The sequence below is a fragment of the Aquamicrobium defluvii genome, from assembly GCF_004363725.1.
GTDB classification, from domain to species: domain Bacteria; phylum Pseudomonadota; class Alphaproteobacteria; order Rhizobiales; family Rhizobiaceae; genus Mesorhizobium; species Mesorhizobium defluvii.
Window position 1 is genome coordinate 1 of the sequence record NZ_SNZF01000011.1, and the last position, 92,395, is coordinate 92,395.

General features: G+C 62.0%; 75 protein-coding genes, 6 tRNA genes and 1 pseudogene. 56 read left to right on the plus strand and 26 right to left on the minus strand.

The window, feature by feature from the left end:
- Positions 1–114: 114 nt before the first annotated feature.
- From DES43_RS09830 to DES43_RS09845, 4 genes are all read left to right on the plus strand, one after another.
- Positions 115–324, plus strand: coding sequence for a DUF2924 domain-containing protein (locus tag DES43_RS09830; protein ID WP_425359065.1), 210 nt, complete (start codon positions 115–117; stop codon positions 322–324).
- On the plus strand, positions 321–1,658 hold the full coding sequence (locus DES43_RS09835) for a recombinase family protein (protein ID WP_133675060.1): 1,338 nt from the start codon (positions 321–323) through the stop codon (positions 1,656–1,658). Before DES43_RS09830 ends, DES43_RS09835 begins: the two co-directional genes overlap by 4 nt.
- Positions 1,655–2,041 (plus strand): hypothetical protein, encoded by a 387-nt coding sequence (locus DES43_RS09840; protein ID WP_133675062.1) that lies wholly within the window; start codon positions 1,655–1,657, stop codon positions 2,039–2,041. Before DES43_RS09835 ends, DES43_RS09840 begins: the two co-directional genes overlap by 4 nt.
- 218 nt (positions 2,042–2,259) lie before the next feature.
- On the plus strand, positions 2,260–4,539 hold the full coding sequence (locus DES43_RS09845; RefSeq protein ID WP_133675064.1) for a hypothetical protein: 2,280 nt from the start codon (positions 2,260–2,262) through the stop codon (positions 4,537–4,539).
- Positions 4,540–4,991: 452 nt separating this feature from the next.
- On the opposite strand, the gene DES43_RS09850 is transcribed toward DES43_RS09845, so the two are convergent.
- The 3 genes from DES43_RS09850 to DES43_RS09860 all read right to left on the minus strand — a co-directional run bounded on the left by DES43_RS09850 (position 4,992) and on the right by DES43_RS09860 (position 7,347).
- Positions 4,992–5,081, minus strand: a tRNA-Ser gene (locus DES43_RS09850).
- Between the two features lie 462 nt (positions 5,082–5,543).
- On the minus strand, positions 5,544–6,953 hold the full coding sequence (glnA, locus tag DES43_RS09855; protein WP_035025842.1) for a type I glutamate--ammonia ligase: 1,410 nt from the start codon (positions 6,951–6,953) through the stop codon (positions 5,544–5,546).
- A gap of 55 nt (positions 6,954–7,008) precedes the next feature.
- Positions 7,009–7,347, minus strand: coding sequence for a P-II family nitrogen regulator (locus DES43_RS09860; RefSeq protein ID WP_035025932.1), 339 nt, complete (start codon positions 7,345–7,347; stop codon positions 7,009–7,011).
- A gap of 309 nt (positions 7,348–7,656) precedes the next feature.
- Here DES43_RS09860 and DES43_RS09865 point away from each other — a divergent pair, with 309 nt between their 5' ends.
- The 4 genes from DES43_RS09865 (at position 7,657) to DES43_RS09880 (ending at position 14,823) form a co-directional block, all read left to right on the plus strand.
- On the plus strand, positions 7,657–9,162 hold the full coding sequence (locus tag DES43_RS09865; protein WP_035025843.1) for a bifunctional ADP-dependent NAD(P)H-hydrate dehydratase/NAD(P)H-hydrate epimerase: 1,506 nt from the start codon (positions 7,657–7,659) through the stop codon (positions 9,160–9,162).
- 61 nt (positions 9,163–9,223) lie between these two features.
- Entirely contained in the window at positions 9,224–12,007 is a 2,784-nt protein-coding gene (locus DES43_RS09870) for a valine--tRNA ligase (protein ID WP_035025845.1), read from the plus strand.
- A gap of 424 nt (positions 12,008–12,431) precedes the next feature.
- On the plus strand, positions 12,432–13,553 hold the full coding sequence (locus DES43_RS09875) for an outer membrane protein transport protein (RefSeq protein WP_035025847.1): 1,122 nt from the start codon (positions 12,432–12,434) through the stop codon (positions 13,551–13,553).
- Between the two features lie 481 nt (positions 13,554–14,034).
- Positions 14,035–14,823 (plus strand): tetratricopeptide repeat protein, encoded by a 789-nt coding sequence (locus DES43_RS09880; protein WP_198027488.1) that lies wholly within the window; start codon positions 14,035–14,037, stop codon positions 14,821–14,823.
- Between the two features lie 114 nt (positions 14,824–14,937).
- On the opposite strand, the gene xth is transcribed toward DES43_RS09880, so the two are convergent.
- Entirely contained in the window at positions 14,938–15,732 is a 795-nt protein-coding gene (gene xth / locus DES43_RS09885) for an exodeoxyribonuclease III (RefSeq protein WP_035025849.1), read from the minus strand.
- A 121-nt stretch (positions 15,733–15,853) separates the two neighbouring features.
- Here xth and DES43_RS09890 point away from each other — a divergent pair, with 121 nt between their 5' ends.
- Positions 15,854–17,341: a nucleobase:cation symporter-2 family protein gene (locus DES43_RS09890; protein ID WP_035025851.1), complete on the plus strand. Its 1,488-nt coding sequence runs from the start codon at positions 15,854–15,856 to the stop codon at positions 17,339–17,341.
- A 67-nt stretch (positions 17,342–17,408) separates the two neighbouring features.
- Here the strand turns inward: DES43_RS09890 and erpA are convergent, their stop codons facing one another.
- Positions 17,409–17,756 carry an iron-sulfur cluster insertion protein ErpA gene (gene erpA, locus DES43_RS09895; protein WP_035025852.1) on the minus strand — a complete coding sequence of 116 codons (348 nt, stop codon included), beginning with the start codon at positions 17,754–17,756 and terminating at the stop codon, positions 17,409–17,411.
- Positions 17,757–17,858: 102 nt separating this feature from the next.
- On the opposite strand from erpA, the gene DES43_RS09900 reads away from it, so the two are divergent.
- From DES43_RS09900 to DES43_RS09945, 10 genes are all read left to right on the plus strand, one after another.
- Entirely contained in the window at positions 17,859–19,103 is a 1,245-nt protein-coding gene (locus tag DES43_RS09900) for a deoxyguanosinetriphosphate triphosphohydrolase (protein WP_051520509.1), read from the plus strand.
- An 81-nt stretch (positions 19,104–19,184) separates the two neighbouring features.
- Positions 19,185–20,942: an arginine--tRNA ligase gene (gene argS, locus DES43_RS09905; RefSeq protein ID WP_035025854.1), complete on the plus strand. Its 1,758-nt coding sequence runs from the start codon at positions 19,185–19,187 to the stop codon at positions 20,940–20,942.
- Between the two features lie 101 nt (positions 20,943–21,043).
- Positions 21,044–23,758, plus strand: a complete 2,715-nt coding sequence (locus DES43_RS09910) for an SPOR domain-containing protein (RefSeq protein ID WP_035025855.1) — start codon at positions 21,044–21,046, stop codon at positions 23,756–23,758.
- 106 nt (positions 23,759–23,864) lie between these two features.
- Positions 23,865–24,884 carry a beta-N-acetylhexosaminidase gene (nagZ, locus tag DES43_RS09915; RefSeq protein ID WP_133675066.1) on the plus strand — a complete coding sequence of 340 codons (1,020 nt, stop codon included), beginning with the start codon at positions 23,865–23,867 and terminating at the stop codon, positions 24,882–24,884.
- A gap of 104 nt (positions 24,885–24,988) precedes the next feature.
- Positions 24,989–25,780, plus strand: a complete 792-nt coding sequence (locus tag DES43_RS09920) for a segregation and condensation protein A (RefSeq protein WP_035025938.1) — start codon at positions 24,989–24,991, stop codon at positions 25,778–25,780.
- Positions 25,777–26,508, plus strand: a complete 732-nt coding sequence (scpB, locus tag DES43_RS09925) for an SMC-Scp complex subunit ScpB (RefSeq protein WP_035025859.1) — start codon at positions 25,777–25,779, stop codon at positions 26,506–26,508. The genes DES43_RS09920 and scpB overlap by 4 nt, the downstream gene beginning before the upstream one ends.
- Positions 26,509–26,664: 156 nt before the next feature.
- Entirely contained in the window at positions 26,665–26,880 is a 216-nt protein-coding gene (locus tag DES43_RS09930) for a twin-arginine translocase TatA/TatE family subunit (RefSeq protein WP_035025860.1), read from the plus strand.
- Between the two features lie 24 nt (positions 26,881–26,904).
- Complete coding sequence (gene tatB / locus DES43_RS09935) at positions 26,905–27,531, plus strand: Sec-independent protein translocase protein TatB (protein ID WP_035025862.1); 627 nt, start codon at positions 26,905–26,907, stop codon at positions 27,529–27,531.
- A 56-nt stretch (positions 27,532–27,587) separates the two neighbouring features.
- Positions 27,588–28,388, plus strand: a complete 801-nt coding sequence (gene tatC, locus DES43_RS09940; RefSeq protein WP_084496466.1) for a twin-arginine translocase subunit TatC — start codon at positions 27,588–27,590, stop codon at positions 28,386–28,388.
- A 197-nt stretch (positions 28,389–28,585) separates the two neighbouring features.
- Positions 28,586–29,059: a YciE/YciF ferroxidase family protein gene (locus DES43_RS09945; protein ID WP_035025865.1), complete on the plus strand. Its 474-nt coding sequence runs from the start codon at positions 28,586–28,588 to the stop codon at positions 29,057–29,059.
- Between the two features lie 47 nt (positions 29,060–29,106).
- Here the strand turns inward: DES43_RS09945 and DES43_RS09950 are convergent, their stop codons facing one another.
- The 5 genes from DES43_RS09950 to DES43_RS09970 all read right to left on the minus strand — a co-directional run bounded on the left by DES43_RS09950 (position 29,107) and on the right by DES43_RS09970 (position 31,912).
- Complete coding sequence (locus DES43_RS09950) at positions 29,107–29,349, minus strand: hypothetical protein (RefSeq protein WP_035025866.1); 243 nt, start codon at positions 29,347–29,349, stop codon at positions 29,107–29,109.
- 175 nt (positions 29,350–29,524) lie between these two features.
- Positions 29,525–30,412 carry a YghX family hydrolase gene (yghX, locus tag DES43_RS09955; protein ID WP_035025868.1) on the minus strand — a complete coding sequence of 296 codons (888 nt, stop codon included), beginning with the start codon at positions 30,410–30,412 and terminating at the stop codon, positions 29,525–29,527.
- A gap of 119 nt (positions 30,413–30,531) precedes the next feature.
- Entirely contained in the window at positions 30,532–30,813 is a 282-nt protein-coding gene (locus DES43_RS09960; protein WP_051611349.1) for a hypothetical protein, read from the minus strand.
- A 221-nt stretch (positions 30,814–31,034) separates the two neighbouring features.
- Positions 31,035–31,109, minus strand: a tRNA-Val gene (locus DES43_RS09965).
- Positions 31,110–31,231: 122 nt separating this feature from the next.
- On the minus strand, positions 31,232–31,912 hold the full coding sequence (locus tag DES43_RS09970; RefSeq protein WP_035025872.1) for a phosphoglycolate phosphatase: 681 nt from the start codon (positions 31,910–31,912) through the stop codon (positions 31,232–31,234).
- A gap of 147 nt (positions 31,913–32,059) precedes the next feature.
- Here DES43_RS09970 and rpiA point away from each other — a divergent pair, with 147 nt between their 5' ends.
- From rpiA to gor, 3 genes are all read left to right on the plus strand, one after another.
- Entirely contained in the window at positions 32,060–32,758 is a 699-nt protein-coding gene (gene rpiA, locus DES43_RS09975) for a ribose-5-phosphate isomerase RpiA (protein ID WP_035025874.1), read from the plus strand.
- 19 nt (positions 32,759–32,777) lie between these two features.
- Complete coding sequence (locus DES43_RS09980; protein WP_035025876.1) at positions 32,778–33,347, plus strand: DUF2059 domain-containing protein; 570 nt, start codon at positions 32,778–32,780, stop codon at positions 33,345–33,347.
- 109 nt (positions 33,348–33,456) lie between these two features.
- Positions 33,457–34,848 (plus strand): glutathione-disulfide reductase, encoded by a 1,392-nt coding sequence (gene gor / locus DES43_RS09985; protein WP_035025877.1) that lies wholly within the window; start codon positions 33,457–33,459, stop codon positions 34,846–34,848.
- Positions 34,849–34,870: 22 nt separating this feature from the next.
- On the opposite strand, the gene mgtE is transcribed toward gor, so the two are convergent.
- Positions 34,871–36,235, minus strand: coding sequence for a magnesium transporter (mgtE, locus tag DES43_RS09990; RefSeq protein WP_035025878.1), 1,365 nt, complete (start codon positions 36,233–36,235; stop codon positions 34,871–34,873).
- 206 nt (positions 36,236–36,441) lie between these two features.
- Positions 36,442–38,337 carry an ABC transporter ATP-binding protein/permease gene (locus DES43_RS09995; RefSeq protein ID WP_035025940.1) on the minus strand — a complete coding sequence of 632 codons (1,896 nt, stop codon included), beginning with the start codon at positions 38,335–38,337 and terminating at the stop codon, positions 36,442–36,444.
- 572 nt (positions 38,338–38,909) lie between these two features.
- On the opposite strand from DES43_RS09995, the gene DES43_RS10000 reads away from it, so the two are divergent.
- Complete coding sequence (locus tag DES43_RS10000) at positions 38,910–40,283, plus strand: class II 3-deoxy-7-phosphoheptulonate synthase (RefSeq protein WP_035025879.1); 1,374 nt, start codon at positions 38,910–38,912, stop codon at positions 40,281–40,283.
- Between the two features lie 94 nt (positions 40,284–40,377).
- Here the strand turns inward: DES43_RS10000 and DES43_RS10005 are convergent, their stop codons facing one another.
- Positions 40,378–41,424: a GGDEF domain-containing protein gene (locus DES43_RS10005; protein ID WP_245264682.1), complete on the minus strand. Its 1,047-nt coding sequence runs from the start codon at positions 41,422–41,424 to the stop codon at positions 40,378–40,380.
- A gap of 226 nt (positions 41,425–41,650) precedes the next feature.
- On the opposite strand from DES43_RS10005, the gene DES43_RS10010 reads away from it, so the two are divergent.
- The 4 genes from DES43_RS10010 to gltX all read left to right on the plus strand — a co-directional run bounded on the left by DES43_RS10010 (position 41,651) and on the right by gltX (position 45,728).
- A complete protein-coding gene (locus tag DES43_RS10010; protein ID WP_035025881.1) occupies positions 41,651–42,052 on the plus strand; it encodes a GFA family protein in 402 nt (133 codons plus the stop codon).
- 99 nt (positions 42,053–42,151) lie between these two features.
- Positions 42,152–42,511, plus strand: a complete 360-nt coding sequence (locus tag DES43_RS10015) for a diacylglycerol kinase (RefSeq protein ID WP_035025882.1) — start codon at positions 42,152–42,154, stop codon at positions 42,509–42,511.
- Positions 42,512–42,580: 69 nt separating this feature from the next.
- Positions 42,581–44,263, plus strand: a complete 1,683-nt coding sequence (locus DES43_RS10020) for an NAD+ synthase (protein WP_035025883.1) — start codon at positions 42,581–42,583, stop codon at positions 44,261–44,263.
- 91 nt (positions 44,264–44,354) lie between these two features.
- A complete protein-coding gene (gene gltX / locus DES43_RS10025) occupies positions 44,355–45,728 on the plus strand; it encodes a glutamate--tRNA ligase (protein ID WP_035025884.1) in 1,374 nt (457 codons plus the stop codon).
- Here the strand turns inward: gltX and DES43_RS10030 are convergent.
- From DES43_RS10030 to dgcA, 3 genes are all read right to left on the minus strand, one after another.
- Positions 45,691–46,710: a DUF2865 domain-containing protein gene (locus DES43_RS10030; protein ID WP_156953477.1), complete on the minus strand. Its 1,020-nt coding sequence runs from the start codon at positions 46,708–46,710 to the stop codon at positions 45,691–45,693. The two genes, gltX and DES43_RS10030, sit on opposite strands and share 38 nt — an antisense overlap.
- Positions 46,711–46,775: 65 nt before the next feature.
- The gene (locus DES43_RS10035) at positions 46,776–49,124 is read right to left on the minus strand and encodes an NADP-dependent malic enzyme (protein ID WP_035025885.1); all 2,349 of its coding nucleotides are present in this window, start codon (positions 49,122–49,124) and stop codon (positions 46,776–46,778) included.
- A gap of 103 nt (positions 49,125–49,227) precedes the next feature.
- A complete protein-coding gene (gene dgcA, locus DES43_RS10040; protein WP_035025887.1) occupies positions 49,228–50,211 on the minus strand; it encodes an N-acetyl-D-Glu racemase DgcA in 984 nt (327 codons plus the stop codon).
- Positions 50,212–50,289: 78 nt separating this feature from the next.
- Between dgcA and DES43_RS10045 the strand changes: the two genes are divergently transcribed.
- The 4 genes from DES43_RS10045 (at position 50,290) to DES43_RS10060 (ending at position 54,367) form a co-directional block, all read left to right on the plus strand.
- Complete coding sequence (locus tag DES43_RS10045) at positions 50,290–51,477, plus strand: ABC transporter permease (RefSeq protein ID WP_035025944.1); 1,188 nt, start codon at positions 50,290–50,292, stop codon at positions 51,475–51,477.
- Between the two features lies 1 nt (position 51,478).
- Positions 51,479–52,297, plus strand: a complete 819-nt coding sequence (locus DES43_RS10050; RefSeq protein WP_035025888.1) for an ABC transporter ATP-binding protein — start codon at positions 51,479–51,481, stop codon at positions 52,295–52,297.
- A gap of 14 nt (positions 52,298–52,311) precedes the next feature.
- A complete protein-coding gene (locus tag DES43_RS10055; protein ID WP_035025890.1) occupies positions 52,312–53,685 on the plus strand; it encodes an MlaD family protein in 1,374 nt (457 codons plus the stop codon).
- Positions 53,686–53,779: 94 nt separating this feature from the next.
- Positions 53,780–54,367 carry an ABC-type transport auxiliary lipoprotein family protein gene (locus DES43_RS10060; protein WP_035025946.1) on the plus strand — a complete coding sequence of 196 codons (588 nt, stop codon included), beginning with the start codon at positions 53,780–53,782 and terminating at the stop codon, positions 54,365–54,367.
- 182 nt (positions 54,368–54,549) lie between these two features.
- Here the strand turns inward: DES43_RS10060 and DES43_RS10065 are convergent, their stop codons facing one another.
- Positions 54,550–56,049 carry a DEAD/DEAH box helicase gene (locus DES43_RS10065; RefSeq protein WP_035025892.1) on the minus strand — a complete coding sequence of 500 codons (1,500 nt, stop codon included), beginning with the start codon at positions 56,047–56,049 and terminating at the stop codon, positions 54,550–54,552.
- Positions 56,050–56,236: 187 nt separating this feature from the next.
- Entirely contained in the window at positions 56,237–57,016 is a 780-nt protein-coding gene (locus tag DES43_RS10070; RefSeq protein WP_035025948.1) for an NAD kinase, read from the minus strand.
- Between the two features lie 495 nt (positions 57,017–57,511).
- Here DES43_RS10070 and DES43_RS10075 point away from each other — a divergent pair, with 495 nt between their 5' ends.
- A complete protein-coding gene (locus DES43_RS10075) occupies positions 57,512–57,940 on the plus strand; it encodes a hypothetical protein (protein ID WP_035025893.1) in 429 nt (142 codons plus the stop codon).
- Positions 57,941–57,967: 27 nt separating this feature from the next.
- Here DES43_RS10075 and DES43_RS10080 read toward each other — a convergent pair whose 3' ends face one another.
- Positions 57,968–59,167 (minus strand): GGDEF domain-containing protein, encoded by a 1,200-nt coding sequence (locus DES43_RS10080; protein ID WP_051520511.1) that lies wholly within the window; start codon positions 59,165–59,167, stop codon positions 57,968–57,970.
- 201 nt (positions 59,168–59,368) lie between these two features.
- Between DES43_RS10080 and DES43_RS10085 the strand changes: the two genes are divergently transcribed.
- The 4 genes and pseudogenes from DES43_RS10085 to DES43_RS10100 form a co-directional block, all read left to right on the plus strand.
- A complete protein-coding gene (locus DES43_RS10085; protein ID WP_051520512.1) occupies positions 59,369–59,755 on the plus strand; it encodes a YkvA family protein in 387 nt (128 codons plus the stop codon).
- A gap of 14 nt (positions 59,756–59,769) precedes the next feature.
- Positions 59,770–61,413, plus strand: a complete 1,644-nt coding sequence (locus tag DES43_RS10090) for an ABC1 kinase family protein (RefSeq protein WP_245264684.1) — start codon at positions 59,770–59,772, stop codon at positions 61,411–61,413.
- 97 nt (positions 61,414–61,510) lie between these two features.
- Positions 61,511–62,740, plus strand: a complete 1,230-nt coding sequence (locus tag DES43_RS10095) for a putative DNA modification/repair radical SAM protein (RefSeq protein ID WP_035025895.1) — start codon at positions 61,511–61,513, stop codon at positions 62,738–62,740.
- A gap of 77 nt (positions 62,741–62,817) precedes the next feature.
- Positions 62,818–64,113, plus strand: a pseudogene (locus DES43_RS10100) (UdgX family uracil-DNA binding protein); the annotation flags it as partial.
- 91 nt (positions 64,114–64,204) lie between these two features.
- Here the strand turns inward: DES43_RS10100 and DES43_RS10105 are convergent.
- A tRNA-Thr gene (locus DES43_RS10105) sits at positions 64,205–64,280 on the minus strand.
- A 127-nt stretch (positions 64,281–64,407) separates the two neighbouring features.
- Between DES43_RS10105 and DES43_RS22365 the strand changes: the two genes are divergently transcribed.
- Positions 64,408–64,578, plus strand: a complete 171-nt coding sequence (locus DES43_RS22365) for a hypothetical protein (RefSeq protein WP_166647726.1) — start codon at positions 64,408–64,410, stop codon at positions 64,576–64,578.
- A 27-nt stretch (positions 64,579–64,605) separates the two neighbouring features.
- On the opposite strand, the gene bhcR is transcribed toward DES43_RS22365, so the two are convergent.
- A complete protein-coding gene (gene bhcR, locus DES43_RS10110) occupies positions 64,606–65,418 on the minus strand; it encodes an HTH-type transcriptional regulator BhcR (protein ID WP_035025899.1) in 813 nt (270 codons plus the stop codon).
- 202 nt (positions 65,419–65,620) lie between these two features.
- On the opposite strand from bhcR, the gene gcl reads away from it, so the two are divergent.
- The 3 genes from gcl to DES43_RS10125 are packed head-to-tail and all read left to right on the plus strand — an operon-like array spanning position 65,621 to position 69,129.
- Positions 65,621–67,402 carry a glyoxylate carboligase gene (gene gcl, locus DES43_RS10115; RefSeq protein WP_133675070.1) on the plus strand — a complete coding sequence of 594 codons (1,782 nt, stop codon included), beginning with the start codon at positions 65,621–65,623 and terminating at the stop codon, positions 67,400–67,402.
- 24 nt (positions 67,403–67,426) lie between these two features.
- Positions 67,427–68,224, plus strand: coding sequence for a hydroxypyruvate isomerase (hyi, locus tag DES43_RS10120; protein ID WP_035025900.1), 798 nt, complete (start codon positions 67,427–67,429; stop codon positions 68,222–68,224).
- Positions 68,225–68,244: 20 nt separating this feature from the next.
- Entirely contained in the window at positions 68,245–69,129 is an 885-nt protein-coding gene (locus tag DES43_RS10125; RefSeq protein WP_035025902.1) for a 2-hydroxy-3-oxopropionate reductase, read from the plus strand.
- Between the two features lie 199 nt (positions 69,130–69,328).
- Here the strand turns inward: DES43_RS10125 and DES43_RS10130 are convergent, their stop codons facing one another.
- Positions 69,329–70,216 (minus strand): TrmH family RNA methyltransferase, encoded by an 888-nt coding sequence (locus tag DES43_RS10130; protein WP_035025903.1) that lies wholly within the window; start codon positions 70,214–70,216, stop codon positions 69,329–69,331.
- Between the two features lie 192 nt (positions 70,217–70,408).
- On the opposite strand from DES43_RS10130, the gene DES43_RS10135 reads away from it, so the two are divergent.
- From DES43_RS10135 to rpoC, 12 genes are all read left to right on the plus strand, one after another.
- Positions 70,409–70,493, plus strand: a tRNA-Tyr gene (locus DES43_RS10135).
- Positions 70,494–70,516: 23 nt separating this feature from the next.
- Positions 70,517–70,590: transfer RNA gene (locus tag DES43_RS10140), tRNA-Gly, on the plus strand.
- Positions 70,591–70,804: 214 nt separating this feature from the next.
- On the plus strand, positions 70,805–71,980 hold the full coding sequence (tuf, locus tag DES43_RS10145; RefSeq protein ID WP_036992748.1) for an elongation factor Tu: 1,176 nt from the start codon (positions 70,805–70,807) through the stop codon (positions 71,978–71,980).
- Between the two features lie 419 nt (positions 71,981–72,399).
- Positions 72,400–72,475: transfer RNA gene (locus tag DES43_RS10150), tRNA-Trp, on the plus strand.
- 336 nt (positions 72,476–72,811) lie between these two features.
- Positions 72,812–73,015, plus strand: coding sequence for a preprotein translocase subunit SecE (gene secE, locus DES43_RS10155; protein WP_035033379.1), 204 nt, complete (start codon positions 72,812–72,814; stop codon positions 73,013–73,015).
- A gap of 27 nt (positions 73,016–73,042) precedes the next feature.
- A complete protein-coding gene (gene nusG, locus DES43_RS10160; protein WP_035033381.1) occupies positions 73,043–73,582 on the plus strand; it encodes a transcription termination/antitermination protein NusG in 540 nt (179 codons plus the stop codon).
- A 166-nt stretch (positions 73,583–73,748) separates the two neighbouring features.
- Positions 73,749–74,177, plus strand: coding sequence for a 50S ribosomal protein L11 (gene rplK, locus DES43_RS10165; RefSeq protein WP_035033383.1), 429 nt, complete (start codon positions 73,749–73,751; stop codon positions 74,175–74,177).
- A gap of 4 nt (positions 74,178–74,181) precedes the next feature.
- Positions 74,182–74,880 (plus strand): 50S ribosomal protein L1, encoded by a 699-nt coding sequence (rplA, locus tag DES43_RS10170; RefSeq protein WP_035033385.1) that lies wholly within the window; start codon positions 74,182–74,184, stop codon positions 74,878–74,880.
- 367 nt (positions 74,881–75,247) lie between these two features.
- Entirely contained in the window at positions 75,248–75,766 is a 519-nt protein-coding gene (rplJ, locus tag DES43_RS10175; RefSeq protein WP_035033387.1) for a 50S ribosomal protein L10, read from the plus strand.
- A 54-nt stretch (positions 75,767–75,820) separates the two neighbouring features.
- Positions 75,821–76,195 (plus strand): 50S ribosomal protein L7/L12, encoded by a 375-nt coding sequence (gene rplL, locus DES43_RS10180; protein ID WP_035033389.1) that lies wholly within the window; start codon positions 75,821–75,823, stop codon positions 76,193–76,195.
- A 215-nt stretch (positions 76,196–76,410) separates the two neighbouring features.
- Positions 76,411–80,547 carry a DNA-directed RNA polymerase subunit beta gene (gene rpoB, locus DES43_RS10185; protein WP_035033406.1) on the plus strand — a complete coding sequence of 1,379 codons (4,137 nt, stop codon included), beginning with the start codon at positions 76,411–76,413 and terminating at the stop codon, positions 80,545–80,547.
- Positions 80,548–80,693: 146 nt separating this feature from the next.
- Positions 80,694–84,890 carry a DNA-directed RNA polymerase subunit beta' gene (rpoC, locus tag DES43_RS10190; RefSeq protein ID WP_035033391.1) on the plus strand — a complete coding sequence of 1,399 codons (4,197 nt, stop codon included), beginning with the start codon at positions 80,694–80,696 and terminating at the stop codon, positions 84,888–84,890.
- A gap of 101 nt (positions 84,891–84,991) precedes the next feature.
- Here rpoC and DES43_RS10195 read toward each other — a convergent pair whose 3' ends face one another.
- The 4 genes from DES43_RS10195 to DES43_RS10210 all read right to left on the minus strand — a co-directional run bounded on the left by DES43_RS10195 (position 84,992) and on the right by DES43_RS10210 (position 87,668).
- Positions 84,992–85,279 (minus strand): PTS sugar transporter subunit IIB, encoded by a 288-nt coding sequence (locus tag DES43_RS10195; RefSeq protein WP_035033392.1) that lies wholly within the window; start codon positions 85,277–85,279, stop codon positions 84,992–84,994.
- Positions 85,280–85,281: 2 nt separating this feature from the next.
- Positions 85,282–85,764 (minus strand): PTS sugar transporter subunit IIA, encoded by a 483-nt coding sequence (locus DES43_RS10200; RefSeq protein WP_035033394.1) that lies wholly within the window; start codon positions 85,762–85,764, stop codon positions 85,282–85,284.
- Between the two features lie 4 nt (positions 85,765–85,768).
- Complete coding sequence (locus DES43_RS10205; protein ID WP_133675072.1) at positions 85,769–87,184, minus strand: PTS galactitol transporter subunit IIC; 1,416 nt, start codon at positions 87,182–87,184, stop codon at positions 85,769–85,771.
- A gap of 190 nt (positions 87,185–87,374) precedes the next feature.
- Positions 87,375–87,668 (minus strand): hypothetical protein, encoded by a 294-nt coding sequence (locus tag DES43_RS10210; protein WP_035033397.1) that lies wholly within the window; start codon positions 87,666–87,668, stop codon positions 87,375–87,377.
- A gap of 464 nt (positions 87,669–88,132) precedes the next feature.
- Here DES43_RS10210 and rpsL point away from each other — a divergent pair, with 464 nt between their 5' ends.
- The 4 genes from rpsL to tuf (DES43_RS10230) all read left to right on the plus strand — a co-directional run bounded on the left by rpsL (position 88,133) and on the right by tuf (DES43_RS10230) (position 92,394).
- The gene (rpsL, locus tag DES43_RS10215) at positions 88,133–88,504 is read left to right on the plus strand and encodes a 30S ribosomal protein S12 (protein ID WP_035033399.1); all 372 of its coding nucleotides are present in this window, start codon (positions 88,133–88,135) and stop codon (positions 88,502–88,504) included.
- Between the two features lie 57 nt (positions 88,505–88,561).
- Positions 88,562–89,032, plus strand: a complete 471-nt coding sequence (rpsG, locus tag DES43_RS10220; RefSeq protein ID WP_035033401.1) for a 30S ribosomal protein S7 — start codon at positions 88,562–88,564, stop codon at positions 89,030–89,032.
- Positions 89,033–89,061: 29 nt separating this feature from the next.
- The gene (gene fusA, locus DES43_RS10225) at positions 89,062–91,152 is read left to right on the plus strand and encodes an elongation factor G (protein ID WP_035033404.1); all 2,091 of its coding nucleotides are present in this window, start codon (positions 89,062–89,064) and stop codon (positions 91,150–91,152) included.
- 66 nt (positions 91,153–91,218) lie between these two features.
- Complete coding sequence (tuf, locus tag DES43_RS10230; RefSeq protein ID WP_036992748.1) at positions 91,219–92,394, plus strand: elongation factor Tu; 1,176 nt, start codon at positions 91,219–91,221, stop codon at positions 92,392–92,394.
- Position 92,395 lies beyond the last annotated feature (1 nt).

Below are 92,395 nucleotides of genomic sequence, written 5' to 3' on the forward strand. Positions count from 1 at the left end.
GCCGCCCCTTGACCAAAACCTAAGACCCAAACCATACATGAAGGCGGGTCACTTCTCGGCGAAAATCCCGGGTCAGCTCTCAGCGGAAATCAACAGGTCGGGCGCAAGACGATCATCGCGGATTCCCGCAACCCGGTGGTCGGCACCCGGTTGGTGCGCGAATGGGGCGGGGTGGAGCACACCGTCACGGTGATGAAGGACGGCTTTGACTGGCAGGGGCGCAAGTTCAAGTCGCTGTCGGCGGTGGCGCGGGCGATCACCGGCACGCAGTGGAACGGCTACCGCTTCTTCGGCTTGCGCGAGACCCGGAGAGACGACCGATGAGCCGTCATCAGGAAGCCGTCGCGGTCGTTTCGCGCCGCCAGCGCTGCGCCATCTATACCCGCAAGTCGAGCGAGGAAGGGCTCGAGATGGAGTTCAACAGCCTCGACGCCCAGCGCGAAGCTTGCGAGGCCTTCGTGACGAGCCAGAAGGCGGAAGGCTGGGCCACCATTCGCGAACGCTACGACGATGGCGGCTTCTCCGGTGGCACGCTTGAGCGCCCCGGCCTGAAGCGTCTCATTCAGGACGTCGAAGCCGGTCTGATCGATGTGATCGTGGTCTACAAGATCGACCGGCTGTCGCGCTCGCTGATGGACTTCGCCAAGCTGGTCGAGATCTTCGACCGCAATCAGGTGACCTTCGTTTCGGTCACGCAGTCGTTCAACACCACGACCTCGATGGGCCGCCTGACCCTGAACATCCTCCTCAGCTTCGCACAATTCGAGCGGGAGGTGATCGGCGAGCGCATCCGTGACAAGGTCGCGGCATCCCGCAAGCGCGGCATGTGGATGGGCGGTCACGTCCCGCTGGGCTACGACGTGCGTGACCGAAAGCTGGTGGTCAACGAGGCCGAGGCCGCGACGGTCCGGATGATCTTCGAGCGATTCGTCGCCATCGGCTCCGCCACGACGCTGGCCAAAGCGCTCGCGGCTGAAGGCGTGCTGAACAAGCGCGGCAAGCCGATCGACAAGGGCTTCCTCTACAAGCTGATCAACAACCGGGTCTATCTCGGCGAAGCCGTCCACAAGGGCACGGCCTATCCCGGCGAGCACGAGGCCATCATTGATCAGGTCCTGTGGGACAAGGTGCATAGCATCCTACGCGAGAGCCCGCGCCTGCGGGCGAAGAACACGCGTCGCCAGACTCCGGCTCTGCTGAAGGGGATCATCTTCACCGAGACAGGCACGGCGATGACGCCGACGGCGACGAAGAAGGGCACGCGCCTCTACCGCTACTACGCGTCGATGGACTTGATACGAAACCGCCCGACCGGCGACGCCTCGGGCCCGCTGCGCTTGCCCGCCGGCATGGTCGAGGACGCCGTCGTCGGCGAAATCCGCCGCATGATCCGCGCACCCGAAGTCGCGGCGCGGACCATAAAGGCTCTTCGTGACGAGAACTCGACCGTCGATGAGAAGGCGGTCGTCCAGGCGCTCGGCGAGTTCGACCAGCTCTGGGCGGCGCTCTACCCGGCGGAGCAAACCCGCATCGTCCAGCTTCTGGTCGAGCGGGTGACCATCGGCGAAGACGGCATCGCGGTCGATCTGCGCCACGAGGGGCTGGGCTCGGTCCTGCGGGACATGATGGCGCCCCGCCAAACGGAGGCCTGCGCATGACCGAGTCGATGAACACCATCCGCGTCGTCATCCCCCTGACGATCCGCAAACGGAATGGGCGGCCGAAGATCCTCCCGCCCGACGAGGTGACGGTCCGGGACGGCCGGTCACAAGACGCTCATGTGCTGCGTGCCATCGCCCGCGCTTGGAACTGGCGGCGGCAGCTGGAAACGGGCACCGCTTCCACCATTCAGGATATCGCTGCGGCCGAGAAGGTTTCCGACCGGTTCGTGAGCCGGATGATGCGGCTCGCCTATCTGTCGCCGGAGGTGCTCGAATACCTCGTCATCAGGCGCATGCCACCGGCGCTTTCGCTGAACGACCTCGTTGCGGTTGCCGATCGGCCATGGGCAGAGCAGCTTCAAAGCGCCTTTTCCCCATGACGTCTTCCGCATCCCAGCAAGCACATGCGTAGGAGGTGGAGGTGGGGCAGCGTTCGCATCTGGTCAGTGGCGCGGGGAGGATCGTTTCGCGTGGGGGCATCTAGCGACATTTCAATCCAGCCGGCACCACGCGCGTTGTTCCGTGTTGTACCAGACAGATTGACAGCAGGCGGCAGGCGTGAGAGAAGGGCGGCAATGGAACAACGGAGAACAACGCCATGGCCGAGAAATCCTTTACCGCATCGAAGTCCCGTTCAAACCGCCCGGGGTGGAGCGTCACATTTCGCCATCCCGTAAGGACGGACAGTCGTGGCGAGCGCGGGCTCAAGGTTCGGCGCGGTCTCGGCACGAGTGACGAAGCAGAGGCCGATCGCCTCGTCGCTCAACTGAATGAGCTGCTGAGCGACGAATCCTGGTGGAGTGGTGACCGTCGCGGCGACGCTGAGTCCCGGTACGATCCCATTGTTGTTTCCGCCTTCTTCGACGGAATCGAGGCATCGCGCATCGACCCGGAAACAAGGCGTAGCGAAGTGATCCCGCTTCCAGATGCCGAAGACGGCTACAGCACCGTGATGTTCCTCGGCACAACGGGCGCGGGGAAAACGACGCTGTTAAGGCACGTGATCGGCTCTGACCCCGAAACTGACCGCTTTCCGTCCACATCAACCGCCAAAACGACGACGGCCGACTTCGAGATCGTCACAGCATCCGGTAACTACACAGCCGCCGTCACCTTCATGCCGGAGCATGAGGTACGCGCGCATATCGACGAGTGCCTTGAGGAAGCCTGTCTTGAGGCCGTTCAGAAGAAACCTAGTAGCAAGATCGCAGCCGCTCTCCTGGAGCACCGTGAGCAGCGGTTCCGGCTTTCATACGTTCTCGGCGGCTGGAGCGACGCAGCGGCGGTGGATGACGACGACTTCTCGTTCGATGACGAACAGGACGCGGCGCCAGAAATCGATGAGGCCGAGGCCGTTCCGCCTGAGGAGCGGGAACAGAACCATGCACGAATTAAGGACTTCGTTAACCGGATCAGAACGCTGACGGTGGAGGTCGAGGAAAAGTTCGTTGGAAGCGTCGGCAGACTCGTTGACCAGAAGACTGCAGACGATCGGGCTACGTGGCTTGAGCTGTTTGGGGTCGAAGCCTTCAAGCACCCGCAGTTCTCGAACCTCGCCTTGGATATAATGGAAGAAGTCGCTGATCGCTTCTCCAAGATCGATGATGGTGACCTTCAGAGGTCGTCGACAGACTGGCCAATTCTCTGGACTATGGAGTCTGACGACCGCGATCATTTCCTTTCTGCTGTTCGGTGGTTCTCAAGCAACCATTACAAGCAGTTTGGGCGACTCCTCACGCCGCTTGTAGATGGCATTCGAGTGAAGGGGCCGCTATTTCCTGAGCTGGCCGAGGTCAGCGAGGCCCCGCAACTGGTGCTGCTCGATGGTCAGGGACTCGGGCATACTGCGACGAGCGTTTCGTCAGTTTCAACGCGCATTACGAAGAAGTTTGCAAGCGTCGACATGATCCTCTTGGTCGACAACGCGCAGCAGCCAATGCAGGCAGCTCCGTTGGCTCTACTCCGCTCGGTCGGCAGCTCCGGTTTCGCGCGGAAGCTGGCGATCGCCTTCACTCACTTCGATCAAGTCAAGGGGGCGAACCTGGGGTCCTTCGAGCAGAAGCGGGATCACGTTCTCGGATCGGTTGGCAATGCCATCGCTAGCCTGCGAGACGTCGTCGGCTCCGGCGTCGCAGGTGCAATTGAGCGCCAGGTTGACGGTCACTCCATCTTTCTCGGTGGCTTGGACCGCAAGACCGCGAAATTGCCCGGTGGCTTCAAGCGCGAACTGGCTCGCCTCATCGACATGATGCAGCGCGCGATCGAGCCCATCGAGAGAACGGATTGCAGTCCGATGTATGAGTTCAAGGGTCTCGAGATCGCTATGCACGACGCCATCGATGCGTTCCGGGATCCTTGGGTAGCAAGGCTCGGACTGTCCTATCACGACGGCATCGCCAAGGAGCACTGGACACGCATCAAGGCTCTCAGTCGACGGTTGGCCAATCGCTGGGCGGACGAGTACGACACGCTGACACCTGTCGCGGACCTTCTCGCACGGCTTCAGGAAGAGGCTTCCAAGTGGCTGGACCGCCCGGCCGGCTGGACAAGGCAGCCTGAGAACGATGATGAACGCGAGATTGCATTGGATGCTATCCGGGAAGCCGTGTTCAAGGAGCTGTCTCGACTGACCAAGAGTCGACTTACAGATGAGCAAGTAGCCAACTGGCGCGATGCGTACGATTTCAGTGGTCCCGGATCGGCAGGAAAACGTTCTCGGATGATCGAGGAAATCCATGATCATGCAGCCCCGCGGATCAGCGCCGCGATGAGCCCCGATGCCCGGGCCTTCCTTGATCAACTGCACGACATCCTAAGAGATGCAATACTTGAAGCCGGTGGGCAGGTTCTTCCTGTGGCAGCCAAACAGATCGCGTAGCGCCTGAACTTGTGATGCCTTGGGGGAGGCTACTGCCTCCCCTCAAACCAGTTCGCTACGAAGAGTCCTGTGCCGAGCGCCCGCTCGCGGCCAGCCCCTCCTGATCGCTGACGGCAGCCAAAGCACGATCTAGAATACGGTCCAGTGCGGGCGACTGCTCCCATACTCGCCATGAAACGCCTACCGCGCGTTCTCTGGCTGGCGACGCCAGCCGGGAGAACGGCAGCAGAAGGTGCGCCGATCCGATGGAAGGAACTGGCTGAAAACGTTGGCCTTCGCGAAGCCGAACCGGGCCGGACCAGGTTCGCTCGGTTAGAGACGGAGGGCCGTTCAGAGACGGAAATTGGACCCGGCGTCAGTCTCCGAGGTTCGGGCGCCTCGGCTAAACGCCTTTGAAACAAAAAGAAAAAGGCCCCCAACAGGAGCCTCATCTCTGGTTCGCTACAAGATAATGGCGGAGAGAGAGGGATTCGAACCCTCGATAGAGTTGCCCCTATACACGCGTTCCAGGCGTGCGCCTTCAACCACTCGGCCACCTCTCCGTATCGTGTGCAGGCATCGGCCGGTTACGCCGTGCCGGTCGAGAATGCACATTCCCCACGGATATCGGTTCGAAACCGTTGCGCGACCCTGACCGAAGGGCCGCATATCCGCTACGCCGAAGCAAAGCAATGGGCGCGGGGCTCATCTAGTCGATCCTGCGGTGAATGCCAAGACATAACCGACAAACAATCTGTTTATGCAGCAAGAATTCTCGATCGTCCGGATAGCCCGTGTCCGGAGGTCTGCGTGAAACGGAAAAAAAGTCGCTGGAAGCGCCTGTCCGGGCGTCCTCTTTCGGCGTCGTCGGCTTTGCCGATGCGATGTCATCGCAACTTCATGGCAACGACGAGCATATGCTCCCGTTCCCGGTGCAAGCCGATGGTGAAAGGAAAAAGCCGCCCCTCGGGCGGCTGGTGGAAGGGTGCAGGCCACTGGCGTGACCTGCACCGTACCGATCCTGATCAGACCGAGTAGTACATGTCGAACTCGACGGGATGAGGGGTCATCTCGAAGCGCATCACCTCGGCCATCTTCAGTTCGATGAAGGAATCGATCTGGTCGTCGTCGAACACGCCGCCAGCCTTGAGGAAGGCACGGTCCTTGTCGAGGCTCTGCAGAGCCTCGCGCAGGCTGCCGCTCACGGTCGGGATCTTCTTCAGCTCCTTCGGCGGCAGGTCGTAGAGATCCTTGTCCATCGGCTGGCCGGGGTGGATCTTGTTCTTGATGCCGTCCAGACCGGCCATCAGCAGAGCCGCGAAGGCGAGGTAGGGGTTCGCGCCCGGATCAGGAAAGCGGACCTCGAGGCGCTTCGACTTCGGCGAGGAGCCGAACGGGATGCGGCAGGAAGCCGAGCGGTTGCGGGCCGAATAGGCCAGCAGCACCGGTGCCTCATACCCCGGAACGAGACGCTTGTAGGAGTTGGTCAGCGGGTTGGTGAAGGCGTTGATCGCCTTGGCGTGTTTGATGATGCCGCCGATGAAGTACAGGCAGTTTTCGGACAGGCCCGCATATTCGTTGCCGGCAAAGGTCGGCTTTCCGTCCTTCCAGATCGACATGTGGACATGCATGCCCGAGCCGTTGTCGCCGAAAACCGGCTTCGGCATGAAGGTGGCCGTCTTGCCATAGGCATTGGCGACCTGATGCACGACATACTTGTAGATCAGCATCTTGTCGGCGTTGCGCACCAGCGTGTCGAACTTGATGCCGAGTTCGTGCTGGGCGGCAGCAACCTCATGGTGGTGCTTTTCGACGCGCACGCCCATTTCGGTCAGAACCGTGAGCATCTCCGAACGCATGTCCTGGCAGGAATCGATCGGCGGAACGGGGAAGTAGCCGCCCTTGACGCGCGGACGGTGGCCGAGGTTGCCAGTCTCGTAATCGGTGTCGTCGTTGGAGGGCAGTTCCGTCGAATCGAGCTTGAAGCCCGTGTTGTAGGGATCGGACTTGTACTTCACATCGTCGAAGATGAAGAACTCGGCTTCCGGGCCGACGAAGATCGTGTCGCCGATGCCTTCCGCCTTCATGTAGGCCTCGGCCTTCTTGGCGATGCCGCGCGGATCGCGGTTGTAGGATTCGCCGGAAACCGGGTCGAGGATGTCGCACAGGATAACCATGGTCGACTGCGCGAAGAACGGGTCCATGTGCACTGTCTCGGGATCGGGCATCAGCACCATGTCGGACTCGTTGATTGCCTTCCAGCCGGCGATCGACGAGCCGTCGAACATGACGCCGTCGGCGAACATGTCTTCCTCGACTTCGGCGACGTCCATGGTCACATGCTGCAGCTTGCCTTTCGGATCGGTGAAACGCAGATCGACGAACTTCACGTCGTTGTCCTTGATCTGCCTCATGATGTCGGCGGCTGTGGTCATTTTCAGGCTTTCCTTGGCTTGAGAAAGGGAGGAGCGAAAAGGGTGGAGGGGTGGGTCAGATGGCGTCGGTGCCGGTCTCGCCGGTACGGATGCGGACCACTTCCTCGATATTGGAAACGAAGATCTTGCCATCTCCGATGCGCCCTGTCTGGGCTGCCTTGCGGATTGCTTCCACCGCCGTATCGACGGCGTCGTCGCCCAGAACGAGCTCGATCTTCACCTTCGGCAGGAAGTCCACGACATATTCCGCGCCGCGATAAAGCTCCGTATGGCCTTTCTGGCGGCCGAAGCCCTTGGCCTCGATCACGGTGATGCCTTGCAGGCCCGCTTCCTGCAGGGCCTCCTTCACCTCATCGAGCTTGAACGGCTTTATGATCGCTTCGATCTTCTTCATGAACTGGACCTCCAATGGCAAAGGGGTGCTTAACCCGCTCGCGCAAATCTCAAGCATGAACCGTGCCAGTTTCACCTTGCTCCGGCCGCAGGCGCGATTTTTCGCGGCCGGCTGCGGGTCGGGAGAATTGGCAGACGCCATGGGAAGGCAGAGGCGCGGCAATGTCCAGCGCGCAGCTGCATAAAATTTAGGCGGCATGTGCGTTTTCAGTGCAGCATTTTTCGGCTGCGTACCCATCGTCCAGAAGGATTTGCGCTGCTAGGGTACGGACAAGCCCGTTATCCATGTCCAAACTGCGGGGAAATTGCCATGAGCATCGAACTCCTGTCGCCGGCCGAGATGGCTCAAGCCGATCGCAAGGCCATCGAAGCCGGGCCGTTCGACGGAATGGGCCTGATGCGCAACGCCGGCGCTGCCGTGGCGCGCGAGGTGCTCCGGCGCCATCCCGGCGCGGAGCGGGTGCATGTGCTGTGCGGACCGGGCAACAATGGCGGCGATGGCTATGTCGTGGCGCGGATGCTGGCCGAAAGCGGCGTTCCCGTTTCGCTGTGGGCGTCGGGGGAGCCCCGGCCGGACAGCGATGCGGCCCGCGCCGCCGGGGAGTGTCCGCTGAAGCCGATGCCGCTGGCCGGGTTTTCCGCACAAGCGGGGTCGGTCATCGTCGATGCGCTCTATGGAGCGGGACTTTCCCGGCCGGTCGATGGCGATTGCGCCCGCGCCGTCGAGCTGGTTTCGGCCCTCGGCTTGCCGGTGGTGGCCATCGACCTGCCGTCAGGAATCTCGGGCGAAAGCGGCAAGGCGATGGGCCCAGCCTTCCGGGCAGGGCTTACGGTTACGTTCGCGCGCAAAAAGCCCGGCCATTTGCTGATGCCCGGCAGGGAGTTTTGCGGGGAGGTCGCGCTCGCCGACATCGGCATATCCGATCCGATCATAGAAGGGCTGGGGGTGCAGACCTTCGTGAACTGTCCGGAGCTCTGGCTTGCGGAGTTTCCGGTGCCGGGAGTCGATACGCACAAATACCGGCGCGGTCATGTCTGCGCCTTTTCGGGCGGGCCCGCATCCACCGGCGCGGCGCGTCTGTCGGCGCTTGCGGCCGCGCGCAGCGGGGCCGGGGCGGTGACTGTGCTTTCGCCGGGGAATGCACTGGCGGTGAATGCGATGCATCTTACCTCGATCATGTTGCGCAAGACGGATGACCGGGATGAGCTGGATGCATTTCTTGCAGACCGGCATCCTTCGGCATTCGTGCTCGGCCCCGGTTTCGGGGTGGGAGAAAAGGCGCGTGCATTTGCAATGGCCGTGCTGGCTTCGCAGGCAGGTGTTGGGGGGCTGGTTCTGGATGCCGACGGCATCACTTCTTTCCGTGAAGCGCCGGACGAACTTTTTGCCGCCGCGGCGAATGCCATGCCTGCCTTTGTCCTCACCCCGCACGATGGTGAGTTCGCCCGGCTGTTTCCCGATCTGGCTGCGGATGAGCGTTTGTCGAAACCGGATCGCGCAAGGCAGGCAGCGGCGCGGGCGCATGGCGTTGTGATCGCCAAGGGGCCCGACACCGTGATTGCGGCACCGGATGGCCGCGCTGCCGTCAACCCAAACGGTGCGCCATGGCTGGCGACTGCCGGTTCGGGCGACGTGCTGGCAGGTCTCGTCGCCGGATTGCTGGCACAGGGCATGCCGGCATTCGAAGCGGCGTGCGCAGCAGTGTGGATGCATGCCGAAGCGGGCGTGCGCTTTGGGCCGGGCCTGATTGCAGAAGATCTGCCTCGGGCGCTGGTGCCGGTGCTGGCCGAACTTGTCGCTATGCGCTGCGGTTGACTTGGAGCGGCCCTTCCGATTTACCGTGACGGCAAATCCCGACAGTCCGGATCTCAATTCCATGCTTGAAAAAACCTACGACGCGAAAACCGTCGAGCCTAGAATCGCCAAAACCTGGGACGAGGCGGATGCTTTCCGGGCCGGCGCCGGTGCGGACGATGGCGCCGAAGCCTTTGCCATCGTCATTCCGCCGCCCAACGTTACCGGCTACCTGCACATGGGGCATGCGCTCAACAACACGCTACAGGATATACTGGTGCGCTTCGAGCGCATGCGCGGCAAGAACGTGCTCTGGCAGCCGGGCATGGATCATGCCGGGATCGCCACGCAGATGGTCGTCGAGCGCCGTCTGGCGGAGAAGAACATAAAGCGCCGCGACCTTGCCCGCGAGGAATTCATCGACAAGGTCTGGGAGTGGAAGGCCGAATCCGGCGGCGCCATCTTCAATCAGCTCAAGCGGCTGGGTGCCTCGTGCGACTGGTCGCGCGAGCGCTTCACCATGGACGAGGGGCTGTCGAAGGCTGTGCTCGAAGTCTTCGTCACGCTCTACAAGGAAGGGCTGATCTACAAGGACAAACGCCTTGTGAACTGGGACCCGAAGCTGCTGACGGCCATCTCCGACCTCGAGGTCGAGCAGAAGGAGGTTGATGGTCATCTGTGGCACTTCCGTTATCCGGTCGAGGGCGAAACCTACGATCCGGAGAACCCGGCCACCTATGTCACCGTCGCCACCACCCGGCCGGAAACCATGCTGGGCGACACCGGCGTTGCCGTCCATCCGGAAGACGAGCGCTACAGGAAGCTTGTCGGCCGCAATGTGGTGCTGCCGATTGTCGGCCGGGCCATTCCGGTCGTCGCAGATGAGTATTCGGATCCGGAGAAGGGCACCGGCGCGGTCAAGATCACGCCTGCGCACGACTTCAACGATTTCGAGGTGGGCCGCCGGCACAAGCTGCGTGCCATCAATATCCTCACCACCGAGGCGACCATCGACATCACGGACAATGACGACTTCCTCGAAGGCGTCGAGGTTACGCCGCTGCGCGAGGGCGTGTGGAACCAGCTTCACGGCATGGACCGCTTCGAGGCGCGCAAGCTGATCGTGCAGATCATGGAGGAGGGCGGTTTCCTGGCAAAGATCGAGCCGCACCGCCACATGGTGCCGCATGGCGATCGTGGCGGCGTGCCGATCGAGCCTTTCCTGACCGACCAGTGGTATGTGAATGCCGCGGAACTGGCCAAGCCGGCCATCGCCTCGGTTCGCGAGGGGCGCACAAATTTCGTGCCGAAGAACTGGGAAAAGACCTATTTCGACTGGATGGAGAATATCCAGCCCTGGACGATCTCCCGCCAGCTCTGGTGGGGTCACCAGATTCCGGCGTGGTATGGTCCCGACGGTCATATCTTCGTGGAAAAGAGCGAGGAAGCGGCTCTCGAAGCGGCGATCCAGCACTATCTCGCCCATGAAGGGCCATGGAAGGCGTGGGTCGAGGAGCGGCTGGAGAATTTCGAGCCCGGCGCAATCCTGACGCGCGACGAAGACGTGCTCGACACATGGTTTTCATCGGCGCTGTGGCCGTTCTCCACGCTCGGCTGGCCGGACGAGACGCCTGAACTGAAGACCTACTATCAGACAGACGTGCTGGTGACCGGCTTCGACATCATCTTCTTCTGGGTCGCCCGCATGATGATGATGGGCCTGCACTTCATGGACGAGGAGCCGTTCCACACCGTCTATGTGCATGCTCTGGTGCGCGACAAGCACGGCGCCAAGATGTCGAAGTCCAAGGGCAACGTCATTGACCCGCTGGAACTGATCGACGAGTACGGTGCGGATGCACTGCGCTTCACGCTGGCGATCATGGCCGCGCAGGGGCGCGACGTGAAGCTCGATCCTGCCCGCATCGCCGGCTATCGCAATTTCGGCACCAAGCTGTGGAACGCCACGCGTTTCGCGCAGATGAACGGCGTCGTGCGCAACGACGAGTTCTGGCTGGGCGATGCGAAGCTGGCCGTCAACCGCTGGATTCTCACGGAGCTGACGCGGGCCGCGCGCGCAGTCACCGAGGGCATCACGAGCTATCGCTTCAACGAGGCGGCTGGCGCAGCCTATCGCTTTGTGTGGAATCTCGTCTGCGACTGGTATGTCGAACTGCTGAAGCCCGTCTTCATGGGCGATGACGAGGCTGCCAAGGCCGAAAGCCGCGCCTGCTTCGCCTTCGTGCTCGATGAAATCTACAAGCTGCTGCATCCCATGATGCCGTTCATGACCGAAGAGCTGTGGGCGCAGACAGCGGGCGAGGGACGCCAGCGCTCGACATTGCTGTGCCATGCGAAATGGCCGGCGCCGGGGTTCGAGGACGGGGAAGCTGCCGCAGACATCAACTGGCTGGTCGACCTTGTTTCGGGCACCCGCTCGGTTCGTTCGGAAATGAACGTGCCCCCGGCTGCAATCGCCCCGCTGGTCGTTGTGGACGCCAATGAAATCACGCGCGAGCGACTGGTCCGCCATGAAAAGGCCATTCGCAGGCTGGCGCGCGTCGGCGAGATTTCGCTGGCGGATACGGCGCCGAAGGGCTCGGCGCAGCTTGTGCTGGGCGAGGCGACAATATGCCTGCCGCTCGGCGATCTGGTCGATCTCAAGGCCGAAGAAGCGCGCTTGAAGAAGGAAATCGCCAAGGTTACCGAGGAAATCGCACGCCTTGCCAAAAAGCTTTCAAACGAAAAGTTCGTCGCCAATGCGCCTGAAGAGGTTGTGACGGCCGAACGCGAGAAGCTTGCCGAGTTCGAGGAAACCCAGGCGCGGCTTGCCGTGGCGCTGGAGCGGGTGCGCTCAGCCGGCTGAGGCAAACGCCCCGGACAGAGAAAAGGCCCGATGACCGGTTGCGGTCATCGGGCCTTTTTCCTTGCGGCTGATTCGCAGCCGTTTCCTATCAATATCTTACGTTTCGTCACCTGTGGCGGTGCCGGTTACCGCTGCGTCAGAGTTGACGTAAACGGAAGATTCGAGCCCATTGTTGCCAGAATGTAACAGTTCGGGGCTTAGAGGCCGAAAATTCGGATTTTTGAAAGGTATCTGGCTTCATATGTTTCAGGTTCAAGGGATTCGATGCCCGAAAATGGCAATTTCATCCCTTCTGGAAAGTTGTTGCCAAGACTGTCCGATGCTGCGGAGATTTTTCGTACTTGTACGCCATGAACATCGATCTTGCATCGCCGGGCGGAATTGAGTCTAGCTGACAATTACGAACTTTCGGGGAGAGGAATTCATGAATAAAAAGGGTTTCGCGGCGCTTGCTGGAGCAACGGCGCTTTCTCTTCTTGGCGCTGCTGCGGCCAACGCAGGCGGCTTCTCGCGTGGCACCGCGGATACGGACATTCTGTTCGAGCAGGGCAATTTCAACGTGCGCACCAGCGTCACGGTGGTGAGCCCAGAACGCAAGATCGTCAGCGGTGCATCGAATATCGGCCACGATTATGCTGACAGCTACGTCATGCCTTCGCTGGCCGCCAAGTTCCGTATTTCGGACAATCTGTCATGCGCGGGCACGATTGCGAACTCGTTCGGTGCGGCGTCTTCTTTCGATGCCCCGCGTGCACCGGCTTCGGGCATCCCATTCGGAAAGCTCGAGGAAAAATTCACGGTTATGGAATATGGCGCAACCTGTGCTGTGGGTTTCGATCTAAGCAAAGGAAGGTTGTCCTTCATTGCCGGCGCGTATGTCGATGATTTCGATTATGATCTATCGGTGCGCCATCCAGCATTTGGGACTGGCACAGGTACCGTCGATCTTTCGGGAACCGCTTGGGGATGGCGCGCGGGGCTTGCTTATGAAATCCCCGATATCGCGCTGCGCGGACAGCTTCTCTATCGCTCTGGCACCAAGATTGAAGCGAGTGGTTCAACGGCCGGGGCACTCATGGGGCCTGGCACTGCGGAAGGTCAGGGAAAGCTTCCCCAGAGCATCGAGGCCAAGTTTCAAACCGGCATAGCACCGGGTTGGCTGGCATATGGTTCCGTGAAGTGGACTGATTGGTCGGTCAACAAGACTTTGGATCTCACGACCAATGTTGGCTTCAACAACAATAACGATTATTACTGGCGTGATGGCTGGACCGTCATGGGCGGTATAGGTCATTCGTTTAACGAGAAGATCTCAGGAACCGCATTCCTCATGTGGGATCGTGGCACCTCGACTGGTTGGGATCTGCACGGCGATGTGCTTACGCTTGGCACTGGCCTCATCATGAAGGACGGGTTTGGCGAATTGCGTCTCGGGGGCGGCGTTTCTCGTGTAGGCTCCATAAAGGAAACGAAGACGACAGGGCTCTATGCGGTAGGCCACGGTTGGTCCTTCTCGGGCCTTGCCGGTTACAGCCTGAAGTGGTGAGACAGACATCCGAAGAACTGAAAGCCCGGCTTGTCCGGGCTTTCTTCTTTTGAAATCAAAGCATTGCCAAGTTTTCCGGAAACCTTTTGGCAGCTTGGGTTCACCTTCGGTTAGCGACGTCGCCAGTTTGTTGTGATTCTGCAACAGTCGTTCAACTTCCCTTGTGCTAGTCCTGCCGCAGCGAGAACCGCCCACTTCCCGCCATAAACCCGGAGCACTTCATTAAGGCCCCGGAAAAAAGCGGAAAGAACAACATAAGGGGGCCCGCAGGATATTCGGTTTGCAGGCGCATCGGCTGACAATGAAGCTGCAGGCCGGCGGAGTGGCAGGCGCAAGGAAGAGTATGGAAGTCCCGGTTATTTCCCGCTCAGGCTCGATGATCCTCCCTGTGATGGAACGGGGCACACGTGCACGCCTGTTGCTTCCGGACGCAAGATCCGGAGAGGCGGGCTTTTTCGTGCGCTTGCTTCGCTGCTGTCTCATGGGCGCTGTCGTTGCCTGCGCTTCTGTCTCCGGTGCTTATCCGGCACTGGCTTTTGACGACAAGGTTTTCGACGACAAGACCGGGGTGAAGCCGAAGTCCAATCCCTTCGCGGTATTCCGTTTCGCCTTCTCCGCTTATCACAGCGGGCACAAGGAACAGGCTGTCGAGGCTTACCGCTACGCTGCCGAGAACGGCCAGATCGGCGCCACCTGGAAGCTCGCGCGCATGTATGCCGAGGGCGATGGCGTCGCCCGCAACGATTATGAAGCCTTCAAGTTCTTCAGCGAGATAGCCGATCAGGACGTGGAGCCGGGCTCGCCGGAAGAAAGCTACGTTTCGGATGCGCTGGTGGCGCTCGGCGACTATATGAAGAAGGGCATACCGGGCACCCCTGTGCAGCCGGACCCTGTGGCCGCACAGGAATATTTCATGCGCGCAGCCGCCAGTTATCGCAATCCCAATGCCCAGTACGAGATGGGCAAGATGTTCCTGAATGGTGAGGGCGGCATGAAGGCCAGCACCAGACAGGCCGGCCGCTGGCTTCAGCTCGCAGCAGAGAAAGGCCATGCCGGCGCGCAGGCTACGCTCGGCAATCTGCTCTTCCACAGCGGCAAGGTGGTGCGCGGTCTGGCCATGATGACCGCCGCGCTGGAACGCGCGCAACCGGCCGATCAGAGCTGGATACGCAATATGCAGGAAGAAGCCTTTGCACTGGCCCCGGAGGCGGATCGCCGCACCGCCATCGCCTTGGCCGACGATATGCTGGCCAGAGGCATCAACCAGTAGCGCCCCGCCCGATTGTGTTTCCGGCAGAAACCTTTTTCGCCGGCAGAAACCTTTTTAGATTACGGATCAGGCAGTTAAGCGCTCTGTCTGAATCTCCGTCTCAGCCTGAAATGTTCACGCCGCTTCCAGCTTGAGGTCGATGGCCACCGGCACATGGTCGGAGGGCTTCTCCCATGCCCGCACATGCTTTTCTATCGAAGCTGAACCAAGGATGTCGGCGGCTTCCGGCGACAGAAGCAGGTGGTCTATGCGGATGCCGTTGTTCTTCTGCCATGCGCCGCCCTGATAGTCCCAGAAGGTGTAGATGTCGGGCTTGTCGGTTACTGCGCGAACGGCTTCGGTGAAGCCGAGGTTCTTCAACCGGCGGAATGCCTGACGGCTCTGGGGCTGAAACAGGGCATCGTTTACCCAGGCTTGCGGGTTCTTCGCATCGATCGGTTCCGGAATCACATTGTAATCTCCGGCAAGAACGAGTGCCTCCTCCAGTTCCAGCCGCTGCCGTGCCCAGCGCTCCAGCCGCTCCATCCATGAGAGCTTGTAGGGAAACTTCACCGGATCGTCGATTGGATTGCCGTTGGGCAGATACAGTGAAACGACGCGCAACGCGCCCTTCGGGGTCGAGAATACCCCTTCCATAAAGCGGGCCTGCTCATCTTCGTCGTCGCCCGGAAGACCGCGATTGACCTCGTCGAAAGGCAGTCTGGAGAGCAGTGCCACTCCATTGAAACCCTTCTGGCCGTGAGTCTCGACATTGTAGCCGAGAGCCTCGATTTCGGCTTTGGGAAACTGCTCGTCGACGGTCTTGATTTCCTGGAGGCAGACGATGTCCGGCGCGCTCTCCTGCAACCAGTGTGTGAGGTTACCGATGCGGGCGCGCACGCCGTTGATGTTCCAGGTGGCGATCTTCATGAAATTCTCGCGACTATTTCAAACAGTTCTTGATGGCCTGTTGGCCGGATCGCTGCGATCCTGCACTATCGCGGCAACCGATGGAACCCGTTTCCGGCTGCTGCGCGAAGGGAGGACACATATGTCAACAGCATCGACGCATCCCGTCGACGAGATGCTGCCTGCGCCGCGTCTTTTCACGCTCGGCCTTCAGCATGTCCTTGTCATGTATGCCGGCGCCATCGCGGTGCCGCTGATTGTAGGCAGGGCGCTGCAACTGGAGCCAGCCGACGTCGCGTTCCTGATCTCCGCCGACCTGTTCGTGTGCGGTATCGTTTCAATTCTGCAATCGTTTGGCGCCAGCCGGTGGTTCGGGATCAAGCTTCCGGTCATGATGGGGGTAACCTTCGCGGCTGTCGGCCCGATGGTGTCGATGGCGGTTGCCAATCCGGGGCACGAAGGCGCGCGCATGATCTTCGGCGCGATCATAGGCGCGGGCATCATAACCATCATTATCGCGCCTTTCGTCAGCCGCATGTTGCGCCTGTTTCCGCCTGTGGTGACCGGCACGATCATTCTCGTCATCGGCGTTTCGATCATGAAGATCGGCATCAACTGGATTTTCGGGATGCCGGTCGGGCCGACCGCGCCGAAAATCATCAATCCTGAACACGCCGCATGGCTCAAGGCCATGACCGAAGCCGCCGGCGCCGAAGGTTCGGTCGTCCCGGCTGTTCCCGCCGGGCTGGCGCTTGCGCCGACGGTGCCGAACGCTGCCTACGCGCCTGTTTCCAATATCGTCCTTTCGCTGGTGGTGCTTGCCATCGTCGTCGGCGTCGCCCGCTTCGCGAAAGGGTTCCTGTCGAATGTGGCGGTGCTGATCGGCATCGTCGCAGGCGGCGTGATCGCCGGGGCGCTCGGCATGATGCACTTCGAGAAGGTCGCCAATGCCGCCTGGTTCGCGCCCATCATGCCGTTCCACTTCGGCGCGCCGATCTTCGACCCGGTGCTTATCCTCACCATGGTTCTGGTGATGATCGTCGTGCTGATCGAATCGACCGGCATGTTCCTTGCGCTGGGCGAGATGACCGGCAAGAAGATCACGCCGGAATCGCTGTCGGCGGGCTTGCGCATGGACGGGCTGGGCACGGTGCTCGGCGGGGTGTTCAACACCTTCCCCTACACCAGCTTTTCGCAGAATGTCGGGCTGGTGGGCGTCACCGGCATCCGCAGCCGGTTCGTTTGCGTCGCGGGCGGCGTGATCATGGTGGTGCTGGGGCTGATCCCGAAGATGGGTGCGCTTGTCGAGGCGGTTCCGACCGTGGTGCTGGGCGGTGCCGGCATCGTCATGTTCGGCATGGTGGCGGCAACCGGAATCCGGATCCTGGGCGCGGTGGATTTCAAGGGCAATCGCAACAATCTTTTCGTGGTCGCGATCTCGCTCGGCTTCGGCATGATTCCCGTGGTCGCGCCCGACTTCCACATCTGGCTGCCGAAGGCGGTCGGTCCGCTGGTCGATTCCGGCATCCTGCTGGCATCCATTGCCGCAGTGCTGCTCAACCTGATCTTCAACGGGGCCACGGGCGACGAGCATGGCCTGAAGAAGGCGGCGCTTTCGGCCGAAGCCTGATTGCGGCGGAGCCCAAACGAGAAAAAGGCCGCCATCTGGCGGCCTTTTCCTGTTGTGCCTGGGAAGTTCAGATCGAGAAGCTGGTGCCGCAGCCGCAGGATGCAACCGCATTCGGGTTCCGGATCTGGAACGACTGGCCCATCAGGTCGTCAACGAAATCAATGACCGAACCGCCCATGTAAACCAGCGAGATGTCATCGATGAGAACTCTTGCACCATCCCTTTCGATGGCTATGTCGCCTTCATCGGCGCCCTCGACCAGATCGAACTTGTAGGAAAAGCCGGAACAGCCGCCGCCTTCCACGGAGACGCGAAGGGCGGTCTTGCCGGGCTCGTTGGAAACGATGTGCGCAATGCGCCTTGCGGCTGCTTCGGTTACTTCGACATTTGCAATTTCGGCGGCGTTCGCGCTCATGGCGTCACCTTGCTTTTGATTTCGCTTGATAGGTATGTACGTCGTGCCATCAAGTCAACAATCGGTCGTCGGCACTGCGTGCGCGGCACCGCCGGGGAAAGCATGCACGAACGCAAGCCCGATCATGAGCCCGTCGGCGCCGGGCCTGGCGATATCGGTTTCGGTTATCGGCCGCGCGCGCCCTACGCGACCGATCCGGCCCGCACGAGGGGACGATTGTTCCCGGAGCCGGAAAGCCCAACGCGCACGCCGTTCCAGCGTGACCGCGACCGCATCATCCACTCGACGGCTTTCCGTCGCCTGAAGCACAAGACGCAGGTGTTCATCGCCCATGAGGGCGATCATTATCGCACGCGCCTGACACACTCGATCGAGGTGGCGCAGATCGCCCGCGCGCTGGCCCGCGCGTTGCGCGGCGACGAGGATCTCGCCGAGGCGGTGGCGCTGGTTCACGATTTCGGCCACACGCCCTTCGGCCATACGGGCGAGGATGCGCTGAATGCAAAGATGATGCAGTGGGGTGGATTCGACCACAATGCCCAGTCGCTTCGTATCGTCACAAGGCTCGAACGCCGCTACGCCGAGTTCGACGGTCTCAACCTGAGCTGGGAGACGCTGGAAGGGCTGGTGAAGCACAACGGGCCGCTGGCCGACGCGCGGGGCGAGGGGCTGCACACACCGTTGCCCGCCACCATCCGCAGCTACAACGAATTGCACGACCTCGAACTCGACCGTTTCGCCGGTATCGAGGCGCAATGCGCGGCAATCGCCGATGACATCGCCTACAACACCCATGACATAGACGACGGCCTGCGCTCGGGCCTGCTCGAACTGGATATGCTGGAGGAACTGGCGCTGCCGGGCCGGATTCTGCGCGCGGTGCGAGAGCGCTATCCGGCACTTGACGAGGTGCGCATCGGGCACGAGCTGATGCGCCGCCAGATCACGATGATGGTCGAGGACGTGATCGCAGCCGCCAACGCCAACCTTGCCCGCTTGCGGCCGGACAGCGCCGAGGCGGTGCGGGGGGCCGGCGAGCCCATCGTCACGTTCACCTCCCGGATGGCGGCGGAGGAGAAGGAACTCAAGGCATTCCTCTACAAGCACCTCTACCGGCACCCGGAGGTCATGCGGGTGCGCGCCGATGCCGAAAAAATCGTCTCCGATCTGTTCGACGTTTATTTTGCCGATCCGCGCGCCATGCCCGAAGGCTGGCGCGAAGGGCTCGACCTCGCTGAAGATCGCGTCAAGGCCCGACATGTCGCCGATTTCCTGGCCGGCATGACGGACACCTATGCGCAAAAAGAGCACCGGCGGCTGTTTGACCACACGCCGGATTTGAGCTAGGCGCAGGAAAACTTCAATTTTGTAGTGATTTTCACGTTTAATGACGTGAAACGAGTTTCCGCTGTTATCGAAAGCCCCGTCATGAACATCTTCGCCGACTTCACCGTGCGGATCATCGAAGCCGTAAAGGCACTCGATCTGAAGGACAAGGACGGGGCGCCACTCGATCTTTCGCGCGTCGCCGTCGAGCCGCCGCGAGATGCAAGCCATGGCGATCTGGCAACCAACGCTGCGATGGTGCTGGCGAAGCCGGCAGGGCAGAATCCGCGCGCGCTGGCCGAACGTCTGGTCGCCACCCTGAAGGAAGACGCCGACATCGCCAGCGCAGAGGTGGCCGGGCCGGGTTTCGTCAATCTGCGCCTTACCGATGCTTTCTGGCACCGCCATCTGACCGGCATCATCGGCCAGGGGACCGGCTACGGCCGTTCGAAGGCAGGCGGCGGGCGCAAGGTCAACGTCGAATATGTTTCGGCCAACCCGACCGGCCCCATGCATGTCGGCCACTGCCGCGGCGCGGTCGTCGGCGACGCGCTGGCCAACATCATGGATTTCGCCGGCTATGACGTGACCAAGGAATATGTGATCAACGATGCCGGCGCGCAGATCGATGTGCTCGGCCGCTCGGTTATGATCCGCTACCGCGAGGCGCTTGGCGAGGAGGTGGGCGATATTCCGCCGGGGCTTTATCCGGGCGACTATCTGGTTCCCGTGGGGCAGGCGCTGGCGGCGGAGTTCGGCCGCAAGCTCCTTGAAATGCCCGAAAAGGAAGCGTTGGCGATCGTCAAGGACCGCACAATCGACGCCATGATGGCGATGATCAAGGAAGACCTGGCGCTGCTCAACGTGCATCACGACGTGTTCTTCTCGGAGCGCACGCTGCACGCCGACAATGCCAGCGCGATCCGCTCGGCCATCAACGACCTGACCCTGAAAGGCCACATCTACAAGGGCAAGCTGCCGCCGCCCAAAGGAGAAAAACCCGAGGACTGGGAAGATCGCGAACAGACGCTGTTCCGTTCCACCGCCGTCGGCGACGATCTCGACAGGCCGCTGGTCAAGTCCGACGGTTCCTACACCTATTTCGCGGCCGACGTTGCCTACCTCAAGGACAAGGTGGATCGCGGCTTCGTCGACCTGATCTACGTGCTTGGCGCCGACCATGGCGGCTATGTCAAGCGGCTCGAGGCGCTGGCGCGCGCAGTCGGCGGCGACGCCATCAAGCTGACTGTTCTGCTGTGCAACCTTGTCAAGCTCTTCCGTGACGGGGAGCCGGTGCGCATGTCCAAGCGTTCCGGCGATTTCATTACCCTGCGCGAGGTTGTGGAGGAGGTGGGGCGCGATCCGATCCGCTTCATGATGCTGTACCGCAAGAACAGCGAGCCGCTCGACTTCGACTTCGCCAAGGTGACCGAGCAGTCGAAGGACAACCCCGTGTTTTACGTGCAGTATGCCTCGGCGCGCTGCCATTCCGTGTTCAGGCAGGCGCGCGAGCAGATGGGCATCGACAGGCCGGAGCGGGCGACGCTTGCTGCCGCGGTTGCCGGCCTGCGCGACGAGGGCGAGATCGGGCTGGTGCGCAAGCTTGCGGAATATCCGCGGCTCATCGAGCAGGCGGCGTCCTCGCAGGAGCCGCACAGGCTGGCTTTCTATCTCTACGATCTTGCCAGCACGTTCCATACGCACTGGAATCGCGGCACGGACAATCCGGACTTACGTTTTGTTAAGGTTAACGATCCACAATTGACCCTTGCCAGACTAGGGCTGGTGCAGGCCGTTGCGGATGTACTTCAATCCGGTCTGACGCTTGTCGGTGCCGATGCTCCGAAGGAAATGCGTTAGACTGCTGCGGAATACCTGTCACCATTTGCCCACATTGCGCTGGTAGGGGCCAACCTTACGCGACGTCGATGGCGTCCGATTGTGCGAGTTCGGGAACGACGATGGCAGACAGAACCCAGCTGAGGATAGCAGGCCGCGACGACAACATCGCGGAAGACGATCCGTTCGCGGAACTGACCCGGATCATGGGCTTCGATCCGCGCGTTCCGGTCGCGCCCGAAAGCGAACAGCGCTCCGAAGTCGCCGTCGAGGACGATTTCGCCATCGATCTCGAAAAGGAGTTGATGGGCGAGTTCGGCGACGAGCTTCAGCCTGAAGCTGCGCCGCAAATCGCTTATGCCCCCATTGGGCAGCCATCTTATGCGCCTGCGCACGATGTCGGGTATTCACAAGCCGGTGACGCCCATTTCGACACCGGCAGAGAGTCCGATCAGGCTGCTGCCGAGTCGGTGGCCGCCGACCTGTTCTCCGACGAGAGCGCCTTTGACGAGGTTCCTGCGGAATCTCACGGCGATCCGGTGGATTTCATTGCCGATGGCCAGCCGGATTTCGCCGATTTCGACGACATGCTCGCATCGGAGCTGACCGATACGCGCGTCGAAGCCGAGAGCGGCTTTGCCGTGCGGGACGAAGCGCCGGCTCCGGAATTTTCCCAGCCCTTGTCGGCAGAGGATGAATTTTTCGCTTTCGACGATGCCGATTTTGCCTTCGAGGAGCAGCATCCGGAGGCGGCGTCCGTGCCTCGGTCGTCCGCTGCCGCCGGTTTCGACGACGCGGCATTGGACGACAACGGCGACGAATTCGAGCGTGCACTGGCGGCTGCGGTTTTTGACGATGGTGATGAACGAGCTGGCGCGCAGGTTGCAGACAGCCCGGTTGCAGACACCTATGCGCAGCAATTCGCGGAAAGCGTCGAGCCCGAACCTGTAGCGGAAGCGCCGCAGGTTTCGCTGGAAGACGAACTCAATGCGTTGCTGAACCGGATGTCGGCGCGGCCGGAGCCGGCTTACGAGCCCGAGTTCCAGCTTGAGAGGCCGCTCGACGTCCATGTCGAGCAATCGGCCCATCAGGGTTACGAGCAGCCGCAGGCGCCGGCGCATGAAGATTTCGACCTCGATCTGGATCTCGCAGCTTTTGATGCGCAGCCGCAGAACGCTCCGCAAGCGCCCGTTGATCCGGTCGAGGCCCTGAAACCCTTTGTTCCTGCGGCGGCAGTCGCGGCTGCTTCGGCACAGGCGCATAGCTGGAGCCGCGGCACGCCATTTATTCGCCAGCACCAGACTTCGGGTGAGCAGGCAGCGCCGGTGACCGGTCAGCCGCAGCAGCATGAGCCCGCGTTTGCCGCCGCTGCGCCGGATTATGTGGTTTCCCCGCCGGCTCGCGCCGCAGCGGCCGTCGAGAGCGGGCATGGAGCGTTTGCCGCAAAGTCTGCACCCCTTCGGCCAGCAGCTGAGATGCCGGAGCTGGAAACGGTGGAAATACCGGAGAAGGCTGTCGCTCTGGCAGACGATCTCGATATCCCCGAGGTTCCTTTCGAGGAGGACAAGGCCGAGGCGCCCGCCTATGACGATCTCGACGCCGAGTTCACCAGCCTTCTGAGCGAGATGAACGTCAGCGAGACGGATCCCGCCGCATCGACGGCCGCTTTCGAGGCTCCGGGGCAGCAAGCGGAAGCGCATGCCGCGGCGCCGGTTGCCGGAATGGCGTCGAACCAGCCAACCGGCGACGGCGGTCAGACTTTCGGTGATTTCGATTTCAGTGAATTTGCCCGCCAGCCCTATGCGGCTCAGGATGCGGCCGATGACGGATTCGACTACGATCCGGATGCCGGTGAGGCGATGTCCGAAGCAGACGATGTGGATGAGCAGCGTCCGCGCAGCCGTCTGCTCCTGGTTGCGGCTGTTGTCGGCGCGGTGGCGTTGATCGGAGGTATCGGCGCGTTTGCCCTGTCCTTCGGTGGCGGCGATTCCGGCGATGCGCCGGTTCTGGTGAGGGCCGATGAAAGCCCGATCAAGGTCAAGCCCGAAAATCCCGGCGGCGCCGTGATCCCCAATCAGGACAACAAGGTATACGATATGGTGGCCAAGGGCGGCAAGCCGGCAACTCCCACGCAGGAGAAGCTGGTTTCCGATGCAGAGCAGCCGGTCGACGTTGCGGCCCGCGCTTCGGCTCCGCGTATTGTTGGCGAGGGCGCACCCGCCAAGTCCGAGGATCGTATCCAGCCGGCGCAGGCCGATGACGAAGCGGCCGTGGACGAAGTGCCCGCCGTTGCACCGCGCAAGGTGCGCACGATGGTGGTTCGCCCGGATGGCACGCTGGTGGCGCGCGAAGATCCGCAGCCTGCGCAGCAGATCGCCGCCACCGAGCCGATGGACCCTGCGCCGCAGACGGTGAGCGCGCCCGGTGCCGAGCAGACCGGTGCCGTTGCGCCGGCCGTCAACACCCGGCAGACCGCCAGCACGCCGGCCGCTGCACCCGTCGCGCCGCAGCGCCCGGCTGAACAGCCCGTCGATATCGTCGGCGAGGTGAAGCCGGGTCAGGTCGCCGCGCTCGATCCGAACGCCGCGGCAGCCGGCAGCTGGGCCATGCAGATCGCTTCGCAGCCAAGTGTCGAGGCGGCGCAGTCGACCTATCAGGACCTTGCCCGCCGCTATGCCGGCGTGCTCCAGGGCCGCAGCGTCAACATCGTCAAGGCCGAGGTGGCCGGCAAGGGTACCTTCTACCGGGTTCGGGTTGCCGCGGATTCCCGCGCCGAAGCGATCAGCCTGTGCGAAAAGTACAAGGCAGCGGGCGGCAATTGCTTCGTTTCGAAGTAAGGGAAAAAAACGGTCCACCTCATGAAGGCCGGTGCAAACTGCACCGGCCTTTTCTGGTTGCGAACGGGCGATTCCCTTTCTGGTCCGAACCCACTAGATTCGGAGCATGACCGAATCAAAGACGCTCATCCTCGGCTGTGCCGGCCATTCGCTTACCCGGGAGGAAGTTCGCTTCTATCGGGGGGAATGTCCCTGGGGCTTCATCCTGTTTGCCCGCAACATCAGCGAGCCGGAACAGATCCGCGACCTCGTCGCCTCGATGCGCGATTGTGTCGGGCGTGAAGATGCTCCGGTCTTCATCGATCAGGAGGGCGGCCGCGTGCAGCGCCTGCGCCCGCCGCTGGCGCCAAACTATCCGCCGGCTGCCGTGATCGGCGAAATCTACAGTCGCGATCGCGAAGCCGGTTTGCGCGCCGCGTGGCTGCATGGGCGCATGCATGCCTTCGATCTCGCACGGTATGGCATAAGCGCCGACTGTCTTCCGGTGCTCGACGTGCCGGTGGAAGGCGCCAGCGACGTCATCGGCCAGCGTGCCTATGGAAGCGATCCGGACATGGTCGCCCGGCTTGGCCGCGCCTCGGCCGAGGGTCTTATGGCCGGTGGCCTGTTGCCGGTCATGAAGCATATCCCTGGTCACGGCCGGGCATCGTCCGATACGCATTTCGAGTTGCCGACGGTGCACGAAGCCTTCGATGAGCTGCGCCGACACGATTTTGCCCCCTTCAGGGCGTTGAACGATCTGCCTGCTGCAATGACCGCGCATGTGGTGTTCAGTGCCATCGACCCCAAAGGCCCTGCGACCACTTCGGGCAAGGTGGTCGAGGAGGTGATACGTGGCGAGATCGGCTTCGACGGGCTACTGATCAGCGACGACATCTCCATGAAGGCACTTTCTGGGGATTTCGGCTCCAAGGCCGCTGCAATTCTTGCGGCTGGTGTCGATATCGTTCTTCACTGCAACGGTGTCATAGAGGAAATGACGGCTGCCGCATCGAAGGCGAGGGCGCTGGAGGGCGAAGCGCTCAGGCGGGCCGGGCGTGCGCTGTCCGTGACGGCCCACAGCGGCGAAGGGAGCGAGGAAGAGCTTCGGGCGGAGTTCACGGAGTATTTCGCGGCAGTGGCCTGATGCCGCTGACCGGGGCGGAGAAAACCGCCGGCGGGCAGATCGGAGAGCGGAGAGACGTGGCGCAACCGGCAGCAGGAGAGCAGAAGGCCCCGCGGCCCACGCCGATGGAACGGCTGTGGGCGGATGACGACCGGCGCACCGACGACCCCGCACTGGTTGTCGACGTCGAGGGGTTTGAAGGCCCGCTCGATCTGCTTTTGCACCTTGCCCGCAACCAGAAGGTGGACCTGGCGCGCATTTCGGTTCTGGCCTTGGCCGAACAGTATCTGCTGTTCATCGACAAGGTGCGCGCGCTGCGCCTCGAACTTGCCGCCGACTATCTCGTCATGGCGGCATGGCTCGCTTTCCTCAAATCGAAACTGCTCATTCCGAAGCAGCCCGGCGAGGAGGGGCAGAGCGGCGAGGAACTGGCGGCGGTGCTGCAGTTCCGCCTGCGCCGCCTCGAAGCCATGCGCGATGCGGCCGTGCGGCTGGTCAATCGCAACCGCCTGGGACGGGACGTCTTTGCGCGCGGTATGCCCGAACTCGTCATCGTCGAAAAGCGCAACCAGTATTCTGCAACCCTGTACGACCTGTTGAGCGCCTATGCGTCGCAGCGCCAGCGGCAGGCAGTCACCAGCGTTCATATCGCCCGGCGCGGCGTGTGGTCGCTCAAGCAGGCGCGCGAGATTCTGACGCGTATGATTGGCGAACTGGACGACTGGGCGCCTCTCGATGGGTATCTGATCCGCTATCTCGCGTCGCCCGAGGACAGGCGCACGGCAATCGCCAGTTCCTTCGCGGCATCGCTGGAGCTGGTTCGCGAGGGCAGGGCGGAGGTGCGCCAGCAGGAGCCTTTTGCGCCCATCTACCTGCGTGGACGAGGGGCGAAGGGGGAAGAAGAGGCGTCACCATGACCGATGGCAATAACGCCTCCGTCATTCCCTTTCCGGGCGAGGATGACGCGCGCAGTACAAAGCGCATGAATCCCGCCAGTGGGGAAGAGATCGTGCGCATGGCCGAGGCGATCGTTTTCGCCAGCGCCGGGCCCGTCAGCGAAAAGCAGCTGGCGGCGCGCCTGCCCGAAGGCATCGACCTGGCGGCGACGATGCGTGAGTTGCAGCAGATTTATGCCATGCGCGGCGTCAATCTGCACAAGATCGGCGACGGCTGGGCCTTTCGCACGGCAGGCGATCTCTCCTTCCTGATGAGCCGCGACACCGTGCAGCAGAAGAAATTGTCGCGGGCCGCGCTCGAGGTTCTGGCCATCATCGCCTATCATCAGCCGGTGACCCGCGCCGAGATCGAGGAAATCCGCGGTGTGGAGACCTCCAAAGGGACGCTCGACACCTTGCTGGAAACCGAATGGGTGCGCATGCGTGGCCGCCGCAAGACCCCTGGCAGACCCGTTACCTATGGCACGACCGAGGCGTTCCTCGACCATTTTTCGCTGGAGGAACTGCGCGATCTGCCGGGCATCGAGGAATTGAAGGGCGCGGGACTTCTGTCCGGCCGGATGCCGGCCAATTTCTCCATACCGCTGCCGCCCGTCGATGCCGATGCGCTCACGGAAGATGAGGACCCTCTGACCGATATCGATCTGGAGGATCTCGGTCTGCTGACACCGCGTGTCACGGAAGATTGAGGGCCTTCGAACCACCGGTGCGCGCTTTTGCGCGAGTGTGCGGGCCAAAAGCGCGTGACATTCGCAAATCATTCGTGAAGATTGCTTCGGTAGCGTTTGAAACGCGGCGCGAAAGCGCATAGATCAGTTTCTGGAACACTTACGAGAGAGAGTGCAATGGGTTCGTTTTCGATTTGGCACTGGCTGATCGTTCTGGTCATCGTGCTGCTGGTGTTCGGCCGCGGCAAGATTCCGGAGCTGATGGGCGATATGGCCAAGGGAATCAAGAGCTTCAAGAAGGGCATGGCTGACGACGATGACGACACGCGCACCGTCGAGCATCGTTCCGATGAAACGGTTTCTCCTTCCAAGGAAAAAGCCGGCAAGAGCTGAATTCCGTTTCCGGGTTGAGTAGCCATGTTTGATTTCGGCTGGTCCGAATTGATGGTGATCGCGATCGTGATGATCGTGGTCGTCGGGCCTAAGGATTTGCCTAAGATGCTGCGCACCGTTGGCCGTATGACGGCCAAGATGCGCGGCATGGCAAATGATTTTCAACGGCAGTTCAACGAAGCGTTGAAGGAAGCCGAGCTTGAGGATGTCAAAAAGTCCGTGGATTCCCTGCGCAGCCTCAATCCGGCGGCGGAAATCCGCAAACAGCTCAACCCGTTTGAAAAGGCGGCGTCTGATGTGAAGAGCAGCATCGACGATGCCGGCAAGCTCAAGGCCACACCGGTGCCGGAAGTGCCGCAGGCCGATGCCGATGCACCTTTCCCTGCCATGACCGACGCTTCCGTGCCGCCGGCGCGGGCCGCCGATACGGCTACAAAGGCAGCGAAGTCGCCGCGCAAGGGAACGAAAAAGAGCGCGTCTGGCAAAGCCGATGTTAAGGCGGCCCCGGCCGGAGCGCCATCCGCCAGCAAGGCAAGCCCGAAGACGACAAAGGCTTCAGGGGCTGCCGCGGCAAAGCCCGCAGCGGCGAATCCTGCCGCCAAACCCCGCGCTTCCGGCAGTTCAGGCAAGACGACGAGGAAGCCGAAGTGAGTGCCAGTGAAAAGGATGAGATCGACCAGTCGTCGGCGCCTCTCATCGAACACCTCATGGAACTGCGTACCCGGCTGATCTGGTCGATCGGCGGGTTCTTCATTGCGTTCCTGTTCTGCTTCTTCTTCGCGAAGGCGCTTTTTAACATCCTCGTCATTCCCTTCAAATGGGCGACGAGCTGGGCGGGCCTGGACCCGACCAGGGTCGAGCTGATCTACACCGCGCCGCAGGAGTTCTTCTTCACGCAGATCAAGCTTGCCATGTTCGGCGGCATGGTCATCGCGTTTCCCCTGATCGCCACGCAGATCTACAAATTCATCGCGCCCGGCCTCTACCGGAACGAGCGAGCCGCCTTCCTGCCTTTCCTCATTGCCTCGCCGATCCTGTTCCTGATCGGCGCCTCTCTGGTCTACTTCTTCTTCACCCCGATGGTGATGTGGTTCTTCCTGACCATGCAGCAGGCAGGCGGTGAGGGCGAGGTGCAGATTTCTCTTCTGCCCAAAGTGTCCGAATATCTCAGCCTCATCATGACGCTGATCTTCTCGTTCGGCCTGGTGTTCCAGTTGCCGGTGGTCACCAGCCTGATGGCGCGGGTCGGCCTGCTGTCATCACAGGCGCTGGTCGACAAGCGCAAATGGGCGATTGTGCTCGCCTTCGTCGTGGCCGCCATCCTCACCCCGCCCGATCCCCTGAGCCAGATCGGCCTCGCTGTCCCGACCATCATTCTTTACGAGATTTCGATCTGGACGGCCCGGATGATCGAGCGTTCCCGCGCGAAAGAGGAGGCCGAACGCGAGGCGGCCGACAGCGAACAGACTGCATCCGCAGACACCTCGCCCCCGGACCCGGCAGCCTGACGGACTTCCTGTTCCGACACGATTCTTGTGACGAATATGCCGGGGCGGCGGCTGAAACATCCTGCCCGGCGCCCTGTATTGCGGTGCGCCGGGTCTCCTTCTTTCGCAATGCGTGCGTAGCCCCAGTGGAACCAGAGAGCGGCCACCTTCATTCATGAAGAAGGCGGGAGCTTCCCTTCTTTCACAAGGACCAAGCGATGAAAACTCTGGCGAACCTGTTCGAGCATACGCTCAAGGATGTCTACTATGCGGAGACTGCGCTGACCAAAGCGCTTCCGAAAGTTTCCAGGGCCGTGAAAAGCGCCGATCTGAAAAAGGCGGTCGATGGGCATCTGAAGGAAACGAAGGGCCAGATCCAGACCCTGAAAAAGGTGTTCGAGACCATCGGCGTGGATCCGGCCGGCGAGAAATGCGATGCCATCGAAGGGCTCATCAAGGAAAGCGAAGGTCTGATGGAAGAAGCCTCCGGCAACGCGCTTGATGCCGGATTGCTGGCCGCCTGCCAGGCAGTCGAGCACTACGAGATCGCCCGCTATGGCTCTTTGCGCGAATGGGCCAAGGTGCTCGGCAACACGCAAGCCCACAACCTTCTGACCGAGATTCTGGATCAGGAAAAGGCCGCCAACAACAAACTCACCAATCTGGCCGTTTCATCCCTGAACAGGAAGTAGCTGTCGCCGGCAGTCTCCGGTGCATGCGTGCTGGCTGCGGCAAATGCCTACCGCCAGTTCCGGGTGCCATCGTTGGCGCCGCATCCGTAGGGCGGCGCCACGTTGCCGAATGTGGTGTGGAGCTTGTCGCAGCCCCATTTGTTGATCGGCCCCGGCATGCGGCTGTTGAATTCTATGCCGACCTCGTCATAAGGCGTCTCGGTATTGGTCACGTAGCTGTACCATCTCCAGCCCACCGAAATGACCACCGCGACCACGGCGATCAGCAATATCTGGACAAGCTTCTTCAAGGGACGACTCCACAACCTCAGCTTCGGCTGCGGGTATATCAGCCGCGCCTGGCCGTCAAACGAGCGCGACGTTTCCAGAGCAATTCCAGCAAAACTGCGAAGCTGTTTTGCGTTCGGATTTGCCTAAAGCAAAAGGTTAGAGCGTTTCTGCGATTCGAAGAAAAGCGGAAATGCTCTAAACAAGATATCGCCTGAACCAGTCGATCGTCCGCTCCCATGCGAGTTTCGCTGCGGCCTCGTCGTAACGCGGCGTCGAGTCGTTGTGGAAGCCGTGGTTGACCCCGGGATAGATGTAGGCCTCATAGGTTTTGCCGTTTTCCCTGAGTGCCGCCTCGTAGGCGGGCCAGCCCTCATTTATGCCCGCGTCAAGCTCGGCATAGTGGATCAGCAACGGCGCCTGAATGCGCGGCACGTCTTCGGCGCTCGCCTGCCGTCCGTAAAAAGGCACGGCAGCGCCCAGTTCCGGATAGGCGACTGCCGCCGCATTGGCCACGCCGCCGCCGTAGCAGAAGCCTGTGATGCCGATCTTGCCGGTCGTGGCGTCGTGTTTCATGAGGAACTCGATAGCCGCGAAGAAATCGTTCATCAGCTTTTCAGGGTCGACCTCCCGCTGTAATTCCCGACCCTTCTCATCATTGCCGGGATAGCCGCCCACCGACGTCAACCCATCCGGCGCCAGCGCCACGAACCCTGCCTTGGCAACGCGGCGGGCCACATCTTCGATGTAGGGGTTCAGGCCGCGGTTCTCGTGGACGACGACCACGCCGGCAACCGGCCCCGACGCCGCGGCCGGCCGAACCAGATATCCGCGAACCTCGCCATGGCCGTTCGGGGAGGGGTAGGTGATATATTCCGGAATAATATCCGGATCGGTGAATTCGATCTGCTGGGCCAGCGCATAGTTGGGGCTGAGCGAGGCGAGGATCGCGGCTGCGGTCATGCCGCCTACCGTAAACTTGCTGGCGCGGTCGAGGAATTCGCGCTTCGTTATCTTTCCGTGGGCGTAATAATCGTAGAGTTCGAGCAATTCCAGCGGGAAGTCCTTCGCTGTAAGGCGCGTCATAGCCTTTGCCTCCTGGTTTCGTCGGCGCTCCAGTATAGGCAGGCTGCCGAACGCCAGCGTTCACAAGTTCGTTTGGAGGAAAGGGGCAGTCGGGTTTGATGGACGGATCGTCGACCCATTCAATCCAGATGCAGCTTGTGCAGGATGCGATGCACGATTGGCGCGAAGATGATCCCGAACGCGGCAAGGAAGAACAAACTGGCGTAGAGGCCGTAAAGCCCGACGAAAAGCTTGCCCGCGAAACTGTTGGGAACCTCCAGCAGACCCAGGCCGCTCAGCATGTAGGCCGAATGCAGCAAGGCGTCTTCCAGCCCCTTTCCCTCAAGGAGGACAAGACCGATGACGCCAGCCAGTATCGATACCGCCATCAGCGCCAGAACGAACGCTGTGTGAGCCATCATCCGTGAAAGGAATTTCCGTCTCGAAAGAAAGCTTTCGGAAAGCTTCTCGTACATTCTTGCCGCCCGCCAATCATGCCCGGTTGTACCGCCGCGTCATCAGCATGCCTGCGGTTTAATGAGTGTCAATTCAGGAAGGAAGGTCCGCTTGTTGCACCGCAAACAAGTTTGGGAAAGCAGACAGATGTATCGGAAAGAAAAACCATTTTCCCGCAAGTGGAAAATGGTGGGCGATGTAGGGATTGAACCTACGACCCCACCCGTGTGAAGGGTGTGCTCTCCCGCTGAGCTAATCGCCCGCTCGCAACCTTTCGGCCAAGCGCGCCGCGATATAAGGGGCGGCGTCCCTTTCTGTCAACCTCTCCCCGCGTGCGCGCAGGCAAACATTTTTACCCGATGGCATCCCGGAATGTCCGCGGCCTCAATTCGCCGATTTGATGAGATTGTGAGCGAGGTCGAGCGTTATTTCATCGAAGTGTGAGACGACGACGGACGGGTCGAACGCGCTCACATGCCTGTCGGTGTAGCCGAAATCCACTGCCACCACCGGAATGCCGGCCGCCTTGGCCGTATCGATGTCGGTACGGGAATCTCCCACCATCACGGCACGGTCCGGGTTGCCGCCTGCCTTCAGGATCGTTTCGGTGAGATGGCGCGGATCGGGTTTGCGGAAGGGAAATGTGTCCTGGCCGCAATTCGCCGCAAAATGGCTGCTCAGCCCGAGAGCGTCGATGAGTGCGAGAGAATTTGCTTCATACTTGTTTGTACAGATCGCCAGAATATAGCCTTCCGATTCGAAGCGCGCGATGGCGTCGGTCGCACCGGGAAAAGGTCTCGACCTGCCGGGGATGTTCGCGCTGTAGTGTTCAAGGAAGACGTGGAGCAGGCGGTCATGCTCCACAGCGGTCAGCGGGCGGTTCTGCGCGGCGAACGCCCGCTCGATCATCACCCGTCCTCCATTGCCCACGAAACGCCGGAATGAAGGTTCGTCGACGGCCGGAAGGTCGCTCGTGGCCAGCGTGTGGTTGAGGCTGTCCATCAAATCGGGCGCGGTATCGACCAACGTTCCGTCGAGGTCGAAGACTATGATCGGTCTGGCCATTTCTTTCCCTGCATACTGTTTCCTCCGGGCGATACCCCGTCGGGTTCCGGCAGGCAAGCTTCCGTGCGCGCCGGGAGTGACACAGAGCTTTGACCGGCCCGGCAAAAGTGGTAGGAGCCGGCATCGCGAAACAGGGCGGACATCCGGATGGACCAGAAGCAGCTGAAGATCGAAGCCGCGCGCAAGGCGCTGGAGCATGTCTCGGACGGCATGAGGCTCGGGATCGGCACAGGCTCGACCGCGGAAGAGTTCGTGCGCCTGCTGGCGGAAAAGGTTTCTACCGGACTGAATGTCATCGGCGTTCCGACCTCCGAGCGTACGGCGGCCCTGTGCCGCGAACTGGGCGTTCCTCTTTCCACACTGGAAGAAACGCCGGAACTCGACCTGACCGTCGATGGCGCAGACGAAATCGATTCGGAACTGAGCCTGATCAAGGGGGGCGGCGGCGCCCTGCTGCGCGAAAAGATCGTGGCTGCCGCCTCGGCGCGCATGATCGTCATCGCCGATAAGTCGAAGGTCGTGGAAACGCTTGGCCGTTTTCCTTTGCCGATCGAGGTCAACCGCTTCGGTTTGCGCGCAACCGAACTCGCCGTTGCCGCCGCAGCCGGGAGGCTGGGACTTTCGGGCGACATCAAATTGCGGATGACGGGGTCGCAGCCATTTGTTACAGACGGCGATCATTTCATCCTGGATGCATCTTTTGGCCGCATTCCGGATACAAGAGCGCTATCCAACGCTTTGCATGCCATTCCGGGCGTGGTGGAGCACGGTCTTTTCATCGGGCTGGCGTCTGCGGCGATTGTCGCCGGCAGCGACGGCATCGAGACAATTCAAGCTGTCCGGTAAATCAGGGAGTCCTGCGAACATGAAATTTCAAAACCGGATTCGTCATCTTGCAGCCGCTGTTGCGGCAACCGTCGCCCTGGCTGTCGCCATGCCGGCCTTTGCGCAGGAGATTTCGGAGAGCCATCTGAAGGCCGCGCGCGATGCCGTTGCATCCATCAACGCCACCGATTCCTTCGACGGCATCCTGCCGCAGGCAGCCGCCGCGCTTCAGGCCAGCCTGATCCAGAAGAACCCGAATTTGCAGGAACTCATCAGCAGCACGGTTTCGGCCAAGGCGCTCGAACTGGCTTCCCGCCGCGCCGATCTGGAACGCGAGGCTGCCACCGCTTACGCCAAGGTGTTCTCCGAGGAGGACCTCAACGCCATCGCGGCATTCTACAATTCGGCCGCCGGCAAGAAGCTTCTCGAAAGCGGCCCGATCGTGTCGCGCGAACTGGTTCGCGCTGCCGAAATCTGGCAGAACGGCATCGCCCGCGATCTGGCGCAGCAGGTTGGCGAAGCCTTGCAGTCCGCGTCGGGCGCACAGGTGCAGCCGGCAGACGGCACGGAGGCTCCGGCCGAGGGGCAGGCTCCCGCGAGCGGCAACTGAGCCGCCTTCCTGTTTCAAATGTCGTATGAAGCCCGGCCAGCGCCGGGCTTTTCTTTTGTGCGGGTGCGTCCTACCTGTAAGCATCATTCCCGCCTGAAGGATTCCGCACATGGCCGCTTACGACTACGACCTCTTCGTCATCGGCGGGGGCTCGGGAGGCGTGCGCGCCGCGCGCGTGGCGGCCGCCCTTGGAAAGCGCGTGGCTATCGCCGAGGAATACCGTTTCGGGGGAACCTGCGTCATTCGCGGCTGCGTGCCGAAGAAGCTTTTCGTCTACGCCTCGCAATACAGCGAGCATTTCGAGGATGCGGCCGGCTATGGCTGGAGCGTTCCGCCCGCCAGCTTCGACTGGAACACCCTGCTTGCCAACAAGGATCGGGAGATCGCGCGGCTTGAGGGCCTCTATCGCCGGAACGTCGAGAGCTCGGGCGCGACGATCCTCGATAGCCGTGCCGAGCTGGTCGACCGTCATACGGTGCGTCTGGTTGCGGACGGGCGCATCGTTAGCGCCGACCAGATCCTGATCGCCACCGGCGGGCATCCGTCCCCCCATCCGGCGCTGAAAGGCCATGAGCACTGCATCACCTCGAACGAGGCGTTTCATCTGAAGACCCTGCCGCAGTCGATCATGGTGGGCGGCGGCGGCTATATCGCGGTCGAGTTTGCCAACATCTTTCACGGCCTGGGTGTCGAAACGACGCTGGTCTATCGGGGTATGAAGATACTCAACCACTTCGACGACGACCTGCGCACGGGCTTGCAGGAGGCGATGTCGAACAAGGGCATCGAAATTGTTTGTCGCGCAGTTGCGGAGGAAGTTGTGCGTCGTGACGACGGCCGCCTCGACGTGCGGCTCAGCAATGGCGACACGCGCACCGTGGACCAGTTCATGCTTGCCATGGGCCGTTCGCCCAACACGGAAGGGCTGGGGCTCGCCGCCGCCGGCGTTGCCACGGGGCCAACGGGCGCCATTCTCGTCGACCGCTATTCGCGCACCAATGTCGATAACATCTGGGCGATCGGCGACGTGACCGACCGGGTGCAGCTTACCCCGGTGGCGATTCACGAGGCGATGTGCTTCGTCGAGACCGCTTTCAGGAACAATCCGACTGCGCCCGATCACGATCTGATCGCAACGGCGGTGTTCTCGCAGCCGGAGATCGGAACGGTTGGTCTTCCCGAGCATGAGGCCGCGAAGGCGTTTGAGGAAATCGAGGTCTATCGGGCCTCGTTCCGGCCCATGCGCAATACGCTGTCGGGCCGCGACGAAAAGATGCTCATGAAGCTGATTGTCGATGCCGCTTCGCGCAAGGTGGTCGGTGCGCATATCATGGGTACGGATGCCGGCGAGATGGCGCAGCTCCTCGGTATTCCGCTGAAGGCGGGAGTCACCAAGGACGATTTCGACCGCACGATGGCTGTCCACCCGACGGCGGCGGAAGAACTCGTCACCATGTACAAGCCGTCCTATCGGGTGCGAAAAGGCGAGCGGATCGACTGACCCGCCCGCCTGGTGACATGACCTACAGGATGGTGCCCGTCAGTATCAGGGCCGCTACCGTGAAGTAGATGGCGAGGCCGGTCACGTCGACCAGGGTCGCCACGAACGGCGCCGAGGCGCTGGCCGGGTCGAAGCCGATGCGCTTCAGGATGAAGGGCAGCATCGATCCGGTGAGCGAGCCGAAGGTGACGATGCCAACCAGCGCCAGCCCCACGGTCAGCGCGATCAGGTGCCAGTATGGGCCATAGTCATAGAGGCCGAGATACTGCCACAGCACGATGCGCGCCATGCCGACAAGGCCGAGCATGGTGCCGAGCACGACTCCGCTCGGCAGCTCGCGCAAGGCAACCCGCCACCAGTCGGCCAGCGACAGTTCGCGCAGGGCAAGAGCCCGGATGACCAGCGACGTTGCCTGCGAGCCGGAATTGCCGCCCGAGCTCATGATGAGCGGGATGAACAGGGTCAGCACGATGGCCTTCTCAAGCTCCACCTCGTAGTGCTGCATCACGCTTGCCGTCAGCATTTCGCTGAGGAACAGTGCGCAAAGCCAGCCGCCACGCTTTCCGATCATGGAAAGGAAGCCCATCTTCATGTAGGGCTCGTCCAGCGCTTCCATGCCGCCAAAGCGGTGCACGTCCTCGGTGTTCTCCTCGATCATCGTGTCCAGCACGTCGTCCACGGTCACGATGCCGAGAATCTTGTCGTCATCGACAACCGGGACGGCCAGAAGGTCATATTTGCGAATGAGGTGGGCGACCTGCTCGACGTCCATCAGCGGCGGCACGGTCACCGGCGTGGTGTCGGACGCGATCGAGACGATGCGCTCGTCCGGCTGGCTGATGATGAGCTTGCGCAGGCCGAAGGCGCGCAGCAGATGGTGCGTATCGGGATCGACCACATAGATGGCATAGACGGTTTCGCGGGTGCGCTCCACCTGACGGATGTAGTCCAGCGTGCGCGCGACGGTCCAGTCGGGCGGTACGCTGACATATTCCGTGGTCATGAGCGAGCCGGCGCTGCCTTCCGGATAGCCCAGAATGGACAGCAGCGAATGGCGCAGTGCCGGCGCCATGGCATGCAGCAGTTCGGAACGGGCTGGCTCGGAAAGCTCGCGCAGCACGTCGGCGGCGCGGTCGGCGGACATTTCCGCAAGCAGCCTGCCGGCAAGATCGCGCGAAAGGCTGGCGATAAGCTCGGGGGCGTCGTCCAGCTCGGGCTGGTCGAATATCTCGACGGCGCGCTCGAACGGAACCTGCGAAAGCAGCTCGGCGGCAAGTTCGCGAGGCTCGTTGTTGAGCGCTTCGACGATATCTGCGACGTGATCGTTGGCGAGAACGCGCGCGATTGCGATGGCATCGCCACGGACGGTGGGCGAAAACTTGTTCATGGGCTCACTCCTTGCCGTCGGCCGGAGGCGAGCCCGGAAGGGTCACATCAGGCAGACGGCGATTTTATTCGACTGTAACTGTCGCCAGACATGGCGTGGTTGACCTTTCCGCTCGCAGGTTTGGTTGAAGGCCGCGAGCGGTCGCAACATAGGAGAGTAAGAGCCCAAGTCAACCGGGAATAAGACAGCTACCTGTCACAGGAAGCTCAGTTGCTTCTGGCGGTCTTCAGGCGCCGCCGTGCGAGGCCGAGCCAGCCATCCGCAAGGATGGGAGGCTGCTGGGTGAGAATTTCGGTGAGCTCGGCGGGCAGGGCAGGCGTCAGCGGCTCCTTCGTGGCCATGCCATCGGCGATGGTCAGGACGCTGTGGTAGAACTCCTCGCCGGCGGCAGAGCGTGGCGGCGCGGATTCGTGCATCACGCTGATGACGGTGACGCCGGGACAATTGTCCCTGATGGTCTGATAGAAGGCGATCTTGCTTTCGGGATCGAGCGCGCCTGTCGCTTCGTCAAGGAAGAGCAGGCCCGGCTGGTGCAGCACGATGCGGGCCAGAACGAGCTTCTGTTTCTGCCCGCCGGACAGAAGCTGGTCCCAGCTCTTGCCTGCCCGTGCCTCGTCGCCCAGATGCCCGATGAATTCGCCGAGACCGGCCTTGTACAGCGCCGCCGCCACGGTGGCGTCGTTATGATTGTCCTGCGCCTCCGGCAGGCAAACCAGCTCCTTGAGCGTGACCGGCGGAAGTTTCACTTCCTGCGCCGCGTAGAAGCTGGCCACCCCTTGCGGGAATGCGATGGTTCCGCGTCCATAGGGCCACAGCCTGTTGAGCGCCTTGATCAGCGAGGTCTTGCCACAGCCGGATTCACCCCGGAGGAAGGTCCATTCGCCGCGCCGGAAGCCGAGCCGCTCGCAGATGAGGAACGGCTCGCTGTCCCGGCCCTGATGGCTGAGGCGCAGATTCTGGATGCTGAGGCCGAATACGGGATTTTGCGTGATGTAGCGGAAGTCGCACTCGCCGGTGCGGCGATAGAATTCGACCGGATCCTGCACGCCTTCGATGGCCTGCGCCAGATCGATGACGCGACGGCTGTTTGCGCGCAACGTCGCGATTGCGGGCATGACGTGGATGAACCATGAACATTGGCTGATCAGCGAATTCACCAGCTCGGCCCCGGTGATATAGCCTTTCAGGTCGATGCGGCCATGGATGAAAGGCAGCAGCCCCGGAGCGTAGGCAATGACGCGCGCGCCGACAAAATTGTAGATGCGTTCGAATGAGCCATAGCCGGCGTTGACCCAGTTCAACCGGCCCCAGGTGCGATCTATTTCCGTGTAGAGGCGCTCATGCATGTTCCTTTGCACGGCCTCGCCATGAGCGGAGGCAACGTGGAAGCTGCGCCGCAGCAACGTCGAAAGCTCGCCGCGATAGCTGCCTTCCGCCTTCTGCATCCTGATCGAAAGCCGCTCAAGCATTCCGCCGAGCTTCACCGCGATCCATGTGTTCGCAGGAACATAGGCGGCAACGGCGAGAAGGGCGAAGACGACGCTGCCATATTCGCCCAGGAATTCGAAGCCGCGTATCTCGGTGGAGGTTTCAAGCAGCTTCTGGCCGACGAAGAAGATAGAACTCGCCACCGCCATGACGCCCATGGCGAGGCCGATGGCGCCACCGGTCATGCCCTTGATGGATTCCTGAACACGCTGGTCGATGTTGTCGGGGGCAGTGTCCGCGCCGTTCTGGGCATGGAAATGCGTGTGGTTCGCATCCAGAAGCGCGTCGTTGAACCTGCCGTTCAGCCAGCCGCGCCAGCGCCGGTGGAGTGTGGCGGAAACGAAGCTCTTGGTGCCGGTAATGCCGGCATCCTTGAAGACGACCAGGGCGACAAGGAAGGCGGCATGGCCCAACAGCGTGGCCAAAGGCGCATCGCTGGTGGAGCTGTGAAAATAGGCGATGGAGTTGATCAGCTCGCCTGAGGCTTCCGCGAACCATACGCCCGCCTTGCTGGAAAGCGCGGTGAGGAATGCCACCACCAGCGTGAGGCTCCATGCCTCCTTCCATTTGTCCGAGAACCAGTAGGCGCGCATCAGGCCCCAGAAGGAGACCATCGCCGACACCGGCGTGCGCAGGGGCGGCTTGGCTATGCTGCCGTTCCCTTTCGCCTCCGGGCGCGTTGTGCCGGGCCTGAACACGTTCTCGATCACACCTCATTCGACCTGTTACAAATGGTAACACTGCTTGATCAGATTCAATGAAGATTATGGGCGTAGGCCATGCATCGACTGGCTGACGTTGCCCCCAGGCAACAGCTCGCTATGCGTGCAGGAGAGCCAAGTCAAAATAAAAAAACCAATAAAATCAGTTATATGTAGGATGGTGTTGAATCGCCCGAATGGTTGACGCATGGTAAACGGACGTAGCTGGCGTGTCTTGCCGGCAGGGACTTGGGAGAAGCGGATTTTCGTCCCATTGCGCCGCCCGGCGTCAAATTCCCGGCCGAATCGAATCAGGCTGGAAACCCTGCCGGCGTCATAACGAACAGCCCCCCGCTTCAGGCTGACGGACGTAAGGTAAATTGCGGACTGGCAGAGAACTGCCGCTTCATGTATGGAGCTGCGTTTCCTATACTTATATATGGGAGTGATGGGCCGTGTGCCCCCAATAAAGAGTGGTTACGACAATGACGAAGTGGTCCCCGAATTCCTGGAGAGAAAAGCCGATCCAGCAGGTTCCGGCTTATCCGGACGTTGACGCCCTCAGGGCTGTCGAGGCCCAGCTCTCCAGCTTTCCGCCGCTCGTTTTTGCAGGTGAGGCGCGCAAGCTGAAGAAGCAGCTTGCCAGCGTGGCTGCCGGTGACGCATTTCTCCTTCAGGGCGGCGATTGCGCCGAGAGTTTCGCGGAACATGGCGCGGACAACATCCGCGACTTCTTCCGCGTTTTCCTCCAGATGTCGGTGGTGCTGACCTTTGCCGGCTCGCAGCCTGTGGTGAAGGTTGGCCGCGTCGCGGGCCAGTTCGCCAAGCCGCGCTCCGCCGACAACGAGACCAAGGGCGAGGTGACGCTGCCGAGCTATCGCGGCGACATCATCAACGGCATCGACTTCGATCCCGCCTCGCGCGTTCCCGATCCGCGTCGCCAGGTCATGGCCTATCGCCAGTCGGCGGCGACGCTCAACCTTTTGCGCGCCTTCGCGCAGGGCGGCTATGCAAGCCTCGAGAACGTCCATCGCTGGATGCTGGGCTTCGTTTCCGACAGCCCGCAGGGCGAGAAGTATGAATCGCTGGCGCACCGCATCACCGAGACGATGGACTTCATGAAGGCCGTCGGCATCACCTCGGAAACCAACCACGCCTTGCGGGAAACCGATTTCTACACCAGCCATGAGGCGCTGCTGCTCGGTTACGAGGAGGCGCTGACCCGTGTCGATTCAACCTCCGGCGACTGGTACGCGACGTCCGGCCACATGATCTGGATCGGCGACCGCACACGCCAGGCCGACCATGCCCACATCGAGTACTGTCGCGGCATCCGCAATCCGCTTGGCCTCAAGTGCGGCCCGTCGCTGACGCCGGACGGCCTGCTCGATCTCATCGACCGGCTGAATCCGGAGAATGAGCCCGGCCGCCTGACGCTGATCGCGCGTTTCGGCGCCGACAAGGTGGGCGAGCATCTGCCCAGGCTGGTGCGTGCGGTGAAGGCCGAAGGGCGTTCCGTCGTATGGTCCTGCGACCCGATGCATGGCAACACCATTACCGCTGCCGGATACAAGACGCGTCCGTTCGATCGTATCCTCAAGGAAGTGCAGAGCTTCTTCGAGGTGCATCGCGCCGAAGGCACGCATCCGGGCGGTATCCATGTGGAGATGACCGGCAAGAACGTCACCGAATGCACCGGCGGCGCGCGCGCCATCACGGCCGAGGAGCTTCAGGATCGCTATCACACCCACTGCGACCCGCGTCTTAACGCCGATCAGGCCATCGAACTTGCCTTCCTGGTCTCGGACCTGTTGCGCAAGAACAATCCGGTCGAGCACAGGCAGGCCGCAAACGCCTGACAGTTGCGGCTTGAGAATTTAAAAAAGGCGCCTCCGTGCGGGGCGCCTTTTTATTTGTCTTTTGTCACCCGGTGGCTTGCCGGCAAGCCGAGGCTCAATCCTTGCGGTAGAGCAGCCATTTGTTGCTGCTGTGGTTGGGAAGGGACGAATGCCTCGTGACCCTGTTGCGGCCGCCCACCTTCGAGCGATAGAGCGCGCGATCGGCCTTGATGTAAAGGTCGTCGGCGGTGTCGGCCTCGTTTGCCATGCAAATGCCCATGGAAACGGTTACCGGACCGTAGTCTGCACCCGTCGCAGGATCGACGAACCGGGTTTGTTCGACGAGCTTGCGCAGGCGCTCCGCTATTTCAACGGTGGTGTCCTCGCTGCTTCCTTCGACGATCATCGCAAACTCTTCTCCGCCCGTGCGGGCGACGAACACGTCGCGGCGCACGCTGCTCTGGAAGATATCGGCAATGGTGCGGATGATCCTGTCGCCAACCGGATGGCCGAAACGGTCGTTGATCTTCTTGAAATTGTCGATGTCGGCAAGGATCAATGCGTTGAACAATATATCCTTGCGATTGCTGTAGATGCGCGCGATTTCCTTGTCGAAGGCCCTGCGGTTCAGGATCTGGGTCAGCGGATCGGTATCGGCGAGACGCTTGTATTCTTCCAGCTTGCATTTCACCGCTTCGAGTTCGGCCGATTTGTCGCTGAGGGCGCTTTCCACCAGCTTGCCGCGCTCAAGGGTCGAGCTGGTCGCTGTTGCCACAGCCCCGACGATCTTGTGCAACAACTCGCGGGAAATCGAGGAGCGACTGGAGAGCCCGTCCGAAGTCTCGTTGAGGATGCGGCCATATTTCTCGACCTGCGTCCTTTCCGAGCGCAGCAGTGCGGCGACTTCTTCCAGTTCACGGGCAACCACTTCGCGCGCCTGTTCGACGACGCCCTGTCCGTGGTGCTGGGCGAAGAAACGCCGGCTGATGTCGTCGAGCTGATGCTGTGTCGGGTGGTTGCCAAGCGCGATTACGGCCAGACCGAGAGCGGGGTTGCTGCCGGTAAGGGCTTCGTAAAAAATTTCGTAGTTACGGGGCAAGCCCGTCACGCCGAGCTTGCGCATTGTGGCCAGAACGGTGCCAGCCGTATCCTTCTGGGGCATTTGCTGGGGCGCTGCAGCCGGCTGCATAGGTGACTCGTTCGACCCTTGTTCCGGCCCGGCCGTCAGGCCGGTGCGGATCGGGAGCATCCTGATGGCTCAGGCATGTCGCGAGGTTCCATGCCCCCATATGAGCCCCGCCCGAAAACTCTTATTCGGTGTTGGCTAAAGCTTTATTAAAAAGCCGGATAGTCTGGATGCCGGGAGTCGGAACCCGCAGGAGGGAAACATGTCGGGCAGCAACAGAGGCGCATGCCTGTGCGGCAAGGTGAGCTTCATCACGAAAGGCGCGCTACGGGGCGTGGTCTATTGCCATTGCTCGCAATGCCGTCGCCAGACCGGCCATGTGCTGGCCGCCACCAATGTCGCTTTGGCCGACATTTCCATCGAGGGGGAGGAAGAGGTGGTCTGGTATGCCGCCTCGGACTTGGCAAGGCGCGGTTTCTGCGGCACCTGCGGGTCCGTGCTTTTCTGGAAGCACAATGAGCTGGATGTGATTTCGGTCACCGCCGGCACATTCGATAGCCCGTCGGGCCTGGTGGGAGATAGCCATATCTTCGTGGCCGACAAGGGGGACTACTACGAAATCTCCGATGGCCTGCCTCAGTTCGAGCGGTCCACGCCTTCATGAAGGTTGCCGACCGGCGCTCTCTGGTGGATAAGCGCAGCCGTTTCATCGAACGGTCACAATCGTTCCGTTCATCGCCCGCGTTCAGGAGATAATGACGACATGAAGCGGCTGATCGATGCGTTTTTCAACTCCGTGCGCGCCTTCCGGCGTCTGGCCGGCAGCGAGGCGGCTTTCCAGCAGGAACTCATCCTGCTGCTGATCGCCATTCCGGTCGGCTGGCTGGTGTCGTCGTCATGGGCCGGCTATGCGCTTCTCATCGCCGCAATCCTGTTCCTCATTCTGGTTGAAGTGCTCAATACCGGCATCGAGGCCGCCTGCGACGCGGTGAGCCGGGAGTTCAACATCGATATCCAGCTTGCCAAGGACTGCGGCTCGCTGGCTGTGCTCATCGCCATCCTGCTGGCTTCAGGCGTGTGGCTGGTGGCGATACTGGAGCGCCTGTTCGGAACGCCGGTCTAGCATTTTGCAGGCACCTGCGGGCGTCCGGCGCTCTAGGCAACGGCGCGGACTCCCGCTAAACCCGCATCCATGACCCGCAAGACAGCTCCCGACACTCTTCGCATCGCCATTGCCCAGCTCAACCCGACGGTGGGCGACGTCGCCGGCAATCTCGCCAGGGCGAGACAGGCCCGTGCGGACGCCGCGAGCCAGGGCGCGGACCTTGTGCTTTTCACGGAACTGTTCATTTCCGGCTATCCGCCGGAGGATCTGATCCTGAAGCCGGCCTTCCTCAGGGCCTGCGAGCGTGCGGTGGAGGACATCGCGAAGGATACCTCCGACGGCGGGCCGGGCATTGTCATCGGCGTGCCGCTGAAGCGCGAAAGCGGCACCCACAATTCCGTCATCGTGGCCGATGGCGGCAAGATCGTTGCCGAGCGCTTCAAGGTCGATCTGCCGAACTACGGCGAGTTCGATGAAAAGCGTGTGTTTCAGCCGGGGCCGGATATGCCGGGTCCGGTGAATTTCCGCGGCGTACGGCTTGGCATTCCGATCTGCGAGGATATCTGGGGCGAGTTCGGAGTGTGCGAGACGCTGGCCGAAAGCGGTGCGGAACTGCTGATCGTACCGAACGGATCGCCCTATTATCGCGGCAAAGTCGATATCCGCCACCAGATCGTCATCAAACAGGTCATCGAAAGCGGCTTGCCGCTGATCTATGCCAACCAGATCGGCGGCCAGGACGAACTGGTGTTCGACGGCGCTTCCTTCGCCATCGGGGCCGACAAGTCTCTCGCCTTCCAGATGAGCCAGTTCGAGGAAACGCTCGCCGTCACCACTTGGAAGCGGACCGGCGAGGGCTGGGTTTGCGATCAGGGGCCCATGTCGCGGATTCCGGAAAAGGAAGAGGCGGATTACCGGGCATGCATGCTCGGCCTGCGCGACTATGTGAACAAGAACGGCTTCAGGAACGTTGTGCTCGGCCTTTCCGGCGGCATCGATTCCGCAATCTGCGCGGCGCTGGCGGTGGATGCGCTTGGCGAGGAGCGGGTGCGCTGCGTGATGATGCCCTATCGCTATACCTCGAAGGAATCGCTGAAGGATGCCGAGGACTGCGCCCACGCGCTCGGCTGCCGCTACGACATCGTGCCGATTGCCGAGCCGGTGGAGGGTTTCCAGCACGCGCTGACGCAGCTTTTCGAAGGCACGCAGCCGGGCATCACGGAAGAGAATCTGCAAAGCCGCGCGCGCGGCACGCTTTTGATGGCGATCTCCAACAAGTTCGGCTCCATGGTGGTGACGACCGGCAACAAGAGCGAGATGTCGGTGGGTTACGCCACGCTCTACGGCGATATGAACGGCGGCTTCAATCCCATCAAGGACCTGTACAAGATGCAGGTCTACGCCGTTTCGCGCTGGCGCAACACGCAGGTGCCGCCCGGCGCGCTGGGGCCTTCGGGCGAGGTGATCCCGGTCAACATCATCGAAAAGGTGCCGACCGCCGAGTTGCGCGAGAACCAGACGGATCAGGATTCCCTGCCTCCCTACGAGGTGCTTGACGACATTCTCGAATGCCTCGTGGAGCAGGAGATGGGCGTGGACGACATCGTCGCGCGCGGCCATGACCGCGAGACGGTCGCCCGCGTGGAGAACCTGCTCTACATCGCGGAGTACAAGCGCCGGCAGGCGGCTCCCGGCGTGAAGATCACCAAGAAGAACTTCGGCCGCGACCGTCGCTACCCGATCACCAACAGGTTCCGCGACCGTGGCTGACAGGCAGGCGCAACAAACCGCCAACCAAATGATACCGCGCTGTCCAAATGGTTGTCTTGTCAATTTCCGCCACATCCATTAGGCCCCGGGAATGACCGTTACCGTACGCTTTGCCCCATCGCCCACCGGCCGCATTCATATCGGCAACACCCGCACGGCCCTGTTCAATTGGCTGTTCGCGCAAAAGAACAATGGCCGCTTCATCCAGCGTTTCGACGACACCGATCTGGAGCGCTCGCGCAAGGAATATGCGGATTCCATCCTCTACGACCTGCACTGGCTGGGCATCTTCCCCGACAGCATCGAATATCAGTCGAAGCGCTTCGACGTGTACGATCAGGCAGTCGAGAAACTGAAGGCGGACGGTCTGCTTTATCCCTGCTACGAAACGGCCGAGGAGCTCGACCTGCGCCGCAAGATCAGGCGCACACGCGGGCTGCCACCCGTCTACGGCCGCGAGGCGCTGGCGCTGACGCAGGACGAGGTCGCCCAATACGAGCAGGATGGCCGCAAGCCGCACTGGCGCTTCCTGCTGCCCAATTTCGTCACCGATCCAGCGGAGCCGCGCCGCACGGAAGTCCACTGGAACGATCTGGTGCGGGGCGAGGAAACCGTCGACCTCGCTTCGCTTTCCGATCCGGTTCTGGTGCGCGAGGATGGCACCTATCTCTACACGCTGCCTTCGGTGGTGGACGACATCGACATGGGCATCACCCACGTCATCCGTGGTGACGATCACGTCACCAACACAGGCGTGCAGATCGCCCTGTTCAGGGCGCTTGGCGCGGAGCCGCCGGTCTTCGGCCACCACAATCTGCTCACCACCTCGTCGGGTGAGGGGCTTTCCAAGCGCACCGGGGCGCTTTCGGTCGAAAGCCTCAGGGAATCCGGCGTCGAGCCAATGGCGATTGCCTCGCTGGCGGTGCTGATCGGCACGTCGGAAAACGTTCAGGCCATGGCTTCGATGGCGGAACTGGCCGGGCATTTCGATCCGGGCTCGACGTCCAAATCGGCGGCCAAATTCGATCCGGACGAGTTGTTCGTTCTCAACCGCGCGCTGCTGCATCATATGCCGTTCGAGGACGTGCGCGACCGGCTGCAACTGCTGGGCATTGCCGACGAGCGCGCCGATGCTTTCTGGAATGCGGTGCGCGGCAATCTGGACAAGTTGGCGGATGCGCGCGACTGGTGGCGGATCGTCAATGAAGGACCGCTGGAAGCGCCGGAATTAGAGGCCGAAGACCGGGAATTCCTGCGGCAGGCGTTCGATCTGCTGCCCGAGGCGCCGTGGGACGACGGCGTCTGGAAGAAGTGGACCGCTTCTATTCGCAAGGCGACCGGGCGAAAGGGCAAGGAACTGTTCGCGCCGCTGCGGCTGGCGCTGACCGGCCGTGCCTCCGGCCCGGAGCTCGCCGAGCTGCTTCCGCTTATGGGTCCGGAAGGAACGTTGGCCCGACGACCCTGACCTTGCGGTGTTCCTCGGCTTCGCGTTCCGGTGAGGGCTGCTGAGCCTGAGCTTCGCCAGCCTCTTTCCGGCCTCGCGGCGCTTTCACATCGACCACGGATGAGCCGGGGCTGGCCGAAATCCGGGTGCCGGGTACTGCGGATTGACCCACGAACGATGCCCCTTGCGGAACCGCGCCGCCGCAGCTGCATCCGGGTTCGACCGGAATGTCCAGCCGCCGGAACACCAGCGCCCGGGGCAGGTCAGAATACCGTTTTCCGGTAACGGCGGAGACCATGTCGGCCGGGTCTGCGGACCTGCCTTCGCTGTAGAACATTTCCACACGCGTGCCCGGACATGCCGCCTCGCAGCGGGCCTGGTCGCGCTGGAAGTCGGCTGGCGTGCTCGACTTGGACATCGGGAAGAAGTAGCCGTCGCAGGTGCGCACGCACTGGGTGCGGTAGGGCCGGTTTCCCGGATAATACAGGGAGGAATTGCCAGTGCCGCGGATGACGACGCCGGCATTGGCCTGCGCCCCCGCTACGTCATCCGTCGAAGCGGTGGCGGGGCTTGTCGCCGTCGCTGCATTCTTCTTCGGCCGGCATCCCTTTGTCTCCAGAGCCGCGAGAATGCGCGCACGGTCTGCCCGGCTGGCTCCCTTGCCGAGTTGCGCGCGCGTGGACTGCAAGCTCTCCAGATTGGCCTGCATGCGTTTGATGGTGGCATTCACTTCGCCGCATTGCGAACCCGGGCGGGCGAAGAAGGAAAATCCGCAACCGGCACTGCGGGCGCGCTGGCCGGCTTTGGCAATCTGATCGCGCTGACGGGCGATGGCATTGTCATATTTCTTCGTCGTGCGGCTGCCGGCGGAGGGCGAGGAGCGTACGAGTTCGGCTTCAAGCTGCCGGCATGAAGGGGCAGCCTCGGCGAACGAAAGCCAGCCCATTGCCAGCCCGAAAGCCGACAAGGCCGCTGTCGCCAGTCTGCAAACCGTACCCGCCACTCAAACCTCGCTGCCCCTTGCAGGAGCATCAAGCTAGCAATGGCGGGTTAATTCCGGCTTGACGGCTATTCCGAAGCGGCCGCCAGCAGGGCATCCACGTCGACGGTCGCCTGCGCCTTCTGGGCCGCCTCGACCACGGCGATCGCGGTCATGTTGACCACGCCCCGCGAGGTCACGGACGGCGTCAGGATATGCGCCGGCATGGCCGCGCCGAGCAGGATCGGGCCGACATGCAGCGCGTCCATCATCTGCTTGACGGTCGCCATGGCGATATTCGCCGAATCCAGATTGGGGAAGACCAGCAGGTTGGCTTCTCCCTTCAGCCGTGAATGCGGATACACGCGCTGGCGCAACATTGGCGACAGGGCGGAATCGGCATTCATCTCGCCATCGCATTCGAGGTCGGGCGCAATCTCGTGGATGATCTCGGCGGCACGCCGCATCTTGTGGGCGCTGGGCGTATCGCGCGAGCCGAAATCGGAATGCGACAGCAATGCCGCCTTCGGCTCGATGCCGAAGCGGCGGATTTCTTCCGCCGCAAGCACGGTCATTTCCGCGATCTCCTCGGCCGACGGATCGACCGTCACATAGGTATCCGTGAAGAACAGGGGGCCGCGCTGGGTGATCAGCATGGAAAGCGTGGAAAGATCGCGGTCCCTGATACCGGGGCGCGGGCCGATGATGAGCGAGACATTGCGCAGATGTTTGCCGAAGCGGCCTTCCAGACCGCACAGCATGGCGTCGCCGTCGCCGCGTTGCAGGGCAAGGGCCGCAATCACCGTATTGTCGGTGCGCACCATGGTGCGGGCGGCCTCCTGCGTCACCCCGCGCCGGCCCGCGATCTCGATCAGCAGATCGACATAGTTGCGATAGCGGGGATCGTCCTCCGGGTTGATGAGCTCGAAATCCTCACCGGCGCGGATGCGCAGCCCATAGCGCCTGAGGCGCACGTCCACGACATGCGGGCGTCCGATCAGGATCGGTCTTGCGATGCCTTCCTCGATCACCACCTGCGTGGCGCGCAGCACCCGCTCATCCTCGCCATCGGCGTAGACGATGCGGTTTTTCGCCGAGGTCCGTGCGGCCGAGAAGACGGGCTTCATGACGAGGCCGGACCGGAAGACGAAGCGGTTCAGCTTGTCGATATAGGCCGGGAAATCGGTGATCGGCCGCGTGGCGACACCGGTCTCGCAGGCCGCCTTCGCAACAGCCGGCGCTATGCGCAGGATGAGGCGGGGGTCGAAGGGCGAGGGGATCAGGAACTCCGGCCCGAACATCGGCGTTTCGCTGGAATAGGCGCGCGCTGCGACGTCGGATGGCTCCTCGCGGGCCAGGCCGGCGATGGCGCGCACAGCCGCCATCTTCATCTCTTCGTTGATGGCCCTGGCGCCGCAATCCAGCGCTCCACGGAAAATATAAGGAAAACACAGTACGTTGTTGACCTGATTGGGATAATCGGACCTTCCTGTGCAGATCATGGCATCGGGGCGCGCTTCTCTGGCCACTTCGGGCATGATCTCGGGCGAGGGGTTGGCAAGAGCCAGAACCAGCGGCTTGGCGGCCATCAGCTTCAGAAGATCGGGCGTAAGTACGCCAGCGGCCGAAAGGCCGAGGAACACGTCCGCACCACGGATCACGTCGGCCAGCTTGCGGGCCTTTGTGTCCTTGACATAGGGCTCCTTCCACCGGTCCATCTCCTCGGTGCGCCCCTTGTAGGCGACGCCGAAGCGGTCCGTGACCCAGATGTTTTCGATCTTCGCGCCAAGGGAAACCAGCAGGTTGAGGCAGGCAAGCGCCGCCGCGCCAGCACCGGAGGTGACGATCTTGACATCCCCGATCTTCTTCTCCGCGATCTCCAGCCCGTTGAGGATGGCGGCTGCCACGATGATGGCCGTCCCATGCTGGTCGTCATGGAAGACGGGAATATTCATCTTCGCCTTCAGCCGCTCCTCGACCTCGAAGCACTCAGGCGCCTTGATGTCCTCGAGATTGATGCCGCCGAAGGTCGGCTCCAGCGTAGCGATGGTATCGACCATCTGGTCGATCTCGGGTGCGTCGATCTCGATGTCGAACACGTCGATCCCGGCGAATTTCTTGAACAGGACGGCCTTGCCCTCCATCACCGGTTTCGAAGCCAGCGGGCCGATGTTGCCGAGGCCGAGCACCGCCGTGCCGTTGGAGACCACGCCAACGAGATTCGCACGGGTGGTGTAGATGGCGGCCGATTCCGGATTTTCCTGAATTTCGAGGCAGGGTGCCGCCACGCCCGGCGAATAGGCCAGCGCAAGGTCCCGCTGATTGCCCAAAGCCTTGGTGGCCTGGATTTCCAGCTTTCCGGGAACGGGATACTGGTGGAAGAACAGCGCGGCCTCCTCGATGTCGGAGCGTGTTCTCTTGCCGTTGCCGTTGTCCATGAAAGCGGTCCCCCTGACTCAGTGCGACAGGTGTTTTACCACGCACCATGGCAATTGCGAGGCAGAGGCGAATCCGGGTGCGGTAAAGTGGGATCGGAAGCGGTTATCCCCACAGTTGCGGTGTCGGCGGGAAGACGGTGGAGCCTCGATACTCGAGACCCGGCTGGCGATCCCGCGCCAGCAGGAGCGGCCCGTCGAGATCGACGAAATCGGCGCCCTGAGCCAGCAGGACCGCGGGCGCCATGGCCAATGAGGTTCCGACCATGCAGCCAACCATGATCTTCAGGCCGAGCTCGCGGGCGCGGTCACGCAGCAGCAGCGCTGCCGTCAGACCTCCGGCCTTGTCGAGCTTGATGTTGACAGCGTCATAAAGGCCGGCAAGCGCATCCAGATCGGCAGCCTCGTGCACGCTTTCGTCGGCGCAGACCGGAACCGGGTGGGCGATTCGGCGCAGGATCGCATCCTGTCCGGCTGGCAGGGGCTGCTCCACCAGAGCCACGCCGAGTCCGGCAGCCGCTGCGAGGTTCCGCTCCACGTCGGCATCTGTCCAACCTTCATTGGCGTCGATGACGAGCCGGCTGTGCGGGGCGGCGTCGCGTACTGCGCGAATGCGTGCGATATCGTCGCCACCGCCACCGATCTTGACCTTGAGAAGCGGTCGGCCGGCATTGAGCCGCGCCTGCCGGGCCATGGCTTCAGGTTCGCCAAGCGAAAGGGTGTATGCGGTTTCCAGCGGTTCGGCCCGGGGAGCGATGATGCTTGCCACCGTTCGTCCCGAAGCCTTGGCTTCCAGATCCCACAGCGCGCAATCCACGGCGTTGCGCGCTGCGCCGGCGGGCATGGCGTCGAGCAGGGACGGGCGCTCGAGGCCCGCGGCGATTTGCGCGGCGATTCCTTCGATGGCGGTCCGGACACCCTCTATCGATTCGCCGTAGCGCGTGTAGGGAACGCATTCTCCGCGTCCGGTGTTTCCGCCATCCCGGATCGTGCAGATCACCACTTCCGCTTCGGTCTTTGAGCCCCGCGAAATGGTGAAGCTTCCCGCTATCGGGAATTTTCCGACCTCGACTGAAATGACACGCGCCATATGTTTCTTTCTCCCGGGCAGCCGCAGGAGGCCGCCTGCAAATCGACAGTCCGGCATTGCCGGGTTAAACAGGGTGCCATGTTGACCATCGGCAAACGCGACGCAAGCGCAGCGAAGGCAGGAGACGACACGCACCGCCCGCGTGTCGAACTCGGCGAGCACGATGGCGCGCTGCTCTGCACGCTTTCGGGAACCTGGACAACGCGCACCGTGGCCGATGTCGACAGCGAGATGCGCAAGGCGGAGCGCCGCTCTTCAGGGCAGGCTCTTGTCGTCGATCTCTCGGGCATCGAAAAACTCGATACGGCTGGCGCCTGGCTGATCGACCGGCTGGTTTCAGCCCATGAAAGGCAGGGAAGCCAGGTTCGCGTGGCCGGCCAGAGCGATGCAGCGGCAATATTGCTGGAAGCCGTAGGCGAGATTTCCAGAGGCAGGACGGACGCCGCTCCGGAATCGCCGGTCAACATCATGATCCGGTTTCTGGAGACCGTCGGCCGTGGTGTCTATTCCATGCGCGACGACTTTATCGCAGGCATGAACATTCTGGGCGCGACCATCCGGGGCGCGCAGATGAAGCTTGGCCGTGGCCATGCCGTGAACCCGGCAGCGATCTTCAACCAGATCGACCGCATGGGTGTGGGCGCCATTCCGGTCGTGTTCCTGATGTCGTCGATCGTGGGCGCCATCGTCGCTCAGCAGGGGGCCTATCAGCTCAGCTACTTCGGCGCCGATATTTTCGTGGTCGATCTGGTCGGCGTGCTGGTGCTGCGCGAGCTTGGCGTGCTGTTGACGGCCATCATGATCGCCGGCCGCTCCGGCAGCGCCATCACGGCCGAGATCGGCTCGATGAAAATGCGCGAGGAGATCGACGCGCTGAAGGTGATCGGCCTCAACCCTATCGGGGTTCTGGTGTTCCCGCGTCTGGTGGCGCTGGTGGTAGCGCTGCCCTGTCTTACAATCCTGGCGAATTTCGCTGCGCTTGGCGGTGGCATACTGGCCGCCTGGCTATATTCGGACATTCCGCCCGCTGCCTTCATCGACAGGCTGCGCGTTGCCATCGACGTCAGCACCATCTCGGCGGGTCTCATCAAGGCCCCGTTCATGGCCATCATCATCGGCACGATTGCCTCGGTCGAGGGCATGAAGGTGGGGGGCAGCGCGGAATCGCTTGGCCGGCAGGTCACGACCTCGGTGGTGAAGGCGATCTTCATCGTCATCGTGCTGGACGGCCTTTTCGCCATATTCTACGCGGCAATCGATTTCTGAGATGGTGGCGGTGATCGCAAATCCGGCGCAGCGGCCTCAAACGGAAGGGCAGGGCCAAATCGTTCTGTCGGCGCAGGACATCACGGTGGCCTTCGGCCCCAAGACCGTGCTGGAAAACCTGTCGCTTGAGGTGCGTCGCGGCGAAATCCTTGGCTTCGTCGGTGCGTCCGGCTCCGGCAAATCGGTGTTGCTGAGGACGGTTCTGGGTCTCACGCCCAAGCGTTCAGGCACAATCCGCCTGTTCGGGGTCGATGTCGATAAAACCAGCGACGCCGAGCAAATGCGGATCGATATGCGCCTTGGCGTGTTGTTCCAGCACGGCGCGCTGTTTTCGGCGCTGACCGTTCTGGAAAATGTGCAGGTGCCGATGCGCGAATATCTGGATCTGCCGCGAAAGCTCATGGACGAACTGGCCATGCTGAAGATCGAACTGGTGGGACTGCCCGCGGATGCGGCTTACAAGTTTCCGTCCGAGCTTTCCGGCGGCATGATCAAGCGTGCGGCCTTGGCGCGGGCGCTGGCGCTCGATCCCGACATCGTTTTCCTCGACGAGCCGACCTCGGGGCTGGACCCCATCGGCGCGGCGGAGTTCGATGAACTTGTCATCAAGCTGCGCGATACGATGGGCCTTACCGTCTATATGGTGACGCACGATCTCGATTCGCTTTTCACCGCCTGCGACCGGATCGCGGTTCTGGGCAGGAAGCGCGTCATCGTCGAAGGTACGATCGAAGATATGCTCAGGAGCGAAGAACCGTGGGTAAAGTCCTATTTCCGCGGAAAACGCGCCCGTCAGCTTGATCTCAAAGGCCGTGCATAGCGATAAGTGGTGTAATGGAAACAAGAGCCAATTACGTCATCGTCGGCATCTTCACTCTGGTGGCGATTCTTGCCGCGTTCGGTTTCGTCTACTGGACGGCGGCAATCGGCGAGCGTGGCGAGACCGTCATGGTGCGCGTGCGCATTCCCGGCTCCGCCTCGGGGCTGGGCCGCGGCAGCTTCGTGCTGTTCAATGGCGTGAAGGTGGGTGACGTGCGGCGCGTCTATATCGACGTGGAAAATCCGAGTGTCGCCATTGCGGATGCCGAGATCGACCGTCTGACGCCCATCACCCGTTCGACGCAGGCCGACATCGGTCTGGCGGGGCTGACGGGACAGGCGAATATCGAGCTCAAAGGCGCCAACCGCAACGAGCCGAAGCTTCTGGATGAGGCCGAGGCCGAGGACAGGATTGCCGAGATCACCGCAAATCCCTCCGCCGTGACCAATCTGCTGCAAACCGCGCAGGACATCTTCTCGCGTGCCGACAAGATGCTCTCTGATCTGGAAGGCTTCACGACAGATGTGCGCGGACCTTTGACGCAGACCGTGCAGAACGCCCAGAAATTCTCCGACGCTTTGGCCAACAATGCCGACTCCATCGACAAATTCCTGAGCAGTGTCAGTGCCTTGTCGGAGGAGCTTCAGGGTGTTTCAGGCAAGCTCGACGGTACTATCAAGGCCGCCGAGGGTCTGCTCAATTCCATCGATCAGGACCGCGTCAAGCAGATCGTCACCAATATCGACGACTTCACGAAGAACCTGAACCGGTCCGGCGAGAAATTCGACGATGTCATGGAAGGCGTCGACAAGGCCGTCGCTTCGATAAACGAGTTTGCGCAACGCACGCAGACCACGCTGGCCAAGGTAGACGGCGTACTGGATGGCGTCGATCCGAAGGATGTTCGCGAAGCGTTGGCGAACATCCGCACCGCCAGCGAAAACGCCAACAAGGCGGCGGCGGATGTCGCGCAGGTTACGGAGAAATTCAGCAACCGGGCGGACGATATCGACCAGACGATCTCTGACGCACAGCAATTGGCCGAGCGGCTCAACAACGCCTCGGTACGGGTCGATGGCATTCTGGCCAAGGTGGACAATCTGCTGGGCTCGGATCAGGCCGATGGCGTCATGGCCGATGCGCGCGAGACGCTGAAGTCGTTCAGGCAGGTTGCCGACACGCTCAATGCGCGACTTGGCACGATCACCGCCAATCTGGAGCGTTTCTCCGGCAAGGGCCTGCAAAATGTCGAGGCGCTGGTGAATGACAGCCGCCGTTCCATCAACCGGATCGAGCAGGCGGTCTCCGACCTCCAGCGCAACCCGCAGCGCATCCTGTCCGGCGGTGACGGTGAGGTCAGGCAATATGACGGAAGGGTGCGCCGTTGATGTCGTTTCATTTCCGGTTTGAAGAGCCGTCCGCAATCATCCGGACTCTGTCGGGAACTGAGCCTCTGAAGGCGGGGTGTGCATCGTGGGTTCCATGAAGTTTCGTTTCATCGTCATGCTGCTGGCCGGCACGGTCGCGGGCTGCGCGGCCTTGCCGGGCGGCGGTCCCGCGCCGCTGGATACCTTTGAGCTTTCCGCTGCGAGCGTCGACGCTGCCAGCCGCAGCCGCCGCCAGATACTGATCGCCGAGCCTTCGGCGCTGAAGGCATTCGACGGCCAGAATATCGTTATCAAGCCGTCGGATGGATCGATCCAGTATCTCAAGGGCGCGCAATGGGCGGACCGTCTGCCTTTGATGGTCCAGGCGCGGCTGGCCGAGACGTTCCAGCGTTCGGGCCGTTTCGCAGGGGTCGGCAAGCCGGGCGAGGGGCTTGCGATCGATTATCAGGTGATTGCCGAAATCCGTTCCTTCGAGGTGCGTGTGTCGGGAGGCGAGCGGGCGGTGGCGGAACTGTTCGTACGCCTCCTCAACGACCGCACCGGCGAGGTGAGGGCAGGGCAGAGCTTTACCGCCTCGGCACCCGTCTCGGGCACCGGAAATCAGGCCTATGTCGCGGCGCTCGACCGCGCGTTCCGCGATGCGGCGGCACAGATCGTTGGCTGGACCGCAGGCATCATCTGAAGCGTGTTCGCCTGAAGCGCGTCGCCCTAAAGTGGGAACCGGTTTCGGGATCATGACACGGCAGAGGCAAGGAGTCCGCAAGGCGCCGCCAATCTGAAAGGCGTGACCCCCTTCAGATGGATGTCGTCAGAAAACAAAAAGGGCGGATCCTGCGATCCGCCTTCCTCCGGGAAATTTTCCTGTCAGACCTTGGCTTCGATCAGCATGAAGGCCGGAATATCCTCGCCGAATCCAACCGGCGTATCGCCGTCGTCATCGTCGTAGCGGCGGCGGTGGTCGCGCGCAGGTCTCGAATCCTCGTTGGCCCAGTTGCGGGGTTTGCGGTCGGTGTTCGCTGCCTGAGGCACGTTTTTCTGGGCCGGCTGATCCTGTGCATCTGCCCTGGCGCTGTCGGAAGCGGCTTCGTGATGGCGTCCGCCACGCGGCTTCCTCTCACGGCTTTCGCTCTTGCGCCCATCGCGGCGGGAGGAACCTTTGCCCCGGCGAGGCGCTTCGTCCTCCGCACTTTCCTCGACGGTTGAGAGATCGCCGTCAAGCCACTCGACACACTGGCCGATCAGCTTTTCGATGGCATCGATATATTTGGCATCGTTGCGCGTGGCTATGGTGAAAGCCTTGCCGAGGCGGCCCGCGCGGCCTGTGCGGCCGATACGGTGGACGTAGTCCTCCGAGTGAATCGGCACATCGTAGTTGAAGACGTGGCTGACATCGGGAATATCGAGACCGCGTGCGGCGACATCCGATGCGACCAGCAGCTTCAGCTTGCCGTCACGGAAATTGGAAAGCATGGTCATGCGGGCCCGCTGGTCCATATCGCCATGCAGAGCGCCGGCATTGAACTCATGGCGCGCCAGCGACCGGAACAATTCCGAGACATCCACCTTGCGATTGCAGAAGATGATCGCGTTCTTGAGCGTCTCTTCTTCCTGCTTGATCAGCTTGCGCAGGATGTCGCGCTTCTCCCAGGGCTTCGAGCCCGATTTTACCAGCCGCTGCGTAACGGTCGTGGCGGTGCTCGCCGCCCTGGCGACCTCGACACGCACAGGAGCCTGGAGGAACTTCTCCGTCAGCTTGGTGATCTCCGGCGGCATGGTGGCCGAGAAGAACAGCGTCTGCCGGGTGAAGGGGATCATCTCGCAGATACGCTCGATGTCGGGGATGAAGCCCATGTCGAGCATGCGGTCCGCCTCGTCGATGACGAGAATGTCGACACCGTTGAGCAGCAGCTTGCCGCGTTCGCGGTGATCCAGCAGGCGACCGGGCGTTGCGATCAGCACGTCGGCCCCGCGCTCGAGCTTCTTGTCCTGCTCGTCGAAGGAAACGCCACCGATCAGCAAGGCAATGTTGAGCTTGTGGTTCTTGCCGTACTTGACGAAATTCTCCTCCACCTGCGCCGCGAGTTCGCGCGTCGGTTCGAGAATGAGCGTGCGGGGCATGCGGGCGCGGGCCCGGCCTGTTTCAAGGCGGGTCAGCATCGGCAGCACGAAAGAGGCGGTCTTTCCCGTACCGGTTTGCGCGATGCCGAGAACATCCTTGCCCTGAAGGGCATGGGGAATTGCACCGGCCTGAATGGGGGTCGGCTGCGTGTAGCCGGCATCGGCTACTGCGGAAAGAACCTTCGGCGACAGGCCGAGGTCTGCAAATGTCAACGCTGCTTGAGCGGTCTGGGTGTCTGAGGACAAGTTCGCTTGCTGTCTTTGGCTGGTTCGGGGTGCGCGGCGGTCTGCGTCGCGGCGTGCCATCCGGACACGCTATAATGTGCACCGCGATATGCCCAAGCCTGCCTCTTGTCAACAGAAACAGGCCGCAATGGCAGCATTTCACGATGCTAAGCTTAATCGAACCGATTTTATAGCGGCGGAATCGCCATCAATACCTGAATTGTTCCTTCAGAATGCGTTCATTCCAGGAATGACTCGGGTCGAACAACAGTGTGGCCGTGACCTTTTTCGACTGTCGCACCGTGACCGACTGGACGCCTTTGACTTCGGTATGGTCGGCAGCGGCGTTCACCGGGCGCTTGGCCGCCTCGAGAATCTCGAAGCGCACCTCGGAGCGATTGGGAAGGAGCGCGCCACGCCAGGCGCGCGGCCGGAAAGGGCTCACCGGCGTCAGCGCCAGAAGCGGCGCGTCGAGCGGGAGGATCGGCCCGTGCGCCGACAGGTTGTACGCTGTGGAACCGGCCGGCGTCGCCACCATCACGCCGTCGCAGCTTAGCTCTTCCATCCGCAGCTTCCCGTCCACGGAAATGCGAATCTTGGCGGTCTGATAGGACTGGCGCCAGAGGGCGACTTCGTTGATCGCTAGCGCGGTCACCATCTCCCCGTCCATGGTGGTGGCGCGCATTTCGAGTGGGCGGATGGTCTCGGCAACGGCTGCGCCGATCCGTTCGGGCAGGGCGTCGACGGCATATTCGTTCATCAGGAAGCCGATGGTGCCGCGGTTCATGCCGTACACCTTCTTGCCCGTTCCCATGGTGTCGCGCAGCGTTTGCAGGAGGAAGCCGTCGCCCCCCAGCGCTACGACAACATCGGCGTCTTCCATGGAGACATGGCCATACTCGGCTGACAATTCCGCCAGAGCGGCACGGGCGTCCCCGGCGTCGGACGACACGAACGCTAGCTGCCTCGGCTTCTTCGTCCCTGGCATGTTTGTCATTGTTCTGGCGATTGTTCCCGATCCCGATGGCACTGAGGACCTAACACGGCTCGGGAAAACTGGCAAAGGCGTCCATGAGGGAGAGGCAAGGGCGCCGATCGGATTGCGTTTGCCGGGATTGGCATTAAGCTGCCGTAAAGGCATGCAGTTGATGCTGTCTGGAACACGGAGGGCGGGGGCCTGGCCGACAGGGACCGCCATTGCCCTTTACCCGTATGTTCATCGTCGCTCTGATCATGGCTGCCTTTGCAGTCGGATTCTCGAATCTGGCGAAACGCACCGGGTCCGGTGACGTCCGTCCCGAATCCTCGTCGCTCACCTGTGGCGAAGCCACCGGCGTTGCCTGTCCCGCCAGGCGTTCCATGTAGTCATGCCTCTGTCACGGAAACGGGACAGGTTTTCCCATTATCCGGTCCGGCTGGACACAGTTTGCTTGGCCAGACCGTTTCGGGGCGTCATAATGCTGTTTTCGGTGAAGGAGATGGAATGAGGGCACGCACCGCCACGATCGGCGATCTTGAAACGGTATTTCGCGACCTTTCCGGTCGCATGTCGGCAGATTATGTCGCGGCAGGTCTTACCTTGCAGGGCGCGCAGGACAGCCTGATGATGGATTTGAAGGAAGGCCGCGCCCATGCCCTGCTTGACGGGGAGGCGGTTGTCGCCATCATCACCTGGCATGAAACCGATCATTCCGCGGAAACGGCGTTCGCGGCGCGCGAAGGTTTTTTCAGCGCTTCCACGGTCCGGTTCTGCAAGAAGCATATAAGGCGCATACAGGCGCTTACCGGGAACCTGCCCATCCTGTCGCGCAGTTGGCTGGATGGTCCCGAGGTCGCCCGCTGGTTCCGCATCATCGGCTACGAGCAAAAGCAGGGCAATGGTGTGAAAGTGTTCGAGCTTCCGCCTGCCTGAACAGGACGGGCGCTTTGGCCTTGCCGCTCACTCGGCTGCGGCAGGCAGGCTGGTTTCGACGCGGTTGCGGCCGCCTTGCTTCGCGGCATAAAGCGCGCGGTCCGCACGCCTCAGGAGGTCCGAGAAATCTCTGTCCAGCGGGCCTCGCGTGGCGACGCCGACAGAGACCGTCACCTGTATCATGTCGCCGTCAGCACTGAAGGGCGTGTTCTCCACGGCCTTTCGCAAGCTTTCCGTTTTTCCACCGTGATCGGCGTCGAAAAGCATGACGAATTCCTCGCCCCCTGATCGCGCCACCATCGTTCCGAGGTCCGCTTCGGCGTTGAGAATGCCGGCGACGTGCCGGAGCGCCCTGTCTCCCACCTCGTGCCCATAGGTGTCATTGATCTTCTTGAAGCTGTCTATGTCGAAGATGGCCACGGAAAGCGGCGCATTCGACCGCCCGGCCGCATTGAACAGCATTTCGGCGCGCCGGGTCAGCGTGCGCCGGTTCGGGAGGTCCGTCAGATAATCGGTCGAAGCCGCATGTTCCCACTGCATGCGGATGCGGTCGGAGCATATGAGGATGAAGGAAGTCGTCCCCAGAACCGGCAGCACGGCCATGAAGATCGGTGTCACAAGGTTCAGCAACGACGCGCTGCTGGTCACGCTGAAATCGGTCGGCAATGGATTGGTGACGAAAACCGCGCCGCGCAGGGCGGTGAAGACAGCCATGATCATGAAGATGTACAGCAGAACCTTGCGGCTGGCCGAGTCGTCCTGCGCGCGCGCACGAAACAGGTCCCTTGCGCTGGCCAGCATCAGCCAGCACCAGGCGATTGTGATGATGACGATCCTGGCCTTGAAATTCTCTTCGATGATCGAGAACCAGAAAACCGAGCAGGCTCCCGCTACGATCGGGATGTAGTGAATGGCAGATGATCGGTAATCGTAGAATTTCGCCAGAGCCCTTTCATAAAACAGCAATCCGATCAGGAAAGCCGAGTTGACCATGACAAGCAGGAGAGGATGAGGCTGAGCTGAAGCGATCGCGAACATGGCGGAGCCGAAAGCGATGATAAACGTGCCTGCCTGCCAGACATTGGCGGCGGGCCGCAGTTCCTTCGGCAGATCCCGCATGATGACTGCCAGAACGAGCCCGTTGGAGAGCATCATGGTGGCGACAATGGCGAAAACGTATCCTGAAACCATGATGGCGCGAATGATCCCGGCTGCGGGGTGAAGCATATCATCCCAAAGATGACCAATCCGACAACGCGAAAGCTTGTATGCACCCACAGATCATTCGTAGCGGATTGTGAAAGTCGATAGTGTTGCATTTCGAAGCCACCATCGATTTTACGCGGTGACGCCCTACATCGCATATTTCTTGAGGCGGGAATTGTTTTTCCAGAACACGAATTTGTTTCGAAAACAGGAATTGCGACGATGTTCGATCTGCTGAAACGGCGCTTCATGCTGTTCCGCCGCGAGGCGGTTATGCTTCTGTATGCGTTTCGCGACCGGCGGACACCGTTTTATCTGAAGGCGGCGAGCCTGTTTGCAGGGCTCTATCTGCTGAGCCCCATCGATCTCATCCCGTTTCCAGTGCCCTTGCTCGGAGTGGTTGACGACCTTGTGATCGTGCCGCTTCTGGTCGGCTTCATTGCAAAACGGCTGCCGCAGGATGTGCGCGATACCGCCGGGAGCAAGGCCGACAACTGGCTCGAGCGCTGGTTCCGCAGGCCGCTGATCGCAGTCGTGGTGATACTGGCGCTGCTGGTGGCCATCTGGCTGCTGCTTCTCTACCTCATCTATCGATATCTGGCGGGATGAAGGATCGCAATTTCATGAGCCTGCTCGAAACCGGTCTGGTCGCCATACGCGACCACAAGCGTCTTGCTGAAATCCTCGCTGTCGTCACACGTTTCGGCATAGACGACGTTCTGGGCAGGATAGGGCTTTCCGGCCTCGCATCTTCCTCGCGTCGCGACGGCGGGAAGGCGGCGCAGGCCGATGCGCCGGAACGGCTGCGGCTGGCGCTCGAAGAACTGGGGCCGACCTTCGTCAAGCTCGGCCAGATCCTGTCGACGCGTGGCGATCTGCTCTCGCCCGAATGGACGGCGGAGCTTGAAAAGCTGCAAAGCCATGTCGCGCCACAGCCATGGGACGCGATCCGCGCCCAGGTGGAAGAGGATATCGGCGGCTCGGTCGAGGCGATCTTTGCGTCGTTCGACACGCAGGCGCTTGCGGCCGGTTCCATCGCACAGGTGCATCGCGCCATGCTGAAGGACGGCACCGATGTCGTGGTGAAGGTGAGGCGCGAGGGGCTGCGTCCGCTTGTCGATGCCGATCTGCGGCTGCTTTCGCATGCGGCGGCACTTGCTGAAGTCCAATGGCCCGATCTGGCTCGCTACCGGCCCCGCGAAATTCTGAACCATCTTGGCGCGGCCATGGCGGAGGAACTCGATCTCGCCGCCGAAGCGCGCAATTGCGAGACGGTCGCGGCCAATCTGGCCGATATGGATTTCATCGTCATTCCCCGCATATTCCGGCAATGGACAGGCGAGCGGCTTCTGGTTCAGGAATTCATCGACGGCACCGCGCCAAATGACGGGCCTGCCATGGCTGCTGGGCGCCATGATGGGCCCCTGCTTGCGCGCCGCGGCACGGAAGCGTTCCTCCACATGGCGCTCATCGACGGCATTTTCCACGCCGACCCGCACCCGGGCAATCTTCGCGCGCTATCCGGCGACAGGGTTGCGTTCATCGACTTCGGCATGGTGGGGAGGCTTGGCGGTCGACGGCGCGAGCAGTTGCTGTCTCTGGTGGGGGCTATCGTGGATGGCAGCGGCGACAGGGTGGCCAATCTGCTCATCGAATGGTCCGGCGGTGTCGGAGCAGACCTGTCGCGCCTCGAAGCCGCCTGCGACGCATTCGTCGCCCGCCATGGGGCTGCGCCCCTTAGGCTTGGCGACGCCATAGGCGACTTCGTGACGATGGCGCGCGAACACGATCTTGCACTTCCTCCGGACCTTGCCTTGCTGTTCAAGGCACTGATCACCGCCGACGGCGTCATGCGCGGCCTCGATCCGCAATTCGACGCCATAGCCGTGGCTGCGCCCATGGTGCAGAGCGAGATGCTGCGCCGCTACGCGCCCGGCGCGGTTTTCGGCCGGGGCAGGGCGCTGGCCTTCGATCTTGCCGGCCTGGCCTCGGACCTTCCCGCCCTGATCCGTCTGCTGGCGCTGCGGGTTCGGCAGGGGCGCATTTCGGCAAGCGTCGAGTTGCAGGGGCTGGAACGCATCGGAGGCGACATACGCTGGGCGGCGACGCGTATCGCCGTCGCCATCGTCACGGCCGCCTTCGCCCTCGGGCTTGCGCCGCGCCTGTTCGAATATGGCCCGCTGGTATTTGGCGTGCCGCTGCCTTTGTGGATTGGGCTCGGCGTGATTGCTGCCGGTCTCGTCTGGCTGATCATGCCGCGCCGCTAGAACATTTTGCAGTCGGACGGAATCATCTGACCGCGAATAAAGCCGCTTTCCCTTGCGTGGTCTTGAAAACGCAATCTGGAACATATAGTGAACATCTATGAAAAAGACGCTGCACGAGCGGCTCGCCATTCTCGCCGACGCCGCAAAATACGATGCTTCCTGCGCATCGAGCGGAACTGAAAAGCGCGATTCCACCAGAGGTGGGATCGGTTCGACGCAAGGTTCCGGCATCTGCCATGCCTATGCGCCGGACGGGCGCTGCATTTCCCTGCTGAAGATCCTGCTCACCAATTTTTGCATCTACGATTGCGCCTATTGCATCAACCGGTCGTCCAGCAATGTCGAGCGGGCGCGGTTCACGCCGGAGGAGGTGATATGGCTGACGCTGGAATTCTACCGGCGCAACTACATAGAGGGCCTGTTTCTGTCCTCGGGCATTATCCGCAGTGCCGATTACACGATGGAACAACTTGTGCGCGTGGCGCGCGAATTGCGGCTGAGCCACGGGTTCAGGGGTTATATCCATCTCAAGACGATCCCCGAGGCTTCCGTTGGATTGCTCGATGAGGCCGGGCTCTATGCCGACCGGCTTTCGATCAACATCGAGCTGCCGACCGATAACGGCATCGCCGAACTCGCGCCGGAAAAGGAACCGGGGCAGATCCGCCGCGCAATGGGCGACCTGCGCCTGCGCATCGAGGATGCAAGCGAGCCGACAAAGGTTACGAAGCGGCGCAAGCGGTTTGCCCCGGCCGGGCAATCGACGCAGATGATCGTCGGGGCCGATGGCGCGAACGATGCGACGATCCTCGGCACATCCTCGCGGCTCTACAGCAGCTATGGCCTCAAGCGGGTCTACTATTCGGCCTTCAGCCCGATTCCGGATGCTTCTTCCCGCCTGCCTCCCGCCAGGCCGCCGCTGATGCGCGAGCACCGGCTGTATCAGGCCGATTGGCTTTATCGTTTCTATGGCTTCGGCATCGACGAGATAACCTCCGTGCGGCCGGACGGCATGCTCGATCTCGACCTCGATCCCAAGCTGGCCTGGGCGCTGGCACACCGCGAGGACTTTCCGGTCGACGTCAACCGGGCCTCTCGCGAGATGCTGCTTCGGGTGCCGGGGCTGGGCACGAAATCGGTGTCCGCCATCATTACCGCCCGCCGCCAGCGCAGTCTCGGGCTGGACGATCTGGCAAGGCTGAACATTTCGGTCCGCAAGGTACGTGCCTTCCTGTGCGCTCGCGGGTGGACGCCGCTGCGCCTTATCGACCGGTCCGATCTGCGCGATCTCTTCGCGCCGCAGCCCGAACAGATGGTGCTGCTGTGAGTGCGCAGGTATGTCTGCATCACGCCGCGAACCTTGGCGAGTGGCGCGATGCGGCGCGTTCGCTGCTTCTGGCCGGCGTGCCGCCGGAGGAGGTCGAGTGGTCGCTGGGCGATACGGATCTTTTTGGCAGAGCGCCGACCGAAGTACCGCCGCCCGGGGAGGGTGCCACGCCACCTTCCGTGCCCCGCCGTTTTCTCGACCTGGCCGACGCCGTGGTCTGCCACAGCGATCCCGGCCGCTTCTCCCTGCTTTACAGAACCTTGTGGCGGTTGCAGGGCGATCCCCATCTGATCGGTTTTCTGCCTGATCCTGACATGCAGCGCCTGCATCGCATGGAAAAATCCGTGCGCCGCGACTGCCACAAGATGACGGCTTTCGTGCGTTTCCGCGAAGTTGCCGGCCAGCCGGGAGACCGGCGCCGTTTCGTCGCCTGGTTCGAACCCGATCATCATGTCGTTGCCCGCACGGCCCCCTTCTTTGCAAAACGCTTCGCCGACATGAACTGGATGATCCTCACGCCAAAGGGCAGCGCGGGTCTGGAGGGCGGTCAGCTTGCGTTGTCGGAAAAACCTGCGGAGCGCCCGGACCTGTCGGATGAAACAGAGGGGCTATGGCGCACCTACTATGCCTCCATCTTCAACCCGGCACGGCTCAAGGTGAAGGCGATGCAGGCGGAGATGCCTAAAAAATACTGGAAGAATCTTCCCGAGGCCTCCCTGATTCCCGCACTCGTCGCCGGTGCCGGGCAACGCGCTGCGGACATGGTTCACCGGCAAAGGGAGCTTGCCGCGCCTGCCTTCCATGATCGTCTTGCTGCCCGCCGGTCCGATCCCCGGGAGCCTGCGCAGACAGAGGCGGCGGGGGTGATTGCGACAGATCTCGATGAACTGCGCGAACACGCTGCCGCCTGCACGCGATGCCCATTGCACTGCAACGCCACCCGCACGGTGTTCGGAGAGGGGCCGCCCCGCGCCGATCTCATGGTTGTCGGGGAGCAGCCCGGCGACATCGAGGACCTGACCGGCCGACCCTTCACCGGCCCGGCCGGTCAGCTTCTCGACAGGACCTTGTCTGAACTTGGGATCGAAAGGAAAAAGCTCTGGCTCACCAATGCAGTGAAACATTTCAAGTTCGTTGCCCGAGGCAGGAAGCGCATCCATCAGAGCCCGAATCGTGGCGATATCGATCATTGCCGCTGGTGGCTGAAACGCGAGATCGAACTGGTCAGGCCAAAGCTCATTCTGGCACTGGGAGCCACCGCGGTCGAATCTCTGACCGGAAAGCGCGCTTCCGTCACTGCATTGCGCGGTCAACTGGTCGACACGCTGTTTGGGGTAAGGGCGCTGGTGACATGGCACCCGGCCTATCTGCTGCGTCTGCCCGACCCGACGCGCGCAGCAGCGGCAGCCGAGCTTTTCCGGCACGATATCGGCAAGGCTTCCGAAATGGTCTCGACAGGAGAGATGGTGCCCCCGGCAGGGATCGAACCCGCGACCTTCGGTTTACAAAACCGCTGCTCTACCAGCTGAGCTACAAGGGCAACGCGCTCCGGTTAGCATATTTGTTGCGGCAGTAAAGACAAAACCGAACCGATGCGCTCTTTGACAGGCTGAAACTGCCTTGTTCAGTTCCTAAATGAACGGAAGGAGCCACTCCGGAGGGAGAAGATGATCCGTTTCGTCATCATAGCCTTGATCGTGCTTGCCGCCTGGGTGCTGGCGCTCAACACAATCAGGCTGTTCAGGGGCAGCAAGATCGACTGGACCGGCATTGCCTTTATGGTCGGTTTCGTCGTGCTTGCCTTCTATCTTCGCCATGCAACCGGGATGGGCGGATGACCGCGACTCATCAGAACGCCTGCGGCTCTAGCGCCTGCCGCCGATCATGGCGGTGATTTCCGCGGCGGCATCGCGCACCGCCGGCCCGACCTGGGCAAGTCGCTCGGGAGTCACCCGAACCGTCGGTCCTGAAACGGAGACGCCGCCGACCGGCTCGCCATATTCGTTGAAGATGGCGGCAGCCACGCATCGCATGCCGATGTTGCGCTCCTCGTCATCCACCGCCCAGCCGCGGACTCGCGCGTCGTCGAGGTTTTTCAGCAATTCGGGCAGGGTGGCCAGCGTACGCTCCGTATAGGCTTCCAGACCCGACCTCGCGATGATCGTCGCTACGCGCTCGGGGTCGAGGTGGGACAACACCGCCTTGCCAATCCCCGATGCATGGAACGCGGTGCGGGTGCCGGGGCGGAAGAAGGCGCGAATCGCCTGATGGGTCTCGACCTGGCTGACGAACACCACGCAATCGTCTTCGGCCAGGCCGAGATTGGCGGTCTCGCCGGTCTTTTCCATAAGCTCCTGCATGACGATTCGGGCACGGTCGACCAGCTTGCGTCCACGCAGGAAGGCCGAACCCATTCGATAGGTCTCGACGCCGATCGACCAGAGCTGTTCCGTGCGGTCGAACTCGACCATGCCATGGCCTTCGAGGGTGGTAAGCATGCGATAGGCGGTGGCGGTGGCAATGCCGGACCGGTCGGCGATCTCGCTCAGCGAAAGCCCGCCACCTTCGGCGACGATGGCAAGGATGCGCAGCCCCCGATCCAGCGCCTGTACCGGCCCGGCTTCGGAAGCGTTGAAAGCACGGGGTCGCCCGCGCTGACGTTTTTCGTTCTTTTCCATCGGTCGATGCCACCTTTTATTCTGGCATAGTGAAAAAGTTTTTCACATGATTGCCAAGAGGTCCGATCTGAAAAATGAATATGTATTCAAAATCATGCTTCTAACGGTAATTCTATAAAATGAAAAACTTTTTTGAAAAAATTGAAAAATAGAGCGCGCGGTGCCATGCTCGCAGCATAGGATCGTGCTGGAGGATACCGCCATGGCCAGAATGCGTGCTGTCGATGCTGCCGTTCTCGTTCTGGAGAAAGAGGGAATTTCCTGCGCCTTCGGCGTGCCGGGGGCGGCTATCAATCCGCTTTACTCGGCGCTGAAAGCCCGTGACTCCATCCGCCATATCCTTGCGCGGCATGTCGAGGGCGCTTCGCACATGGCCGAAGGCTATACCCGCGCCGCCAACGGTAACATCGGCCTGTGCCTCGGCACGTCGGGGCCGGCCGGAACCGACATGATCACCGGGCTTTATTCCGCGTCCGCCGATTCGATTCCCATCCTGTGCATCACGGGGCAGGCACCGCGTGCCCGGCTGACGAAGGAGGATTTTCAGGCGGTTGATATTGCTGCCATTGCGGCGCCCGTCACCAAATGGGCAGTCACGGTCATGGAACCCTATCTGGTGCCGATGGCCTTGCAGAAGGCGTTTCATCTCATGCGCTCGTCCCGTCCGGGGCCGGTGCTGATCGACCTGCCGATCGATGTCCAGCTTGCCGAGATCGAGTTCGACATCGACGCCTACGAGCCGTTGCCGGTGTTCCGGCCCGCCATGACGCGTGGCCAGGCCGAAAAGGCTCTCGCCATGCTCAACGAAGCCGGGAAGCCGCTGATTGTGGCGGGGGGCGGCATCATCAATGCCGACGCATCCGATCTGCTCATCGAGTTTGCCGAGATCACGGGCGTCCCGGTCATCCCGACACTGATGGGATGGGGCTCCATTCCGGACGATCACCGCCTGATGGCCGGCATGTGCGGGCTTCAGACCTCGCATCGCTATGGCAATGCCACCATGCTGGAAGCCGATTTCGTCTTCGGAATCGGCAACCGCTGGGCGAACCGCCACACCGGCTCCATCGACGTTTACACCAGGGGCAGGAAGTTCATCCATATCGATATCGAACCGACGCAGATCGGCCGTGTCTTCGCGCCGGATCTTGGCATCGTTTCAGATGCGGGCGCTGCGCTCAAGGTCCTGCTCGATGTGGCGACCGAATGGAAAACCTCGGGCAGGCTGCGCGACTGGTCGGGCTGGGCGAAGGAATGCCGGCAGCGCAAGAAGACCATGAAGCGCAAGACGCATTTCGAGCAGGTGCCTCTGAAACCACAGCGCATCTACGAGGAAATGAACCGGGCGTTTGGACGGGACACCACCTACGTCACCACCATCGGGCTCAGCCAGATCGCGGGTGCGCAGTTCCTGCATGTCTACAGGCCGCGCAACTGGATCAATTGCGGGCAGGCCGGCCCCCTCGGCTGGACGCTTCCTGCCGCGCTCGGTGTTCGGGCGGCGCGGCCGCAAGCCAATATCGTAGCGCTTTCAGGGGATTACGACTTCCAGTTCATGATCGAGGAACTGGCCGTCGGTGCCCAGCACAAGCTGCCATACATCCATGTCGTGGTGAACAACGCCTATCTGGGCCTCATCCGGCAGGCGCAGCGCGGCTTTGCGATGGACTATGAGGTCAGCCTCGCCTTCGAGAACATCAACACGGTCGGCCATGCAGAGGTCGGCTACGGGGTCGACCATGTCGCTGTGGCGGAGGCCATGGGCTGCAAGGCTCTGCGTGTGCGTCGTCCCGAGGAATTCCAGCAGGCTTTCGCCGAAGCGCGGCGGCTGATGGAAGAGCATCAGGTTCCCGTCGTTCTGGAGTTCATACTCGAACGCGTCACCAACATCTCCATGGGCACGGAGATCGACAGCATCACCGAGTTCGAGGAGCTGGCAGAGCGCAACGAGGATGCGCCAACCGCCATCGCGATGCTCGATTGAATCCATTTGTGAGGAAATTCTGCCATGCCACGGTTTTCAGCCAATCTTTCCATGCTTTTCGGTGAGCATGAGTTCCTTGACCGCTTCGATGCGGCGGCGCGCGCTGGCTTCAGCGGGGTGGAGTATCTCAGCCCTTACGACCACGCGCCGGGCGAGGTTTCCGCACGCCTGAAGCAGAACGGGCTGACGCAGGTGCTGTTCAATCTGCCTTCGGGCGACTGGGCCGCAGGAGAGCGCGGCATCGCCATTCTGCCGGACCGGATCGGGGAGTTTCGCGCAGGCGTCGACAGGGCAATAGCCTATGCAAATGCGCTGGGTTGCGATCAGGTGAATTGCCTTGCCGGCATCGCCCCCGGCGGAGTTGCGCGCGAGGAACTTGAGAAGGTGTTCGTGGAGAACCTGAAATATGCGGCGGGAAAGCTTGGGGAGGAAGGCATCCGTCTGCTGATCGAACCGATCAACAACCGCGACATTCCCGGGTTCTTTCTGACCGGCACCGGGCAGGCGCTCGATGTGATCGAAAAGGTCGCTTCGCCGAACCTCTGGCTTCAGTACGACATTTATCACATGCAGATCATGGAAGGCGATCTCGCCCGCACGATCGAGGCCAATCTTGGCCGCATCGCGCACATCCAGTTGGCGGACAATCCGGGCCGTCACGAACCGGGTACGGGAGAAATAAACTACCCCTTCCTGTACGATTTCATCGACCGCCTTGGTTATACCGGCTGGATCGGTGCCGAATACAAGCCGAAGGACGGCACCGAAGCCGGTCTCGGCTGGCTGCGTGAATTGACAGCCGGCGACAGCGCGGCGGCCTGAGGGATCGAAAGGAGAGGATCATGGAAACAATCGGCTTCATCGGGCTGGGCATCATGGGCGCGCCGATGGCAGGGCATCTTCTGGATGCCGGCTACACGGTCGTCACCACCGATCACCGTTCCCCGCCGCCTGCGGACCTCTTGGCCAAGGGCCTGAAGACCGTTAGCGGCAACAGGGCGGTGGCGCAGGCGGCGGATATCGTCATCACCATGGTGCCGGACACCCCGCAGGTGGATGAGGTGCTGTTCGGCGACGACGGCGCCGCTTCCGGTCTCTCGAACGGCAAGCTGGTCATCGACATGTCGTCGATTTCACCCATCGCGACGAAGGCGTTCGCAAAAAAGATCAACGAGCTTGGCTGCGATTATCTCGACGCGCCGGTTTCGGGCGGCGAGGTCGGTGCGAAGGCCGCCTCGCTCACCATCATGGTTGGCGGTGAGGAAAAGCCCTTCGAGCGGGCGCGTTCCATTTTTGAGAAGCTGGGAAAGAACGTCACGCTTGTCGGCCCGAACAGCGTCGGCCAGACCACCAAGGTCGCCAACCAGATCGTCGTCGCGCTGACCATCGAGGCCGTTGCCGAAGCGCTTGTATTCGCCTCGAAGGCCGGCGCCGATCCGGCGAGGGTGCGGCAGGCGCTGATGGGCGGGCTGGCTTCGTCGCGCATTCTGGAGGTTCATGGCGAGCGCATGATCAAGCGTACCTTCGATCCCGGCTTCCGCATCGAACTGCACCAGAAAGACCTCAATCTGGCGCTGGATGGTGCTCGCGCCCTTGGCGTCGCGCTGCCCAACACCTCGACCGCGCAGCAGCTTTTCAATTCATGCGCGGCCAATGGCGGAGCGAAGGAAGACCATTCGGCAATGGTGCGCGCTCTGGAACGCATGGCCGGGCATGAGGTGGCCTGAGCCACCGGGAAAGAAGCCGGCAATCAGCCGCAGCAGGTGGCGGGTGGCGAACGGGGCGTTGGGAATGTTCCCGCCAGCGCCCCGTTCGTCCTGCCGCGAGAGCAATTCCAGCAAAAATGCGAAGCGGTTTCGCATTCGGAATTGCGTAAAAAAACAAAGGCTGGAGTGTTTCTGCGCTTCGAGGAAAAGCGGGAATGCTCTACGTGTTCAGAAATTTCCCCGCCGCATAGAGCGCCACAGCCGCGGCGTTCGATACATTGAGCGAGCGGATTGCGCCGGGCATGTCCAGACGCGCCAGTGCGCTGACGGTCTCGCGTGTCTTGTGCCTCAGGCCCTTGCCTTCCGCCCCGAGGACGAGCGCGATCCTGTCGCCGGCAAAGGTCTTTTCCAGTTCGGCCGGGCCATCCGAATCGAGGCCGATGCTCTGGAAGCCGGCCTCGTGGAGGGTCTCCAGAGCATCGGCCAGATTGCGCACTTCTATATGGTCGATATGCTCCAGCGCGCCCGATGCGGATTTCGCCAGCACTCCGGATTCCGCGGGACTGTGGCGCGTTGTGGTTATGAGCGCTCCGGCCCCGAACGCCACTGCGGAGCGCAGGATCGCGCCGACATTGTGGGGATCGGTCACCTGATCGAGCACCAGAACCAGCTTTGTGTCCCCGAGCGCGTCCAGACGCTTTGTCCTGAGCGGTTCGGCCTCGACCAGCACGCCCTGATGAACGGCTTCCGAGCCGGTTATGCGCTCGATATCACGCGGCTCGACCATGCGGACGGGAAAGGGCAGGGTGTCCGTTGCGCCGAGTTCGAGACGCTCCGCTGCGTTGCGCGTAACAAGCATGGAGCGCACCTTGCGCGCGGGGTTGGCGAGCGCCGCGCGCACCGTATGCAGGCCGTAGAGATGCACCAGCCCGTCGCCGGGACCTTCGCCGGGGGCTATCTTGCGCCGGGGCCGGTGCGCAGGCGGCGCGGCCGCCTTTTCATCGCGCCCCGCTTTTTCATCGCGCCCCGCTTTTCCATCGCGGTAGGCGCGGCGCAGGCGCGCATAGTGGGAATCCTTCGGGGTGCCGGTTTTCTTCGTGTCGCTCATTGCCGTCCTATAGCGCCGCAGTCAGGCTTTGCCTATGCGGGGCGTGGCCGCAAAAAATCTGCTGAGAAAACCGCTTCGGCGCGGTTGACACAAAACAACCTTGCGGCCATAAGGCGCTTCGCTGATGACGGGCAACTCGATGAGTTCCGGCATCGGTGCGAATGCCTCGCAGCAAGGCTCCGTCGGCAGACTGGAGGAGTGCCCGAGTGGTTAAAGGGGACGGACTGTAAATCCGTTGGCTTAGCCTACGTTGGTTCAAATCCAACCTCCTCCACCACTGCCGGACTGGAGACCTGGAACGCGGGTGTAGCTCAATGGTAGAGCAGCAGCCTTCCAAGCTGAATACGTGGGTTCGATTCCCATCACCCGCTCCAGTTTCCCCATCAGAATCGCGGATGGCGCCGGGAAACTGTCTCTCTTACAAATTGGCCGGCAGCTTCCTATATCTGCGTCATTCACCCGCAGTTGCATGATCAGGGGCAGGGCGGCGGTCCGGTCCGGCCAAAAGACACTTGTGTTTTATGGCCGTTCTCGCTAATCGCCCCGCATCGACTGAACCAAAGGTCCACGCGCCCAGGGAAAGAGACTATGGCAAAAGGTAAATTCGAGCGCAATAAGCCTCATGTGAACATTGGCACGATTGGTCACGTTGACCATGGCAAGACGTCGACGACGGCAGCGATCACGAAGTATTTTGGTGATTTCCGGGCTTACGACCAGATTGACAACGCGCCGGAAGAGAAGGCGCGCGGCATCACGATTGCGACGTCTCACGTTGAGTACGAGACGGATGCGCGCCACTATGCGCACGTGGACTGCCCCGGCCACGCGGACTATGTGAAGAACATGATCACGGGCGCGGCGCAGATGGACGGCGCTATTCTGGTTGTTTCGGCGGCCGACGGCCCGATGCCGCAGACGCGCGAGCACATTCTTCTTGCCCGTCAGGTTGGCGTTCCGGCGATCGTTGTGTTCCTGAACAAGGTCGACCAGGTTGACGATCCGGAGCTTCTGGAGCTTGTCGAGCTTGAGGTTCGCGAGCTTCTGTCGGCCTACGAGTTCCCCGGCGACGACATTCCGATCGTTCCGGGCTCGGCGCTTGCCGCTCTGGAGGACTCCAACAAGGAGCTGGGCGAGGACGCGATCCGCAAGCTGATGGCTGCGGTTGACGAGTACATCCCGACGCCCGAGCGTCCGATCGACCAGCCGTTCCTGATGCCGATCGAGGACGTGTTCTCGATCTCGGGCCGCGGCACGGTTGTGACGGGTCGCGTCGAGCGCGGCATCGTCAAGGTTGGCGAGGAACTGGAGATCGTCGGCATCCGTCCGACGACGAAGACGACCTGCACGGGCGTCGAGATGTTCCGCAAGCTGCTCGACCAGGGTCAGGCCGGCGACAACATCGGCGCGCTGCTTCGCGGCGTCGACCGTGACGGCGTCGAGCGCGGCCAGGTTCTGGCCAAGCCGGGTTCTGTGAAGCCGCACAAGAAGTTCAAGGCCGAGGCCTACATCCTGACGAAGGAGGAGGGTGGCCGTCACACGCCGTTCTTCACCAACTACCGTCCGCAGTTCTACTTCCGCACGACGGACGTGACGGGCATCGTGACGCTTCCGGCCGGCACCGAAATGGTGATGCCGGGCGACAACATCACGGTTGACGTGGAACTGATCGTGCCGATCGCCATGGAAGAGCGCCTGCGTTTCGCTATTCGTGAGGGTGGTCGCACCGTCGGCGCCGGCATCGTCGCTGAAATCGTCGAATAAAGCTGACGGTTACTGTCAGCAGAGACATGGGAAAGGGCGGCCTTCGGGTCGCCCTTTTTCTTTATGGTCGCGCTTCCGCCTTCCGGGCGGACAGGGAAGTGATCCTGCCCTAACGCTGTGCCCGAGGAGGATCGGATGAGCGGCCTGTGCCGGCATGTTTGCTGGTAGCCAACGCTATAGCTTTGCCTGTCCGCCCGGAAGGCGGCTGCCATCTCCATGAGCCTCCGGATGACGATTTTTCGCCTCCGGAACGCATCCGGTTGGGCTGGGTTCGTGCAGGAGCGGCCCGGCCTGTTCGGGCGGCTGGGCTTACGGGTGGGGATGGCGCTTTCCCGCGGCTGTGAGCAAGCGCTTTCTCTCTTTACAGATCGCGTCCGACTCACTAGGAAGCGGCTGTCGCATCGGGATGCGGCCGACCTAGGGGTATAGCTCAGTTGGTAGAGCGGCGGTCTCCAAAACCGCAGGTCGCGGGTTCGAGCCCTGCTGCCCCTGCCATTTCCTCGTCGAACAGATGTCGTTTCGACGATCTATTGCCTTATCGGGCGATTTGCTGCATAAGGCGGTGTGACCGGGACGGGACGACTGGATGGTTCCGATGCGGCACATGATCGTAAAGCGGATGCTTGCCACTTGCGCGTGCCAAGAATCGGTTTTATGTAGGAACGAACGGGCACGCGACGCGTGGAGCTGGGAACCTGGCTTTGCGCGTCTGATTTGCATGAACGAAGCGGCTTGCTGATTCGCGGCAGGTGGCAAGGTTCATATTTCACGTCCCGCCACGCGGGATCATCCAGAGGGTCCGGCCCACGGGTCCTGAAAGCAGAGCGGCATATGGCGTCGAAGACAACCAATCCTTTCGTCTTCCTTCAGCAGGTTCGGTCTGAGGCCGGCAAGGTTACGTGGCCTTCGCGGCGCGAGACGATGATCTCCACCGTCATGGTTCTGATCTTCTCGCTGCTGGCGATGGTCTTCTTTTTTGCCGCCGACCAGCTCATGGGCCTTGCTGTCGAGCTGGTCCTGGGTATCGGACGCTAAGTTCGGCGATTACGGAGAAGTCCTTACATGACCGCGCGCTGGTACATCGTCCACGCCTATTCCAACTTCGAGAAGAAGGTGGCGGACGACATTGAGAACAAGGCCCGCCAGAAGGGGCTGAGCGACAGGATCGAGCAGATCGTGGTGCCGACCGAGAAGGTGGTCGAGGTGCGCCGCGGCAAGAAGGTCGATGCCGAACGCAAGTTTTTCCCCGGCTACGTGCTGATGAAGGCGGACCTCAACGATGCGGTGATCTCGCTCGTCAAGAATACGCCGCGTGTTACCGGCTTTCTCGGTGAGGACAAGCACACCGCCAAGCCGATGTTCATCACCGACAAGGAAGCCGAGCGCATTCTGCATCAGGTGCAGGAGGGCGTGGAGCGTCCCAAGCCTTCCGTTACCTTTGAGGTGGGTGAGGCGATCCGCGTTTCCGACGGTCCTTTCGCATCCTTCAACGGCTTCGTTCAGGAGGTCGACGAGGAGCGTGCGCGTCTCAAGGTGGAGGTTTCCATCTTTGGTCGTGCCGTGCCGGTGGATCTGGAATTCGGGCAGGTCGAAAAGGGCTGATCCGTATCTGTGCCGTCCGGTGGGCGGCATTGAAGGGCGGCGCGCCGTTTGCGTCGCTTGAATGGTGGGAGGTGAGGCGGCTTAGCCGGCTGCTGGAACCGCACCACCGGACTGCAACCGCCGGCTTTCCCGATCTGGGGCCGGCATGACACAAGGCAGATGAGAGATGGCTAAGAAGATTGCAGGCCAGCTCAAGCTTCAGGTTCCTGCGGGGTCGGCCACGCCGTCGCCTCCGATCGGTCCTGCGCTTGGTCAGCGTGGCATCAACATCATGGAGTTCTGCAAGGCGTTCAACGCGCAGAGCCAGGAAATGGAGAAGGGCTCTCCGATTCCGGTGGTGATCACCTATTATCAGGACAAGTCGTTCACCTTCGTCATGAAGACGCCGCCGGTGACCTATTTCCTGAAGAAGGCCGCCAACCTCAAGTCGGGCTCCAAGGAGCCGGGCAAGGCGAAGGCTGGCCAGATCAGCCGCGAGAAGGTGCGCGAGATCGCCGAAGCCAAGATGAAGGATCTCAACGCCAACGACGTGGAAGCGGCGATGCGCATGGTCGAAGGTTCCGCCCGTTCGATGGGCCTGGAAGTGGTGGGCTGATCAGATGGCTAAGATTTCCAAGCGCGTAGCGAAGTCCCGCGAAGGTCTGGACCCGAACAAGGTCTATGCTCTCGAAGAGGCGATCAAGCTCCTGAAGGACCGTTCGTCGGTGAAGTTCGACGAGACCATCGAAATCTCGATGAATCTCGGTGTCGACCCGCGTCATGCCGACCAGATGGTTCGCGGCGTGGTCAATCTGCCGAATGGCACGGGCCGCGATGTCCGCGTCGCCGTGTTCGCCCGTGGCGACAAGGCCGACGAGGCCAAGGCTGCCGGTGCCGATGTGGTCGGCGCGGAAGATCTGGTCGAGATCGTCCAGAAGGGCGAGATCAACTTCGATCGCTGCATCGCCACGCCGGACATGATGCCGCTGGTCGGCCGTCTCGGCAAGGTGCTCGGCCCGCGCGGCATGATGCCGAACCCGAAGGTCGGCACCGTGACCACCGATGTGGCGGGTGCGGTCAAGGCTTCGAAGGGCGGCGCCGTCGAGTTCCGCGTCGAGAAGGCCGGTATCGTCCATGGCGGCGTCGGCAAGGTTTCCTTCGAGATCAAGGCTCTGGAAGAGAATGTCCGCGCCTTCGCCGATGCGGTCAACAAGGCCAAGCCGACGGGTGCCAAGGGCATATATGTCAAGCGCGTGGCCCTGTCCTCGACCATGGGCCCGGGCCTCAAGCTGGATGTGGCGTCCCTCGCCATTTCCTGAAGCAGTTTCTGAGGACCGCCGCGAAAGTGCCGGTCCTCGCTGAAATTCCGGCTCCCGCCCAGGCGGGGTCCGGAAACCGGGATGAAAGTCCCGGAATCCTGTCCGAGATTGCAGGCGGTCCGCTCCCGAGCGGTCCTTAATCCAAACGGGTCTGCATGAGACGGGTGACGACCGGACACAGGAGGGGTTTCCTCCGAAGAAAGGTTCGAACCGTGTGTGCCTTTTGTCTGTACGCCTCCGGGCGTGGCGGAAAGGGGACAGGATCCTCGAGCGCTGACCGTGAAAGTCCGAAAGGGCCGGACCGGCCGGCAAAAGGCAACCCGACGCCCGCTTCGCGAATGTTGCGGGGGTCAACTGGAGATAGGCAGTGGATAGAGCGGAAAAACGCGAACTCGTCGCGGGTCTGAACGACGCCTTCAAGGGCGCCGGTTCGGTCATCGTGGCCCACTATGCCGGTATCACCGTTGCGCAGATGAATGATCTTCGTACGAAGATGCGTGCTGCCGGCGGAACCGTCAAAGTCGCGAAGAACCGCCTCGCCAGGATCGCTCTTCAGGGCACGGAATCCGAAAGCATCATCGAGCTGTTCAAGGGACAGACGCTGATCGCCTATTCGGACGATCCGGTTGCGGCTCCGAAGGTCGCGTCCGAATTCGCCAAGGGCAATGACAAGCTTGTCATTCTCGGCGGCGCTATGGGCAAGACCTCGCTCGATGCCGATGGTGTGAAGGCTCTGGCCTCGCTCCCGTCGCTCGACGAGCTGCGTGCACGTTTGGTGGGCATGATTTCCACCCCGGCAACCCGGATTGCACAGGTCGTCAACGCACCGGCAGGCAATGTCGTGCGCGTTATCGGCGCTTATGCCCGGAAGGACGAGGCGGCGTGAGGCCGTTCCTCGCCAAACATCAACACGTTCGAATCTTATTGAAGGAAAAGAAAAATGGCTGATCTCGCCAAGATCGTTGAAGACCTGTCGGCCCTGACCGTCCTCGAGGCGGCTGAGCTGTCGAAGCTGCTGGAAGAGAAGTGGGGCGTTTCCGCCGCTGCTCCGGTTGCCGTTGCCGCCGTTGCCGGTGCTGCCGCCGCTGCTCCGGTCGAGGAGAAGACCGAGTTCGACGTCATCCTCGCCGACGCCGGCGCCAAGAAGATCGAGGTTATCAAGGAAGTCCGCGCCATCACCGGCCTGGGCCTCAAGGAAGCCAAGGATCTGGTCGAGGCCGCTCCGAAGCCGATCAAGGAAGGCGCCAACAAGGCCGACGCCGACAAGATCAAGGCCCAGCTCGAAGCTGCTGGCGCCAAGGTTGAGCTGAAGTAACAGCTTGGGTTCCGGCGGGCGGCCTTGTCGCTGCCCGCCACCTCTCTTCAGGGGGAAGGACCCGGCGGTTGTGTTGGAGAACCTTTTTCCTGAGGGCCGGAACCGGCTTTCAGGAAACAGGTTTTCACCTGTTTTGGACAAGGTCGCACCGAGGCGGCCTGGAAGCAAGGCGGATCGCGGCGTGATCCGCCCCGAGATGCGAGCAAGGAGCTATGATGGCCCAGACCCAGACTTTCAATGGCCGCCGGCGCGTCAGAAAGTTCTTCGGAAAGATCCCCGAAGTTGCCGAGATGCCGAACCTCATCGAGGTTCAGAAGGCTTCCTACGACCAGTTTCTGATGGTCGAGGAGCCCGAGGGCGGCCGGCCTGACGAAGGCCTTCAGGCGGTCTTCAAGTCGGTCTTCCCGATCTCCGATTTCTCCGGCGCGTCGATGCTGGAATTCGTCAAGTACGAGTTCGAGGCGCCGAAATTCGACGTTGACGAGTGCCGCCAGCGCGACCTGACCTATGCCGCGCCGCTCAAGGTGACGCTGCGTCTGATCGTGTTTGACGTCGACGAGGACACGGGCGCCAAGTCGATCAAGGACATCAAGGAGCAGGACGTGTACATGGGCGACATGCCGCTCATGACCTCGAACGGCACCTTCATCGTCAACGGCACCGAGCGCGTCATCGTTTCGCAGATGCACCGCTCGCCGGGCGTCTTCTTCGATCACGACAAGGGCAAGTCTCACTCGTCGGGCAAGCTGCTTTTCGCTGCCCGCGTCATCCCCTATCGCGGTTCGTGGCTCGATATCGAGTTCGACTCCAAGGATGTGGTCCACGCCCGTATCGACCGTCGCCGCAAGATTCCGGTGACGTCGCTGCTGATGGCGCTCGGCATGGATGGCGAAGACATCCTGTCGACCTTCTACAACAAGATCACCTACAAGCGCGCCGGCGACCACTGGCGCATTCCCTATCAGGTCGACCGTTTCAGGGGCCTGAAGGCAGTCAACGATCTGGTTGACGCCGACACCGGTGAAGTCGTGGTCGAGGCCGGCAAGAAGATCACCGCCCGCCAGGCCCGCCAGCTCGCCGAAAAGGGCCTCAAGGCCATCAAGGCGACCGATGAGGACCTGCTCGGCAACTATCTGGCCGAGGACATCGTCAACTACCAGACCGGCGAGATCTATCTCGAGGCCGGTGACGAGATCGACGAGAAGACCCTCAAGGTGCTGCTTGGCACCGGCGAGGAGGAAATCCAGATTCTCGACATCGACCACGTCAATGTCGGCGCCTATATCCGCAACACGCTGGCCGTGGACAAGAACGAGGGCCGTCAGGACGCCCTGTTCGACATCTACCGCGTCATGCGTCCGGGCGAGCCGCCGACCCTCGAGACGGCCGAAGCGATGTTCAACTCGCTGTTCTTCGACGCCGAGCGCTACGACCTGTCGGCGGTTGGCCGCGTCAAGATGAACATGCGCCTTGAGCTCGATTGCCCCGATACCGTGCGCGTGCTTCGCAAGGACGATATCCTCGCGGTGGTCAGGACGCTGGTCGACCTGCGCGACGGCAAGGGCGAGATCGACGACATCGACAATCTCGGCAACCGCCGCGTGCGCTCGGTCGGCGAGCTCATGGAGAACCAGTATCGTCTGGGTCTGCTGCGCATGGAGCGCGCCATCAAGGAGCGCATGTCGTCGATCGAGATCGACACGGTCATGCCGCAGGATCTGATCAACGCCAAGCCGGCTGCCGCCGCAGTGCGCGAGTTCTTCGGATCCTCGCAGCTTTCGCAGTTCATGGACCAGACCAACCCGCTGTCGGAGATCACCCACAAGCGCCGTCTCTCGGCTCTCGGTCCTGGCGGTCTGACCCGCGAGCGCGCCGGCTTCGAGGTGCGCGACGTGCACCCGACCCACTATGGCCGCATCTGCCCGATCGAGACGCCGGAAGGCCCGAATATCGGCCTGATCAACTCGCTGGCCACCTTCGCCCGCGTCAACAAGTACGGCTTCATCGAGAGCCCGTACCGCAAGATCGTGGACGGCAGGCTGACCGACGACGTCGTCTATCTGTCCGCCATGGAAGAGGCCAAGCACTATGTGGCTCAGGCCAACGCCGAACTGGACGCGGAAGGCCGCTTCGTGGATGAGTTCGTCATCTGCCGTAACGCCGGCGAGGTGATGATGGCGCCGCGCGAGATGGTCGACCTGATGGACGTCTCGCCCAAGCAGATGGTGTCGGTCGCTGCCGCGCTCATCCCGTTCCTCGAGAACGACGACGCCAACCGCGCGCTGATGGGCTCGAACATGCAGCGTCAGGCCGTGCCGCTGGTGCGCGCCGAGGCTCCTTTCGTCGGCACCGGCATGGAGCCGATCGTCGCCCGTGACTCCGGCGCCGCCATCGGCGCCCGCCGCGGCGGCATCGTCGATCAGGTGGACGCGACGCGTATCGTCATCCGCGCCACGGAAGACCTCGATCCCGGCAAGTCGGGCGTCGATATCTACCGTCTGATGAAGTTCCAGCGCTCGAACCAGTCGACCTGCATCAACCAGCGTCCGCTGGTTAAGGTTGGCGATCACGTCAACAAGGGCGACATCATCGCCGACGGTCCGTCCACCGATCTCGGCGATCTGGCGCTGGGCCGCAACGTGCTCGTCGCCTTCATGCCGTGGAACGGCTACAACTACGAGGACTCCATCCTGCTTTCCGAGCGGATCGTGGCCGACGACATCTTCACCTCGATCCACATCGAGGAGTTCGAGGTCATGGCGCGCGACACCAAGCTCGGGCCGGAGGAAATCACGCGCGACATTCCGAACGTTTCGGAAGAGGCGCTGAAGAACCTCGACGAGGCCGGCATCGTCTATATCGGTGCAGAGGTGCAGCCGGGCGACATTCTCGTCGGCAAGATCACGCCGAAGGGCGAGAGCCCGATGACGCCGGAAGAAAAGCTCCTGCGCGCCATCTTCGGCGAGAAGGCGTCCGACGTGCGCGACACCTCCATGCGCATGCCTCCGGGAACCTTCGGCACGGTCGTGGAAGTGCGCGTCTTCAACCGCCACGGCGTGGAGAAGGACGAGCGCGCCATGGCCATCGAACGCGAGGAGATCGAGCGTCTCGCCAAGGACCGTGACGACGAGCAGGCCATTCTCGACCGCAACGTCTATGCCCGCCTGGCAGACATGCTGATCGGCAAGGAAGCGATTGCCGGGCCGAAGGGCTTCAAGAAGGGCGCAACGCTGTCACGGGAGACGCTGGACGACTATCCGCGTTCGCAGTGGTGGCAGTTCGCCGTCGAGGACGAGAAGCTGCAAAGCGAGCTCGAAGCCCTGCGCGGCCAGTACGACGATTCCAAGAAGGCGCTGGAGCAGCGCTTCATGGACAAGGTCGAGAAGGTGCAGCGCGGCGACGAAATGCCTCCGGGCGTCATGAAGATGGTCAAGGTCTTCGTGGCCGTGAAGCGCAAGATGCAGCCGGGCGACAAGATGGCCGGCCGTCACGGCAACAAGGGTGTCGTGTCGCGCATCGTGCCGGTCGAGGACATGCCGTTCCTCGAAGACGGCACGCACGCGGACATCGTGCTCAATCCGCTGGGCGTGCCTTCGCGCATGAACGTCGGCCAGATCCTGGAGACGCATCTCGGCTGGGCCTGTGCCGGCATGGGCAGGAAGATCGGCGAGTTGATCGATGCCTACAAGGCCAGCGGCGACATCAAGCCTCTGCGCGAGACTGTCGAAGCCGTCATCCCGGCCAACGACCGCAACGAGCCGGTGCGCGAGTATGACGACGAGTCCGTCGTGCGTCTCGGCGAGCAGATGCGTCGCGGCGTATCCATCGCCACGCCGGTGTTCGACGGCGCCAACGAGGCGGACATCGACCACATGCTGACGCAGGCCGGTCTCCATACTTCCGGCCAGTCGCAGCTCTATGACGGACGCACCGGCGAGCCGTTCGACCGCAAGGTGACCATGGGCTACATCTACATGCTCAAGCTCCACCACCTGGTCGACGACAAGATCCACGCCCGTTCGATCGGCCCGTACTCGCTGGTCACCCAGCAGCCGCTGGGCGGCAAGGCGCAGTTCGGCGGTCAGCGTTTCGGCGAGATGGAGGTGTGGGCGCTCGAAGCCTACGGCGCCGCCTACACGCTGCAGGAAATGCTGACGGTGAAGTCGGACGACGTGGCGGGCCGCACCAAGGTCTACGAGGCCATCGTGCGGGGCGACGACACGTTCGAGGCCGGCATTCCGGAGAGCTTCAACGTTCTCGTCAAGGAGATGCGTTCACTCGGCCTCAATGTCGAGCTGGAGAACACCAAGCAGGATGCCGGCGCGACGCAATTGCCGGACGCCGCCGAGTAAATGGCCGAAGCGGCCGCATGAATGTGCGGCCGCCAGCGATCCTTCGGCGGATCGCATGAAATTTTCCGGCCGAGGCCGGTTCTCGCGGGTCCCGCCCGCACGAAAACGAAATTGGGGTATTCGAGGACCCCGCAAAGGAGAATGGCATGAACCAAGAGGTCATGAATCTCTTCAACCCGCAGGCGCCCGCGCAGGTGTTCGATTCCATCCGGATTTCGCTCGCCAGCCCGGAGAAGATCCTGTCGTGGTCGTTCGGCGAGATCAAGAAGCCGGAAACGATCAACTACCGCACGTTCAAGCCCGAGCGCGACGGCCTGTTCTGCGCGCGCATCTTCGGCCCGATCAAGGACTATGAGTGCCTGTGCGGCAAGTACAAGCGCATGAAGTACAAGGGCGTCATCTGCGAGAAGTGCGGCGTCGAGGTCACCCTGTCGCGTGTGCGGCGCGAGCGTATGGGCCATATCGAGCTGGCCGCCCCGGTCGCCCACATCTGGTTCCTGAAATCGCTGCCGAGCCGCATCGGAACGCTGCTCGACATGACGCTCAAGGACATCGAGCGCGTTCTCTATTTCGAGAACTACATCGTCACGGAGCCGGGCCTCACCGCGCTCAAGGAAAACCAGCTTCTCTCCGAAGAGGAGTACATGCTGGCCGTCGACGAATATGGCGAGGACAGCTTCACTGCCATGATCGGCGCTGAAGCCATCCACGAGCTGCTGGCTTCCATGGACCTTGAGAAGATCGCGGGCGATCTGCGTTCGGAGCTGGCTTCGACGACCTCGGAGCTGAAGCAGAAGAAGCTGCTCAAGCGCCTCAAGGTGGTCGAGAACTTCATGGAATCCGGCAACCGTCCGGAATGGATGATCATGAAGGTCGTTCCTGTCATCCCGCCGGACCTGCGCCCGCTGGTCCCGCTGGATGGCGGCCGCTTCGCGACCTCCGACCTGAACGATCTCTACCGTCGCGTCATCAACCGTAACAACCGCCTGAAGCGCCTGATCGAGCTTCGCGCGCCGGGCATCATCGTGCGCAACGAGAAGCGCATGCTTCAGGAAGCCGTCGACGCGCTGTTCGACAACGGTCGTCGCGGCCGCGTCATCACCGGCGCCAACAAGCGTCCGCTGAAGTCGCTGTCCGACATGCTCAAGGGCAAGCAGGGCCGCTTCCGCCAGAACCTGCTCGGCAAGCGCGTCGACTATTCGGGCCGTTCTGTCATCGTGACCGGTCCGGAGCTGAAGCTGCACCAGTGCGGCCTGCCGAAGAAGATGGCGCTGGAACTGTTCAAGCCGTTCATCTACGCCCGTCTCGACGCCAAGGGCTATTCGTCGACTGTCAAGCAGGCGAAGAAGCTGGTCGAAAAGGAACGCCCCGAGGTCTGGGATATCCTCGACGAGGTTATCCGCGAGCATCCGGTGCTGCTCAACCGCGCGCCGACGCTGCACCGCCTCGGCATCCAGGCGTTCGAGCCGACCCTGATCGAGGGCAAGGCGATCCAGCTTCACCCGCTGGTCTGTACCGCCTTCAACGCCGACTTCGACGGCGACCAGATGGCCGTGCACGTGCCGCTCTCGCTGGAAGCCCAGCTTGAAGCCCGCGTGCTGATGATGTCGACCAACAACATCCTGCACCCGGCTTCCGGCGCGCCGATCATCGTTCCGTCGCAGGACATGGTTCTTGGCCTCTACTATCTGTCGATCATGAACCAGAACGAGCCGGGCGAGGGCATGGCCTTTGCCGACATGGGCGAGATGCAGCACGCGCTCGAAACACGCGCCGTTACGCTTCATGCCAAGATCAAGGGCCGGTTCAGGACCGTCGATGCCGAGGGCAACCCGGTTTCGAAGATTTATGAGACCACGCCCGGCCGCATGATCATCGGCGAGCTTCTGCCGAAGAACCACAACGTGCCGTTCGATATCGCCAATCAGGAGATGACCAAGAAGAACATCTCCAAGATGATCGACACCGTCTACCGCCACTGCGGCCAGAAAGAGACGGTGATCTTCTGCGACCGCATCATGCAGCTCGGCTTCGGCCATGCCTGCCGCGCCGGCATTTCGTTCGGCAAGGACGACATGGTCATTCCCGACACCAAGGCCAGGCTGGTGGCCGACACCGAAGCGCTCGCGAAGGAATATGAGCAGCAGTACAACGACGGCCTGATCACCCAGGGCGAGAAGTACAACAAGGTTGTCGACGCCTGGGCCAAGTGCTCGGAAAAGGTCGCCGAGGAAATGATGGGCCGCATCAAGGCGGTGGAGTTCGACGACAGCGGCCGTCAGAAGCCGATGAACTCGATCTACATGATGTCGCACTCGGGCGCGCGTGGTTCGCCCACCCAGATGCGTCAGCTTGCCGGCATGCGCGGCCTGATGGCCAAGCCGTCGGGCGAGATCATCGAGACGCCGATCATCTCCAACTTCAAGGAAGGTCTCACCGTTCTCGAGTACTTCAACTCGACCCACGGTGCCCGCAAGGGTCTGGCCGACACCGCTCTGAAGACCGCGAACTCGGGCTACCTGACCCGCCGTCTGGTCGACGTGGCACAGGACTGCATCGTCAACTCCATCGACTGCGGCACCGACAAGGGCCTCACCATGCAGCCGATCGTCGATGCTGGCCAGGTGGTCGCGTCGGTTGGCCAGCGTGTTCTCGGCCGCACGTCGCTTGACGACATCGTTCATCCGGTCTCGGGCGAGGTTCTGGTCAAGGCCGGTACCCTCATGGACGAGCGCGACGTGGAACTGATCGAGAAGGCTGGCGTGCAGGCGGTTCGCATCCGTTCGGCGCTGACCTGCGAGGTTCGCACCGGCGTCTGCGCGGTCTGCTACGGCCGCGACCTGGCGCGCGGAACGCCGGTCAACCAGGGCGAGGCTGTCGGTGTCATCGCCGCGCAGTCGATCGGCGAGCCGGGCACGCAGCTCACCATGCGTACCTTCCACATGGGCGGTACGGCGCAGGTGGTGGACTCCTCGTTCCTCGAAGCCTCCTATGAGGGCACCGTCGCGATCCGCAACCGCAACGTGGTGCGCAATTCCGACGGTCACCTCGTGGTGATGGGCCGCAACATGGCGATCCTCATCCTCGACGAGGCCGGCAAGGAGCGCGCTACGCATCGTGTCACCTACGGTTCGCGCATCTTCGTGGACGATGGCGACAAGGTGAAGCGCGGCCAGCGTATCGCGGAGTGGGATCCCTACACCCGTCCGGTGCTCACCGAAGTCGAGGGCCGGGTCGAGTTCGAGGATCTGGTCGACGGCATCTCGGTGCAGGAAACGGCCGACGAGTCGACCGGCATCACCAAGCGCGAGGTCATCGACTGGCGTTCGACGCCGCGTGGCGCCGACCTCAAGCCGGCCATCGTGGTGCAGGACGCCAAGGGCAAGGTCGCGAAGCTGTCCAAGGGCGGCGATGCGCGTTTCCTGCTCTCGGTCGAGGCCATTCTTTCGGTCGAGCCCGGCGCGCAGGTTCGTCCCGGCGACGTTCTGGCCCGCGTTCCGATGGAAAGCGCCAAGACCAAGGACATTACCGGTGGTCTGCCGCGCGTTGCGGAACTGTTCGAGGCTCGCCGTCCGAAGGATCACGCCATCATCGCCGAGATCGATGGCACGGTTCGTTTCGGCCGCGACTACAAGAACAAGCGCCGCATCATCATCGAGCCGCATGACTCGACGCTGGAGCCGGTCGAGTACCTGATCCCGAAGGGCAAGCCGTTCCATCTCCAGGACGGCGACGTCATCGAGAAGGGCGACTACATCCTCGACGGCAACCCGGCGCCGCACGACATTCTGGCGATCCGCGGCGTGGAGGCTCTGGCTTCCTACCTTGTGAACGAGATCCAGGAAGTCTACCGGTTGCAGGGTGTGTCGATCAACGACAAGCACATCGAGGTGATCGTTCGCCAGATGCTGCAGAAGGTGGAAATCACCGAGCAGGGCGACTCGACCTACATCCCGGGTGACCATGTCGACGTGATCGAACTGGACGAGATCAACGATCGCCTGATCGAGGAAGGCAAGAAGCCCGCGGCCGGCCAGCCGGTGCTGCTCGGCATTACCAAGGCTTCGCTGCAGACGCCGTCCTTCATCTCGGCCGCGTCGTTCCAGGAAACCACCCGCGTGCTCACCGAGGCTGCTGTTGCCGGCAAGACCGACATGCTGCAGGGCCTGAAGGAGAACGTGATCGTGGGTCGCCTGATCCCGGCCGGTACCGGTGGCCAGATGAGCCAGATCCGCCGCATCGCCACCTCGCGCGACGAGCTGATCCTCGACGAGCGCCGCAAGGCTTCGGGCGCCGAGGCGGCCGAGACCATGCTGGTCGACATGACGACGGCGGCGCAGTAAGCGCCGTCGGCCGACGCAAGGCCAACGAGAAAGGCCGCCGGAGCGATCCGGCGGCCTTTTGTTTTGGATATTTGTCTTGAAACGGGCCGGCTGGGCCCCGGTCAGCCCCGCAGCGTGGCCTCGATCTTGTCCAGCACATCCGCCTTGCCGACACCGGTTAGGAAGGCGAGGGTGGTAATCACGGGCACGCCGAGATCGGTGGGAAGCTGGGTGGTGGAAACCACGAGATCGACGCCGTTGAGCATGGAGCGCACCTCGGTCGCCTTGCATTGCGTGGAATTGATGTTGATGCCGCGCTCCTTCATCGCCTCTGTCACCGCATGCGACACCAGCGTCGAGGTTGCGATGCCGGTACCACAGGCAAACAGCACGTTCTTTTGCAGGGCCATTCCTATTGTTCTCCTTGTTGTGCGCCGTCGAGCAGCGCGAGCAGCTCGTCCGCTGTGCCGGCGTCCAGCAGCTTCTGGCTCAGGGTCTCGTCCTGGATGGTCAGCATGATTTGCTGCAACATCTCGATCTGCTTGTCCTTGTCGTTGAGCGCCAGCATGAATACCAGCCCGACGGGAACCGACTCTTCGGGGTCTTCCATATTGGCGAAATCCACCGGATGCGACAGGGTAGCCAGCGCTATTCCCGGCTTCACGACATGTTCGGGGTCCGTATGAGGCACGGCAACGTTGCTGTCGCGCCCCATCGGCAGGCCGGTAGGCATGCGTGCTTCCCTTGCCAGAACAGCGTCGGCGAAGCTTGGCCGGACATAACCGAGCTTCTCCAGCCGCGCGGCGAGCAGGCGGATAACCTCCTCGCCTGACGCCGCATCGACTCTCGTGACGATTGCGTCGCGTTTGATCTGCCCGGCAAGGGATTGCGACATGTGGTCAGGCCTCCTGTGTCTGGCTGGCTTCCACCGGCTCGCCGGCACCCGCAGCCCGTTCCCAGGCATCGGTGTTGCGGCGATAGAGCCAGAAGCACAGCGCTATGATTGCGGCCAGCAGGATCAGGCCGAACACGGCGAGATTCTGGATCGCGGCGATCACGACATAGGAAATCCACAGGAAGCCGTCGACCACCGAGGTGATCTGGACCGCGTTGGCCGGCATGGTGAAGCCCGACGCGACAGCAGCGCTGGTGAACAGCGGCGCCAGTGCGTTGGCCACGTAGAAACCGGCCGCCAGCGTGATCGTGCCGACCACCACCATGCGGAAGACATTGCCGCGCAGAACCGGAGCTGTCATCGCCACGATGAAGGGAATGACCGCGAGGTCCGCGAACAGGATGACGCGGTTGCCCGGCAGGATGATCGACAGCAGGATGGCGATCGGCACGAGGATCAGCGACGAAGAGATGGCAGCGGGATGGCCGATGAGGATCGCCGAATCCAGCCCGACCAGCAGCTCGCGGTCTCCGGCCCGCTTGCGAACGAACTCATGCGCTGCTTCCGATACCGGCAGCAGGCCTTCCATCAGGATCTTCACCATGCGCGGCAGGAGCAGCATGGCGGCCGCCAGCGTCATGCCGGTCTGCAATACCTTGGAAATCACCGTGCTTGCATCACCGGCATTGTAGTAGGCGATCACACCGATCACGAGGCCGATGATGAGGCCGAGCACGACCGGTTCCCCGAACACGCCCAGCCTGCGCTCGATGGTTTCGGTGCTGAGATCGATCTTGTTGATGCCCGGAATGCGGTCGATGACCCAGTTGACGACGATGGCGATGGGCAGGATCTGGGCCGAGGCCAGATGCGGCACCGATACCCCCGGGACGCCGTAGAATTGCTGGACCGCGCGGGCCGACCAGTCCGCAAACAGGAGCGCCAGCGCAGCCATCAGGGCAGCGATGACGAGGCCGTAGCCAAGGCTTCCCGTAGCTGCCGTCGCCAGCGAGCCGATGAAGGCGAAATGCCAGAAGTTCCACACGTCCACGTTCAGGGTGCGTGTCAGCCGCGCCATCAGCAGGGCGATGTTGACGACGATGGCGATCGGAATGACCCACAGCCCGACCGAGGAGCCGAAGGCGATCGCCGCTGCCGAAGGCCAGCCCACATCGACGATATCGCGCTGGATGCCGGTGTTCCTGACGATGGCCTGCGCCGAATCGCCGATCGTGCCAAGCATGAGCCCCAGCACGAGATTGATGCCGATGAAGGCGACGCCGATGGTGACGGCGGCGCGGAATGCCTTGCCGGCCCTGGCGCCGAGAATGAGTGCGATGATGAAGATGACGACCGGCAGGAGCACGGTGGCTCCCAGCGTATCGACGATGGCCTTGAGGCCGCTCAGGAACGCGTCCATGTTTCCCTCCCGAAATGGTTCCGGTGGTTCCGGAACATTTGTTGCGCTGCGACAACAGAAGTTGAACCCGCTTCGGTCCGCCTGTCAATTCAGGTGAGCGTTCCGGGCGTGGTGGCGCTGCGTCTTTTCGGGGGAAACCTTGCGGGCCTCCTCATATTTAGAAGCGATCCTTACCGAAGGAGTGCTCCCTTCAGTCCGGCTCTTCGAAGGTGATGACGGAAACCTCGCCTTCGAGGGCGCCCTGATAGGCTGACAGGTGCGGTTCGTCGTCCGGCTCGCCTTGCATGTCGCCGATCTGGTCGAGTTCGGCTTCCGCATAACCTTCGGCCGCAAGTGATTCCAGCGCCCTGCGCACGGCGGAATCGTCGTCGGGCGCGACCAGCATCACATGAACGCCTTCGGGCGTGCCGCCCTTCCGGCGCCAAACGCGGCCAGTGATGATCGTGACGGCGCGGTCCCCGTCCTGCGTTTCATTGTCGTTCATCGGTGATTCTCGCTTTGGTCGTGGATATAAGGCTTCTGAACATCCGGATCGCATGAAGCGGCCTTGCAAGACAGCAAAATCACGACCACATTGTGCGCAATCCCGCATCAGTCGCGAAAGAAAATTACCAGAGGCGGCCGAAACGGCGCAAAGGCCGGGTTTCGGTGCAGATTCTGGCGTCACGGGGTTGACGAAACGGGGGCTTGCGAGTAGAAGCCGCCCAGTCTGAGCCGATGTGAGACTTTCCTTTTCGGGGCGACGCGCCTCGGAGTTAGCCTCAAACAGGGTTCGTTTTACGAGCGAAAAAGACATTTCCGGCATGCATGAAGCGGCAACGCTTCCTCTGCTTTTTGTTCGGGCAGCACCGCGAAAGGCGGCTTGTGGCCCGAATTTGCGTATGGAAACGCTTCTTGAAGCTGCCCTGACTGGGTTTGAGACACGGAATTGAGAGACAAGAGGGTTTAATGCCTACCGTCAACCAGCTGATCCGCAAGCCGCGCAAGGCGCCGGCAGTGCGCAACAAAGTCCCGGCCATGCAGCAGAACCCGCAGAAGCGTGGCGTCTGCACGCGCGTCTATACGACGACGCCGAAGAAGCCGAACTCTGCTCTGCGCAAGGTTGCGAAGATCCGCCTGACCAATGGCTTCGAGGTCATTGGCTATATCCCGGGCGAGGGGCATAACCTTCAGGAGCACTCCGTGGTCATGATCCGCGGCGGTCGCGTCAAGGACCTTCCGGGCGTGCGCTATCACATCATCCGCGGCGTGCTCGACACCCAGGGTGTTAAAAACCGCAAGCAGCGTCGCTCCAAGTACGGCGCCAAGCGTCCGAAGTAAGTTTGCGGCTTCGGCGCTTTCTTTTTATGCGCCGCGCGAGAGAAGAGAGACAACAGCATGTCCCGTCGTCACAGTGCAGCTAAGCGCGAGATCAACCCCGATCCCAAGTTCGGCGATCTCGTCATCACCAAGTTCATGAATGCCGTCATGTACGACGGCAAGAAGTCGGTTGCCGAGAGCATCGTCTACGGTGCCCTCGATCAGGTTCAGTCCAGGACCAAGCAGGAGCCGGTCGGCGTCTTTCATCAGGCGCTCGACAATGTCGCGCCGCACGTGGAAGTGCGTTCGCGTCGCGTCGGTGGTGCGACCTATCAGGTTCCGGTCGACGTCCGTCCGGAGCGCCGTCAGGCTCTCGCCATCCGCTGGCTGATCTCGGCTGCCCGCAACCGCAACGAAACCACCATGATCGACCGTCTTTCGGGTGAGCTGATGGATGCGGCCAACAACCGTGGCACTGCCGTCAAGAAGCGTGAAGACACCCACAAGATGGCCGAAGCCAACCGCGCCTTCGCGCACTACCGCTGGTAAGCGCGAAAGAAGAGTAAGAGGCACCTCCCATGGCCCGCGAATTTCCCATCCACGACTATCGTAACTTCGGCATCATGGCCCACATCGATGCCGGCAAGACGACGACGACCGAACGTATCCTTTATTACACGGGCAAGAACCACAAGATGGGCGAGACGCACGACGGTGCCTCGACCATGGACTGGATGGAGCAGGAGCAGGAGCGCGGCATCACCATCACGTCCGCTGCCACCACCACCTCCTGGAAGGGCCGTGACGGCAAGGATCGCCGGTTCAACATCATCGACACCCCCGGCCACGTCGACTTCACCATCGAGGTCGAACGTTCGCTGCGCGTGCTCGACGGGGCGATCACGCTGCTCGACTCCAACGCGGGCGTCGAGCCTCAGACCGAGACCGTCTGGCGCCAGGCCGAGAAGTATCATGTTCCGCGCATGATCTTCTGCAACAAGATGGACAAGATCGGCGCCGATTTCTATCGCTGCCTTGACATGATCAGGTCGCGCCTCGGCGCTGTTCCTCTTGCCATGCAGCTCCCGATCGGCGCCGAGAGCGATTTCAAGGGCGTCATCGATCTGCTGGAGATGAAGGCTCTTGTCTGGCACGACGAGGCTCTGGGTGCGCAGTGGGATGTTGTCGAGATTCCTGCTGATATGCAGGCCAAGGCTGAAGAATATCGCGAGAAGCTCGTCGAGGCCGCTGTCGAGATGGACGACGATGCGATGAATGCCTATCTCGAAGGCAACATCCCGTCGATCGACGAACTGCGCGCTCTGATCCGCAAGGGCACAATCGACGTCAAATTCCATCCGGTTTTCTGCGGTACGGCGTTCAAGAACAAGGGCGTTCAGCCGCTGCTCGATGCGGTTATCGACTTCCTGCCGGCTCCGGATGAAATCCCGGCCATCAAGGGTATCGATGCAAAGACCGAGGCCGAGATCGTTCGTCATTCCACCGACGACGAGCCGCTTTCGATGCTTGCGTTCAAGATCATGAACGACCCGTTCGTCGGTTCGCTGACCTTCTGCCGCATCTACTCGGGCAAGCTCACCAAGGGCATCTCGGTGGACAACACGGTGAAGGGCAAGAAGGAGCGCATCGGCCGCATGCTGCAGATGCACTCCAACTCGCGTGCCGACATCGAGGAGGCATTTGCCGGCGACATCGTCGCTCTGGCCGGTCTCAAGGAGACCACCACCGGCGATACGCTTTGCGATCCGCTGGCCCCGGTCATCCTGGAGCGCATGGAGTTCCCCGAGCCGGTCATCCAGATCGCCATCGAGCCGAAGACCAAGGCCGATCAGGAAAAGATGGGTCTGGCTCTGCATCGTCTGGCGGCCGAGGATCCGTCCTTCCGCGTCAAGACCGACGAGGAAAGTGGCCAGACCATCATCGCTGGCATGGGCGAGCTTCATCTCGACATCATCGTCGACCGCATGAAGCGCGAGTTCAAGGTCGAGGCCAACGTCGGCGCGCCGCAGGTTGCCTATCGCGAGACGATCACCCGCACTCACGAGCAGGACTACACGCACAAGAAGCAGACCGGTGGTACGGGCCAGTTCGCCCGCGTCAAGGTCATCTTCGAGCCGAACACCGAGAGCGAGGACTACCAGTTCGAGTCCAAGATCGTCGGCGGCGCCGTTCCGAAGGAATACATTCCAGGCGTCCAGAAGGGCATCGAGAGCGTCATGTCTTCCGGTCCGTTCGCCGGGTTCCCGATGATCGGCGTCAAGGCGACGCTTATCGACGGTGCCTTCCACGACGTCGACTCGTCGGTGCTCGCGTTCGAAATCGCCTCGCGTGCTTGCTTCCGTGAAGCGGCTCCGAAGCTCGGCGTGCAGCTCCTCGAGCCGGTCATGAAGGTCGAGGTCGTGACGCCTGAAGAGTATGTCGGCAACATCATCGGCGACCTGAACAGCCGTCGCGGTCAGATCCAGGGGCAGGAAGCGCGCGGCATCGCCGTGGTCATCAATGCCATGGTTCCGCTGGCGAACATGTTCAAGTACGTGGATACCCTTCGTTCCATGTCGCAGGGCCGCGCCCAGTACACCATGCAGTTCGACCACTACGAGCCGGTTCCGACCGCCGTGGCGCAGGAAGTGCAGAAGAAATACGCGTAATCCCACACGGGTTGCATTGTAACTTAATTCAACGCCCCGGTGGGCAAGCAGGAATGGAGACCTCACATGGCAAAAGGTAAATTCGAGCGCAATAAGCCTCATGTGAACATTGGCACGATTGGTCACGTTGACCATGGCAAGACGTCGACGACGGCAGCGATCACGAAGTATTTTGGTGATTTCCGGGCTTACGACCAGATTGACAACGCGCCGGAAGAGAAGGCGCGCGGCATCACGATTGCGACGTCTCACGTTGAGTACGAGACGGATGCGCGCCACTATGCGCACGTGGACTGCCCCGGCCACGCGGACTATGTGAAGAACATGATCACGGGCGCGGCGCAGATGGACGGCGCTATTCTGGTTGTTTCGGCGGCCGACGGCCCGATGCCGCAGACGCGCGAGCACATTCTTCTTGCCCGTCAGGTTGGCGTTCCGGCGATCGTTGTGTTCCTGAACAAGGTCGACCAGGTTGACGATCCGGAGCTTCTGGAGCTTGTCGAGCTTGAGGTTCGCGAGCTTCTGTCGGCCTACGAGTTCCCCGGCGACGACATTCCGATCGTTCCGGGCTCGGCGCTTGCCGCTCTGGAGGACTCCAACAAGGAGCTGGGCGAGGACGCGATCCGCAAGCTGATGGCTGCGGTTGACGAGTACATCCCGACGCCCGAGCGTCCGATCGACCAGCCGTTCCTGATGCCGATCGAGGACGTGTTCTCGATCTCGGGCCGCGGCACGGTTGTGACGGGTCGCGTCGAGCGCGGCATCGTCAAGGTTGGCGAGGAACTGGAGATCGTCGGCATCCGTCCGACGACGAAGACGACCTGCACGGGCGTCGAGATGTTCCGCAAGCTGCTCGACCAGGGTCAGGCCGGCGACAACATCGGCGCGCTGCTTCGCGGCGTCGACCGTGACGGCGTCGAGCGCGGCCAGGTTCTGGCCAAGCCGGGTTCTGTGAAGCCGCACAAGAAGTTCAAGGCCGAGGCCTACATCCTGACGAAGGAGGAGGGTGGCCGTCACACGCCGTTCTTCACCAACTACCGTCCGCAGTTCTACTTCCGCACGACGGACGTGACGGGCATCGTGACGCTTCCGGCCGGCACCGAAATGGTGATGCCGGGCGACAACATCACGGTTGACGTGGAACTGATCGTGCCGATCGCCATGGAAGAGCGCCTGCGTTTCGCTATTCGTGAGGGTGGTCGCACCGTCGGCGCCGGCATCGTCGCTGAAATCGTCGAATAAG

Excerpts from the sequence above, each read along its gene's own strand:
- scpB (WP_035025859.1), top strand. The coding sequence starts at position 25,777 with ATGACCGATGGCAATAACGCCTCCGTCATTCCCTTTCCGGGCGAGGAT.
- DES43_RS10195 (WP_035033392.1), bottom strand. The coding sequence starts at position 85,279 with ATGGCCCTGCAAAAGAACGTGCTGTTTGCCTGTGGTACCGGCATCGCA.
- gor (WP_035025877.1), top strand. The coding sequence starts at position 33,457 with ATGGCCGCTTACGACTACGACCTCTTCGTCATCGGCGGGGGCTCGGGA.
- DES43_RS10010 (WP_035025881.1), top strand. The coding sequence starts at position 41,651 with ATGTCGGGCAGCAACAGAGGCGCATGCCTGTGCGGCAAGGTGAGCTTC.
- DES43_RS09875 (WP_035025847.1), top strand. The coding sequence starts at position 12,432 with ATGAATAAAAAGGGTTTCGCGGCGCTTGCTGGAGCAACGGCGCTTTCT.
- DES43_RS10035 (WP_035025885.1), bottom strand. The coding sequence starts at position 49,124 with ATGGACAACGGCAACGGCAAGAGAACACGCTCCGACATCGAGGAGGCC.
- DES43_RS10005 (WP_245264682.1), bottom strand. The coding sequence starts at position 41,424 with ATGCCCCAGAAGGATACGGCTGGCACCGTTCTGGCCACAATGCGCAAG.
- DES43_RS10205 (WP_133675072.1), bottom strand. The coding sequence starts at position 87,184 with ATGGACGCGTTCCTGAGCGGCCTCAAGGCCATCGTCGATACGCTGGGA.
- DES43_RS09840 (WP_133675062.1), top strand. The coding sequence starts at position 1,655 with ATGACCGAGTCGATGAACACCATCCGCGTCGTCATCCCCCTGACGATC.
- DES43_RS09995 (WP_035025940.1), bottom strand. The coding sequence starts at position 38,337 with ATGGTCTCCTTCTGGGGCCTGATGCGCGCCTACTGGTTCTCGGACAAA.
- DES43_RS09880 (WP_198027488.1), top strand. The coding sequence starts at position 14,035 with ATGGGCGCTGTCGTTGCCTGCGCTTCTGTCTCCGGTGCTTATCCGGCA.
- tuf (WP_036992748.1), top strand. The coding sequence starts at position 70,805 with ATGGCAAAAGGTAAATTCGAGCGCAATAAGCCTCATGTGAACATTGGC.
- DES43_RS10125 (WP_035025902.1), top strand. The coding sequence starts at position 68,245 with ATGGAAACAATCGGCTTCATCGGGCTGGGCATCATGGGCGCGCCGATG.
- DES43_RS10000 (WP_035025879.1), top strand. The coding sequence starts at position 38,910 with ATGACGAAGTGGTCCCCGAATTCCTGGAGAGAAAAGCCGATCCAGCAG.
- DES43_RS10050 (WP_035025888.1), top strand. The coding sequence starts at position 51,479 with ATGGTGGCGGTGATCGCAAATCCGGCGCAGCGGCCTCAAACGGAAGGG.
- rplL (WP_035033389.1), top strand. The coding sequence starts at position 75,821 with ATGGCTGATCTCGCCAAGATCGTTGAAGACCTGTCGGCCCTGACCGTC.
- tatC (WP_084496466.1), top strand. The coding sequence starts at position 27,588 with ATGGAACTGCGTACCCGGCTGATCTGGTCGATCGGCGGGTTCTTCATT.
- tuf (WP_036992748.1), top strand. The coding sequence starts at position 91,219 with ATGGCAAAAGGTAAATTCGAGCGCAATAAGCCTCATGTGAACATTGGC.
- DES43_RS09980 (WP_035025876.1), top strand. The coding sequence starts at position 32,778 with ATGAAATTTCAAAACCGGATTCGTCATCTTGCAGCCGCTGTTGCGGCA.
- DES43_RS10075 (WP_035025893.1), top strand. The coding sequence starts at position 57,512 with ATGAGGGCACGCACCGCCACGATCGGCGATCTTGAAACGGTATTTCGC.
- rpsG (WP_035033401.1), top strand. The coding sequence starts at position 88,562 with ATGTCCCGTCGTCACAGTGCAGCTAAGCGCGAGATCAACCCCGATCCC.
- DES43_RS09910 (WP_035025855.1), top strand. The coding sequence starts at position 21,044 with ATGGCAGACAGAACCCAGCTGAGGATAGCAGGCCGCGACGACAACATC.
- nagZ (WP_133675066.1), top strand. The coding sequence starts at position 23,865 with ATGACCGAATCAAAGACGCTCATCCTCGGCTGTGCCGGCCATTCGCTT.
- DES43_RS09900 (WP_051520509.1), top strand. The coding sequence starts at position 17,859 with ATGCACGAACGCAAGCCCGATCATGAGCCCGTCGGCGCCGGGCCTGGC.
- DES43_RS10130 (WP_035025903.1), bottom strand. The coding sequence starts at position 70,216 with ATGAGCGACACGAAGAAAACCGGCACCCCGAAGGATTCCCACTATGCG.
- DES43_RS10095 (WP_035025895.1), top strand. The coding sequence starts at position 61,511 with ATGAAAAAGACGCTGCACGAGCGGCTCGCCATTCTCGCCGACGCCGCA.
- yghX (WP_035025868.1), bottom strand. The coding sequence starts at position 30,412 with ATGACGCGCCTTACAGCGAAGGACTTCCCGCTGGAATTGCTCGAACTC.
- DES43_RS10020 (WP_035025883.1), top strand. The coding sequence starts at position 42,581 with ATGACCCGCAAGACAGCTCCCGACACTCTTCGCATCGCCATTGCCCAG.
- DES43_RS09890 (WP_035025851.1), top strand. The coding sequence starts at position 15,854 with ATGTCAACAGCATCGACGCATCCCGTCGACGAGATGCTGCCTGCGCCG.
- DES43_RS09970 (WP_035025872.1), bottom strand. The coding sequence starts at position 31,912 with ATGGCCAGACCGATCATAGTCTTCGACCTCGACGGAACGTTGGTCGAT.
- rpoC (WP_035033391.1), top strand. The coding sequence starts at position 80,694 with ATGAACCAAGAGGTCATGAATCTCTTCAACCCGCAGGCGCCCGCGCAG.
- rpiA (WP_035025874.1), top strand. The coding sequence starts at position 32,060 with ATGGACCAGAAGCAGCTGAAGATCGAAGCCGCGCGCAAGGCGCTGGAG.
- DES43_RS09945 (WP_035025865.1), top strand. The coding sequence starts at position 28,586 with ATGAAAACTCTGGCGAACCTGTTCGAGCATACGCTCAAGGATGTCTAC.
- DES43_RS10085 (WP_051520512.1), top strand. The coding sequence starts at position 59,369 with ATGTTCGATCTGCTGAAACGGCGCTTCATGCTGTTCCGCCGCGAGGCG.
- glnA (WP_035025842.1), bottom strand. The coding sequence starts at position 6,953 with ATGACCACAGCCGCCGACATCATGAGGCAGATCAAGGACAACGACGTG.
- secE (WP_035033379.1), top strand. The coding sequence starts at position 72,812 with ATGGCGTCGAAGACAACCAATCCTTTCGTCTTCCTTCAGCAGGTTCGG.
- fusA (WP_035033404.1), top strand. The coding sequence starts at position 89,062 with ATGGCCCGCGAATTTCCCATCCACGACTATCGTAACTTCGGCATCATG.
- DES43_RS09930 (WP_035025860.1), top strand. The coding sequence starts at position 26,665 with ATGGGTTCGTTTTCGATTTGGCACTGGCTGATCGTTCTGGTCATCGTG.
- DES43_RS10045 (WP_035025944.1), top strand. The coding sequence starts at position 50,290 with ATGTTGACCATCGGCAAACGCGACGCAAGCGCAGCGAAGGCAGGAGAC.
- DES43_RS10060 (WP_035025946.1), top strand. The coding sequence starts at position 53,780 with ATGAAGTTTCGTTTCATCGTCATGCTGCTGGCCGGCACGGTCGCGGGC.
- hyi (WP_035025900.1), top strand. The coding sequence starts at position 67,427 with ATGCCACGGTTTTCAGCCAATCTTTCCATGCTTTTCGGTGAGCATGAG.
- erpA (WP_035025852.1), bottom strand. The coding sequence starts at position 17,756 with ATGAGCGCGAACGCCGCCGAAATTGCAAATGTCGAAGTAACCGAAGCA.
- DES43_RS22365 (WP_166647726.1), top strand. The coding sequence starts at position 64,408 with ATGATCCGTTTCGTCATCATAGCCTTGATCGTGCTTGCCGCCTGGGTG.
- DES43_RS09920 (WP_035025938.1), top strand. The coding sequence starts at position 24,989 with ATGGAACGGCTGTGGGCGGATGACGACCGGCGCACCGACGACCCCGCA.
- DES43_RS10200 (WP_035033394.1), bottom strand. The coding sequence starts at position 85,764 with ATGTCGCAATCCCTTGCCGGGCAGATCAAACGCGACGCAATCGTCACG.
- DES43_RS09870 (WP_035025845.1), top strand. The coding sequence starts at position 9,224 with ATGCTTGAAAAAACCTACGACGCGAAAACCGTCGAGCCTAGAATCGCC.
- xth (WP_035025849.1), bottom strand. The coding sequence starts at position 15,732 with ATGAAGATCGCCACCTGGAACATCAACGGCGTGCGCGCCCGCATCGGT.
- DES43_RS10090 (WP_245264684.1), top strand. The coding sequence starts at position 59,770 with ATGAGCCTGCTCGAAACCGGTCTGGTCGCCATACGCGACCACAAGCGT.
- gltX (WP_035025884.1), top strand. The coding sequence starts at position 44,355 with ATGACCGTTACCGTACGCTTTGCCCCATCGCCCACCGGCCGCATTCAT.
- nusG (WP_035033381.1), top strand. The coding sequence starts at position 73,043 with ATGACCGCGCGCTGGTACATCGTCCACGCCTATTCCAACTTCGAGAAG.
- rpoB (WP_035033406.1), top strand. The coding sequence starts at position 76,411 with ATGGCCCAGACCCAGACTTTCAATGGCCGCCGGCGCGTCAGAAAGTTC.
- DES43_RS10210 (WP_035033397.1), bottom strand. The coding sequence starts at position 87,668 with ATGAACGACAATGAAACGCAGGACGGGGACCGCGCCGTCACGATCATC.
- gcl (WP_133675070.1), top strand. The coding sequence starts at position 65,621 with ATGGCCAGAATGCGTGCTGTCGATGCTGCCGTTCTCGTTCTGGAGAAA.
- DES43_RS09845 (WP_133675064.1), top strand. The coding sequence starts at position 2,260 with ATGGCCGAGAAATCCTTTACCGCATCGAAGTCCCGTTCAAACCGCCCG.
- rplK (WP_035033383.1), top strand. The coding sequence starts at position 73,749 with ATGGCTAAGAAGATTGCAGGCCAGCTCAAGCTTCAGGTTCCTGCGGGG.
- tatB (WP_035025862.1), top strand. The coding sequence starts at position 26,905 with ATGTTTGATTTCGGCTGGTCCGAATTGATGGTGATCGCGATCGTGATG.
- DES43_RS10015 (WP_035025882.1), top strand. The coding sequence starts at position 42,152 with ATGAAGCGGCTGATCGATGCGTTTTTCAACTCCGTGCGCGCCTTCCGG.
- dgcA (WP_035025887.1), bottom strand. The coding sequence starts at position 50,211 with ATGGCGCGTGTCATTTCAGTCGAGGTCGGAAAATTCCCGATAGCGGGA.
- DES43_RS10055 (WP_035025890.1), top strand. The coding sequence starts at position 52,312 with ATGGAAACAAGAGCCAATTACGTCATCGTCGGCATCTTCACTCTGGTG.
- DES43_RS10080 (WP_051520511.1), bottom strand. The coding sequence starts at position 59,167 with ATGCTTCACCCCGCAGCCGGGATCATTCGCGCCATCATGGTTTCAGGA.
- rpsL (WP_035033399.1), top strand. The coding sequence starts at position 88,133 with ATGCCTACCGTCAACCAGCTGATCCGCAAGCCGCGCAAGGCGCCGGCA.
- DES43_RS10070 (WP_035025948.1), bottom strand. The coding sequence starts at position 57,016 with ATGCCAGGGACGAAGAAGCCGAGGCAGCTAGCGTTCGTGTCGTCCGAC.
- argS (WP_035025854.1), top strand. The coding sequence starts at position 19,185 with ATGAACATCTTCGCCGACTTCACCGTGCGGATCATCGAAGCCGTAAAG.
- DES43_RS09865 (WP_035025843.1), top strand. The coding sequence starts at position 7,657 with ATGAGCATCGAACTCCTGTCGCCGGCCGAGATGGCTCAAGCCGATCGC.
- rplA (WP_035033385.1), top strand. The coding sequence starts at position 74,182 with ATGGCTAAGATTTCCAAGCGCGTAGCGAAGTCCCGCGAAGGTCTGGAC.
- mgtE (WP_035025878.1), bottom strand. The coding sequence starts at position 36,235 with ATGAACAAGTTTTCGCCCACCGTCCGTGGCGATGCCATCGCAATCGCG.
- DES43_RS09835 (WP_133675060.1), top strand. The coding sequence starts at position 321 with ATGAGCCGTCATCAGGAAGCCGTCGCGGTCGTTTCGCGCCGCCAGCGC.
- DES43_RS09860 (WP_035025932.1), bottom strand. The coding sequence starts at position 7,347 with ATGAAGAAGATCGAAGCGATCATAAAGCCGTTCAAGCTCGATGAGGTG.
- bhcR (WP_035025899.1), bottom strand. The coding sequence starts at position 65,418 with ATGGAAAAGAACGAAAAACGTCAGCGCGGGCGACCCCGTGCTTTCAAC.
- DES43_RS09960 (WP_051611349.1), bottom strand. The coding sequence starts at position 30,813 with ATGATGGCTCACACAGCGTTCGTTCTGGCGCTGATGGCGGTATCGATA.